This is a genomic window from Streptomyces hygroscopicus subsp. hygroscopicus (assembly GCF_030269125.1).
Taxonomy (GTDB): Bacteria; Actinomycetota; Actinomycetes; order Streptomycetales; family Streptomycetaceae; genus Streptomyces; species Streptomyces hygroscopicus_C.
This window is the reverse complement of sequence record NZ_BSSM01000001.1, coordinates 401,650-516,992: the sequence shown is the minus strand read 5'-3', so window position 1 is coordinate 516,992 and position 115,343 is coordinate 401,650. Positions and strand designations below refer to the sequence as shown.

The window sequence follows — 115,343 nt, the reverse complement described above, 5'->3', positions numbered from 1 at the left end:
CAGCACCCCCGGCTCCGTCGGGCTCTCCTTGTCGTAGAAGCCGCGGGAACCCTTGGGGTAGTCGGTGATGAAGAAGGGGTGGGCGGCGGCCCGGGAGATGATCTCCTCACCCTCCCAGTCGACCTCCGCGCCGGCCTCCTGTGCGTGCCCGCGCTCCCGCAGGTCCGCGACGACCTCCGCGTGGGCACGGCGGCCGTAGGGACCGGCGAGTATCTGCTTGAAGGCCTCCATGTCACGGCCGAGCACGGCCAGTTCCGGCTGCGCGTGCACCAGGACGTACTCCACCACGTACTTGGTCAGCCGCTCGGCGATGTCCAGGGCGTCCTCGCGGGAGCCGCCGCCGATCTCGACGTCGAGCTGGTGGAACTCCACCAGGTGACGGTGGGTGACCGCGGTCTCCAGCGGTTCGAGGCGCACGTTCGGGGCCACGTGGAAGATCTTGTCGAAGCTGAGCAACGACGCCTGCTTGTACAGGATCCCACTGGTCATCAGCTTGTAGCGGTGCCCGTAGTAGTCGATGTCGACCTGCTTGGCGCCGCGCGCGCCGGGGTCGGTCACCGGCCCGATGGTGGGTGGCAGCAGCTCCTGGAAACCCTCGCCGACCAGGAACTCCCGGGCTCCGGTGAGGAACTTGCTCTGCACGGCCAGCGTGGCGCGGGTCCTGTCCGACGTCAGGTGGGCGCGTGGGGTGGGCAGTTGGACCCGACCCGTCTCCTGGGACAACCTCGTAACCTTTCATGTCCGTCGGTCGTGTCGGCCGCACGATCCGGGGCGAATCATTCCGCTCATCTCAGGCTCGGCCGACGTTTGGAAATCATTTGCCTTTGCTCTGACCTATTTCGTAAGCGAACGCAAGCCAGCCGCAACCTTTGCGTGTGAGATGAAGCACAGTCCGACGCGTTGTCACCGTCTCCAGAGTGAAAGGCGGCGGTTTACTCTCGACGCAAGCATGCCGTGATCTTGACGTAACGTCAGGAGACGTGTCAAGGTCGGACACAAGTCTGAGGACACCGAGATGGTGTCCGTAATCTCCATCCATGTGGAGGTATGGCTGTGCGAGAAGTGTCTTCTTTGTAATCCTGCACCGTGTCTTGATCTGAGTTCCACAGTTCGTCATTTATCTCGTTGTTCGGCCGTCGACTGTCACGCTCGACCGAGTTTTTCCAGGTGGGTAGGTATGGACGATCTCAAGTTGCACTGGTGTTCACCTCTCGACAGTGGCCAGCAGAAGGCCACGGACAAGTATCAGGCGGGCGAGCTCGACTTTGCCGGGATAGTTGATTTCGCGCGTGAGGCAGATGAACTCGGGGTTGATTCCCTGCTCATGGGAATCAGTTACCACATGCCCGATCCCCTTCCGATGATCGGTGCTCTCGTCCGGGAAACCGAACGCGTCAAGTTCATCCTCGCCTACCGCCCCGGGCTGCTTTCGCCGACGCTGTTCACCCAGATCGTGAACACCGTCTCCTGGATGTCGGACGGGCGCATCGCGCTGAATCTGGTGGCCGGCATCTCACCCGCCGAGCAGGCGTTTTACGGGGACTTTCTCGCGCATGACCAGCGGTACGCCAGATCCGAGGAGTTCCTCGACGTCTGCCACCGCTTCTGGCGCGGCGAGACGCCCCTGACCTACAAGGGCGAGCACTACACGATCGAGGAGGCGCAGCTCGGCCTCGGGTACAAGGGCGGCGGCCGCCCGCACATCTACATCAGCGGTGCCTCCGCCGTGGCGCAGAAGACCGCGATCGAGTACGCCGACTGCTGGCTGCGCTACGGCGACACCCCCGAGGGCATCGCGGCCGTCACCGAACCGCTGCTGTCCCAGGGCTGCAAGGTGGGCATCCGCATGCACGTCCTCGCCCGCGAGACGCGTGCCGAGGCGCTCGCCGCCGTCGACGAGATGATGCGCGACCCCGACGAGCAACACCGCGCCTGGGTCAGCGACTTCGTCGGCAAGTCCGACTCGGAGGCCGTCAAGACCTCGTTCCGGCTCGCCGAGGCGGCCTCCGGCGACTGGCTGTCGCCGATGCTGTGGTCCGGCGCCGTCGCCTACCGGGGCGGACCCGCGCTGTGCGTGGTCGGCAGCTACGCGGAGGTCGCCGAGTACCTGTACGCCTACAAGGCCGCCGGCGTCAGCGAGTTCATCTTCTCGGGCTGGCCGACGCGCGACGAGATGCGGATCTTCTACACGCACGTCGCCCCGCTGATCCGCGAGCACGAGCGAAACGCGGCGGCGGGTTCGTGACCTCTCAACCCCGCTTCGGCCGCGGTCTGTTCGGCGCGGGCGTGCTGCTCGGCCTGATGGCCGAGCAGGTCGTGATGTTCGCGGTGCCGCTGCTCCTCTTCCAGGACACCAAGCAGGTCTCCACGCTCGGTTTCGCGTTCGCGCTGGAGTGGCTGCCGGGCCTGATCGCCTACCCCTTCGCCGGCCTCATCGCCGACCGGGACGGCGGCGCCCGGCTCTTCTCCCTCGTGACCGGCTCCCGCGCGGTCGTGCTCGCCCTGGTCGTGGCGGTCTGCCTGACCCGGCCGGGCTGGACCACCCCCGCCCTGATGACCAGCGGGGCGATCCTCTCGGTGCTGGTCGCGCCGACCCGCATGTCCGTCGAGAAGATGGTGCCCCAGCTGGCGGCGGGCGAGGCCCTGGCGCGCACCCAGGCGCTCGTGCAGAACATGGAACTGCTCGCGATGGCCCTCGGGCCCGCGCTCGCGACACTCGCCGCGGCGCTGATCGGCAAGGTGTGGCTGCTCGCCGTCGCCGCCTCCGTGTTCGCCCTCGCCGCCGCCTGCTGGCTGCCGCTGCCGCGCGGCGAGCGGCCGAGCGCACCGGTCACCGCGCGGGCCACGGTGCGGGAACTGGGCCTCGGCTGGAGGCTGATGGCCGGCAACCGCCCCGTGCTGCTGCTCGGCATCCTCAACTTCGGCATCAACCTCGTGGTCGCCTCGGTGCTCAGCGCCAACGCGGCCCTGGTGACCGGCGTCTTCGCGGCCCCCGACTGGTCGTTCGCGCTGCTCAACACGTGCGTGGGCGTCGTCGGACTGGTCAACCTGCTGGTGATACCGCTCCTCCTCAAGCGGTTCGAGGTCGGGCTGCTCGGCGCGCTCGGCTTCGCGGTGCTGTGCCTGGCGCTGCTGCTGATCGGCATCGCCGGCTCGTTCCCGGTCTACGCCGTGCTGTTCATCGCGGTGCTCACGGGAACGGCGTACTACAACGTCTTCAACCGCACCCAGCGGGTGAAGGTGATCCCCAGGGAGCACCTCGGGAAGGTGATGGGGCCCTTCTACCTGCTCAACCTGCTGTCGTATCCCATCGCGGGCCTGCTGGTGGGCAGCGTCGGCGCCGCGTACGGTCCGCAGCGGCTCGTGGGCGTGCTCGCCGTGGTGCTCAGCGCCTTCGGAGCCGTCCTGCTGCCCCTGACCATGCGCAGCTTCCGCCGGACGCTCACGGACCGCGAACGAGTTCCCGTAGGAGTGCAGTCTTGAGTACGCCCTTCCGGTGCATCGTGAGCACCGTCGAGTCGGATTCCCACATCTGGAACCTGGTCTATCTGCAGAAGCTCCTGGAGGAGCACGGCGGCCTGGTGCGCAACCTCGGCAGCTGCACCCCGGTGACCGAGGTGCTGCGCGGCATCGAGGAGTACCGGCCGGACCTGCTCGTGGTCTCCAGTGTCAACGGCCACGGCCACCACGGCGCCCGGGTCCTGCTCGGCGAGATCCAGCGCCGGGGCCTCGGCCTGCCCTGTGTCGTGGGCGGAAAGCTCACCACCTCGGAGTCGGACAACGACCGGGTGCGCCGCGACCTGATCGCCCAGGGCTGGACCGACGTGTTCACCGGCGAGGACGCCGTCCCCCGCTTCCGGGACTTCCTCCGCTACGGCGAGCGGGACGGCTTCGCCGCCTGGCAGCCCCGGTCCGCCCCCGTGACGCCGTGGGACCACCCGGAACTCTTGATCGCAGGAGCAGTCTGAATGCACATCGTCATCGTCAACCGCTGGCCTCGCTTCTCCGACGGAGTGCGCTGGGACAACGAGCTCACGCGCTACGAGGAGTTCATCGACCACGACGCCCACCAGGTCAGCTATGTGGTGGACCCGCTCGGCGCCGAGGGCGTGCTCGCCGATCCCGCGAAGATCGCCGCACAGGTCCAGGTGGACGACGTCAACGACTTCGAGGCGCTGCGTGACGCCGTCGCCGAGATCACCGAGCGGGTCGGTCCGGTGGACCAGCTCGTCGCGCTGTCCGAGTTCACCCTGGAGATCGCGGCCCGGGTCCGCCGGGACCTCGGTATCCCCGGTCCGACCCCGGACGAGGTCGCGGTCTACCGCGACAAGGTGCGGATGAAGGAGATCCTCGCCCTCAAGGGCGTCCGGGTGCCGCGCTTCGGCGGCTGCGAGACCCCCGAGGCGGCGGTGGAGTTCGCGCGGGCCACCGGCTACCCGGTGATCCTCAAACCGGTCGACGGCGCCGCCAGCATCGGGGTGCACCGCGTCGAGGACGAGCAGGCGCTCCGGGAACTGCTGCCCACCCTGGACCTGTCCCGGTACGAGATCGAGGAGTTCGTCACCGGGCGCATCTTCCACATCGACGGCTACGCGGACGACCACGCGGAGATCCCCTTCCAGGTCGTCTCCCGCTACGTGAACGACTGCCTGGCCTTCGGCCTCGGCGCGCCGCTCGGCTCGGTCGTGGTCCAGCACAGCGAACTGCGCGAGCGCATCGAGGCGTTCAGCCGGGAGTGCGTCGCGGCCCTCGGCATCCGCACCACCCCCTTCCACCTGGAGGTCTTCGTCACGCCGGCCGACGAGCTGGTGTTCCTGGAGATCGGCGGCCGGGTGGGCGGCAGCGAGGTACCGCACCTGCTGAACAAGCTGTTCGGGGTCAACCTCTTCGAGGTGTGGCTGCGCGCCGTGGGCGGCGAGCCCACCGGGATCACCGCCAAGTCCGGCGACCCGTCCGGCGGCTGGCTGTGCGTGCCGAAGCCGGCCGACCTGCCCGCGCGCGTGACCAAGGCCGTCTCCCAGCGCGCGAGCGTGCCCACGATCTGGCGGGAGCTGCTGCCCCCGGTCGGCGAGGTGCTCCAGCCGGGCGGCTCCTACGACGCCCTGCACAGCGGCCGCTTCATCCTCCTGGGCGACGACGAGTCCCGGGTGGAGGCCGACATCCACCGCATCATCGACACCTTCGAATTCGAGGCTACGAGGATATGAACCAGCACACGGGGGAGCCCGCGAACGAGCGGTACCCGACGCTGTACACCCGCCTGACCGGTTTCCTCAGCGATGGGGAGCTCGAAGGCGTCAAGGCGACCGGGGAACGGCTCGTGGAGGCCGCGGGCGGCATCGACGCGCTGCCCGACTACAAGGTGATGGTGGCCTACGGCGGCGGCAAGGACAGCACGTACGTCGTCGCCTTCGTGCGCGCCGTGCAGCTGCACCTCGCGCTGAACTTCGGCCGCACCTTCACCCTGCGCGTCGCCAACATGCGGCACGCGGGCGTGCCCCGGGCCGTCATGGAGAACATTGACCGCGTCTACCGGGCGCTCGGCCTCCTCGACGACGAGCGGGCGGAACTGCTGACCGTCGACCACACGCTGGTGCGGCCCTTCCGCGTCGACCTGCCGCTGCCCGAGCACCTGATCGCCATCAACCGCGTCGACGTCCTGATGAACGGCCACCGCGCCGCCGGCGACGGCCGGCCGACCTTCTGCAACAGCTGCAACCTGGCCGTCGCCGACTTCTACGGGCGCGCGGCCTGGTTCGACGGCGGCGTCGACGTGGTGATGACCGGCGACTCCCGGCGCGAGCAACTCCTCTACTCCGCCTGGATCATGCGGCTCGCCAAGGCGTCCGGCGTGGATGTCGAGGAGTGCCGCACGATGGGCTTCAGGGGAATCCTCCTGGCCCTGCGCGGCATCGGGGACACCTACTTCCGCGAGCTGTTCGGCGACGACAGCGAGAGCGAACTCGCCGAGCGCGAGGTGTCGACGGGTGATCGCTCGATGCAGCCGCAGTTCATCTCGGTCTACGACCTGGTGAGCTACCGGGTGCACGACCACTGGGACCTCATCGTCGACTTCCTCGGGTTCCAGTTCGACGAACTCGCCTTCAGCTTCAGCGAGTCCGACTGCGCCAACCCCGGCCTCATGGCCCATCTGCGGGCGCTGCGCAGCGAGTTCGTGCAGGGGCGGTCGTACGACGAGGGGCTGGCCGAGTACCTGGAACTCGCCGAGGAGCTGATGCACAAGAAGGAGATGCCGCAGAACCTCATCGAACTCGCCCTGAGCCGCTACGACTCGCCGGACAAGCGGCTCCACCGGCGCAAGCTCGCCGACGAGTTCGCGCGGGAGGCGTTCGGGCTGTCCGAGGAGGCGCTCGTGGCCATGGTGTTCTCCCCGTTCACCGACCGCGGCGAGCGGCTGGCCGCCTTCCTCGAACGCTGCCACCCCGCACGGGCCGGCCAGGCGGACCGCATCCACGCGGCGCTCGCCGCCGAGGGCGACACGGACGGCGAGATCACGGACTGGCTGGAGGACGTCTCCGGCCTCGGCCTCGCCCACCTGCGCACGCTCTACACGAGCAGCCTGGTCGACTTCACCACCCCGGGGACCATCATCTCCCGCGTCCGGGCCGGTGACCCGCACAAGTACCACGTGGCCACCATCGACCCGGCCAGCGGCGCCCCCGCCACCGAACTGATCTCAGGGCGGTGACCGGCTACCTCGACCGGTTCGTGGCCGGCCGCCGGGCCGAGCGCACCCTGGTCGTGCAGCCACGCATGGGTTTCGGCAGGATCGACGCGATGGCGGCCGGGCTGCGCGAGGTGGCCGCCCTCGACTTCCCCGTCGTCGGCACCCTCACCCTCGACAGCTACACCCGGGTCGGCGACCACACCACCCCGCTGGAACGGCTGGCCGCGGACGAGGAGCTGAACGGCTACCCGCTCGTCTCCCACCCCGCGGCCGCCACCCGGCGCATGCTGGAGGGCCTGTACGGACCGTCGTTCCCCGTGCAGGTCCGGCACGGTACGGCGCTGCCGCTGGCCGTCTTCCGAAGACTCGTCGAGGTCGGACTGGACGCGACGGAGGGCGGGCCGGTCTCCTACTGCCTGCCCTACAGCAGGCTCCCGCTCGCCGACGCGGTCCGCGCCTGGTCGGAGAGCTGCCTGCTGCTGGCGGGGGAGACCGAGCACGGCCACATCGAGAGCTTCGGCGGGTGCCTGCTCGGTCAGCTCTGCCCGCCGTCGCTCCTGGTGGCCGTCGCGGTGCTGGAGGGCTGCTTCTTCCACGCCCACGGGCTGCGCCACATGTCCTTCAGCTACGCCCAGGGCACGCACCCGGCGCAGGACCGCGGGGCGGTACGTGCCCTGCGCACCCTCGCCGCCGAACTGCTGGGGAACGTCTCCTGGCACGTGGTCCTGTACACGTACATGGGCCTGTTCCCCCGCACTCCGGCGGGCGCCGGCGCGCTCATCGAGGACAGCGCGCGGCTGGCCCGGGACGCGGGCTGCGAGCGGCTGATCGTCAAGACGGTCTCCGAGGCGTGGCAGATCCCGAGCGTGTCGGAGAACCTGTCCGCGCTGCGGCTCGCCGCGGCCGCCGCGCGCGGCCCGGTGAGCCCCGGGACGCCGGAGGAGGACGCGTACTTCGAGGAGACGCTCACCGAGGCGCGGGCCATCGTGGAGGCGGTGCTGAACCTGGACCCGGACATCGGCACCGCGCTGACCGAGGCGTTCCGGCGCGGCCTGCTCGACATCCCCTACTGCCTCCACCCGGACAACAGGTCGGCGGCGACCTGCGTCATCGACGGACGCGGCGCGCTGGCCTGGGGGTCCACCGGAAACCTGCCGTTGAGCACCCCCACACCCCGTGAGGCCGGCCGGCTCACCTCCGACGACCTCTACGGCATGCTCAACCACGTCGCGGAGCGCTACGACAGCGAATCGTCCGAGCCCAGATTGGTTCCCCACTCATGACTGTCCCGCAAGACCGCCCGGACCGGCCCGTCCTGGTCCTGGTGGACGCGTTCTCCACCGGGTCGATGCTGGCCCGGGAGGCGGCCGAGACCCACCACGTCCTGCACGTGCGCTCCCGTGCCCTGGCCTCCGGCACCTTCGGCGCGAGCCTGCCGAGCGCGCTCCTGGCCGAGGACCTCACCTATCCCGGTCACGAGGCCGAGGTGCTGGCGCACGTGGCGGCTCGGCGGCCCGTGGGGGTCGTCGCGGCGAGCGAGTTCGGCGTCGAGGTGGCGGACGAACTGGCCCACCGGCTCGGTCTGCGCGGCAACGACCCGGCGCTGTCCGCCGCCCGCCGTGACAAGGCCCTGATGGCGGAGGCGCTTTCCCGGGCGGGCGTGCCCACGGCACGGCAGTGCCGCTCCGGCGACGTCGGCGAACTGCTCGACTGGTGGCGCGGCTGCCCTGACATCGCGCGCGTCGTGGTCAAGCCGCTCGACAGCGCGGGCTCCGACGACGTCTACACCTGTGACACCGAGCAGGAGGTCGTGGACGCCTGCCGGGCCGTCCTCGGCAAGACCAACATCATGCTGCGGGTGAACGAGGAGGTGCTCGTCCAGGAGTACCTCGCCGGGGACGAGTACATCGTCAACACCGTGAGCCGGGACGGCGGTCACTGGTTCACCGACGCCTGGATCAGCCGCAAGCAGGTACGGGAGGGCGGCCGCAGGATCTACGAGGCGGAGGACTTGCTCACGCCCGACGACCCCGTGCTCGACATCATCCTCCCCTACATATCCAGGGCGCTCGACGCCCTCGGCATCACCGACGGCCCCGCGCACAGCGAGCTGATCCTCACCGCGCGCGGCCCGCTGCTCCTGGAGACGGGGGCACGCGTCTCCGGTCTGGCCAACCCCGCCGCGCTCGACCTGTGCACCGGCGCCAACCAGGTGAGTCTCACCCTCGACTGCCATGCGCGCGGCGGCGTGTCGCTCACCGCGCGTCCGGTCCGTTACCCGGTGTTCCAGCGGGCGCGCTGCGTCAATCTCATGGCCCGTCGTGCCGTACCGCTGCCGATGGCGGCCATCAAGGCCGCGCTGGAGCGGATCCCCGCCTTCGAGAGCGTCCGGTTCCGGATCGCCGACGGCGCGCCCACCCGGCCGACCGTGGACCTCAACTCCTCGCCCGGCGCCGTCTTCCTGGTGCATCCCGACCCCACCGAGATCGACAACGCACACAAGGTGATCCGCGAGCTCGAGCACGAACTGCTCTGAATCCGAAAGCATGGTGAGATCCACATGTCCCTAGACAGCGAGCGGTTCCGCAAGATCTTCGGTTCCTTCCCGACGGCCGTCGCCATCGTCACCGCGCTGGACGAGCAGGGCCGGCCGCGCGGCTTCACCTGCAACGCGGTCTGCTCGGTCTCCGCCGCCACGCCGAGGCTGCTCGTCGGGGTCGGCAAGAGTTCCCAGACGTTCCCGGCGCTGGCGTCCTCCGGCGCCTTCGTGGTCAACTTCCTCGCCGACTCGGGCGAACAGGCGTCCCGCACCTTCGCCGACAAGGGGCCGGACAAGTTCGCGGGCCTCGTGTGGGAACCGTCCGCGCACGCCGGGGGCGCCCCGATCCTCACCGACATCGCGCTCGCCTACGCCGAGTGCCGCACCGTGCAGACCGTGGACGCCGGGGACCACTGGCTGCTCATCGCCGATGTCCACGGGGGAGAGGCGTACGACCGGGAGCCGCTGCTGTACTGCCGGGGCGCGTACAGCACGTGGCCGGCCACGGCGGGCAGCCGCTGACCGGCGGCGTCGACTCGGAGGTGAGGGGGCCCGGCGATCCGCCGGGCCCCCTTCGGCGGGGGCGGGCACCCCGGTGCCCGGTTCGTGGTTTCCGCGCGGCCCGACCCCGTTGAGAGGGAAGTCGCCCTTTCTGTGCGGGATTCAGAAATGCCTGCAGATGGCATTTATCCGCAACTCCGGTCACGGACTGGAGGTTGGTGGAGTGTCAAATGGGCAATTGGCGCGCAAGTCAGGTCAAATACCAGATGCAATCGACAGCCGACAGTGTGTAGTTTGCCAACTGCTTCCACGGACGCCCCGTACGCAGACGCCCGGACGTCTCAGACGCCCAGACGTATCCGAGATCCCCGAGGTCCCCATCCATGATCGAGATACCGGAGCTGGCCTTCGGCGGCCTGGCTGCCGGGACGGTGTCGGCACTAGCTCTGGGCGGCGGCCTCTGGCGCTCCAGACGTGAACGCGCCCGGCTGCGGCAGGAGATGACCGGTCTGCGTCACCAGGCCGAGCGGTCCGCGCGCGCCGGCGCCGAGGAGGCCGATCGCGTCCGTCGGGCGTTCGTCGCCGAGCTGGAGCACCTCGTCACCCGGCGCATGCCGGCCGAGGCGTCCCGCATCGCGCACCCGCACGTACCGGTGCCCGGCCCCGCCGGTCCCGAGGGCGCGGCGACGGAGCCGGTGCTGGAGGCCCTGCGCACCGCGATCCTCCAGGAACGCAAGCGGGTCGACGCCGCCGCCCGCGCCGGCATGCGCGGCACCACCCGGGAGATCCAGGCGAGCCTCTACCGCCTCCAGGACATCCTGCACGGACTCCAGCAACGGTACGACGACCCGGAGTTGGCGCAGGACCTCTACACCCTGGACCACGAGAACGAGCAGTCACTGCGCCGCGCCCAGGTCGCCGCGGTGGTCTGCGGGGCGTGGGTCGGCCTGGCCCGCGAGGAGTCGCACCTCGTCGACGCCGTCACCGGCGGACAGGCCCGGCTGGCCGGCTACCGGCGGGTCAAGCTCCACAACCACCTCGAACCGGGCACCGCACTGGTCTCGCACGCCGTGGAGCCCGTCGCGATCATCGCCGCCGAACTCCTCGACAACGCGCTGCGGCACTCCTCCCCGGACACCTCGGTCGTGGTCAACCTCGAAGCCGTCCACAACGGTGTCGCCGTGACCGTCGACGACGCGGGTGTCGGCATGGCGCCCGACGAACGGGCCGCCGCGCAGCGGGTCGTCGCGGGCACCGACCCGATCATGTTCTCCGACCTCGGCGACCCGCCCCGGATGGGCCTCGCGGCGATCGGCCAGCTCACCCGGCAGTTCGACCTGTCGGTGGACCTGTCCACGCCGTCTCCGTACGGCGGCGTGCGGGCGGTCCTGCTGGTCCAGAAGCACCTGCTGAGCCACATCGACCCGGCCCTGCGCCCCGCCGCCGCGAGCACCTCTCCCTCCACCCGCACCGGGGAGGTGCCCAGGCCGGAACCGTGGGCCGAGCACGCCCACGCGCCGGCCCCGGGGGCTCTTCCGCCGGAGGCGGAGCCGGACCGCGCGTCCCGGTCCGGGGCCACCGCGGAAGGATCGGCGCACCCCGGCACCCGTCAGCCGGTGCCCGGCCCCGAACCGCTGGCGTCCGGCCCCGATCAGCCGGTGTCCGACGCCGATCGGCCGGCGGCCGCATCCGATCAGCCGGTGGAGACCGGCGTCGACGGCCTCCCTCGCCGCCGCCGCCGTCAGGTGTCGCCGGACCAGGCGGCGATGATCCGGCCGAGCGCGGCCAAGGCCGCCTCCCCCGCCCGCTCGCCCGAGGAGGCCGCCGCGGCCCTCGGCGCCCTGCAGTCGGCGACCGCCGCTGCCCGTGAAGCAGCTCGATCCGAAGGGACCGCTCCCTGATGACCAACCGCGAGACCGGTGACACAGCGTGGGTTCTCGACCCGATCCTCGACGTCCCGCATGTGAAGGCCGCCGTCCTGCTCACCAGGGACGGACTGGTATCCGGCTTCTCGGAGGCGCTCACCCAGGCCTCGGCCGAGCGGGTCGCCGCGATCACCTCCACCGTCCAGGGCGCCTGCCGAACCGCCGCCGCCGCGTTCGCCGACATGCCGGCCGCCCAGCTCCGGCAGGTCGTGATCGAGTCCGACCACGGCTACATCCTGGTCGCCCCGACCGACCACGGCACCTGCGTCGCCGCCTACGGCGACCCGGAGGTCCGGCTCGACCTGCTCGGCCACCGCGTGCACTCCCAGGTCGCGCGGCTCGGCGAGAAGGCGATGGCCGCCGCACCCCGCGCGGCCGAGGGCGGCGCTTTGCTGTGAGGGGCCACCGGTCCGGCCGTCCGCTGGTGCCCGCCTACCTCGCCACCTCGGGGGTCGCGCGGCCCAGCCGCAACAGCCTGGAGCGCCTGTCGGTGCTCACCTCTGCCGCCGGGCCGGTCCCCGGCGACCTGCCCGCGGCCCAGCAGGCGCTGCTCCAGTCGCTGGACGGCGGCTCCCTGACCGTCGTGGAGGCGGCGGCGCTGCTGCGGCTGCCGGTCTCCGCCGTCCGGGTCCTCGCCGCCGCCCTGATCGACCAGGGGCTGGTGACGGCACGCCCGCCCGTCCCGTCCGCCGCCCTGCCCGACCATGACCTGCTGAAGAGAGTCGCCGATGGCCTCCGCGCCCTCAAGCTCTGAACGTTCGCCGGCCGAAGCCCGGCCCGACGGATCCGGCGTCCGGGCCGGGGAGCTGCACCTTCCCGCCACCGCACGGGAGCTGGTGAAGATCGTCGTCGTCGGCCCGTTCGGCGTCGGAAAGACCACACTGATCGACTCGGTGTCCGAGATCCGCCCCCTGCACACCGAGGAACACCTCACCCAGGCCTCCACCGGCGTCGACGACCTCGACGGCGTGCGGGACAAGAAGACCACCACCGTCGCCATCGACTTCGGCCGGATCACCCTCGGTGAGGAGATCGTCCTCTACCTCTTCGGCACCCCCGGCCAGGAACGCTTCCGCGCGCTGTGGGCCGACATCGCCTACGGGGCGCTCGGCGCCCTCGTCCTCGTCGACAGCCGCCGCCTCGACGCCTCCTTCGACGTCCTCGGCCTGGTCGAGGAGTCGGGACTGACGTACGCGGTCGCCGTCAACACCTTCCCGGACTCGCGCCGTTATCCCGAGGAACAGCTGCGGGAGTCCCTCGACCTGGCTCCGGACACCCCGTTGGTGGAGTGCGACGCCCGGGACACCCACTCCTCCGTCGACGCGCTGCTCGCCCTCGTGGAGCACCTGATCGACCTCAACGCCCGCGCGGTGGCCGGGGAGGTGCGATCATGACGGCGTACCCCGCGCCCCCGGAGTCCTTCAACCGCTCCACCCCCGTGCGGCTGTGGGAGGACGGATTCGCCGTCGACCCGCGCCGCTACTACGACGCACTGCGCGCCCAGGGCCCGGTCGGCTGGGCCGAACTCGCCCCGGGCGTACCGGCGTACGTGGTGACCGACCGCAGGGCCGCGCTCGACATGCTCCACGACGACGCGACCTGGTCCCGTGATCCGCGCCCCTGGCAGGCGACCGTCCCCGAGGACCTGCCGATCCTCGGCATGATGCGCTGGCGGCCCAACACCCTCTTCTCCGACGGCGAGGAGCACATCCGCTACCGGACCGCCCTGCTGGAGGCCTTCGACCTGGTCGAGCCGCACGACCTGCGGGAGAGGGTGCTGCGGGCGGTGCACATCCTGGTCTCCCGGTTCGGCCCGCGCGGCGAGGCGGACCTCGTGCGCGACTTCGCCCGCCCGCTGATGACGCTGATCTTCAACAGCATCTTCGGCTTCCCCGACGGCGAGGCCGACCGCCTCAACGACGCGCTGGGCGCGCTGATGGAGGGCGGCGAGGCGTCCGTCCAGGGCGAGGCCGAGTACGGCAGGTACGTGATGGACCTGATCGGCGCCAAGACGGCGAAACGCGGCGACGACCTCACGAGCCGGCTGCTCGACCACCCGCTGGGCCTGACCACCGAGGAGGTCACCTGGCAGGTCTTCCTCACCCTGGGCGCGGGCCACGAGCCCTCCACCAACCTGGTCAGCAACGCGCTCTCCCGCATCCTCGGCAACCCGGCGTACTACTCCACCCTCACCAGCGGCTCGCGGACCGTGCGGGACGCGGTGCTGGAGGTGCTCCGCTACGAGACCCCGCTCACCAACTACGGAGTGCTCTACGCCCGGAAGTCGGTCAGCTTCCACGGCGTGTGGGTGCAGGCCGCGGTGCCGGTCGTCGTCTCGTACGGGGCGCTCGCACTGTTCGCGGACGAGGAGCACGGCGGTGCGCACCACCCGCGGGACGCCTCCCACCTGTCGTTCGGCGCGGGTCCGCACACCTGCCCGGTCAAGCACCAGGGGCTGCTGATCGCCACGGAGGCCATCGAGCGCCTCACCCAGTGGCTGCCCGACATGGAGCCCACGGTGCCCCGCGACCGGCTCACCTGGCGCCCCGGCCCGTTCCACCGCTCGCTCGTCGCCCTGCCGGTCCGGTTCACCCCCGTCACCCCCGACCGGCCCGCCGGGCTGTCCGCAGCTTCCGCGTCCTTCCAGACTGGAGTGTGAGCATGACCACCACGCCCACCCGCGTGCCCATCGATCCCTTCGGGTCCGACATCGTCGCGGAAAGCGCCCGGCTGCGCGCCCTGGGACCGGTCGTCCCCGTGGAACTGCCCGGCGGGATCCCGGCCTGGGCGCCCACCGGGTACGACGCCCTGCGGACCCTGATCCTCGACCCGCAGGTCAGCAAGGACCCGCGCAAGCACTGGCGGCTGTGGCCGGAGGTCGGAGAGCACCCCGAGTGGGGCTGGGTGCTGGGCTGGATCGGCGTGGTCAACATGCTCTCCACCTACGGTGCCGACCACACCCGGCTGCGCCGCCTGGTCGCCCCCAGCTTCACCGCCCGGCGCACCGAGGCACTGCGCGAGCGGGTCGAGGCCGTCGCGACGGAACTCCTCGACCGGATGGCCGAGGCGGGGGAGGCCGGTGCCGTCGTCGACCTCAAGCAGGCGTTCGCCCTCCCGCTGCCGATGCAGATCATCTGCGAGCTGTTCGGGGTCCCCGACCATCTGCGGCAGGACGTGGCCGAGCTGGTCGCGGCGATCATGGACACCACCGACCAGAGCGCCGAGCACGCGGCCTTCGTGCAGCAGCAGATCGTCACGGTGATCCCCGCGCAGATCGCCTACCGTGCCGAGAACCCGGGCGACGACCTCACCACCGAGCTGATCCGGGTCCGCGACGACGAGGGCGACCGGCTCAGCACCGAGGAGCTGATGTTCACCCTCCTCCTGGTCATCGGCGCGGGCTTCGAGACGACGGTGAACCTGATCGCCAACGCCGTGGTCGAACTCCTGGACCACCCCGAGCAGCTGGCCGCGGTCCGCTCCGGCCGGCTCGACTGGGACCAGGTCATCGACGAGGTCCTGCGCGCCCGGCCCTCCATCGCCTCCCTGCCGCTGCGGTTCGCCGTCTCGGACGTCACCGTGGACGGCGTCACCATCCCCGCCGGCGACGCGATCCTCACCACCTTCGGCGCGGCGGGCTCGGACCCGGCGCACTACGGGGAGACCGCCGAGGCGTTCGACGCCGCGCGCGCCGCCGACGACCACCTCTCCTTCGGCATCGGCGTCCACCGCTGCATCGGCGCCCCGCTGGCCCGCATGGAGGCCCGCACCGCCCTCGCCGCCCTCTTCGACCGCTTCCCCGCCCTGACCCCCGCCTACACGGCCGACTCCCTGGAGCAGGTCCCGTCCTTCATCGCCTACGGCTGGCAGACGGTCCCGGTACGACTGGCCGGCTGACGTTCGACAGGTGTCCGGCGGGGGAGACCGCCACCCCTTCCAGCGCGGGGGTGGCACTCCCGGCGGCCGGTGCCCCGGCACCGGGGGGAGCAGCCGACCCGCCGCACGAGGCCGTTTCCCGGTGCGGCATACTCGCCCGATGGGTTCACGCACCTCCCCGGTCAGCCGGCCGATCACGATACGGAGGACCGTCGCGCGGGATGCCAAACGGCTCACGCGGATCGTGCGCGGCTCAGGCGCCTACGCGGGCAAGTACGCGGCGGCGGTCGCGGGCTACCGGATCGGCCCCGACTACATCGAGGCCCACCGCGTCTTCGTGGCCGTCGGCGCGGAGGAGGACGGAGGCCGGGTCCTCGGGTTCTACTCCCTCGTCCTCGCTCCACCGGAGCTCGACCTGCTCTTCGTCGCCGACGAGGCGCAGGGACGGGGCATCGGACGACTGCTCGTCGCGCACATGCGGTCCGAGGCCCGTGCCGCCGGGCTCGACCGTGTCAGGGTCGTCTCGCACCTTCCCGCCGCGGAGTTCTACCACCGCGTCGGTGCGGTGCGGATCGGCACCGTGCTCGCCAACCCGCCCGCCGTGCCGTGGGACCGTCCCGAGTTCGAGTTCCGCATCCCTCCGGAATGACGGGTGTGCCGGACCCGGCGAGCTACCTCGTCCGGAAGCTTGATGTGTCCCTGCCCGCAGGGACCTCGTTCCCGTACAAGTACATCCGCAAGGACGCCTCGGGCAACGTCACCTGGGAGAGCGGGGCCAACCGTACGGCCACCGTTCCCTCCGGCGGCGAGGTCACGCTGAACGACACCTGGCGCGACTGACCTCCGTCCCCGACGAGCTGCGGTCGCCCGCCCCGGACGACGACCGCCGAAGAAGGACCGCCCGGCCCGCACCCGAGGTGCCCGGCGGTTCCGCGCCCCGCCGCACCGCGGTGCCCGTCCCCGGCCGCGACCGAGACCTCCAAGAGACGCGTCACGGGGTCGGCGGAATCCGGCACCACTCGACCGCCCTCGCGGTCGCGCCGTGCACCGGGGCCCTGCCACCGCCGGTACCCCGGGTGGCGGCCGATGGCCGGCCCCGGCCGCCCGGCTCGCGCGGGCACGATCCGTCCGGCTGCGAGCAGGGAGACCCGCGCGACCGCGACCGTGACGCCCTGGGCAGCGCACAGCTCATCGCGACGCAACGGGCGGACAGCCTGCGCTGCTCGCCGCCACGGCCGTACGCCCGCCTCTGACGGGCAGGGAGCGCTCGGCCCAGGGCCGCCCGAGGCCTCCGTTCCGGCCGTGCGGGATCCCCGGCTCACCTCTGCGGGCCGCTTCCACCTCCGTCCGGGCAAAGGCGCCGGCGGCGGACTTCCCCCGAACGACTGGGCGTCCATCCTCGGCGGCTCCGCCTGGACACGGGTGACCGAACCGGACGGCGCCCCCGGCGAGTGGTACCTGCACCTTTTCGCGCCGAACAGCCCGACTTCAACGGGGACATGGACGTCGCCCACGGCCTGGTCGCCCGGTGCCCGCGACGGGGCAGGCCGCGGTGCGTACGCTGCCGGACCACGTGACCTGAGGGCGTACCTCGGGGTGAGGCCGGCGGAGTCGGGCCGGCCGGCGTTCCGCTCGGCGCGCCCGGCGCCGAACGCGGCGGGTCCGGCCGTGCGCACCGGTGGACTCGTCGGGTCCGGGACCGCTCCGCCCGGTGCGGAACCGGTTCCCGCCCGTGCCGGGCACGAAGCCCTCGACGAGCGAACGCGGCTCCGCGATGGTGGTGCCTTCCCCGATGCCTCCTTCCGGTCCGCGTCCGGCGAGCGCGTCGATCCCCATGGTCGTTCCGGCATCTGGAGGCTCGTTGAGCCTGGCTCGGCCCTCAACGGCCGTCGGGCGCACGGAAACGGCGGCCTTCCCATCCCGGTGCGGGCCGGCCGCCGTCGGCGGTGCGGGCGGCGTTCAGCCGTCGAGGAGTTCGGCGAGCGCCAGGACGGGGTCGTGCGCGGGCGGACCGGCGGGCCACCAGGTGCCGGACCGCTCGTGGTACGGATACCAGTGGCCGTCGCGCCCGTACCGCAGTTGCAGGCTCCGGCCGGGCAGGGTCCAGCGGTTGCCACGCACGACGGGTTCGGGCAGTCCCTCGTCCTCCCAGCCCGTCGAGAGCGCCGTGCGCGCCCGGGTGAACTCGGGTCCCTCCGGCTGCCATGCCTCTTCCAGCACCGCCAGTCCGGCGGCCCCGCCCCACCGCCATGCCTCCACCGCCCGGTCCAGTTCCTCCGGCCGGTCGCAGGGGTCCCGCAGCCGCGCGGGTACCCGGGGGTCGGGGTGGGTGGCGGCGATCCGCACGGTGTCCTGCCACCGGCCGAGCGGCCGGGGCGGCTCGCCGCCCGCCCCCAGCAGGTACACGAGGAGGTCCCGGGCGCGTACGGCGGCGTCGGTGGCCAGCCGCTGCAACGGGTCCGCCTCGATGCCGGTGACCGGCACGGCGTCGTCATGAGGCGGTTCGGGCAGCGGCGGGAGCGCCGGAAGGGGGACGGCCGGGCGGGCGTACGCCTCGTCGGCCGGGGTTCCGGTGGCTGCCGGGCCGTCCGGCGGTTCGGCAGCCCGCCCGCAGGCGGGGTCCGCGCGCCCGCCGGTGTCCTCCGCAGACCCGGCGTCCGGGGCGTCGTCTTCGGACGCCTCGGCCAGGGCGCGCAGGAGGAGGACGGACTTCAGCTCCTCCAGGGCCGTCGGCCAGTCCCGGCCGCGGACCAGCAGCAGGAGCTGCGGTTGCGCGTCGAGCAGCCAGGAGAACTGGTAGCCGAGCGCGACCGCGTGGGCGCACGGATGGTCCGGCTCGTCACAGCCGCAGTCCGGTTCCAGCTCGCCGTAGCCCGGAAGCAGCCCCAGCCGGGCGTCCTCCGCCGCCTCCAGGAGGTCCGGCGGCAGCTCCCCGGCGAGCAGCGCGGCCGTCTCCGCCGGCCGGTCCGCGGTCCGTTCCCAGAGCGCGTCCCACTGCTCCTCCGCCAGTTCCGGAAGCCCGAGGACCACCGTGTACGGCTCGTCGGTGCCGTCGTGGACCTGGGCGCCGACGCGCCCCGGACCGACCGTGAGGGGGCCGAGGCGGCCGGAGCGGGCGACGGTCCGCCCCTTCCTCAGCGGCTCCTCCTCGGGCCAGCCGTCCTCCATCGACTCCACCCAGGCCCGGCTCCACCAGGACTGGCCGCGGACCCGTCCGCCCCTGCGGGACGGGAAGGCGGCGAACCCCCGCGTCCGGTCGTCGTGTCCGTCGCTCATCCCGCGCTCCTCAGTTCCACCAGGTTCGCCAACTCGTCGTCCCCCAGACGGCTCACCGCCTGCTCGCCGCTGCCGACGATCGCGTCGGCCAGTTCCCCCTTGGCCGTCATCAGCGCCGCGATACGGTCCTCGACCGTGCCCTCCGCGATCATCCGGTGCACCTGCACCGGCCGGGTCTGGCCGATCCGGTGGGCCCGGTCGGTCGCCTGGGCCTCGACGGCCGGGTTCCACCAGCGGTCGTAGTGCACGACGTGATCGGCCCGGGTCAGGTTGAGGCCGGTGCCGGCCGCCTTCAGCGACAGCAGGAAGACCGGCACCTCACCGTCCTGGAAGCGGCGGACCATCTCCTCCCGCTGGGCCACCGGCGTCCCCCCGTGCAGCAGTCGGGCCGGGACGCCCCGGTCCCGCAGATGCCGTTCCAGCAGCCGCGCCATCGCGACGTACTGGGTGAAGACCAGCATCGCGCCGTCCTCCGCCAGGACGGTGTCCAGCAGTTCGTCCAGCAGGGCCAGCTTCCCTGAGCGGCCGGCCAACTTCGGCGCCCGCTCCCTCAGGAACTGCGCGGGGTGGTTGCAGATCTGCTTCAGACCGGTGAGCAGCCTGAGCACCAGACCGCTGCGGGCGATCCCCTCGGTCGACCGGATCTCGGCCATCACGGCGCGCACCTGCTGCTCGTAGAGGGCGCTCTGCTCGGCGGTCAGCGGTACCGGGTGGTCCGTCTCGGTCTTGGGCGGCAGTTCGGGCGCCACGCCCGGGTCGGACTTGCGGCGGCGCAGCAGGAACGGCCGGACGAGACCGGCGAGCCGCCCGGCGGTGTCGCCGGAGCCCGCCCCGGCGCCCGCGGCGGACCGCTCGGCCTCGATCGGGGCGATCCAACGGCGCCGGAACCGGCCGTGGCCGCCGAGCAGACCGGGCGTGGTCCAGTCGAGCAGGGCCCACAGTTCGGAAAGGCTGTTCTCCACAGGGGTGCCGGTCAGCGCGACCCGCGCGCCGGTCGGGATCAGCCGCAGTGCCCTGGCTGTGGCCGACGACGCGTTCTTCACGTGCTGGGCCTCGTCGGCGACGACCATTCCCCAGCGGTGGCCGGTGAGCCGCCCGGTGTCCAGGCGCATCGTGCCGTAGGTGGTCAGCACGAAGCCGTCGTCGGCGCCCTCCACGCCGCGGGCGGCGCCGTGGAAGCGGCGGACCGCGGTGCCCGGGGCGAATCTGCGGATCTCCCGCTCCCAGTTGCCGAGCAGCGACGCCGGGCACACCACGAGAGTGGGGCCGCGGCTGACCTCGTGCTCCTGGCGGACGAGGTGGAGCGCGATGAGCTGGACCGTCTTGCCGAGGCCCATGTCGTCGGCGAGGCAGCCGCCGAGGCCGAGCGAGGTCATCCGCGTCAGCCAGGCCAGCCCGCGCACCTGGTAGTCGCGCAGGGTCGCGGCGAGCGCGGCAGGCTGCCCGACGGGCGCGTCACCGGCGGGGTCGCTCAGCAGCGCGCGCAGGGCGCGCAGCCAGGGGCCGTCGGCGACGGCCACCCGCTCGCCTCCGATCTCCGCGTACCCGGTGAGGGCGACCGCGAGGGTCTCCACGGCGGTGAGCGGAGGCAGGACGCGGTTGCGGGCCCTGCGGGCGAGTCCGGGGCCGACGAACGCCCAGTCGCCGCGCACCCGCACCACCGGCCGCCCCGCACCGGCGACGGCCGCCGCCTCCTCCTCGCTCAGCGGATCCCCGTCGAGGCACAACTGCCAGCGCAGGTCGACGGTGCCGTCCCCGCCGAGGAAGGAGCGCGGGTCGGCGGGCGGGACGCGGTCCCCACCCACCACGGCCCGCGCGGTCAGGCGCCGCCGCGCCTCATCCGGCCAGCGCACGTCGATGCCGTGCGCCCGCAGCCGGGCCGCCGCACCGCCCAGCAACTCGCCGAACTCCTCGTCCGCGAGGTCGAGCACGCGGGGCACCGGCAGCAGCCGGGCGAGCGGTTCCCACACGGTGGCCGCCCGGCGCACGGCGCGGACGGTGTCGGCCTGGGCGACGGGTCCCAGGGCGTGCGGGGCGCCGTCGAAGAGGTCCGAGGCGGTCAGTTCCACCGTCGGGTCGGCGAGATCGGACACCAGAGGGACGATCTGGCCGACCGGCGCGCCGTCCGTGCTGTCCGTGCCCTGGGCCAGCCGCACGGAGAGCGAGACCCGCACGCCCGAGTCGACACCGACCGCGATCTCCTCCGCCCAGGAGCGCAGTCGCGGGACGTGCTGGGGTGCCGCGGCGGCGAACGCCGCCCGGCCGGTGGCCGCCTCGGCCGCCGCGGTGCGCGGCAGCGTGTCGGCGACGGCGTCCAGGAAGGCGCGCAGCAGGCCGTCCGCGGGCGGCAGCAGCGCGGTCCCGGGCACCGGCACGGCGAGGGCCTCCGGCGGGGCGGCGGCCGCCAGCTCCCGCAGCCGCAGTACGTCCTCGGGGTCGAACGGGCCGACCCGCCAGGCGTCGTAGCCGCCGGCGGACACGCCGGGCAGAATCCGTTCCCGGGCGGCCAGGTGGAGCACCAGCGCGGTGGCGGCGCCCCAGAAGGCCGCCGCGGGGTGGACCGCGTCGCCGCCGTACTCGCGCCGGGCCAGGGCCAGGACCGGCAGCGCGTCACCGACGGACAGCCACAGGACGGGGACCTGGCGCGGCCCCTGAGCAGTGACGAGCCCGGCCTCCGCCGCGAGGGGACCGGGCAGCGCGGGCGGGTCCCCGCCCTCCGGGTCCCAGAAGGCCATCCGCCCCGTACGGGCCGGGTCACCCGGCTCGAAGGCGGCCGCGCACCGCGCCAGCCGTCCCGCGTGCTCACGCGCAATCCACACCATGGGTCCCGCTTCCCTGTTCCACTGTTCCACTGTTCCGCTGTTCAGTCGTTCAGCTGTTTCCGCGTCGCCGTGATCCCGGCTTCTCGTCTTCCGTTCGCGGTCGCGCGGCCCAGCCGCGGTCCACGGCCATTCGAGTGCCGTCCGTGACGGCGACCGTGCTTCCCGGTGTCTCCCGGAAGGAGAACTCCGTGATCACGCTGATCGACCGGTCCGACGACCGGGCTGGATCCGCGCAGCCGGGCCGAGGTCCGGGCCTCGGTGCGCTCGCTGGTCGGCGGCGGCACCACCCAGTACCTGGAGGAGGCCGACCAGCTTGCCGACCGGATCTCGGTGGTCGACCGGGGGCGGGTGATCGCCGACGGCACCGCCGACGAGCAGCAGCTCGTCGGCGCGGGCGCGGGCCCGCCGGGCGCCGAGGTGGTGGAGCCGGCCGAACATCTCCAGGTTCTGCCGGCCGCCGAGCCCCTCGTCGAGCGCGGCGTGCTGGCCGAGCAGCCCGATCCGGGCCCGTACCCGGTCGGCCCGCGTCACCGCGTCGTACCCGGCGACCGTCGCGCGGCCCGAGTCCGGCCGCGGCAGGGTGGTCAGTACGCGGACCGCCGTCGTCTTGCCCGCGCCGTTCGGGCCGAGGAGGGCGTGCACGGTGCCGCGTCCTACCCGCAGATCCGGTCCGGCCAGCGCGAGCCTGTCCCCGTAGGGCTTCCGTACGCCCTCGACGTCGATCGCGTCGGCCATGCGCATCCTGCACTAGTCAATCTTGACTATTGCTGCCAGAGTCAGTAAAAGCCCGTTCCCTCGATTAGTCAAACTTGACTACACGGAGGTGGGTGAGCCGCTCGGTCCGCGGTCAGGGTGCCTCAGCGTTCGTCCCCCGGATGCCGCTCCCCGGTCGCGTACGGGTTCCGCTCGCCCTCCGCGAGCACCGCGTGCACCCCCGAGAACGGCTCCCCCTCACCCGCGAAGGTGTACGCCCCGCCCTCCAGGCGCCGGATCAGCCCGTCGGTCCACTCGGCACCCGCGTCCGCCGAGTGGACCCAGAGGTTCATGATCTCGCCGATGTGCCCGAGCTGGCCCGGCCCCCCCTCCGGCGTGTAGTACTCGGTGACGGCCTTGCGCCAATCCTGGATGGCCCGCACACGGTCGCGCAGCAGCTCCAGCGCCTCCGCACGCTCCAGGTCGACGATGAAGCCGAGCGCCGCGGCGAGCACGTCCGGCTTCTGGTCGTACGCGGTCAACGACCCGCGCAGCAGCCGGAAGTACTCCTCGGTGCCCTTCGCCGTCATCTCGTACTCGGTCCGGGGCGGGCCGCCGGCCGTTGACGGGGCGATCTCGTGTGCGTGCAGCAGTCCTTGTTTCTCCATCTGCTTCAGGGCGTGGTAGATCGACCCCGGCTTGGCGTTGGACCACTCGTGGGCGCCCCAGTACTCCAGGTCGTTGCGCACCTGGTAGCCGTGGGCCCGCCCATGCCGGCGCACGGCGCCCAGCACGAGAAGACGGATGGCTGACATGAGCTCCAGATTACGGCCTCGCGTGGCGGCCGGAGCGGGGCGGCCGCGGGGGTCGGGCCGCCGGAGCGCGCGACGCCGGCTCGGTCGGCCCGGCCAAGCGGTATTCGCGGCCTTGGCACCGCCGCCCGGCGTTGGGCCCTCGACGCGACGGAGGGCGGCGCTCGGACGGTCCCGGTGGAGCAGCCGGGTGCACGCGGCCGTCCGACGTGTCTCGCCAAGTGCTTTGTTTCCGCAGACAGGGGAATCTCTTGGCTGGTCAGTCTGCCTGCGGAGCGGGGTAGCACGTCCCTGCCGCGGTCCCCGGGTGCGCTCAGTCGAGGACCGGGTGCGGTTCCGGTCGGGATTCCCGGTCGAGGACCGGGTGCGGTTCCGGTCGGGATTCGCACCAAGCGCGGTAGAAGGTGTCGTTGGGGATGCTGTCGAGGTACGCGCGTGCCGCCGCCCGGTACAGCAGCCCGGCACGCCGCTCGGAGACCGCGGCCCGGTTCCGGGCGAGCCGAATGCGGCCGGTGAGCGGGTCGCCGGCCAGCGGGTGCAGGACTGTGCCCTCGGCGGGGGCGAGGTGGGCTGGCACAGGGAGATGGCCCGTCCGGCGGCGATCAGTTCCCAACGCATCGTGCGGTCGGCGATCCGGTAGCGCGGCGTCGGTGTGAAGCCCGCCCGGCGGCAGGCGTCGGCCATGGCCTCCGGGCCGCCGTCGCCGTCGTCGGTGAGCGTCGTCCGGGTCTCGCCTGCCAGGTCGGCGAGTTCGGGATCTCCACGTTCGGCCGGGTACCCGGAGGGGGACCCGGCAGGGCACGGCAACCCGAGGAGACCGCAGATGAACGCCCTTCCGAATTCCGGCGTCGCCCAGCGCCGCCCCACCGGACGAAGCGCCGACACGAAGCTGCTCGGCATCTATCTGAACGACCACCTCGCCGGCGCCACCGCCGGCACCGGACGCGCCACCCGCCTGGCGCGCACCGCCCGCGGTTCCGCGCTCGGCCGTGCGATCGAGCCCGTAGCGGCCGAGATCGCCCAGGACCGGAGAGCGCTGCTGGACATCATGCGAGACCTCGGCATCCCCGTGCGCCGCTACAAGGTGTGCGCGGGCTGGGCGGGCGAGCGGCTGGGACGGTTGAAGCCCAACGGCCACCTGGTACGCCCCTCGCCGCTCGGCACCGTACTGGACCTCGAAGCCCTGCGGCTGGGGGTCGAGGGGAAGGCGGCCGGCTGGCAGACCCTGCGCCGGCTCAGCGCCGTCGACGAGCGCCTGGACCCGGCCCGGCTCGACACGTTGCTCGGACGAGCCCGTCAGCAGCAGGATCGGATCGAGGAGTGGCGCGTCCGCCAGGCCGGGGAGGCCCTGGCCACCTCACCGGGCTGAGGTTCTGCGTCGGGGACGTCCCAGCCCGCTCCGCGAGATCATTACGGACGCCGGGTACTGGGCCGCGCCCACAGGATCGCGGCGACGGCCGGCGCGGCCAACACCGCCCTGCACCGCATCCTGTTCACCCGGCTGCATCCTGTTCACCAGGCAGCCCTTCGCCCCCCGAACCAGGCGTACTCCGAACGCCGCACGCAGGAGGGCCGACCCGACGCGAGATCATCCGAGGCGTCCGACGCGAGACCATCCGATGCCCCGAACGATATGCGGCCCGAGAGGGTTTTCAACCTGGTCGGACCGGTGCCCGTCACCCCCTCGTTATAAGGGTGTCCGTGAGACGTGAGAGGGTCTGGGGCGTGAGCGAGACACCACCGAACACCCTGCAATACCGCTTTGACGGGCCAGAAGACGCTCCGGTCCTGATCCTGGCTCCCTCACTGGGCACGACCTGGCACATGTGGGACCGCCAGGTCCCGGAGCTGGCCAAGCAGTGGCGGGTCTTCCGGTTCGACCTGCCCGGCCACGGCGGGGCGCCCGCCCATCCGGCCGGTTCCGTGGCGGAGCTCGGCGCCCGCCTGCTGGCGACCCTGGACTCCCTGGGCGTGCAGCGCTTCGGCTACGCGGGCTGTGCGCTGGGCGGCGCGATCGGCATCGAGCTGGCGCTGCGGCACCCGGAGCGGGTGGCCTCGCTCGCGCTGGTGGCCGCCTCGCCCCGGTTCGGCACGGCGGACGAGTTCCGGCAGCGCGGAGTGATCGTACGCACCAACGGTCTCGACCCGATCGCCCGGACCTCCCCCGACCGCTGGTTCACCGGCGGGTTCGCGGCGGCGCAGCCCGCGATCACGGAGTGGGCTGTGCAGATGGTGCGCACCACGGACCCCGGCTGCTACATCGCGTCCTGCGAGGCCCTCGCCGCGTTCGACGTGCGGACCGAACTGGGGCGGGTGGGTGTGCCGACGCTGGTCCTGGTCGGCTCCGAGGACCAGGTCACCGGCCCGGCGGAGGCCCGCACGCTGGTCGCGGGCATCCCGGACGCGCGGCTCGCGGTCGTCCCGGGGGCCTCGCACCTGGTGCCGGTCGAGCAGCCGGCGGCCGTGACCGACCTCCTGGTCCACCACTTCTCCACCGCCTGGCAGCAGCCGTACGACACCGGGCAGATCGCGCTGCCGGGAGCCCCGGGCACGGCGCCGCTGCCGGTGGTGCCGCCGCAGGCGGTGGTCCCGGTAGCGGAGATCGCGCCCGCCGCGGTGGCGGAGCCGCCCGCGGACCGCGCGGACCGGTACGACACCGGGCTCAAGATCCGGCGGGAGGTGCTCGGCGACGCGCACGTGGACCAGGAGCTGGCCGGAGCGGACCGGTTCTCCGAGGACTTCCAGGAGTTCGTCACCCGCTACGCCTGGGGCGAGATCTGGGACCGTCCGGGCCTGGACCGCCGCACCCGCAGCTGCGTCACGCTCACCGCGCTGGTCGCCGGCGGTCACCTGGAGGAACTCGCCTCCCACACCCGCGCCGCCCTCCGCAGCGGCCTCACCCCCGACGAGATCCGCGAGATCCTCCTCCACACCTCCCTCTACTGCGGCCTCCCCGCGGCGGGCAGCGCCTTCCGGATCGCCCAGCAGGTCATCCAGGAGGAGACGACCCCGGCGGAGTGAGGCGGCGGCCCTGCCGGGGACCGAGGGCACGGCGGGGGCGGGAGCCCCGCCCCCGCGTCCCCACGCGTCCCGCCACCTCCTCCGGCAGGATGGTGAGGCATGAAGCTCACCAAGAAGTCCCACGCCTGCGTCCGGGTCGAGAAGGACGGGCAGGTGCTCGTCGTCGATCCCGGGGGGTTCAGCGAGGAGGACGCCGCGCTCGGGGCGGACGCGATCCTCGTGACGCACGAGCACCCGGACCACTTCGACGAGTCCCGGCTGCGGGCGGCGATGGAGGACAACCCGGCCGCACGGATCTGGACGCTGCGCTCCGTCGCGGAGCGGATCGCGGCGGCGTTCCCCGGGCGCGTGCACACCGTCGGGCACGGCGACACCTTCACCGCCGCCGGCTTCGACGTGCAGGTGCACGGTGAGCTGCACGCCGTGATCCACCCGGACATCCCGCGCATCACCAACGTCGGGTACCTGCTCGACGGCGGCAAGGTCTTCCACCCCGGCGACGCCCTCACGGTTCCGGACCAGCCCGTGGAGACGCTGATGCTCCCCGTCATGGCGCCCTGGAACAAGATCGCCGAGGTGATCGACTACGTCCGCGAGGTGCGCCCGCTGCGCGCCTACGACATCCACGACGCCCTGCTCACCGACCTGGCCCGGCCGATCTACGACCACCAGATCGGCGCCCTGGGCGGCACCGACCACCAGCGGCTCGCCCCCGGGACGTCCGCCCGGGTCTGAGGCGGGCGGGACCGGGTTGTCGTACCCGCCGGGTAGGTTGTGGGACATGCGCATCGCGACCTGGAACGTGAACTCGATCACCGCCCGCCTCCCACGCCTGCTGGCCTGGCTGGAGAGCAGCGGCACCGACGTGCTCTGCCTCCAGGAGGCCAAGGTCGCCGAGGAGCAGTTCCCCGCCGAGCCGCTGCGCGAGCTGGGCTACGAGGCCGCCGTGCACGCCACCGGCCGGTGGAACGGGGTGGCGGTGCTCTCCCGCGTCGGCCTGGAGGACGTGGTCAAGGGGCTGCCCGGCGACCCCGGGTACGAGGGCGCGACCGAGCCCCGCGCCATCTCCGCCACCTGCGGCCCCGTCCGCGTCTGGTCGGTGTACGTGCCCAACGGCCGTGAGGTGGGCCACCCTCACTACGCCTACAAGCTCCAGTGGTTCGAGGCCCTGCGCGCCGCCGTCCTCGGCGACGCGCAGGGCAGCCGCCCCTTCGCCGTCCTCGGCGACTACAACGTGGCGCCGACCGACGACGACGTCTACGACACGGCCGCCTTCGAGGGCGCCACCCACGTCACCCCCGCCGAGCGTGCCGCCCTCACCTCCCTGCGCGAGGCCGGCCTCAGCGACGTCGTCCCGCGCCCGCTCAAATACGAGCACCCCTTCACCTACTGGGACTACCGCCAGCTCTGCTTCCCCAAGAACCGCGGCATGCGCATCGACCTGGTGTACGGCAACGCGCCCTTCGCCAAGGCCGTCAAGGACGCGTACGTGGACCGCGAGGAGCGCAAGGGCAAGGGCGCCTCCGATCACGCGCCCGTGGTGGTCGACCTCGACGTGTGATGCCACGCTGGGTCCATGAACCTCCCGTTCCTGGGCCCACGGCACAAGAAGCACCCCGCGTTGCCCGCCGACCCCGAGTCGGTCGCCGCGCTGCTGTCCGAGTGCGAGCTGCTGCGCGCCCAGGCGGTCCGGGGCGGCGTCCGCCTGGACGACACCCCGGCCTCCCTGGAGGCCCTGGACCAGATGGTCCCGCGCTGGCGCGACGACGCCGAGACGCTGACCTCGCTGGGCCACGACGCCGGGCTGTACCTCGGCACCGTCGTGGTGCGCACCGTACCCGGTGCCGCCTGGCGGATCAGCGCCGGCGGCGAGCCCGTCCTGCGGCTCGCCTCCGGCCGCGAGGTGGAGGTCGTGGACGCCGGGCGCCAGTGGGCCGCGACCGGCGTGCCCGAGCTGTCCCAGCTGTACGCGGAGATCGCCGAGGTGTGAACCCCGGCACCACCTGCCCCGCCTCCCCAACACGGCCTTAAATACGGCTAATGCCGGAAAGGTGCGTGTCGCCCCTCGACCCCCCGGCCGGCTGGATAGTTTGCGGCAACCACCACCACCCGGCGGAGAGTGGAGTAGGGCTGCGTATGGCCGTCGATCCGTTGATCGAACCGAGGAACGGCGACTGGAAGAAGGCGTACCGGGCAACGCGCACCGGCCGGTTCACCCGGCGCCCCGTCGGACCCCGCCCGTCACACCCCCTCGCGGCCCGCCCGTTACCCGGGTTCGCGGGAACGTCCGGCACATGGCCCCGGCGGCAGCCCGAGGGCCCTACCATCATGCCGGGAACCGGGGCCCCCGACGTCTCGACTACGATGGTGCGTTCCGCCCCGTGGTGAGGTGATCAAGCCGAGCCGCACCGGGACGGAGGCACTGCCGCCGGACGGGTACCCCATGGTTCCCGCGCCGTGAGAGGGGCGGCAGTTCACACGGGCCAGGCTCGTCCGGCGGCAGCCGGAGATCACTGCTCGCACGGGCGAGGAGAAGGTCAGCTGCGCCGGACGAGTTGCGCTCGACGGCCCGTCAACGCCGCCCGGCGTCAAGCGGTCCCGGCGGCCTCCGGCTCCGGCAGCGGACTGCGCGCCGCCCGGGTCACGTCCGCCACCAGTTCCACCACGTCCGGTCCGTACGCGGCCGAGTTGAGGACCTTCAGCAGCAGCACGAAGGTGCCGTCGCGGTACTTGCGGGCCAACCGCTCGTGATGACGGGCCAGATACCGGGTCGCGGCCTGGTTGGTGATCGCGCTCTGGCCGCAGAACAGGAACACCGGGCGTGCCCGCCCCCCGGTGGTGACCCGCGCGAGCAGCACGTGCTCCGACAGGCCACGCTCCATCGCGTAGTGCTCCCCGCCGATCCGGAACGCGGACCGCTCGGCGACCGGTTCGGGCTCGGTGTTGATCCGCAGGCCCGGCAGCATCGCTGACAGGTGCGCGGCCATGCGGCGGTTGGACGCCGGCCCGCCCACACAGAACTCGGTGCGTTCGCCGAAGCCCTGACGGACCGCGTCCTGCGTGACCACCTCGGCGTGCGCCCCGCACTCCTTGATGAGCGCGGACAGCTCCAGCAGCGCGAACACGTCGAAGCGGTGCACGGCGGGTTCTGTCGCGGCCGGGTCGCGGTTGACGACGAGCAGCGACTCCGCGTGCTCCGGCAGACCGAAGAAGGCCTGCTTGCGCCGGAGTTCGCGGCGCCACAGATACGTACGGGCGAGCCAGCCGAGCGAGGCGGAGATGGCGGTGGCCACCAGACCCAGGACGATGTTGCGCACGTCGTCGTTCATGGCCGCGCATGCTAGCGGTCCGAGACGCCCCGGGCGTACCGGTGTTCGAACTGTGGCGGTCGTGTGGCGGGTGATCGAGGCGTACTGTCGTGAGTGTGACAATCTGGCTACGCTGCGCTGACTGTCCCGACGGGAGGTACGGATGGGTCGTCCAGGCACGCGGAGGCTGGCGGTTCTGACGGTGGTCTCGGCCGCCGTGGTGACGGTGGGGGCCGCGGCGCCACCCGCCCCGAAGAGCGAACCGGCCGGCAAGACACCGGTGGCCGTGGGCTACGGCGGTGCCGTCGCCAGCGTCGACAAGGACGCCACCGCCGCCGGCATCGAGGTACTCAAGCACGGCGGCAACGCGGTGGACGCCGCCGTCGCCACCGCCGCCGCGCTCGGCGTCACCGAGCCCTACTCGTCCGGCATCGGCGGGGGCGGCTACTTCGTCTACTACGACGCGAGGACGCGCACGGTCCACACCATCGACGGCCGAGAGACGGCACCGCAGTCCGCCGACTCCGGCCTGTTCATGGAGAACGGCAAGCCGCTCCCCTTCGACGACGCGGTCAGCAGCGGCCTCGGCGTCGGCACCCCGGGCACGCCCGCCACCTGGCAGACGGCCCTCGACCAGTGGGGCAGCCGGAAGCTCGGCAGTGTCCTGAAGCCCGCCGAGCGGCTCGCCCGCGACGGCTTCACCGTGGACGACACCTTCCGCTCGCAGACCGCCGCCAACGAGACCCGGTTCCGCTACTTCCCGGACACCGCCAAGCTGTTCCTGCCCGGTGGCAACCTGCCCGCCGTCGGCTCCACCTTCAAGAACCCCGAACTCGCCCGCACCTACGAGGAGCTGGCGAAGAAGGGCATCGGCGCGATCTACCGGGGCGACATCGGCGACGACATCATCGACACGGTCGAGCACCCCCGCGTGGACCCGGCGTCCGGCTGGAACGCCCGCCCCGGCAAGCTCGCCGAGAAGGACCTCGCCGTCTACCGCGCCAAGGCGCAGGCGCCCACCAGGACGTCGTACCGCGGGCTGAACGTGTACTCCATCGCCCCGTCCTCCTCGGGCGGCACCACGGTCGGCGAGGCGCTCAACATCCTGGAGAACTCCGACCTCTCGAAGATGAGCGAGGCGCAGTACCTGCACCACTTCATCGAGGCCAGCCGGATCGCGTTCGCCGACCGCGGCCGCTGGGTCGGCGACCCCGCCTTCGAGAACGTCCCCACCAGCCGGCTGCTGTCGCAGCGGTTCGCGGACTCGCGGGCCTGCCTGATCAAGGACGACGCGGTCCTCACCAGTCCGCTCGCCCCCGGCGACCCGTACCACCCGAAGGACTGCGACCAGGGCGGCGAGGCGGCCCCGACGACGTACGAGGGCCAGAACACCACCCATCTGACGGTGGCCGACAAGTGGGGCGACGTCGTCTCGTACACGCTCACCATCGAGCAGACCGGCGGCAGCGCGATGACCGTGCCCGGCCGGGGCTTCCTGCTCAACAACGAGCTGACGGACTTCTCCTTCGCCCCCGCGAGCCCGTCGGTGCCCGACCCGAACCTGCCGGGGCCGGGCAAGCGGCCGCGCTCCTCGATCTCGCCGACGATCGTCCTCGACGCCCACAACCGGCCCGTCGTGGCCCTGGGTTCGCCCGGCGGCGCGACCATCATCACCACCGTGCTGCAGACCCTCACCGAGTTCCTCGACCGGCGGCTGCCGCTGGTCGACGCCATCGCCGCGCCCCGCGCCAGCCAGCGCAACGCGGCCCGGACGGAACTCGAACCGGCCCTGTACGACAGCCCGCTGAGGTCCCAGCTGGAGGCCATCGGCCACCGCTTCACCCTCAACCCGGAGATCGGCGCCGCGACCGGCGTGCAGCGGCTGCCCGACGGCAGGTGGCTGGCCGCGGCGGAGAAGGTACGACGCGGCGGGGGTTCGGCGATGGTCGTGGACCAGGCCCCTTAGACCCCGCGGGCACGACGAAGGCGCCGGGGACGGCTCGTCCCCGGCGCCTTCGCACACGGTTCTCACGCCGTGGGGCCGGTGGGCGGGGCCTGGCGCCCCGCCGCGGCGCCCGTCGGCGGCTCGGGCGTCCGGAAGTCCAGCCGCCCGTCCTTGACGTCCACCGTGACCCGGTCGCCCTCGGAGATCGTGCCGTTCAGCAGCAGCCGCGACAGCCGGTTGTCCACCTCGCGCTGGATGGTGCGGCGCAGCGGCCGGGCACCGTACTCCGGTTGGTAGCCCCGCTCGGCGATCCAGTCGACCGCCGCGTCCGTGAACTCCACTCCGACGCCCTGGCCGTCCAGCAGCCGCCGGGTGCTCTCCAGCAACAGGTCGGTGATGCGCCGCAGTTGCTCGCCGGTGAGCTGGCGGAAGACCACGATCTCGTCGATGCGGTTGAGGAACTCGGGCCGGAAGTGCTCGCGCAGCGGCCGCAGGATCTGCTCGCGCCGGGCCTCCTCGTCGGCCTCCGCGCCGCCCGGCCCGAACCCGATCCCCGCACCGCGCCGGGTGATCGCCTCGGAGCCGAGGTTGCTGGTCATCACGATGACCGTGTTGGTGAAGTCGACGGTGCGGCCCTGGGCGTCGGTGAGCCGGCCGTCGTCCAGCACCTGGAGCAGGATGTTGAAGACGTCCGGGTGCGCCTTCTCCACCTCGTCGAGCAGGAGCAGCGAGTACGGGTGCCGGCGCACCACCTCGGTGAGCTGGCCGGCCTCCTCGTGGCCGACGTAGCCGGGCGGGGCGCCGACCAGCCGGGAGACGGTGTGCCGTTCCTGGTACTCGCTCATGTCCAGGCGGACCATGCGGTCCTCGCTGCCGAACAGCGCCTCGGCGAGCGCGCGGGCCAGCTCGGTCTTGCCGACACCGGTCGGGCCGAGGAAGAGGAAGCTGCCGATCGGGCGCCTGGGGCTGGCGAGCCCGGCGCGCGAGCGCAGCACCGCCTCGGCGACCACGGCGACGGCCTCCTCCTGGCCGACGACCCGCTGGTGGAGGTGTTCCTCCAGACCGAGCAACCGTTCCTTCTCCTCCTGGGTGAGCCGGCTGACCGGGATGCCGGTCTGCCGGGAGACCACCTCGGCGATGGACTCGGCCGTCACCTCCATCTGGCCCTCGTCCGCCTGTCCGCCGCCGGACGCCTCGCTGATGCGCCCCTTCAGCTCCGCGATCCGGTCGCGCAGCTGCTTGGCCTCTTCGTAGTCCTCGTCGGCGACCGCCTGGTCCTTGTCCCGGACCAGCTGGTCCAGCTCGCGCTCCATCGTGCGCACGTCGGTGCCCTTGGTGCGGGCGCCGAGCCGGACCCGGGCGCCCGCCTGGTCGATCAGGTCGATCGCCTTGTCCGGCAACCGCCGGTCGGTGAGGTACCGATCGGACAGCTCCACGGCGGCGACGAGCGCCTCGTCGGTGTACCGGACCTGGTGGTGGGCCTCGTACCGGTCGCGCAGCCCGCGCAGGATCTCGATGGTGTCCTGCACGGTCGGCTCGGGCACCAGGACCGGCTGGAAGCGGCGGGCCAGCGCCGCGTCCTTCTCGATGCGGCGGAACTCCTCCAGGGTGGTCGCGCCCACGATGTGCAGCTCGCCCCGGGAGAGCGCGGGCTTGAGGATGTTGCCCGCGTCCAGCGTGCCGCCCTCGCCGCCGGAGCCCGCGCCGACGACGGTGTGCAGCTCGTCGATGAACACGATCAACCGGTCGGAGTTGGCGCGGATCTCCTCCACGATGTTGTTGAGGCGCTCCTCGAAGTCGCCCCGGTAGCGGGTGCCGGCCACCACTCCGGTCAGGTCGAGGGCGACCACCCGCCGCCCGGCCAGCTGGTCCGGCACGTCGCCGTCGGCGATCCGCTGGGCGAGCCCCTCCACGATGGCCGTCTTGCCGACGCCCGCGTCGCCGATGAGCACGGGGTTGTTCTTGCCGCGTCGGGACAGCACCTCGATGGTCTGCTCGATCTCGGTGTCCCGCCCGATCACCGGGTCGATCCGGCCCTGCCCGGCCAGCTCGGTCAGGTCGCGGCCGTACTTGTCCAGCGTGGGCGTGGTGGAGGGCCGCTGCCGCTCCACGCGCACCGGGGTGCCCTCCGGCGCCTCCGGCGGCAGCGCGCCCGCCGCGAACCGGGCCGCGTGCAGGATGTGCCCCGCCGCCGAGTCCGGGTTCGCGGCCAGCGCGCTGAGCACGTGCTCCGGGCCGATGTACCCCGCGCCGCTGGAGCGCGCCATGTCGTGCGCGTCCAGCAGGGCCCGCTTCACGGCGGGTGTCAGGGACAGCGAGGTCGGCGCCGGGATGTCGCCCGGCGGGTGCTGCACCGGGCCCGCCCGGTCGTCGATCTCCGTCGCGAGCGAGTCCGGATCGGCCCCCGCCCGGGTCAGCAGGCTCCGGGTGGGCTCGGTGGCCGCCGCCGCGCGCAGCAGGTGCTGGGTGTCCAGGTCCCGGCTGCCGTGCTCGGCCGCGTACTGTGCCGCCCCTTTGACCAGCTCCCGGGCCGGCTGACTGAGCAGCCGGCCGATGTCGATGTGCCGTGGGCCGGGCGTGCCGCTGCCTCCGGCGGCACCGCTGAAGAAGCGGGCGAGGAATTCGCCGAAGGGGTCAGGAGGGTAGCCGTTGGTCATGGCGTTCCGTTCCTTCGCTGACGGTGGCTCCGCCGGGTAACCGGGGTGGGGCTGCTCATGCCCACGATGGCATGAAGTGTGGGGGTGGGCATGTTCGCCCAGGAGGGGGGCGGGCGTGCGGGGGCGGTGGCGTGCGGGTCCGCGCGGGCGGTCGCGCCGAGCGACGGAGCCGCACGCCGGTACGGTCCCGCGCCCTCAGGGCGTCTCCCTCGCCGTCAGGACCCGGGGGCCGCTCTCCGTGATCGCCACGGTGTGTTCCACGTGGGCGGCGCGGGAGCCGTCGTTCGTGCGCAGGGTCCAGCCGTCGGGGGCGGGGTGGTAGTCGTCGCGGCCGCCCGCGATCAGCATCGGCTCGATGGCGAGGACCAGGCCGGGGCGCAGCGGGAGACCGCGGCCGGGCCGCCCCTCGTTGGGGACGCCGGGGTCCTCGTGCATACGGCGGCCGATGCCGTGGCCGCCGAAGTCCTGCGGGACGCCGTAGCCCGCCGCACGGCACACCCGGCCGACGGCGTGCGCGATGTCGCCGATGCGGTTGCCCACCACGGCCGCCTCGATGCCGGCCGCCAGCGCCCGCTCCGCGGTGTCGATCAGCCGGACGTCGGCCGGGCGCGGACGGCCCACCGTGAAGCTGATCGCCGAGTCGCCGGCCCAGCCGTCCAGCAGCGCCCCGCAGTCGATGGAGACCAGGTCGCCGTCGCGCAGCCGGTACCCGGTGGGGACGCCGTGCACGATCGCGTCGTTGACCGAGGCGCAGATCACCGCGGGGAAGGGGGTCGGGGCGAAGGAGGGGCGGTACCCGAGGAACGGCGAGGAGGCCCCCGCCGTCCGCAGCACCTCCCGCGCCACCTCGTCGAGGTCCAGCAGGGAGACCCCGACCCCCGCGGCCTCCCGTACGGCACTCAGGGCCCGCCCGACGACCTGGCCCGCGGCGTGCATCGCGTCGATGGACGCGTCCGTCTTCAGTTCCACCATGCCAATTACTATACCGGTATTTGAATTGGACGCACGCGGAGGGCGGTATTCGAACGGGGGCCGGGCACAATGGACGCATGGTGCGCACCCCCCTCACCCCCGAAGAGCACGAGCGCGGCGAGCGGCTCGGGCGGCTGCTGCGCGAGGCGCGCGGCGACCGGAGCATGGTCGACGTCGCCGCCGCGGCGGGTGTCTCGGCCGAGACGCTGCGCAAGATCGAGACGGGCCGCGCGCCGACCCCGGCGTTCTTCACGGTGGCCGCGCTGGCCGGAGCGCTGGGCCTGTCGATGGACGAGCTGGCGGCGCACTGCACCCCGGCGGCCGTCTAGGAGACCCCGGGCCCCGGCTCACCCACCGGAGTGTGAATCGGCGGGTTGGCGGCGATGGTCTTGGCAAGGCGCCCCGGGAGGCTTACGTTCGTGCCTCTACGGTCTGCTCTACGGGTGTAGAGGCTCTGACGTCGTGTCGAAGGAGCACCTCATGGCCAACGTCGTCCGCGCCGCGCTGGTCCAGGCCACCTGGACCGGCGACACCGGGTCCATGGTGGCGAAACACGAGGAGCACGCCCGTGAGGCGGCCCGGCGGGGCGCGCGGATCATCGGGTTCCAGGAGGTGTTCAACGCCCCCTACTTCTGCCAGGTCCAGGACAAGGAACACTTCCGGTGGGCCGAACCCGTGCCCGACGGGCCGACGGTGCGGCGGATGAGGGACCTGGCGCGGGAGACCGGCATGGTGATCGTCGCGCCGGTGTCCGAGATCGAGCAGTCCGGGTTCTACTACAACACCGCCGCCGTGATCGACGCCGACGGCAGCTACCTCGGCAAGTACCGCAAGCACCACATCCCCCAGGTCGAGGGCTTCTGGGAGAAGTACTACTTCCGCCCCGGCAACCTCGGCTGGCCCGTCTTCGACACCGCCGTCGGCAAGGTCGGCGTCTACATCTGCTACGACCGCCACTTCCCGGAGGGCTGGCGGCAACTCGGGCTCAACGGAGCCAGGCTGGTCTACAACCCCTCCGCCACCCACCGGGGCCTGTCCGCCCACCTGTGGCAGCTGGAGCAGCCCGCCGCGGCCGTGGCCAACGAGTACTTCGTCGCCGCCATCAACCGGGTGGGACAGGAGGAGTACGGGGACGACGACTTCTACGGGACGTCGTACTTCGTGGACCCCACGGGCCGGTTCGTCGGCGACGTCGCGGGCGACGAGGCCGAGGAACTCCTCGTCCGCGACCTGGACCTCGCACTCATCGACGACGTGCGGCAGCAGTGGGCCTTCTACCGCGACCGCCGTCCCGACGCCTACGAAGGGCTGGTGCAGCCGTGAGCGACCTCTACTCCCGACACCGCAGGGTGATGCCGGACTGGCTCGCCCTCTACTACGACGACCCGATCGAGATCACCCACGGTGAGGGCCGCCACGTCTGGGACTCCGACGGCAACCGCTACCTGGACTTCTTCGGCGGCATCCTCACCACGATGACCGCGCACGCGCTGCCCGAGGTCACCAAGGCGGTCAGCGAGCAGGCCGGACGCATCCTGCACTCCTCGACCCTCTACCTCAACCGCCCGATGGTCGAACTCGCCGAGCGGGTGGCCCAGGTGAGCGGCATCCCCGACGCCCGCGTCTTCTTCACCACCTCCGGCACCGAGGCCAACGACACCGCGCTGCTGCTGGCCACCACGTACCGGCGCACCAACAGCATCCTGGCCATGCGCAACAGCTACCACGGCCGCTCCTTCTCCACCGTCGGCGTCACCGGCAACCGCGGCTGGTCCCCGACGTCCCTGTCCCCGCTGCAGACCCTGTACGTGCACGGCGGCGTCCGCACCCGGGGACCCTTCGCCCACCTCGACGACCGCGCCTTCATCGACGCCTGTGTCGCCGACCTGAAGGACGTCCTCGGCCACACCCGGCCCCCCGCCGCGCTGATCGCCGAACCCATCCAGGGCGTCGGCGGGTTCACCTCCCCGCCCGACGGCCTGTACGCCGCCTTCCGCGAGGTGCTGAACGCCCACGGCATCCTGTGGATCTCCGACGAGGTGCAGACCGGCTGGGGCCGCACCGGCGACCACTTCTGGGGCTGGCAGGCGCACGCCCGCAGCGGCCCCCCGGACATCGTCACCTTCGCCAAGGGCATCGGCAACGGCGCCTCCATCGGCGGGGTCATCGCCCGCGCCGAGATCATGAACTGCCTGGACGCCAACAGCATCTCCACCTTCGGCGGCACCCAGCTCACCATGGCGGCCGGCCTCGCCAACCTCGCCTATCTCCTCGAACACGACCTCCAGGGCAACGCCCGCCGGGTCGGCGGCCTGCTCATCGAGCGGCTGCGCGCCGTCACCGCCCAGCTGCCCGGGGTACGGGAGATCCGGGGGCGCGGCCTGATGATCGGCATCGAGCTGGCGAAGCCGGACACCGGCGAGGCCGACCCGCAGGCGGCCGCCGCCGTCCTGGAGGCGGCCCGCGCGGGCGGCCTGCTCATCGGCAAGGGCGGCGGCCACGACACCAGCGCCCTGCGTGTCGCCCCGCCGCTGTCGCTGACCGTGGCGGAGGCCGAGGAGGGCGCCGACATCCTGGAGGACGCGCTCCGGAGCGCCTACTCGTAACAAACACGTACTACACCAAGGGGACACCTGGCACTGCCGAGCACCAAGGGGATACGGCCATGACCACCACCTCCGAGTCCCGTCACGCCGCCCCGCCGGAGCCCGCCCTCTCCGTGCGCCAGGTGCTGACGCTGGAGCGGGTGCTCGCCGGGGAGCCGGAGGTGGTGGCCGGTGCCGGCGGTCTCGACCGGCCGGTGCGCTGGGTGCACGTCGCCGAGGCCGCCGACGTGGGCGTGATGCTCAGCGGCGGCGAGATGGTGCTCACCACCGGCGTGCTCCTCGCCGGCGACGAGGCCAAGCAGGCCGATTACATCCAGTCCCTGCACCGCGCCGAGGCCGCCGCCGTGGTCCTCGGCCTCGGGCGGGCCTTTCCCGCTCCGCCCGAGGTGATGCGCCGCGCCGCCGAGCGCTGCGGGCTGCCGCTGGTCGTGCTGCACCGCCCTTTCCCCTTCGCGGAGTTGACCGAGGAGGTGCAGTCACGGCTGGTACGGCGCAAGTTCGCGGCCGTCAGCCTGTCGGAGGCGGTACGCACCGATCTCACCGCGCTGATCACGGCCGGCGCCCCGCTCCAGCGGCTCCTCGACGAGGTCGCCCGGCACAGCGCCTGCCCGGTCGTCCTCACCAACCTCGCCCACCGCGTCCTCGCCACGGCGGGGGAGCGCTCCGCCGTGGACGACGTGCTGCGCGACTGGGAGCGCGTCGCCCGGCAGGCCGGCGGCGGTGCCCTCGACGCCTGGATCCGCGCCGAACTCGGCGGCCGCGGCGAACTCTGGGGCCGGCTGCTGCTGTGCGGCTACCGGGGCGAGGCGGCCACCGGACGGCTGCTCGCCGACCGGGCCGCCGAGGCGCTGGTCCTGCACCGCATGCTCGGCGGTTCCCCGCTGAGCTGGGAGGAGCAGTCCGCGCAGAGCCTGCTGACCGACCTCGTCTCCGGCGTCGTACCGGCCCGCCAACTGCTGCCCCGCGCCCGCGCCGCCGGGCTGCCGGTCAATCTGCGCACCTTCGTGCCGCTCGTCGTGCCCGACGCCGAACCGGCCGTCCTGGACCGGCTGTTGCGGGTCCTGGGCCTGTCCGGGCTCGCCGCCGAGCTGGCCGACGGGGTCACCGCGGTCCTGCTCAGCCTTCCGCGTGACCGGCCCGCCGACGCCCTCACCACGCTCTTCGCGGCCCGGCTGCGCGAGGGCACCGGACGGCCCGCCGCGGTGGTCGCCGCCGCCGACCCGCGCACCGTCTGGGACGAGGTGCCCGCGGGACTGCGCGAGGCCCGCCATGTCGCCGAAGCCGTCGCCGGCTCCTCCACCGCCCTCGGCCTGCCCGTCGTCGTACGCCTGAGGGACGTCCATCTGCGGGGCCTCGTGCGGCTGTTGCGCGACGACCCGCATGTGCAGGCGTTCGCGGAGCGGGAGCTGGACGGGCTGCTGCGGGCGCCCGAACCCGAGCTGCTCGGCGTGCTGCGCACCTACCTGGCCACCGGCCGCAACAAGTCCCGCACCGCCCGGCTGCACCACGTCTCCCGACCCGCGCTCTACCGCCGCCTGGAGGCCATACAGGGCCGCCTCGGCGTCGACCTGGACGACTTCGAACAGGCCGCCTCCGTGCACATCGCGCTGCTCGCGCATGACGCGCAACAACGCTGAAACCTGCGATCACCTGGGAAAACGGGGGTGAAACATGGGCCCGCGCAGACATGACACGGTGGCACGCGAAGCGCCCGGGGACGTGACACGCTGCCCGTCGAAGCCCGCCCGCCCGCTTCCTAGGCTCACCGCACACCCAGCTACCGGAGGTCCCGATGAGCCGAGTGATCCGTGCCGCCCTCTTCCAGACCGCCTGGACCGGCGACAAGGAATCCATGATCCAGGTCCACGAGCAGGCGGTCCGCGACGCGGCCGCGCAGGGCGCCCAGGTCCTGTGCTTCCAGGAGCTGTTCTACGGCCCCTACTTCTGCCAGGTCCAGGACAAGGCGTTCTACGACTACGCCGAGCGGATCCCCGAGGGCCCGACCGTCCAGCGCTTCCAGTCCCTCGCCCGTGCGCTGGGCATCGTCCTGATCCTGCCGATGTACGAGGAGGAACAGCCGGGCGTCCTCTACAACACCGCCGCCGTGATCGACGCCGACGGCACCTACCTGGGCAAGTACCGCAAGACCCACATCCCCCAGGTCCAGGGATTCTGGGAGAAGTTCTACTTCCGTCCCGGCAACAGCGGCTGGCCCGTCTTCGACACCGCCGTCGGCCGGATCGGCGTCTACATCTGCTACGACCGCCACTTCCCGGAGGGCTGGCGGGCTCTCGGCCTCGCGGGCGCGGAGATCGTCTTCAACCCCTCGGCGACCTCCCGCGGCCTGTCCAAGTACCTGTGGCAGCTGGAGCAGCCCGCGGCGGCCGTCGCCAACGAGTACTTCGTCGGCGCGATCAACCGGGTCGGCGTGGAGGACCTGGGCGAGAACGACTTCTACGGCACGACCTACTTCGTGGACCCCGAGGCCCAGTTCGTCGGCGAGGTCGCGAGCGACAAGGAGACCGAACTGGTCGTGCGCGACCTCGACCTCGCGAAACTCCGCGAGGTCCGCGACCGCTGGCAGTTCTACCGGGACCGGGCACCGGGCGCGTACGGCCCGCTGACGGCTCCGTGAAAAGCGCCCGAGGGGGCGCGCGGCCGTAGCCGATCCGCGGCTGCCGCCGCGCGGGCGCGACCCGCCACGAATCACCCGCAGCCGACCACGAGAGAGGACCAATGACCGGCCGAAAAATCATCCGCGGTGGTCTCGTCGTCACCGCGTCCGACGAGATCCACGCCGACGTCCTCATCGAGGACGGCCGCATCGCCGCCCTCGCGGCATCCGCCGGGCCCGCCGCCGCAGCGCTCACCGCCGACCACGTCATCGACGCCACGGGGAAGTACGTCATCCCCGGCGGCGTCGACGGCCACACCCACATGGAGATGCCCTTCGGCGGCACCTACGCCTCCGACACCTTCGAGACCGGCACCCGCGCCGCCGCCTGGGGCGGTACGACCACGATCGTGGACTTTGCCGTCCAGAGCGTCGGCCACACCCTGCGCGAGGGACTGGACGCCTGGCACCAGAAGGCGGAGGGCAACTGCGCGATCGACTACGCCTTCCACATGATCGTCTCCGATGTGAACGAGGAGACGCTGAAGGAGATGGATCTGCTCGTGGAGGAGGGCGTGACCTCCTTCAAGCAGTTCATGGCCTACCCCGGGGTGTTCTACTCCGACGACGGCCGGATCCTGCGCGCCATGCAGCGCGCCGCCGGGAACGGCGGGCTGATCATGATGCACGCCGAGAACGGCATCGCCATCGACGTCCTGGTCGAACAGGCCCTCGCCCGCGGTGAGCGGGACCCGCGCTACCACGGCGAGGTCCGCAAGGCGCTGCTGGAGGCCGAGGCCACCCACCGCGCCATCCGGCTCGCCCAGGTCGCCGGCGCGCCGCTGTACGTCGTGCACGTCTCGGCGGCGGAGGCGCTCGCCGAGCTGGCGCGGGCCCGCGACGACGGTCTGAACGTGTTCGGCGAGACCTGCCCGCAGTACCTCTTCCTGTCCACCGACAACCTCGCCGAGCCCGGCTTCGAGGGCGCCAAGTACGTGTGCTCGACGCCCCTGCGGCCCAAGGAGCACCAGGCGGCGCTCTGGCGGGGCCTGCGCACCAACGACCTCCAGGTGGTCTCCACCGACCACTGCCCCTTCTGCTTCAGCGGCCAGAAGGAGCTGGGCCGGGGCGACTTCTCCAAGATCCCCAACGGGATGCCGGGCGTGGAGAACCGGATGGACCTCCTGCACCAGGCGGTCGTCGACGGGCACATCTCCCGCCGCCGCTGGATCGAGATCGCGTGCGCCACCCCGGCGCGGATGTTCGGCCTGTACCCGAAGAAGGGCACCATCGCCCCGGGCGCCGACGCCGACGTGGTGATCTACGACCCGGGCGCCTCGCAGGTGATCTCCGCCGGGACGCACCACATGAACGTCGACTACTCGGCGTACGAGGGCCGGCGGATCACCGGCCGGGTGGAGACGGTCCTCTCGCGCGGCGAGACCGTCATCGACCGGCGGGAGTACACCGGGCACGCCGGGCACGGCGTCTACACCCCACGCTCCACCTGCCAGTACCTCGACTAGGAGCAGCGCCCATGGACTTCGGACTCGTCCTGCAGACCGACCCGCCGGCCTCCCGCGTCATCCAGCTCATGCAACGGGCCGAACGCAACGGCTTCCGCTACGGCTGGACCTTCGACTCCGCCGTGCTGTGGCAGGAACCGTTCGTGATCTACAGCCAGATCCTCGCGCGGACAGAGCGGTTGACGGTCGGGCCGATGGTCACCAACCCGTCCACCCGGACCCCGGAGGTCACCGCCTCCACCTTCGCCACCCTCAACGACATGTTCGGCAACCGCACCGTGTGCGGCATCGGCCGCGGCGACTCCGCGATGCGGGTCGCGGGCCGCAGGCCCAACACCCTCGCGCGCATCAGCGAGGCCATGAAGGTGATCCGCGCCCTCGGCCGGGGCGACCCCGCCGACCTCGGCGGCGGCACGGTCGTCGCGTTCCCGTGGGTGCGCCCCGGTGCCCGGCTCCCCGTCTGGATGGCCGCGTACGGCCCCAAGGCGCTGAAGATGACCGGCGAGGAGGCCGACGGCTTCATCCTCCAGCTGGCCGACCTCTACCTCACCGAGTACATGGTGAAGGCCGTCAAGGACGCGGCGCGGGCGGCCGGCCGCGACCCCGACGAGGTCACCGTCTGCGTGGCCGCCCCGGCGTACGTCACCGCGGACGACTCGCCCGAGGCACTCGCCCACGCCCGCGACCAGTGCCGCTGGTTCGGCGGCATGGTCGGCAACCACGTGGCCGACCTGGTCGCCAAGTACGGCGAGCACTCCGCGCAGGTCCCGGAGGAACTGACCGACTACATCAAGGCCCGCCAGGGCTACGACTACGCCCACCACGGGCGCAGCGGCAACCCCGACACCGAGTTCGTGCCCGACGAGATCGTGGACCGGTTCTGCCTCATCGGGCCGGCCGAACGGCACATCGAGAAACTGAACGCGCTCCGCGCCCTGGGCGTCGACCAGTTCGCGCTGTACGACATGCACGACGCGCAGGAGGCCACCATCGACGCCTACGGCACGCAGGTGATCCCGGCCGTCGGCTCCTGACCCCCAGGCCCGTTCCGTCCCCTCGTCCGGTCCCCCCGGGGGGCCACCCCAACCCCCCACCCCTGGTCACCCCTCCCCGTCTCCCCGCGGGGAGGGGCTGGTGCCCGCACGGCCTTCGCCGACCCACCTCGTCTCCCGATTGGGGCCCGCCCATGACCGACACCGCTCCCTCGCACATACCACCGCCGACCCAGGTCACCCTCGCCGACGGCCGGGTGGAGATCGCCCCCGGCGCGCCGCGGCCCAGCGGCCGCTACGCCAACGAGGACCTGCTGCCGGTCCCGGCCGCCCGGCGCACGTGGACGACGTACAACTTCTCCGCGCTGTGGGTCGGCATGGCCCACAACACCGCCTCCTGGACGCTGGCCTCCGGTCTGATCGCCGTCGGCATGGACTGGAAACAGGCGGTGTTCACCATCGCCGTCGCCAACCTGGTCGTCCTGGTGCCGATGCTGCTGACCGGGCACGCCGGACCGAAGTACGGCATCCCCTTCCCGGTCTTCGCCCGCGCCTCCTTCGGCGTGCGCGGCGCCAACCTCCCCGCCGTCGTACGGGCGTTGGTGGCCTGCGGCTGGTTCGGCATCCAGACCTGGATCGGCGGCGAGGCCATCTACTTCCTCGCCGGGAAACTGATCGGCGACGGCTGGTCGAACGCGGCCCGCGTCGGCGGCTACGCCTGGACCATGTGGCTGTCGTTCGCCCTCTTCTGGGTGCTCCAAGTGGCCATCATCCACCGGGGTATGGAGACCATCCGCCGTTTCGAGAACTGGGCCGCGCCGTTCGTACTGGTCGGCGCGTTCGTGATGCTGTGGTGGATGGCGTCCAGGGCAGGCGGTGTCGGGCCGCTGTTCGACCAGCCGTCCCGGCTCGGCTGGGGCGGGGAGTTCTGGAAGCTGTTCTGGCCGTCCCTGATGGGCATGATCGGTTTCTGGTCCACGCTGTCCCTGAACATCCCGGACTTCACCCGCTACGGCCGCAGCCAGAAGGCCCAGACCTGGGGCCAGGCGCTCGGCCTGCCCACCACGATGACGCTCTTCGCCTTCCTGTCCGTCCTGGTCACCTCCGGTTCGCAGGCGGTCTACGGCGAGCCCGTCTGGGACCCGGTGCAGCTGGCCGCGAAGACCGACAACGTGGTCGGCCTGCTCTACGCCCTGGTCACGGTCCTGGTGGCGACCCTCTCGGTCAACATCGCCGCCAACCTGGTCTCCCCGGCCTTCGACTTCTCCAACGTGGCGCCCAGCAAGGTGAGTTTCCGCTCCGGCGCGCTCATCACCGCGGTGCTCGCGGTGCTGATCTTCCCGTGGAAGCTGTACTCCGACCCGCAGGGCTACATCTTCACCTGGCTCGGCCTGGTCGGCGGGCTGCTGGGCACCGTCGCGGGCATCCTCGTCGCCGACTACTGGATCGTGCGCCGCACCCGGCTGAACCTCGCCGACCTGTACCGCACCGGCGGCCGGTACTGGTACACGAGCGGCTGGAACTGGCGGGCGGTGCTCGCCTTCCTCGTCGGCGGTGTCCTCGCGGTCGGCGGTGCCAGCCTCAAGCCGCTCTACGACGGCCGCCCGATCCCGGCCCTCGCGCCGCTCGCCGACTACGGCTGGGCGGTGGGCCTGGGCACCTCGCTGGTGCTCTACCTGGTGCTGACCCTGCCGGCGGGCGGCCGGGAGCGGGCCACGGCCTGAGCCGCGCTCGGGGGCGGGCGCGGCGATCAGCCGGAACCGGACCCGGACCGCCCGCCCCCGAGCCCCCCGACCGCTGCCCGCGCCACCCGGATGGCCCCGGTGTTGATCTCGTCCGTCCCCGGCGCCTTCTTGGTCTCGAAGTCGCTGCCGCTGTACGTCACCACCACGACGGCGTTGGAGACGCGCGCCATCACCACGCCCTCGCGGGTCTGCTGCTTGTCCTCGGTGGAGAGACCGACGACGGAGTACGCGCCGTCCCCGAGACCCGGTACCGTGCCGCCGCCGCTCTTCCTGCTCACCTGCTGCTGGAACTCCTGCTTCGCCTCCTGCTCGGAGCCGCTGATCTCGTAGGAGACGTCGAGCCAGTGGTACGCGTAGCCGTGCAGGGCGTTCCAGGAGCAGGTGCGGCGCAGCTTCGGGTCGGTCGAGGGGATCTCCTTGCCGGCCGGCTTCGCGCCGGGCACCAGGTCCTTGACGGTCGAGGCGGGCACGGCGGAGCAGGGGGAGGGCGCGGTGGAGTACTGCTTCGGGGCCGCCGGGGTCGAGGGCGCGGCGGACGACGTGTCGGGCGTGCTCGCCTCGGCCCGGTGCCCGGAGGCCGACGTCTGTGGCGCGGCGGGGCCGGCGGACAGCACCCACCCGGCGCAGGCGAGGGCGGCGACCGGGGTCAGCCGGGCGGTGAGGGCGAGCGGCAGGGGCAGAGAACGCACGGCGCACATCTCGTGGGAGGGGGGACGGGGACGACAGTGTCACACGGCTGTCCGTACGGCGGAAGCACGAACTCGCAGGGTGCTCGCGCGATCACGGGCACGCGCTCACGACGTACCGCTCCGCCCGGTTTGCGCCTCCAGCCAGCGGCGGGCGCCGACCTCGGTGGGGTATTCGCGGACGGTGAGGAGGGCCAGGAACCACCCGACGCACCAGGCCGCCAGCATGGGCATGAGGGGCGCGGCGAGGAGGAGGAGCCCGCGGCCGAGGGCGACCAGGCCGGGGACCCGCCTCTTGCCGTCGCGTCTGGCCCCCGCGACCCGACCGGGGGAGGGAGGGGCGAGGAGCGCCTCGCGGTGGCTCCGGCGCTGCTTCGTCCAGCCCCACACCAGGGCCACGCAGGATGCCACCGCCTGCGTCACGTCCCATCCCGTGCGCATGCCCCGCGGCAGATAGGTGCGCGGGGCACCCGAATACAGGACGAGCGCGATGTAGCAGAAGAACGCCAGGACGGTGAGCAGGAACAGGGCGTTGACCGTGCGGCGCAGCCAGTAGCGCGGGCCGCGCCGGTACCAGGTGGTGCCGAGCCCCGGCAGCTCGGGGATCCGCGCGGGCGCCGGGGAGGCCGCGGCCTCAGAAGATGCTCTTGATGCCATGCCACACATCGTCTTTCAGTCGTACGAAGTCGTCGCCGGTCTTGGACAGCACGTGCCCGGAACCGGTCAGGATGCCGCCCACCACGCCGTGGTCGTGGATGTCCTCGCTCCAGTGCTCGTGGAAGGAGTGGTCGATGATGCCGGTCGCGCCGATCACCACGGCCCCGCCGACCCCGGCCACCACCGCGACGGGCACATCGACGGGCGCGGCGGCCACCAGGCCCGCGGTGATGGCCGTACCGGCCGCGAGCCCCGCGATGTTGGCGCCGCCGTCGACCGCGATCGACTTCTGCCACGACCAGCCCTTGTCGTGGTCGTCGGACGCCTCCAGCAGACCGCACGCACCGGCCGCGGCGACGTCCAGCACCGGGATCTCCTTCAGGAAGTCCGGCACCGTTTCCAGGCTCTTGCCGGCGCGCAGCAGATCCGCCGCGTCGGCCAGCTTCACATTGAGCGCACGGTCGTACGGCAGCTTGGTGCTGCCGTTCTCCGCGCGCGCGATGGCGTCCTCCAGGTCGTCGACCTTGGTGAGCGCGTCCTTGTACGCGCCCTTGGCGGGCAGGTCCTTGGGCAGCGCCTTGCCCGCCTTCTGGTACGCCTTGCGCTCGGCGCGCAGTTCCTTCTTGGCGTCCTGCGCCGCCTGCTTGGCGTCGTCCAGCTGGGCGCGCGCCTTCTCGCCGCCGGCGCGGGCGTCCTCGGCGTCGTACGCGTACAGGCCGCGCAGATAGTCCGCGATGGTGACCTTGTCGCCGGTGGACACCGAGCTGTCCTTCGACGTCACCTGGTCGTACAGGTCCGACAGCTGCTGGGCCGCCTCGATGCGCGCGTGCTGCGCGGTGTGCAGGATCCGGTCGCGCACCTTCGCGTACTCGTTCATCGCGGAGATGGTCTTCCGGTCGTCCGCGCTCGGCGGGTTCGCCGTCATGATCGGCTGCGGGGCGCCCTTGGCGTCGCAGACCACGCCCTGGCGGGACGCCGTGTGCTCCGCGTTCTGCAGGGACGTCTCACAGGTGGTCAGCGCGTCGGCGAGGGTGCCCAGGATGGTGCCCGCCTGGTGCACCAGCTCGGCGAAGCCGCCGGCCGTGATCTCGTCCTCGCTCCACTTGCCGCGGAACGTCTCGGCCGCCTCGCCCTTCCAGCTCGCGTCGCTCGCCAGCTTCTCGACCGCCGTGCTCAGCGGCTTCACCACGTCGTCGAGCTTGTCCTTGGCGTTCTTGTACGTGGTGGCCATGGTGTGCAGCCCCCCGATGTCGCCGCCGACCCAGCTGTCGCCCATCAGTCCAGACCCTCCGTCAGGTCCTCGAAGACGCCGTGGACGTCCACGTCGTGCCGGTGGAAGGAGTCGCGCGCGTACCCGGCCTTGTCGCCGTGGTCGTCCATGCGGTCGGCGAGCCCGGTGTGCAGCGCGATGATGAGGTCGGCGACCTCCTTGATCGCCGAGTCCAGCGCCGGGTCGCCGCCGCTGACGACGGCCGGGGACACGTCAGGGGCGAGCTTGCGGTAGTCGCCCGCCTGGTCGTGGAAGGCCTTGGCGAGCCCCGTGAGGTCCTCGTAGATGACCTTGAAGTCGGCCGTCACCGGCGCACCTCCTGTGCGAGGGCGGCCAGGTCCTCGGGCCGCCAGTTGGACTCCCCGGGCGCGACGCGCGGATCGAGCAGGACGGTGACGCCCCGTCCGCCCATCTCCTCGGCCAGCGGCCCGAGCGACCCGGCCACCCACGGCTGCGCGTCGCCGAGCGCCGCCGCCAGCTTCGCCGGGGAGGTGAAGGCGAAGGCGACCGTGCCCCGCGCGGGGTGTGCGAAGAGTTCCACGACGATGAACGGCACGCGGGCGGGGCGGCCGTCGGTGCCGGTCCCGGCGACGGAGCGCGGATGCGCCGGCACGCACACCGGCGTGTGGTACGGCGGCACGCCCGGCCGGGGGCCCGGCCGGCCGTCGGCGGCCGGGGGCGGGGGAGGGGCGGACTCGGCGAGGTCCAGCAGGGCCGAACGTCGCGGGCGGGGACCGTCTTCCGGGCAGGCTCCCCCCGGAGGTCCCGGCTCCGGCTCCAGGAAATCGAGCAGGCGTGAACGTATCGGCGCCGCCACCGCCGTCACCTCTTCCCCGTGGTCGTGCGTGGCCGATTCAGGCCCGACCACGGTAGCCAGCGGGCGGCGGGGCAAATCCGGCTTTGTCGGGGCCGGTGACCTGGACGTGCACGGAACTCATACACGGGTTTGGCCGGGGCATGGGCATGCCTTGACCCGGTCCTGAAGCGTGCCGTCCGTCAGGGAACGGTCAGGGCACCCGGGCGGTCCACTCCTCGGCCGTGAACTTCGTCCGCGCCAGTTCCCGCGCCCGCGCGAGTTCCTCGTCCGTCACCTTGCCCGGCGCGAGTCCGTAGCGGCCGCGGAAGGAGTCGATCATGCGGTCGATGACGGTCTCGCGGTCCAGCCCGGTCTGCCGGCGCAGCGGATCCACCCGCTTCTTCGCGCTCCTCGTCCCCTTGTCGGACAGCTTCTCCCGGCCGATGCGCAGCACTTCGGTCATCTTGTCGGCGTCGATGTCGTACGACATGGTCACGTGGTGCAGCACCGCGCCCGGACCGCCGCCGGGGCCGACGACCCGCTTCTGCGCCGCGCCGGCGATCTTGCCCTGGTCGGTCGCGATGTCGTTCAGCGGCTGGTACCAGGCGCGGATGCCCATGTCGCCGAGCGCGGCCAGCACCCAGTCGTCCAGGTAGGCGTAGCTGTCCTGGAAGGACAGGCCGTGCACCAGGGCCTCGGGCACCGAGAGGGAGTACGTGATGGTGTTGCCGGGCTCCACGAACATCGCGCCGCCGCCGGAGATCCGGCGCACCACCTCGATGCCGTGGCGGGCGGCGCCGTGCGGGTCCACCTCGTTGCGCAGCGACTGGAAGCTGCCGATGATCACCGCGGGGGCGCCCCACTCCCACACGCGCAGCGTCGGCGGGCGCCGGCCCGCGGCCACCTCGGCGGTCAGCACCTCGTCGAGCGCCATGTGCAGGGCCGGGGACTGGGGGCCCTCGTGGATCAACTGCCAGTCGTAGTCGGTCCAGTCGGTGGCGTGCGCCAGCGCCCGGCGCACCGCGATGGCGATGCCCTCCGCCGTCAGCCCGTACATCACCGTGCCCGCGGGCAGCGCCGCCTCGATCCGCGCGGCGAGCCCGGCCGCGTCGGTGCCCGCCGGGGCGCCCTCCAGCGCGCCGTTCACCGCGTCCAGCGCCTCGTCCGGCTCCAGGAAGAAGTCGCCCGCCACCCGGACGTCGCGCAGCACGCCGCCGTCCGTCTCCACGTCCACGACGACGAGCTTGCCGCCGGGCACCTTGTACTCTCCGTGCACCGCCTGGACCCTCCGTTTCCCTCGCCGTGATCAACGCACGGCCTCCCCGCGGTGTTCCCCGCCCCCGGCCGGCCGGCGAACGACCCCTCCCGCCCGCGCCGTACGGTCGCCGCGCCTCCGATCACCGGGCCGGGGCCGGGCCACCGCTTCGGACGGGGCGGGCGCGGGGGTCCGCCGTGCGCCTCGTGCGGCGGCGCGGTCCCGCGTCGCCGCTCCGCACCGCACCGCCCCTGGCCAGGCGCCCGGCCGCAGGGTGTCGCGCCGGCCGGCGCGGTGTGCGGTGGGGAGCGCGGGGGACGGAGGGCGTGGGCGAGGCAGGGGCGGCCGGGCGCGGCGCGGCCGGCCGAGGCCGCCGGCCCGAGCACGAGGGGGCCGCGTCCCGGGTCGGCCCGGTGCGGCGGCGGGCAGGGGGGGCGCCGGGGGTGACGAGCGCCTGCCGGGCAGCCGGGGACGCGGTGCCTGCGGGAGCCGCTCCCGCTCGGGGACGGACCGGGGCGGCCGCGGCCGGGGAGCGGCGTGCGGTGGGATTCCCGTCGGCGCGCTGCCGACGGCCTGTTCACGGCCCTCTCGACGGGGGCGTCAGCAACCCGTCAAATCCGTGCGGATCCCCGTCAGCGTCACGTCAGGAAGGGGCGGGGAGCAGGTGGCGCGGGCATACCGTCGAAGCGAACCCCGGGCCGCCTCCCCGCGTCCGGGGTCTCCCGGACTCCACGCTCCCCGCCGCACGGGAGCACCCCGTCGCAGAACCCCGCCACGGCGGCGATCCCGAGCCCCGGCCCCTCCCCGGCCGGACCCCCTGTACGTCCCCGGTCCGGCCTGGACCCTCCGGCTGCGCGGTACGGCACCTCCGCGGCCGCGACGCCGGCCCGTGACCCGCGACGGCCCCGCCGTGACCCTCCCGCGGGGCGTCCCGGTGGGACCACCGGGCCGGGCGTCCCGTGAGCCGGAACCCGCCGCCCGTCGGCGCCGGACCCCACGGACGCCTCCGGGAGGGCCCGACGCCCACGCGCCGGGACGAGAACGCGGCCTTCGCCACCTCACGGCGCGGTCCGGCCGGCTCCGCCTACGGATCGGCGCCCAGCGCCGCGTCCCCCAGCCAGTGCACGGCGAGCAGCGCGGCGCGCACGTTGAAGTCGTCGGCCAGGCTGTCGTCGCCACGGGGGAGCAGGTACGTGGCCCGGTGGACCCGGTACTGGATGGAGTTGCGGTGCAGGCTCATGGCCTGGGCGGTGGCGGCGTGGCTGCGGTGGTGGGTGAGGAAGGTGCGCAGGGTGTCGCGCAGCACGGCCGTGCGGGGGCCGGCCGCCGCCAGGGCGCCCAGGGAGGCCGCCACGAAGTCGCGGACGGCCGGCAGGTCCCCGGCCATGAGGGCGACGGGCGCGGCCTCGTCGTAGTGCACCCACAGCGGTGCGGCGCCGGCCCCGGAGCCGAGCCGGGTGCCGAGGATCTCCCTGACCTGGGCGGCCTGGCGCGCCGAGGTGCGGAAGCCCGTCAGGCCGGGCGCCGGGCGGCCGATGGCGGCGTGCAGGGGGCTGCCCTCCGGCGCGGTGAAGTGCGCGGGCCCCGCGGCGGGCAACGCGAGCCACAGCCGTGCCTCGTGCTCGTCGGTCGGCACCAGCAGCGCGGCACGGGCCCGCAGCACCGACACGGCATGGGCGCGCACGTCGTCCACCGCGGCGACGAGGTCGAACGAGGTCATACGCCCGGCCGGCCACAGCGTGCACGCGATGTGCACCGCGTCCAGCGGGTACCGCAGCGCCCGCTCGGCGGCGGCGTGGTCCACCGGGCGCCCGCCGAGCAGGTCGGTCACCCACTGCTGGCGCACCCCGCTGCGACTGGCCACCCACCGGTCGCGCTCCCGCTCGTACGTGCGGCCGATCTGTTCGCAGATCAGGTCGATGAACCGGGCCGAACGGCGGACCAGTTCGACGCAGACCGGCACCCGCTCGGCGGCCGGCAGATCGTCGAGCAGGGCGAAGGCGTGGTCGAGGAAGCGCTGGTGCCCGATGCGGTAGGCGCGGATGAGCGCCGACTGGGGCACGTCCCGCTGCGCGAGGAAACGGGCGTAGGCCAGCGCGGCCGTCGGCGCCTCCAGCAGGTCCGGGTCGATCCCCTGCCGCAGGTAGTTGATGGCGGCCACGATGTTCTCCGTGATGCTCGCCTCCAGCAGGGAGCGCGCCGCGGCATCGTGGTCGAGGGCGCCGATCTGCGCCCGGGTGTCCCGGACCAGCTCCTCGATGAGCGCCTCCCGGGACTCCCGCACACGGTCGCCGACCCGGCGCACCGACGCTTCCTGTGACTGCATGGGACGCACCCTACGGCGTGGCCGGAACCAGGCGTTCGTGCCCGGAGCACGAAAACCGCCGCCGACCTTGTGCCCCGCGGCCGTGGCCGCGCGGGGCACGCGGGACCTACGGTCGCGTCCATTCGCCTGCCACCCCAGCCCAGAGGTCCGATCCCCGTATGAACCTGAGCCGTCTGCCCGCTGTGCGCCGCGAACAAGCCCCGAACGCGCCGGCCCTCACCGACGACACCCACGGCACCCTGTCGAACGCCGCCCTCGCCGACCTGGTCGACCGCTACGCCCGCCACCTCGCCCACCGCGGCGTGCGCCCCGGCGACATCGTGGCGGTCAAGCTCAGCAACCGCGTCGAACTGGTCGTGACCCTCTTCGCCGCCTGGCGGCTGGGCGCCGCCCTCGCCCCGGTCAACCCCGCCCTGACCGCGACCGAGACCGCGTACCAGCTCACCGACTGCCGCGCCCGGGTCGTCGTGGCCGAGGAGCCGCCGGACGGCCTGCCCGCCTCCACCACCCCCGTCACCCTCGCCGAACTGGCCGCCCCGGCACCGGGCCCCGGCCCCCTGCCCGAACCGGCGGCCGACGACGACGCGCTCGCGCTGGTCATCTACACCAGCGGAACCACCGGCCGGCCCAAGGGCGTCGAACTCCTGCACCGCAACATCGACGCCATGACCGGGACGATGACCGACGCGATGAAGCTGACCGCGGCCGATCACAGCCTCCTCGTCCTGCCGCTGTTCCACGTCAACGGCATCGTCGTCGGCGTCCTGTCCCCGCTGCGCGCCGGCGGACGGGCCACCCTCGTCGGACGCTTCAGCGCCAAGGGCTTCTTCGACGCCCTGGAGCGGGCCCGCCCGACCTTCTTCTCCGGGGTCCCGGCGATCTACGCCATGCTGGCCGACCTGCCGCCCGAGGTACGGCCGGACACCTCCTCGCTCCGCTTCGCCGTGTGCGGCGCCGCCCCCATGCCGCCGCGGCTCATCGCCGCCGTGGAGGAGCGCTTCGGGTTCCCGCTCGTCGAGGGCTACGGCCTGTCCGAGGCGACCTGCGCCTCCACCTCCAACCCGCTCGACGGCCTCCGCAAGCCCGGCACGGTCGGCCCGCCGCTGCCCGGACAGACCGTCACCATCGTGGACCGCCAGGGCCGGGTCGTCGCCGACGGCGGCATCGGCGAGGTCGTCATCAGCGGCCCCACCGTCATGCACGGCTACCTCGGCCGGCCGGAGGAGACCGCAAGGGCCCTGCGCGACGGCCGGCTGCACACCGGCGACCTTGGGCGTCTGGACGAGGACGGCTACCTCGTCCTGGTGGACCGCGTCAAGGACATGATCATCCGGGGTGGGGAGAACGTCTACCCCAAGGAGATCGAGACCGTGCTGCACGACCACCCCGCCGTCCGCGAGGCCGCCGTCGTGGGGCGCCCCGACCCCGTCCTGGGTGAAGTCCCCGTCGCCTACGTCGCGTTGCGCGACGGCACCGGCGCACCGCGCGCCGCGCTGGCCGACTTCGCCGCCGAGCGCCTCGCGCCGTACAAGTGCCCCGTCGAGATCCTCGTCCTGCCCGGCCTCCCCAAGAACGCCGTCGGCAAGACCGACAAGCCCGCCCTGCGCCGCCGCGCGCTCACCCCCTCCCGCTGAGCCGCCGACCCCCGAGACACAAGGGTGTGATCCCCATGGGCTTCGTGAACCCCCAACTCCCGCCCGTCGACGCCGAGTCGTTCCGCGCGCTGCCGCGTCCCGAGCGCCTGAAGGTCCTCACCCGGCACTGGGTCGAGTACGGCTTCGGCACGCCGTACGCCGTGTACCTCTTCTACCTCGTCAAGTGCCTGCTGTACGTGGCCTGTTCGGCGTACGTCATCTCCCTGACGCCCGGCCTCGGCGGTGTCACCGGCATCGCGTCCTGGTGGTCGGAGCCGATCGTCTACCAGAAGCTGATCGTCTTCACCCTGCTGTGGGAGGTGGTCGGCCTCGGCTGCGGCTCCGGGCCCCTGACCTCCCGCTTCAACCCGCCCATCGGGTCGGTGCTGTACTGGCTGCGGCCGGGCACCATCCGGCTGCCCCCCTGGCCCGAGCGGGTGCCGCTGACCCGCGGCAGCCGTCGTACCGTCATCGACGTCGTCCTGTACGCCGTCGTCCTCGTCTCGGCCGGATGGCTGCTCACCCGCCCCATGACCGGCCCCGCCGGGCTGCTCGACGCCCGCGCCGCGCTCCCGCTCCTCGCCGCCCTCGTCCTGCTGGGGCTGCGCGACAAGACGGTCTTCCTGGCCGCGCGGGGCGAGCAGTACGGGCTGTCCCTGCTGCTGTTCTTCTTCCCCTACAGCGACCAGTTCATCGGCTTCCAGCTGGTCATGCTGGCCCTGTGGTGGGGCGCGGCGACGTCGAAGCTCAACCACCACTTCCCGTTCGTGGTGGCGACGATGCTGAGCAACGCCCCGCTGGTCCCGGGCCGCCGCCTCAAGCGGCTGCTCTTCCGCGACCACCCGCACGACCTGCGCCCCTCACGGCTGCCGTTCTGCCTCGCCCACATCGGCACCGTGACCGAGTACGGCGTCCCCCTGTACCTGGTCTTCCTCGGCGACGGCGGCTTCTGGACCTGGGCGGCGATCGTCTACATGGCCGTGTTCCACCTGCACATCCTGTCGACCGTGCCGATGGGCGTGCCGCTGGAATGGAACATCTTCTTCGTCTTCTCGCTCTTCTACCTCTTCGGCGCCCACACCGACATCAGCGTCTGGCACCTGCACTCGCCCTGGCTGCTCGTCGTGATCCTGCCGAGCCTCCTGCTGCTGCCCGCGCTCGGCAACGCCCGGCCCGACCTGGTGTCGTTCCTGCCCGCCATGCGCTACTACGCGGGAAACTGGGCCACCAGCGCCTGGCTGTTCACCGGCGACGCCCTCGCCCGCCTGGAGGCCGGACTGACCACCTCGTGCCGGCTGCCCACCCGGCAGCTGGAGACCCTGTACGACAAGGAGACGGCCCTGCTGATGTCCCAGAAGGTGCAGAGCTGGCGCTCGATGCACTCCCACGGCCGCGCGCACAACGGCCTGATCGACCGCGTCACCTGGGGCGAGGACGACACGGTCGTGGTGGACGGCGAGCTGATCGCCGGCTTCGCCCTCGGCTGGAACTTCGGCGAGGGCCACCTGCACGACGACCAGCTGCTGCGCGCCGTCCAGGACCGCTGCGGCTTCGCGCCCGGGGAGGTGCGCGTGATCTGCCTGGAGGGCCAGCCCATCCACCGCCGGACCCAGGCGTACGAGGTCCACGACGCGGCGCTCGGCCTCCTCGAAAGCGGCCAGGTCGCGGTGCGGGACATGCTGACCCGCCAGCCCTGGCCCACCGACGGCCCCGACTACCCCGTGTACGACGTGCGGCGGTGCCACCCGCTGCGTCCGACCCCTGAGGAGACCACCGCATGAGCACCGCCCTCGTCGTCGGCGGCGGGCCCAATGGGCTCACCGCCGCCGCCCTCCTCGCCAAGGCCGGACTCGACGTCACGCTCCTGGAGGCCGCCGACGAGGTCGGCGGCGGCACCCGCAGCCAGGAGGCGATCCTGCCGGGCCTGCTGCACGACCACTGCTCGGCCATCCACCCCATGGCCGTCACCTCGCCCGCCCACAGAGCCCTCGACCTGGCACGGTACGGACTGCGCTGGCGGCTGCCGGACATCGACTGCGCGCACCCCCTGGACGACGGCACGGCCGGCGTCCTGCTGCGCTCCGTCGAGGACACCGCCCGTCTGCTCGGGCCCGACGGCCCCCGCTACCGCCGCCTGCTGGAGCCCTCGGTACGCCACTGGGACGCCCTCGGCGACGACGTGCTGCGTCCCCTGCTGCGCGTCCCCGCCCACCCCCTGCTCCTCGCCCGCTTCGGCCTGCCCACCACCCTCCCGGCCGCCCTCCTCGCCCGCCTCTTCACCACCCCCCGGGCGCGGGCCCTGTGGGCGGGCGTGGCGGCGCACTCCTTCCGGCCGCTGGACCATCCGCTCGGCTCGGCGATCGGCCTCGGCATCCTCGCGGCCGGGCACGCCGCCGGATGGGCCGTGGCGGAGGGCGGCTCGGGCGCCATCGCCCGGAGCCTGTCCGACGCGCTCCGCGCCCACGGCGGCCGCGTCCACACCGGCGTCCGCGTCACCCACCACAGCCAGCTGCCGCCCGCCGACGTCACCCTCCTCGCCCTCGACCCCGCCCAGATCGCCCGCATCTACGCCGACCGCCTGCCCACCCGCGTCCGCGACGCCTACCTGCGCTTCCGGCGAGGCCCCGCCGCCTTCAAGGTCGACCTGGCGGTGGAGGGGGGCGTGCCGTGGACGAACGAGGACGCCCGGCGGGCCGGCACCGTCCACCTCGGCGGCACCCTCGCCGAGATCGCCCGGGGGGAGAAGGACGTGAACGCCGGCCGCATGCCGGAGCGCCCCTTCGTCCTCGTCGGCCAGCAGTACCTCGCCGACCCCGCCCGCTCCGTCGGCGACGTCCACCCCGTCTGGACCTACGCGCACGTCCCGTACGGCTACGACGGCGACGCCACCGAAGCCGTACTCGCCCAGCTCGAACGCTTCGCCCCCGGCACCCGGGACCGCGTCGTCGGCCTGCGCACCACCTCACCGGCCGAGTTCGCCGCGCGGAACCCCAACTTCGCGGGCGGCGACATCCTCACCGGCGCCAAGACCGTCCCCCAGCTGGTCCTCGGCCCCCGCCTCGCGCTCGACCCCTACGCCACCGGTCTGCCCGGCGTCTTCTGCTGCTCGGCCGCCACCCCGCCGGGACCCGGCGCCCACGGCATGTGCGGGGCCGGAGCGGCGGCGTCGGCCCTGCGCCATCTGGGCGTCGCGCGGGGTGGAGACGGGCAACGGGACCGCCGGTAGCCTGGCGGCCGACCGCACGACCGGTAACGGCCCCGACTCCCGCGAGGTGAGACGTGCAGTTCACCACCCGGCCCACCCTGCACGGCACGTTCGGCATGGTCTCCTCCACCCACTGGCTGGCCTCCCAGTCGGCGATGGCGGTGCTGGAGGACGGCGGCAACGCGTTCGACGCCGCCGTGGCGGGCGCGTTCGTGCTGCACGTCGTGGAACCGCACCTGAACGGTCCGGCGGGGGAGGTGCCGATCCTGCTCGCGCCGGCCGGCGGCACGGTGCGCGTGCTGTGCGGGCAGGGCGTGGCCCCGGCCGGCGCCACCGCCGCGCACTACCGGGACCTCGGCCTGGACCTCGTCCCCGGCACCGGCCCGCTCGCCGCCGCCGTGCCCGGCGCCTTCGACGCCTGGCTGCTGCTCCTGCGCGACCACGGCACCAAGTCCCTTGAGGACGTGCTGAAACACGCCATCGGCTATGCCGAGCACGGGCACCCGCCGGTGGAGAACGTCGGTGCGACCGTGGAGAGCGTACGGGTGCTGTTCGAGACCGAGTGGACGTCCTCGGCGGAGCTGTACCTGCCGGGCGGCCGCGCGCCCCGCCCCGGCGCGCTGCTGCGCAATCCCGCCCTCGCCGCCACCTGGCGCCGGCTGCTCGCCGAGACCGCGCGGGCCGGGAGCCGCGAGGCCCGCATCGACGCCGCCCGTGAGGTGTGGCGCTCCGGCTTCATCGCCGAGGCCCTGGTACGGCAGTCCCGGCGGCCCACCCTGGACACCAGCGGCGAGCGGCACACCGGGACGCTCGACGCGGAGGACCTCGCCACCTGGTCGGCGACGTACGAGGACGCGGTGTCGTACGACTGGAACGGCTGGACCGTGTGCAAGGCCGGCCCCTGGAGCCAGGGCCCCGCCTTCCTCCAGCAACTCGCCCTGCTCCCGCCGGAACTCCCCGCGTACGGCAGCGAGGACTACGTCCATCTCCTGGTCGAGGGCTGCAAGTTGGCCATGGCCGACCGGGAGGCCTGGTACGGCGACGCCGCCGACGTGCCGCTCACGGAGCTGCTGTCCGAGGAGTACAACGCCGGGCGACGGGCGCTGATCGGGGCCGAGGCGTCGTACGAGCTGCGGCCCGGCGCCCCCGGCGGGCGCACCCCGCGGCTGCCCGAGCGGGCCCGTGAGCCCGTGCCGCTCGCGGACGAGGGCTTCGACCCGATGGGCGTGGGGGAGCCGACGGTCGCGCGGCTGTCCGGCGACCCCCGGGTGGCCGCCGACGGCGGCACCCGGGGCGACACCTGCCACCTCGACGTGGTCGACCGCTGGGGGAACATGATCGCGGCCACGCCCAGCGGCGGCTGGTTGCAGTCCAACCCCGTCGTGCCCGAGCTGGGCTTCCCGCTCGGCACCCGGCTCCAGATGGCCTGGCTGGAGGAGGACCTGCCGAACACCCTCACGCCCGGCCGCCGCCCCCGTACCACCCTCACCCCGTCCCTCGCGCTGCGCGACGGGGTGCCGGTCATGGCGTTCGGCACGCCCGGCGGCGACCAGCAGGACCAGTGGCAGCCGCACTTCTTCCTCGCCGTCGCCCTGCGGGCCCCGGTCCGCGGCGGGCTCGACCTCCAGGGCGCCGTCGACGCCCCGAACTGGCACAACGACGCCTTCCCCAGCTCCTTCTACCCGCGCGGCCACCACCCCGGCGCGCTGACCGTCGAGTCGCGGATGCCGCCCGGGGTCGTGGCCGGACTCCGCCGCCGCGGCCACGACCTCACCCTCGGCCCCGCCTGGTCCGAGGGCCGGCTCTGCGTGGTCGCCCGCGACCCGGAGACCGGCCTGCTGTCGGCGGCGGCGAACCCGCGCGGGATGCAGGGGTACGCCGTGGGGCGCTGACCTCAGGCCCCTGGCTCCAGCAGCGACTCGCGCGCGAAGCGCCGCAGTTCGTCCGCCGGCGCGGTTGCCCGCAGGGTGCTGTGCCGCCCGAGGCCGCAGGGCCCCAGCGCCCGCTCCCGCGCCCCGGGCACCCGGTCCACCAGGGCGAGGGTCACCGCCGCCGTGCCCTCCAGGAGGCTGGTGCAGTGGAAGGTCCCCACGTCCAGGCCGTAGAGCCCTCCGGCACGCACGGTGGACGTCGCCCGGGACGACACCGCGACCGTCTCCTCGGAGGGGACCAGCAGATCGCGCTCCCCCTCACCGTCGATGTCGAAGACCCGGTACTCGGCGTCCCCGTCGGCCGCCGCCCGCACCTCGACGGTCGTGTTCCGCACGGCACCGCGGTGCACGTAGCTGACCAGCCGCCAGGCGTGCATGTGGTACGGGGAGGTCGTCAGGGTCGACCACCACGGCCGCCGCGGCCACAGGTGCAGCCGCAGCACCGAGTCGGGGCGCCGGTCGAGCGGGACGTAGAGGAACCCGAGGGGGTGGCGCAGGCCCCGCGGGGTGAGCCTGCCGCGCGCGATGTCCCGGAGGATCTCGGCGCAGCCGCGCCCCAGCCGCTCGTCCGCCGTGCCGGACGCCAGCAGCGCGCGCAGCTCCGCCGCGGCCCCGCTCACGCCGCCCGCTCGTCGGTCAGCCGGCGCAGCCGGGAGAGACTGTCGTAGATGGTGCTCATGTACGACGTGAAGTCCGCCGTCCTGCGGTCGTATTCGGCGCGCCAGTGCGCGAGGTCCTGCTCGGTCACCGGCCCTCCGGTGAGGTCCGCGAGATGCCGCATCAGGAAGTCGTCGTCCTGCTCCGCGGTGAACGTGACCTTGTGGCGGGAGATGTCGAACCTGCGGGTCAGATCCAGCCGCAGCGTCTTGTACAGGAACGACTCCGAGCCGAAACGGTAGGAGGGAGGCATCTCCAGGGCCTCGGCGCCGTGGGCGTGGTACCAGGAGACGAAGACCGAGTCGTCGAACATCTCGTAGCGGTAGACGGCGGTGTCCTCGGTGTAGAGGAGCTTGACCGGGCAGTAGCGCCGGTAGTCGAAGAGCGAGACGACGCACATGACCAGCTCGTCGCGCAGGCCGTCCTCCAGCTCACGCGCCGACTGCCCGGCGAAGCGCCTCCAGTTGCGGCGGTCCGCGGCCCGCCGGGCGATCATCTGGGTGTCTCCCGGGCTCAGCATGGCCACGGTGACCTGCTGCGGGAAGTGGCTGGAGCAGCGCAGCCGGGCGGCCACATAGCGGGCGCTCGGCCCGCGGAAGGCGTAGTACCCGGTCCGTTCGAGGCTCTCGGTCATGTCGACGTTGAAGGGGTCGCCGTAGCCGCCGTCCGCGGGTTCGACGGGCTCGTACCGCGCGGTCGGCAGGAACTCCCTCCGGCCCCTGGACAGTTCCGCGGCCAGACGTGCCGAGAACTGGTCCAGGCCCTCCTTGAGCGTGCCCTCCAGGTTCTGCTCCTGCGCCCGGTTGCTCAACAGGGTGAAGATCACCGCGAAGATGACACCGGCCACCAGGTTGAGCCCGATGGACGAGAGCACTTCGCGCGACGTCAGCTTCTCGTCGAGCGGTACCAGCAGGATCCCCACGACCAGCGTCGCGAGGCAGGCGACCCAGAACGCGTACACCACCAACGAGCGCCTCATCCGCTGTCGGCCACCGGCCATGCCGTCCCCCTCCTCGGCGGTGTCTCGGCTGACGTCACCTACTTTCCCGGGCCGAGCGGGAGCGAACCGGCGCCTGCCGCCCCGCGGAGCCGTCGGGGCCCCGCGCGGGAGCCGCTCTGTCGGTGGCCCGGCATATCCTGAAGCCGAGTGGCCATCGGCTGACGAAGGGGTCCGAAGGTGCCGTCGATGCTCGATGCGGTCGTGGTGGGTGCGGGGCCCAACGGACTGACCGCCGCCGTGGAACTGGCCCGCAGGGACTTCTCCGTGGCCCTGTTCGAGGCGCGCTCCACCGTGGGCGGCGGCGCCCGCACCGAGGAGCTGACCCTGCCCGGCTTCCGGCACGACCCGTGCTCGGCCGCCCACCCCCTGGGGATCAACTCGCCCGCCTTCCGCGCCCTGCCCCTGGAGCGGTACGGCCTTCAGTGGCTGCACGCCGAGCTGCCCATGGCGCACCCCTTCCCCGACGGCACCGCCGCCGTGCTCTCCCGCTCGGTCGCGGAGACCGCCGCCTCCTTCGGGCCGCGCGACGCCGGGTCGTACCGCAGACTCGTCGAGCCGCTGCTCGCCCACTGGGACACGCTGGTACGGGACTTCATGTCCCTGCCGCTTTCCGCGCTGCCCCGCGATCCGGTGACGCTGGCCCGCTTCGGCCTCGCGGGGCTGCCGCCGTCCACCTGGCTGATGCGCCGCTTCAAGGACGAGCGGATCAAGACGCTGTTCGCCGGCCTGGTCGCCCATGTGATGGCCCCGCTGGACGGCTTCGCCACCAGCGCCATCGGCCTGGTCTTCGCGCTGGCCGCGCACGCCCGCGGCTGGCCGGTGGCCCGCGGCGGCTCCCAGGCCGTCTCGGACGCCCTCGCCGCCTACCTGGCGGATCTCGGCGGCGAGGTGCACACCGACTACGAGGTCAAACGCCTGGACGACCTGCCGCCCGCCCGCGCCTACGTCTTCGACACCTCGCCCGCCGCCCTCGCCCGCATCGCCGGCTTCGGCGCCTACTACGACCGCTACCGGTACGGCCCCGGCGTCTTCAAGATCGACTACGCGCTGGACGGCCCGGTGCCGTGGACCGCCCCCGAGGCCCGCGTCGCCGGCACCGTCCAGATCGGCGCGAGCCAGGCGGAGATCGGCACCGCCCTGCGCGCCGCCTCCCGCGAGGGCCGGGCCCCCGGCAAGCCGTTCATGATCACCGTGCAGCCGAGTGTGGCCGACCCCGGCCGCGCCCCGGCGGGCAAGCACGTCTTCTGGGCGTACGGGCATGTACCGAGCGGCTGGTCCGGCGACCTCACCGATGCCATGGAGCGCCAGCTGGAGCGCTTCGCGCCCGGCTTCCGCGACCGCGTCCTCGCCCGCGTCACCACGGGCCCGGCCGAGATGGCCGCCCGCAACGCCAACTACGTGGGCGGCGACATCGCCTGCGGCGCCGCCTGCGGACTCCAGCTGCTGCTGCGGCCCCGGCCGACCCTGTTCCCGTACCACACCCCCCACCCGGCCGTCTTCCTGTGCTCCTCGGCCACCCCGCCCGGACCCGGGGTGCACGGCATGTCGGGGCACAACGCGGCCAAGGCCGTCTGGCGGAGGCTGCGACAGGCATGACCGGCATCCTCCTCGTCCAGGGCGACATCACCCGGCAGCGCGCCGACGCGATCGTCAACGCGGCCAATTCCTCACTGCTCGGCGGCGGAGGCGTCGACGGCGCCATCCACCGCGGCGGCGGGCCCGCGATCCTCGCCGAGTGCCGCGCCCTGCGCGCCTCGCGCTACGGCCGGGGCCTGCCCACCGGACAGGCCGTCGCCACCACCGCGGGGCGGCTCGACGCCCGGTGGGTGATCCATACCGTCGGACCGGTCTTCAGCGCCGAAGAGGACCGCTCGCCCCTGCTCGCCTCCTGCTACCGCGCGTCCCTGCGCGTCGCCGACGCGCTCGGCGCCCGCACGGTGGCGTTTCCGGCCATCTCCACCGGTGTCTACCGCTGGCCGATGGCGGACGCCGCCCGGATCGCCCTGGCGGCCGCCCGCTCCACGGACACGGCCGTCGAGGAGGTCCGCTTCGTGCTCCTCGATGCCCTGGCCTACGAGGTGTTCGCCCGTCAGATCGGCTGATCCGGCGGCGCCTTTACGCCCCTTTGTCGCCGCTTCCGGGCAACTCCCGGACACCGATCCGGAATTGTCCGAGCAGCAGCGCGTAATCGCCGCAACCCATGCCGTGAGCAGGGTCGTTGGCGTGACTCGGCGTGGCAAAGGTTCCCCTAAGCGGGTGATAGCATCCCCGCGTCTGTGACCTTGGTCCCCTCGGCTCAGGCGCCGCAGAAAACGGTTTCGGTCCGGTCCTCCGCGTGACCTGCCCGACCCGTTCGCGACCGGTCGTCCCACCGGCGGTGCGGTGCACTTCCGCCAACGGCCGCAGGCTAAACGCCAGGAAAGGTTTCCATGATTCGAGACGCACTTGTCTGGTGCCTGGTTGTCGTGGCGGCGCTCGGCGTCGCCGCGGCCGTGGTCCTCAGTCGTCGCGCCAAGGCCATAGCGGTGAACAAGGACAGGTCCGAAGCCGCACTGACCCAGCGGCTCAGCGAGGCCGACGGCCGACTGGCCACTTTACGAGCAGAGCTCCACCAGCACCGGACCGACCACGCCAAGACCATCCAGGAAGCCGAGGAGGCGGCGGAGGACAGCACCAAGGCCGTACTCAAGGGCTCGGCGCGCTTCCTGCAGAGCCTCGCCGCCGAACAGCTGGCGCTGCTGGAGGAGATCCAGCGCAAGTACGGCGGCCACTCCGTCCTCGGCGACCTGCTGGAGGTCGGCCACGCCAACGCGCAGATGGCGCGCAAGGCACAGGGCATCGCGGTCATGTGCGGCGCCCCGCTGGGCCGCCGCAGCCGCGCCGCGAGCGTCTACGACGTGGTGCGCAGCGCCCAGGGGCAGATCCGCAACTTCCGGCGCGTGGAGATCATGCAGCAGACCGGCTTCGCGCTGAAGGCGTCGGCGGTCTCGCCCGTCGCCCTCGCGGTCGCCGAGCTGCTCGACAACGCTGCCAGCTTCTCCCAGCAGGGCTCGCCCATCGAGGTGACGTTCCAGCGGGTGCAGAAGAACCTCTGCATCGTCATCGACGACGCGGGCGTCGGCATGAACGACGAGGAGCGCCAGAAGGCCAGCGCCCTGCTCTCCGGCCAGTACCGGCCCCGGCTGTCCCAGCTGGGCAACCAGCCCAAGTTCGGTTTTCCCGTGATCGGCCTGCTGTCCCAGCAGTACGGCTTCCGGGTGGACGTGACCGGTGTCTCCCGCTACGGCGGCGTGCGCGCGGTCGTGCTGCTGCCCGAGGAGCTGTGGACGGAGGAGGAGACGGCACCGGTGGAAGAGGTCCAGCCCGTTATCGAGCAGCCCGGCATACCCACCCGGCCCGAGTCCGTGGCGCGCACCGCCAACGGCCTGCCCCGGCGCGGCGCCCGCCAGGTGCCCATCGCCAGTGTTCCCGACCAGGACACCGTCGGCCTGCCGCACGTCACGGCGACGGAGGACGCCGGCCGGGCCGCGGGCCGCAGCCTGGGCGCCTTCCAGCGCGGCACGCTCTCGGGCCGCAATCTCTCCGCGGCACCGTCCGAAGGGTCCGATGACACATGATCACCGACCTCTCGTGGATGCTCGAGGACATCGTGGCCAACGTGCCCAAGGCACGCCACGCCGTCCTGCTGTCCGCGGACGGCCTGCCCCGCGGGGCGACCGACGGCATGGCCCAGAAGGACGTGCGGACCATCTCCGCCGCCATGGCGGGCATGCAGTCGCTGAGCCGGGCCACGTCCCACTTCGCCGGGGACGCCCCGGACCGGCAGTGGAACCAGACCATCATCGAGTTCTCGCACGGCTGGATCTTCCTGATCGGGGCCGGGCAGGGCGCGTACCTGGCGGCGGCCGCGGCACCCGATGTCGACATGCAGCAGATCTCCTTCCGCATGCACCGGCTCGTGGCCCGGCTCGGGAACAACCTCACCTCGCCGCCCCGGGTGCACGCCGACGAGGCCGGGGCGCGCGCCCAGCGCGCCCGCGACGGTCAGGAGATCGGCACCGGGATCCGGATCGCCGACCTGGACGAGGTGATCAGCGAGGTGCGCGGCGCCCGGCACGCCGTGCTGCTGGGCGGCGACGGACTGCCCCGCGGGGCCACCACGGGCATGAGCCAGGACCTCGCGGACACCATCTCCGCCGCGATGACCGGTATCCACGCCTACAGCCGGGCCACCGCGCAGTTCGCCGGCGTCCAGCAGGACGCGCTCTGGCGGCAGACGGTCATCGAGTTCCAGCACGGCTGGATCTTCCTGATCTCGGCCGGACGGGGCGCCTTCCTCGCGGCCGCGGCCCAGCACGACGCGGACATCGAGGACTTCACCACCCGGCTGCACCAGGTCGTGCCACGCCTCGGCGCGTATCTGGCCCCCCACGGGGAGGCGAGCCGCGCGTGAGTGACGAGCCCGACGAGGATCTGGAACTCACCTCCGCATTAGTCCCGTTCTTCGTGATCACGAACGGGCGGTCCCTGCCCCCGGAACACGCCTACGGGCACACGACGCTGGTGTCCGCGAGCGAGCACGCCGCCACCACGGTGCGCACGCTCACCCCGGAGGCCCGTCAGGTTCTGGACCTGGTCATGGACGGATTCCTGTCCGTGGCCGAGGTCGCCGCACACACCCGTCTGCCGCTGGGGGTCGTCCGGATCCTCCTGGCCGAGATGGAGGAGAGCGGCCTGATCATCGCGCGGAAGCCGGTGCCCCGCGCGGAACGTGTCGACCGAGAAGTACTGAACGCCGTGCTCGACGGCCTCAGAGCCCGATTCGGAGCGTGATTCGTGTACCTGGACTCAGGTGTCCGTACGGCGGTGAAGGTGCTCGTGGTGGGGCACTTCGGGGTCGGCAAGACCACGTGTATCGCCAGCATCTCCGAGATCGAGCCGCTGCGGACCGAAGAAGAGATCACCGAGGCCAGTGAGGGCTTCGACGATCTGTCGGGTACTCCCGACAAGACCACCACGACGGTCGCCATGGACTTCGGCCGTCTGACCATCAACGACGAGGTGGTGCTGTACCTCTTCGGCACCCCCGGCCAGGAACGCTTCAAGGAGATGTGGGAGGAGCTGTCCCGGGGTGCCCTGGGCGCGCTCGTCCTCGTCGACCCCGAGCGGCTGTCCGAGTCGTTCCCCATCCTCGACCTGGTCGAGCGGTTCGGTCTGACGTACGCCATCGGGGTCAACCACTTCGACGGCACGCCCGGCTACCCGCTCTCTGAGGTGCGCGAGGCGCTCAACCTGTCCGCGGACACCCCCGTCGTCCCCTGCGACGTCCGCAACGAGCAGTCGTCGGCGCACGCGCTGATCACCCTCGTGCACCATCTTCTCTCCCTCATCGACTAGGAGCCCCCCGCTCATGCAGCAGCGACCCGGCACAGAGCCGCCCCCCGGCTGCCCCGCACACGGAAACACCCAGCTCTACGGCCCCCGGTTCGGCTCCGACCCGGACGGTCACTACGCCCATCTGCGCAGCCTCGGCCCGAGCGCCCCGGTGGACATCGCGCCCGGCGTCGAGGTCGAGCTGGTCACCAGCTACGACGCCGCGCTCTACATCCTCCAGAACCCCGCCTCCTTCGTCCGCGACTCGCGGCGCTGGAACGCGCTGCACGAGGGCCGGGTCCCCGAGGACAGCCCCGCGCTGCCGATGCTGGCCTACCGGCCCAACGCGCTGTTCAGCGACGGCGCTGCGCACGCCCGGCTGCGCCAGGCCGTTACCGACAGTCTGGCCAGCGTCAACGAGCTCCAGCTGGTACGTCAGACCCAGGCTTCGGCCGACTACCTGATCAGCCGCTTCAGCTCCGAACGCATGGGCCAGGCCGAGCTGATGGCGGAGTACGCCCAGCCGCTGCCGCTGCTGGTGTTCAGCGATCTGTTCGGCTGCCCGCCGGAGATCGGCGACCGTGTCATCGCCGGCATCACCGGCATCTTCTCCGGCAGCGCCGGCGCCGACCAGCTGCTCGCCGAGGCGCTGAACGAGCTGATCACCCTCAAGCGGCGCAACCCCGGCGAGGACCTGACGACGCGTCTGATGCAGCACTCGGCGCAGCTCACCGACGAGGAGGTGCTGCACCAGCTCGTCACCCTGCTGTCCGGTGGCACCACGCCGCTGTCCGCCGTGATAGGCACCGCCAGCGCGCTGATACTCGGCGAGGAGTGGCAGACCGGTCTGCCGGTCGAGGACGCCGTCACCCAGGTCCTGTGGAACTACGCGCCCATCGCCAACTACGCGGCCCATTACCCGACGCACGACGTGGAGTTGGGCGGCCGTGTGGTCCGGGCGAACGATCCGGTGATGATCTCCTTCGCGGCGGCCAACACCGACCCACGCCTCGCCGAGCACCGCGAGCAGCTCAGCGCGAAGGCCCACCTGGCCTTCGGCGCGGGCCCGCACGCCTGTCCCGCCAAGGACCCGGCGTTCGTGATCGCGGTGACCGCCGTGGAGTCCCTGCTCAACCGGCTCCCGGACGTCGAAGTTCGGATGCCCTTCAAGGACTTGAGCTGGGTCCCGGCGCCGTGGAGCCGCTCCCTGGTGGCGCTGCCGGTGCGCTTCACCCCGCGCATCGTGGTGCCGACCTCGGCCCAGAAGGCGGAATCCCCGGTGGCGGCTTCCGCGTCCCCCCTCGCGGCCACGCCCCGGCCGGCGATGGCCGGGGCGCAGAAGCCCAAGGCGGGCCTGTTCAGCCGCTTCCTGGCGTGGACCCGAGGGGAGTGACGAAGGCAACTCGCTCGTTGCATAGTCATCTTGTATATGCGTCAGAAGCGGAGGGTATGCATGCGGGCTGATGTCTAGATCAGAAAGGGTCATTGTGGAAACCGTCACCACTCCGCCCGCCGACAGACGCTTCGCCGTATCGCTCTTCTCCCGCCTGCGCACCGCCAAGGGGCAGGCCAACCCCTTTCCGATCTACGCGGAACTCCGCTCCCGGGGTGCGGTGGCCGCCGCACCCTGGGGCGGCCACCTCGTGACCGGATTCGACGTCTGCGACCAGGTCGTCCGCAGTAGAGACTGGCTGGAGCCGGACGCCCGCTGGCGAGAACAGCAGGGCGACGGCACCCGCTGGACGGCGCCGTCCTCCCGCGAGATGAGCCGCACGCTGCCCGCCCTCAACCCCCCGGAGCACACCTGGGTGCGCCGCTCGGCGGGCCTGTTCGACCGCGGCTCCCTGGACGAGATACGCGGGATGACAGAACGTTTCACCACCAAGCTGCTCGACAACCTCGCCGAGCGGCTGCACGACGGCGAGGCCGACCTCAACGACCTGGTCGCCGAGGAACTGCCGGTCGCCGTCATCGGGCACTGGCTGGGCCTGCCCCCCGCCGACTACCCCCGGCTGCGCGAGCTGACCCACGACCAGGTGTTCACCCAGGAACTGCTGCCCTCCGCCAGTCAGCTGGCGCTGTCGGACGCGGCCACCGCCGAACTGCGCCGCTACTTCACCGACCTGGTGCGCCTGCGGCGCGCCCGCCCCGGCGACGACCCCGTCTCGCGCTGGATCAAGGTGTGGGACGGCATGGAGAGCGACCAGGACAAGGCCGACGAGGCCGTCTACTTCCTCGCGCTGTTCGTGCTCCTGGCCGCCCTGGAGACGACGACCACCCTGCTGTCCACCACCGTCCTGCTGCTCCTCGACCACCCCCGCCAGTGGGACCGGCTCACGGTCCAGCCCGACCTGGTGCCGGCCGCCGTCGAGGAGTCGCTGCGCTACGACCCGCCCACCCACGTCATCAGCCGCGTCTCCTCGCGCGACTGCGAACTGGGCGGCGTGGAGATCCGCAAGGACGAGATGGTCCACCTGCTGGTCGGCGCGGCCCACCGCGACCCGGCCAAGCACGAGGACCCCGAACTGTTCAACATGCACCGCAAGCCGGCCCACCTGGCCTTCAGCGGTGGCATCCACTACTGCCTCGGCGCGCCCCTGGCCCGCCTGGAGGCCCAGACCCTCCTCCACCAGATGGTCACGCGCTTCCCCCAGCTCACCCTGGTCCGCCGCCCGGACTGGGCGCCGCGCGTGGCCTTCAGACGACTGCTGAACCTGGACGTCACCCTCGCATGACCGACATGACCGACATAACCGTTACGGCCCAACAGGCCGGCCCCCACCGCCCGTTCGCCACCACGGCGATCCAGGCGGACCTCGACGGACCCGTGCTGTGGATCCGGCTCGGTGCCACGCCGAAGGACAACACCCTCACCGTCGCCGCCCTCGACGACCTCCTCGCCGTCCTCACCGCCCTCCACGACCGGCCGGACGTCCGCGTCCTGGTGCTGACCGGAGCGGGCGACGACTTCAACCTGGGCGCCGAGCGCACCGAGTTCCAGGCCGCGCTCACCCACGACCCCACCGGCACCGCACTGCGTCGCATGAACGACAAGGCGCTGCGCGTGTGCGAGGCCCTGGAGAACACCCACGCGATCACCGTCGCGCGGCTGCACGGCCGGATCATCGGCGCGGGACTCGCCCTCGCCTCCTACTGCGACCTGCGCGCGGGCGCCGACGACTGCCGGTTCCGCATGCCCGAGGTCGCCCTCGGCCTGCCCCCCGCGTGGGGCGGCGCCATGGGCCGGCTGATCTCCGAGGCCGGCGTCTCCCACATCCGCGAACTCATGCTCACCTGTGAGAACTTCGACGCGGCCACCGCCCACCGGCTCGGTCTCCTGCACAAGGTGGCGCCCCGGGAGGCCCTGGACGAGGTGGTCGGCTCCTGGATCAGGCCGCTGCTGCGGCGCGCGCCCGAGTCGCTCGTCCTCACCAAGCGCATGCTGAACGGCTACGCTCGGGCCGCCCGCACCGCCGAGGTGGGGATGCTCGACGCCCATCTGCTCAGTGCGCAACTGGGCCTCGCCCAGGCCGGCCAGCCGGCTGCGCCCCCCGCGCCGGTCCCCTCCTGAACCGGCCAGGCCCCGTCCCGCGCGTGACGGGGCCGTTATTTTTGGTGGTGGTGGGACACCGCCAGGGCCGCCCTGGGCGCACAGGCGCCGCGCGGCACCGGCGGGCGGCCAGGCGCCGGAACCCGGCCCGCTCGTGACGCCGATGATCCGTTCGCAAGACGAGTTCGCCATGCGTGCTGTCAGGACTTATCCGGGGGAGGGCACCGCGTCGGCGGACCGGGGCCGGGCGAGGTCGGCCGGGCCGGGACGGGCCGGCGCATCGGCTTGGGTAGCATCGCACCCGGTGCCCGGCCGACGTGGTCGGTCACACGAGCGGGACGTCCCGCGAAACCGCAGGTCGAAGCCGAACAGGCGCGCCGCAGCGCCGAGCCGCGAGGAGCCCGATGAACCCCGCCGTCACCGCCCCGGCCACGGTGGGCACCACCCTGCTGGACGACTTCTCGCTGGAGATGACCGGCAAGGACGTGCCCGCCCTGGAGGAGGCGCGGGACGGCATCCCGCGGGGCACCCGGATCAACGTCACCTTCCTCGCCGGCGAGGACCACGCCACCCGGCTCGCCGCGGCCCGCGCGGTCCGTCGGCTCGGCTTCGTCCCCGTGCCGCACATCTCCGCCCGCCGGCTGCCCTCGCCCGCCGCGCTGGAGGAGTTCCTCGCGGGCCTCGCCGAGGACGGCACCGCGGACAACGTCTTCGTCGTCGGCGGCGACCCTGCCCGCCCCGAGGGCCCGTACGAGGACGCCCTCGCCGTCATCCGCACCGGACTGCTCCAGCGCTACGGCGTCCGCCACATCGGCATCAGCGGCTACCCCGAGGGCCACCCCGCCATAACCGGCCCCGCCCTGTGGTCGGCGCTCACCGACAAGGCCGCGGCCATCGGCGCGGGTCCCTTCACCGGCGACGTGATCACCCAGTTCGGCTTCGACGCCGACCCGGTCCTCGACTGGCTGGCGGCCGTCCGCGCCCGGGGCGTCGACCTGCCCGTGCGCGTCGGTGTCCCGGGACCCGCGGGCATCCGCCGCCTCGTCGGCTACGCCACCCGCTTCGGCGTCACCACCAGCGCCTCCGTCGCCCGCAAGTACGGCTTCTCGCTGACCAACCTGCTGGGCACGGCGGGCCCCGACCGCTTCCTGCGCACGCTGACCGACCGGTACGATCCCGCGCGCCACGGCGAGGTCAAGGTGCACTTCTACACCTTCGGCGGGCTGCGCACCACGGCGGAGTGGATCAGCGGCTTCCGGCAGCGGACCCCTTAGGGCGTCACCGCAGGCCGCTCGGCGTACGTGTCGGAATTCCGCCAGCGCCGGGCTCCCGCGCCGGTCATCCTTGAGTCATGCAGACAGCGACGCACCTCGACCGGGAGCACTGCGTGCGCGCCGTGCAGTCCAAGGACGCGCGGTTCGACGGATGGTTCTACACGGCCGTGCTGACCACCCGCATCTACTGCCGGCCCAGCTGCCCCGTCGTCCCGCCCAAGCCCGGGAACATGACGTTCTACCCGAGCGCCGCCGCCTGCCAGCAGGCCGGGTTCCGGGCCTGCAAGCGCTGCCGCCCCGACACCAGTCCCGGCTCCCCGCAGTGGAACCAGCGCGCCGATCTGGTGGCCCGTGCCATGCGCCTGATCGGCGACGGCGTCGTGGACCGCGAGGGCGTGCCCGGCCTCGCCGCCCGGCTCGGCTACAGCACCCGCCAGGTGGAGCGGCAACTGCTGGCCGAGCTGGGCGCGGGGCCCCTCGCGCTCGCCCGCGCCCAGCGCGCCCAGACCGCGCGGCTGCTCATCGAGACCACCGCGCTGCCCATGGCGGAGATCGCCTTCGCGGCCGGCTTCTCCTCCGTCCGCGCCTTCAACGACACCGTCCGCGAGGTCTACGCCCTCTCCCCGAGCGAGCTGCGCCACCGGGTACCGGCCGGCCGCGCGAGCGGCGGCGGCACCCCCGGTACCCTCTGCCTGCGCCTGCCGTTCCGCGCCCCGCTCAATCCGAGCAACCTCTTCGGCCACCTCGCCGCCACGGCCGTACCCGGCGTCGAGGAATGGCTCCCGCGGAGCCCGGACGACGCGGGCGGTGCCCTCACCGGCGCCTACCGCCGGACCCTGCGACTGCCGTACGGCCACGGGATCGTCGCCCTCGCGCCCCGCCCCGACCACATCGCCTGCCGCCTCACCCTCAGCGACCTGCGCGACCTGGCCGTGGCGATCAGCCGCTGCCGCCGGCTGCTCGACCTGGACGCCGACCCCGTGGCCGTGGACGACCGGCTGCGCACCGACCCGCTGCTCGCCCCGCTGGTCGACAGGGCGCCGGGCCGCCGGGTGCCGCGCACGGTGGACGAGGCCGAGTTCGCCGTACGGGCCGTCCTCGGACAGCAGGTCTCCACGGCCGCCGCCCGCACCCACGCGGCCCGCCTCGTCACCGCCCACGGCAAGCCCCTGGACGACCCCGAGGGCGGCCTCACCCACCTCTTCCCCTCGCCCGAGGAGCTGGCCGCGGTCGACCCCGAGACCCTGGCGATGCCCCGCACCCGGCGCACCACCTTCACCACCCTGGTGGGTCGACTCGCCGACGGCTCACTCCACTTGGGGGTGGAATCCGACTGGGCCGAGGCCCGCACCCGGCTGCTCGCGCTGCCCGGCTTCGGCCCCTGGACGGTCGACGTCATCGCCATGCGCGCCCTCGGCGACCCGGACGCCTTCCTGCCCACCGACCTCGGCATCCGGCGCGCGGCCGGCGAACTCGGGCTGCCGTCCACCCCCGCCGCGCTCACCGCCCGCGCCGAGGCATGGCGCCCGTGGCGGGCGTACGCGGTGCAGTATCTATGGGCGACCGACAGCCACCCGATCAACTTCCTTCCCGTGTAAGAAGGTTCTTCCCGTGATGTGCCACACCGTGACCGACAGCCCGTACGGTCCCCTCACCCTGGTCGCCGAGGACGGCGCCCTGTGCGGCCTGTACATGACCGACCAGCGGCACCGCCCGCCCCAGGAGAACTTCGGCGGCCGGGACGACTCCCTGCCCTGCTTCGCCGCGGCAGGGGAACAGCTGGACGCCTACTTCGCGGGCGAGTTGCGCGAGTTCACCCTCGAACTCGGCCTGCGCGGAACGCCTTTCCAGCGCAGCGTCTGGGACCAGCTCACCCGCATCCCCTACGGCGAGACCCGCACCTACGGCCAACTCGCCGACACCCTCGGCAATCCCGGCGCCTCTCGCGCGGTCGGCCTCGCGAACGGCCGCAACCCCGTCGGCATCATCGTGCCCTGCCACCGCGTCGTCGGCAGCGACGGCAGCCTCACCGGCTACGGCGGCGGCCTGGAGCGCAAGCGCCGCCTGCTGGACTTCGAACGCGGCACGGCCCTGTTCTGAGTCAGCCGGCCGCCGCGTCCTCGGCCAGGCCGGCCAGCAGCCGGGGCAGCGCGGTCCCGATGGGCTCGCGGATCACCTCGTCCGCCTGGTCGTCGTACGGCGTCGGTTCCGCGTTGACGACGATCAGGCGGGCGCCGTGGTCGGCGGCGACTCCCGCGAGGCCGGCGGCGGGCTGCACCTGGAGGCTGGTGCCGACGGCGATGAACACCTGGCAGGCCTTGGTGACGGCCACGGCCTCGCCGAGCACCATCGGGTCGAGGCGCTCGCCGAACATCACCGTGGCGGACTTCAGGATGCCGCCGCACTCCCGGCACGGGGGATCGTCCTCACCGGCGTCGAGACGTGCCAGGGCGTCCTCCATCGGGCCGCGCGCATGACACCGCGTGCAGAGGAACTCCCGTGCGGTGCCGTGCAGTTCGAGCACCTTGCGGGCGGGCATCCCGGCGAGCTGGTGCAGCCCGTCCACGTTCTGCGTGATCACCCGGACCGGGACCCCGGACCGCTCCAGCTCGGCGACGGCCCGGTGGGCGGCGTTCGGCTCGGCCCCCAGCGCCCCGTTGCCGCGGCGCATCCGCCACGACCGGCGCCGGATCTCCGGATCGCCCATGTAGTACTCGTACGTGACGAGCTTCTCCGCCTCGGGATCGCGCCGCCACAGGCCGTTCGGCCCCCGGTAGTCGGGGATTCCGGAGTCGGTGGAGATACCTGCGCCACTGAGAATGGCCACGAGAGGCTTGCCCATGGGGCGAGGGTAGGGCCCGGGGCCGGGCGGTGCGAGTGGATATCGGCGGTGGACCGGGAGCCCGGTCGGGACCGGCCGTCCGCGGGTCAGTCCGCCCGGTGGCCGTTCTCCAGCTCGGCCGGGCCGGAGCCGTCGGCGAGGACGTCGAGGGCGGCGAGGACACGGCGGCCGAGGGCGCCGGGGAGATGAGCGGCGAGTTCCTCGCGCGGCACCAGCCGCCAGGACAGCAGTTCCTCCTCCTGGAGCCGGATCGCGCCCAGCTCGTCGTCGGCGAGCACTCCGCCGTCGTACACGTACGCCACCAACGGCGGCCGCGCCGTGCCCGGAACCCAGTCCACGGCGAGCAGCCGGCCGAGCGTCCGGTCGAGCCCGATCTCCTCCCGCGTCTCCCTGCGCGCCCCCTGCCGGGGCGTCTCCCCGCTGTCCGACTCCACCGTCCCGCCCGGAAGACCCCATCCCTCACGGTAGTTGGGTTCGACCAGCAGCACCCGCCCCTCCACGTCCCGGAAGAGCGCGGCGGCCCCGGCGAGGACCCGGGGCAGACCGGCGATGTAGGCGGCGTAGTCAGTGGTGGAGGTCATGGTCGCAGGGTATCCAGCCGGAGCCGGGCCGTTAACCGGCCCCCGCCAGGCGCACGGTGCGTTCGGCCAGCGCACTGATCCGCACCCCGTCGAAGCCGAAGACCGCGCTGCGGACCGTGTCCTCCAGGGGGTCCTTCCAGTGGGCCGGCAGGGCGGCGGCGCCGGTGCGGACACCGGCCACCGAGCCCGCGGTCGCCCCGTTGGAGTCGGTGTCCAGACCGCCGCGCACGGTGAGCGCGAGGGTGCGGGTGAAGTCGTCGTCGCCGTAGAGCAGCCCCGCGGTGAGGACGGCCGCGTTCGGGACGGTGTGGATCCAGCCCCCGGCACTCTCGCCGGTCGCGGTGGCCAGGGTGTCCGCCCAGGGCAGCCCGGCCTCGTGCAGCGACATGACGCGGCGCACGGTGCGGGCGAGGCGGCAGCTCGCCGGGATCACGCCGAGCGCGCGGTCCAGCGCGGTCCGTACGGTCGGGGCGGTGAAGGCGGCGGCGATCAGCGCGGCCGCGAACAGGGCGCCGTAGACGCCGTTGCCGGTGTGGGACAGCACGGCGTCGCGGCGGGCCAGGGCGGCCGCGCGGGCGGGGTCCCCGGGGCGGGTCCAGCCGAAGACGTCCGCGCGGATGAGGGCGCCGATCCACTCCTGGTACGGGTTCTCGTACGTCGCCGTCAGCGGCGGCCGCAGCCCGTTCGCGAGGTTGCGGTAGGCCGCCCGTTCCGCCGTGAAGGTCTGCAGGTAGGGCAGCCGGGTCAGCCACAGCTCGCCGACGTCCTCGGTGCTGAAGGCGAAGCCGCGACTCTCCAGCAGGTGCAGCCCGAGGATCGTGTAGTCCACGTCGTCGTCGCGGCAGCTGCCGTGGATCCGGCCGCGGACGCAGGAGCGCCACTCCGGGCGCAGTACGGCGGTGTCGGCCGGGTCGGCGGGCTCGGGCAGGTAGTCGGTGAGCGGCAGCGCGCCGGAGCGGCCGAGGTAGCGGTCGATGCGCGCGGGGGTCCACACCTCGCCCTGCTCGACCGGCTTGCCGAGCATGTTGCCGGCGATCCGGCCGAGCCAGCCGCCGTGGATCCGGTCGGCGAGATCGACGGGTGCCGGGTGCTCGCTGCTCATGGCCCTGGGTGTACCCGTTTTCGCCGGGCCGCCTCAGCCCGTGGTCGGAGGCATGACGGTGGGGGTCCGGCGAGGTTAGGGTCGCAGTGGCGCGACCGGCCCCGGTATGCCCGGGGCCCGGAGAGCGAGGGGATCGCACGTGGCGAACGGCGCAGTGGACGGGACCCGCCGGGTACTCGTCGCCGCGGACAAGTTCAAGGGCTCGCTGACGGCCGTGCAGGTCGCCGAGCGGGTCACCGCCGGGCTGCGGCGGGTGGTGCCCGACCTGGTGGTCGAGGCGCTGCCGGTGGCGGACGGCGGCGACGGGACCGTGGCCGCGGCGGTCGCGGCCGGGTTCGAACGGCGCACGGTGCGGGTGGCCGGGCCGCTGGGGGAAGAGGCGGTGGCGGCGTTCGCGCTGCGCGACGGCACCGCGGTGGTGGAGATGGCCGAGGCGAGCGGGCTGCACCGGCTGCCGGCGGGCGTCTTCGCGCCGCTGACCGCGTCGACGTACGGCTCCGGCGAACTGCTGCGGGCCGCGCTGGACGCCGGGGCGCACACGATCGTGTTCGGCGTGGGCGGCAGCGCCACGACGGACGGCGGCGCCGGGATGCTGGCGGCGCTCGGGGCCCGGTTCTCGGCGGAGGACGGCGAGCCGGTGCCGCCGGGCGGCGGCGGTCTGGCCGGTCTGGCCCGCGCCGACCTCTCCGGTCTGGACCCCCGGCTGTCCTCCGTCTCGCTCGTACTGGCCGGCGACGTCGACAATCCGCTGACCGGGCCGACGGGCGCTGCGGCGGTGTACGGCCCGCAGAAGGGGGCCTCGCCGGACGACGTACGCGCCCTGGACGCGGCGCTGGGACACTACGCGAAGGTGCTGGAGGCGGAGATCGGGTCCCGGGCGGCGCAGGCCGCGGCGGCGCCGGGCGCGGGCGCGGCGGGCGGCGCCGGGTACGGCGCGCTGCTCCTCGGCGCGCGGTTCCGGCCCGGGATCGACCTCATGCTCGACGTTCTCGGGTTCGCCCCCGCCCTGGCCCGCGCGTCGCTGGTGATCACCGGCGAGGGGTCCCTGGACGTGCAGACCCTGCACGGCAAGGCACCGGCGGGCGTGGCGGCGGCCTCGCGTGCAGCGGGCAAGGAGGTGGTGGCGGTGTGCGGCCGCCTCGCCCTGACGGAGCCGGCCCTGCGCGCGGCCGGCATCACCCGCGCCTATCCCCTGACGTCCCTCGAACCCGACGTCTCCCGCTGCGTCGCGCACGCCGGCCCCCTCCTGGAACGCGTCGCCTCCCGCATCGCCGAGGACTTCCTGGTCTGACCGCCCCCAGCCGTCCCCCGCACGAACGAAAGGGCCCCGAACCCAGCCAACCCTGGATTCGGGGCCCTCGGTCAGGAGGCCGTCACGGCAACTGCGCCGCCCGCGCCTCGCGGCGGTTGTCGCGGAAGTTGTTCACCCGGCGGGCCGTGGCGAACAGCGGGATCACCGCGCCCATGACCAGCTGGAGCGCGCAGCCCGTCTGGAGGAGCAGCTGACCGCTGGGGGCGTCGAAGGCCCAGGCGGCCAGGAGCCCCATGGACAGGACGATCCAGCAGAGCATCGCCCCGGCGAGCCGCCCACGCGGCTTCGGGTACTCCACCCGGCTCACCATCAGCCAGGCCGTGCCCACGATCGCGAGCAGGGTCGCCACGAACGGAAGCTCCAGGAGCACGATCGAGACGACGGTGAGCGCGCCGAACGGCGACGGCATGCCCTGGAACATCCCGTCCTTCATCGTCACGCACGAGAAGCGGGCGAGCCGCAGCACGACCGCCAGCAGCACCACGATGGCCCCGAGCGCCGCGACTCTCTGGTGCGCGTCGTCCGCGACCATGCCGTAGACGAGGACGAAGTACGCCGGCGCCAGCCCGAAGCTGATCAGGTCGGAGAGGTTGTCCAGCTCCGCACCCATCGGCGAGGAGCGGAGCTTGCGCGCCACCAGGCCGTCGAAGAGGTCGAACACCGCCGCGCAGAGCATCAGGATGACCGCCGTGGCCGCGCTGTGGCGGGCCATGCCGGACTCCTGGCTGCCGGTGAGGTGCGGGATCAGGATGCCCGTGGTGGTGAAGTACACCGCCATGAAGCCGCACGTGGCGTTGCCGAGCGTGAGGGTGTCCGCTATCGACAGGCGGAGCGAGAGCGGCATCTCCTCCTCTTCGTCCACCTCGTCTGCCTCGGGCACCCAGTTCGCCTGGGTCTCCGGATCAATCACGGTCAATGCGAGTCACCCCAGCCACGGTCTTCTGTCCGACCTCGACCGCCACCTCCACGCCCTCGGGCAGGTAGAGGTCGACACGCGAGCCGAAGCGGATCAGACCGATACGGTCGCCCTGCTCGACCTTCGTGCCCTCGGGGATGTAGGGCACGATGCGGCGGGCCACCGCGCCGGCGATCTGGATCATCTCGATGTCGCCGAGTTCGGTGTCGAAATGCCAGACTACGCGCTCGTTGTTCTCGCTCTCCTTGTTGAAAGCCGGAACAAAGCCGCCGGGGATGTGCTCGACCGACGTCACCGTGCCCGCGAGCGGCGCGCGGTTGACGTGGACATTGAGCGGACTCATGAAGATGGCGACGCGGGTGCGGCCGTCCTTCCAGGGCATGATGCTCTGCACCACACCGTCGGCCGGGGAGATGACCCGGCCCTGGGCGATCTCGCGCTCGGGGTCGCGGAAGAACCACAGCATGCCCGCCGCGAGAGCGGTGGCGGGCACGGCGACGGCCTTGGCGGCACCCGAGCGGCGGGCGCGGGCCAGGCTGAGGGCTGCGGTGGCGACGGTCGGGAGAAGCCACGGCGATGCTCCGCGCGCGAGGCGTACGCCGGCTCGGCTGTCGCGAGGTGCAGAGGTTTGGCTGTGGGGCATGGATGACCTTCGTAGCGGATGATGCCGCGCAAGACGGGGGACGGCGGCTTTCCGGGGATCGTACCGGTCGCGGGCCGCAACTGGGCAAGCCAGGAAGCCGAGTCGGCGGCCGAAGACCGGCTGAACCACGTCTACGGGGTGTGATCTTCCCCTCGAAGAAAACACCCCGTATACGGACGATCAGCCCTGGAATCGATACTCTTCGAGCAAGCGGCGGCCGATGATCATTTTCTGGATCTCGGCGGTACCTTCACCGATGAGCAGCATCGGCGCCTCACGGTACAGGCGCTCGATCTCGTACTCCTTGGAGAAGCCGTAGCCACCGTGGATGCGGAAGGCGTCCTCCACGACCTCCTTGCAGTACTCGGAGGCGAGGTACTTCGCCATCCCGGCCTCCAGGTCGTTTCGCTGCCCGGAGTCCTTTTTGCGCGCCGCGTTCACCATCATCGCATGGGCGGCCTCGACCTTGGTCGCCATCTCGGCCAGCTTGAACTGGATGGCCTGGTGCTGGGCGATCGGCTTGCCGAAGGTGTGCCGCTGCTGGGCGTACTGCACCCCCAGCTCGAAGGCGCGCTGGGCGACACCGCAGCCACGGGCCGCGACATTGACCCGGCCGACCTCCACGCCGTCCATCATTTGGTAAAAACCTCGGCCGGTGACGCCGCCGAGCACCCGATCGGCCGGGATGCGCAGCCCGTCCATGATCAGCTCGGTGGTGTCGACGCCCTTGTAGCCCATCTTCTCGATCTTGCCGGGGATGGTGAGGCCAGGGCGGACCTCGCCGAAGCCCGGCTCCTTCTCGACCAGGAAGGTGGTCATGGACTTGTGCGGGGCCGTGCCCTCCGGGTGGCCCTCGTCGCTGCGCACCAGGACGGCCACGAGGGAGGACGTGCCGCCGTTCGTCAGCCACATCTTCTGGCCGGTCAGGACGTACTCGTCGCCGTCCTTGACCGCCTTGGAGGAGATGGCCGACACGTCGGAGCCGAGCGCCGGCTCCGACATCGAGAAGGCGCCCCGGATGTCACCGGCCGCCATCCGCGGCAGGAAGTGGTCCTTCTGCTCCTGCGTGCCGTGCTGCTTGAGCATGTACGCGACGATGAAGTGGGTGTTGATGATGCCGGACACCGACATCCAGCCGCGGGCGATCTCCTCCACGCACAGCGCGTAGGTGAGCAGCGACTCGCCCAGGCCCCCGTACTCCTCGGGGATCATCAGACCGAACAGGCCCAGCTCCTTGAGGCCGTCCACGATCTGCTGCGGGTACTCGTCGCGGTGCTCCAGCTCGGTCGCGACCGGGATGATCTCCTTGTCGACGAAGTCCCGGACGGTGGAGACGATCTCCTGCTGGACGTCGGTCAGACCGGCGGTCTGGGCGAGGCGCGCCATCACTTCTCCTGCTGCTTCAGCTCGGAACGGGAGGTGTCGTCCCGCAGGGGCGTCGTTTGAGGGTGGTGGTGGGAGACGGGCGGGCGGCCCGGCTGCTCGCCGCCGCGTTCCTTGATGTACGTCTCGGTCGGCACCATCACCTTGCGGCGGAAGACGCACACGAGGGTGCCGTCCTGCTTGTAGCCCTTGGTCTCGACGTAGACGATGCCGCGGTCGTCCTTCGACTTCGACGGCCACTTGTCCAGCACGGTCGTCTGGCCGTAGATGGTGTCGCCGTGGAAGGTCGGCGCCACGTGCTTGAGCGACTCGATCTCCAGGTTGGCGATCGCCTTGCCGGAGATGTCCGGCACGGACATGCCGAGCAGCAGCGAGTAGATGTAGTTCCCGACGACGACGTTCCTGCCGAAGTCCGTCGTCTTCTCCGCATAGTTGGTGTCCATGTGGAGCGGGTGGTGGTTCATGGTGAGGAGACAGAACAGGTGGTCGTCGTACTCGGTGACCGTCTTTCCCGGCCAGTGCTTGTACGTCGCCCCGACCTCGAACTCCTCGTAGGTGCGTCCGAACTGCATCGCTCAGGCCTCCGGGATCTCGAACTTGGTGGTGCGGCGCATGCCGGCGGCGCGGCCCTTGCCGGAGATGACCAGGGCCATCTTGCGGCTGGCCTCGTCGATCATCTCGTCGCCGAGCATCGCGGAGCCCTTCTTGCCGCCGGCCTCGGACGTGTAGTACTCGTACGCGTCCAGGATCAGCTCGGCGTGGTCGTAGTCCTCCTGGGACGGCGAGAAGATCTCGTTGGAGGCCTCGACCTGGCCCGGGTGCAGCACCCACTTGCCGTCGAAACCGAGCGCGGCGGCGCGCTGGGCGACCTCGCGGTAGCCGTCGACGTTGCGGATCTGCAGGTAGGGGCCGTCGATCGCCTGGAGGTCGTTGGCGCGGGCGGCCATCAGGATCTTCATGAGGATGTAGTGGTAGGCGTCCGCCGGGTAGCCGGGCGGCTGCTCGCCCACGACGAGGGACTTCATGTTGATGGAGGCCATGAAGTCGGCCGGGCCGAAGATGATGGTCTCGATGCGCGGGGAGGCCTGGGCGATCGCGTTGACGTTGTTCAGGCCCTGCGCGTTCTCGATCTGCGCCTCGATGCCGATCCGGCCGACCTCGAAGCCCATCGTCTTCTCGATCTGCGTGAGCAGCAGGTCGAGCGCCACGACCTGCTCGGCCGTCTGCACCTTGGGCAGCATGATGCAGTCGAGGTTCTGCCCGGCGCCCTCGACGACCGTCACGACGTCGCGGTACGTCCACTCGGTCGTCCAGTCGTTGACGCGGACCACCCGCGTCTTGCCCGTCCAGTCGCCCTCGTTGAGGAACTTGACGATGGTGTGCCGCGCCTCGGGCTTGGCGAGCGGCGCGCAGGCGTCCTCGAGGTCGAGGAAGACCTGGTCCGCCGGGAGGCCCTGCGCCTTCTCCAGGAAGCGCGGGTTCGAGCCCGGTACGGCCAGGCAGGAACGTCGCGGGCGAAGGCGGTTGACGGTCGTCATGCGGGGACCTCCAGAGGGTCGAGCTTGTTCGCTTTCCGGATCTCGTCGACGATGCGGCCGATGATCCCGGTGATGTCGAAGTCCTTCGGGGTGAAGACGGCGGCCACTCCGGCGGCCATGAGCTGCTCGGCGTCACCGTTCGGGATGATGCCACCTGCGATCACCGGTATATCTGTGGCACCCGCCACACGCAGCCGCTGGAGCACGTCCGGGACCAGCTGGGCGTGCGAGCCGGAGAGGATCGACAGGCCGACCGCGTGCACGTCCTCGGCGAGGGCCGCGTCCACGATCTGCTCCGGGGTGAGCCGGATGCCCTGGTAGACCACCTCGAAGCCGGCGTCGCGGGCGCGCACGGCGATCTGCTCGGCGCCGTTGGAGTGCCCGTCCAGGCCCGGCTTGCCGACCAGGAAGCGCAGCTTGCCGACGCCCAGGTCGCGGGCGGTGGCATCCACCTTGGCGCGGACCTCGGCGAGCGCGGAGCCGGCCTCGACGGGGACGGCCACCGGCGCGGAGGAGACCCCGGTGGGCGCCCGGTACTCGCCGAACACCTCGCGCAGCGCTCCCGCCCACTCGCCGGTGGTCGCCCCGGCGCGGGCGCACTCCAGCGTTGCCTCCATCAGGTTGCCGGTGCCCCGGGCGGCCTCCTTCAGCCGCTCCAGCGCCTTGCAGGGGCGCGGGTGGTTGAACGGCGGCTGGTAGCGGGTGTCACGCCACTGCTGGAGCGCGGCGATCACGCGGGCCTCGACCGCCGGGTCCACCGTCTGGATCGCGGTGTCCAGGTCGGCGGTGAGCGGGTTCGGCTCGGTGCCCTCGAAGGCGTTGACGCCGATGATCTTCTCTTCGCCGGACTCGATCCGGGCCCGGCGCTCGGCGTGCGAGGCGACCAGCTGCGACTTCAGGTAGCCGGACTCGACGGCGGCCATCGCGCCGCCCATCTCCTGGATCCGCTCGATCTCCGCGAAGGAGTCGGCGACCAGCTGCTCCACCTTGGCCTCGATCACCTTCGAGCCCTCGAAGATGTCCTCGTACTCCAGCAGGTCGCTCTCGTAGGCGAGCACCTGCTGGATGCGCAGGCTCCACTGCTGGTCCCAGGGCCGGGGCAGGCCCAGCGCCTCGTTCCAGGCCGGGAGCTGGACGGCACGCGCGCGGGCGTCCTTGGACAGCGTCACCGCCAGCATCTCCAGCACGATCCGCTGGACGTTGTTCTCCGGCTGCGCCTCGGTCAGGCCGAGGGAGTTGACCTGGACGCCGTAGCGGAAGCGGCGCTGCTTGGGGTTCTCGATGCCGTACCGCTCGCGCGTGATCGTGTCCCAGATGCGGCCGAACGCGCGCATCTTGCACATCTCCTCGACGAAGCGGACGCCCGCGTTCACGAAGAAGGAGATCCGCGCGACCACGTCCCCCATGCGCTCCTGCGGCACCTGGCCGCTGTCGCGCACGGCGTCCAGGACGGCGATCGCGGTGGACATCGCGTACGCGATCTCCTGCACCGGCGTGGCCCCGGCCTCCTGCAGGTGGTAGCTGCAGATGTTGATCGGGTTCCACTTCGGGATGTGGGAGACCGTGTACGCGATCATGTCCGTCGTCAGGCGGAGCGAGGGTCCCGGCGGGAAGACGTGCGTGCCGCGGGACAGGTACTCCTTGACGATGTCGTTCTGGGTCGTGCCCTGGAGCTTGGTGATGTCCGCGCCCTGCTCCTCGGCGACGACCTGGTAGAGCGCCAGCAGCCACATGGCGGTGGCGTTGATCGTCATCGAGGTGTTCATCTGCTCCAGGGGGATGTCCTGGAACAGCCGGCGCATGTCACCGAGGTGCGAGACCGGCACGCCGACCCGGCCGACCTCGCCGCGGGCGAGGATGTGGTCGGGGTCGTATCCGGTCTGCGTCGGCAGGTCGAACGCCACCGACAGGCCCGTCTGGCCCTTGGCGAGGTTGCGCCGGTACAGCTCGTTGGATGCCTCGGCCGTGGAATGGCCGGCATACGTCCGCATGAGCCACGGACGATCTTTCTGACGCTCTGTCATCGAGGGCTCTCAGATGTTCCGGAAACGGTTGATGGCGTCGATGTGCTCGGCCCGCATCTCCTCGTCGCGCACGCCGAGGCCTTCCTCGGGCGCGAGGCACAGCACGCCGACCTTGCCCTGGTGCAGGTTGCGGTGGACGTCGTAGGCGGCCTGGCCGGTGTCCTCCAGGGAGTACACCTTCGACAGGGTGGGGTGGATCTTGCCCTTGGCGACCAGGCGGTTGGCCTCCCACGCCTCGCGGTAGTTCGCGAAGTGCGAGCCGACGATCCGCTTCAACGACATCCACAGGTAGCGGTTGTCGTACTCGTGCTGGTAGCCCGAGGTGGAGGCGCAGGTGACGATGGTGCCGCCCTTGCGGGTGACGTACACCGAGGCGCCGAAGGTCTCGCGGCCGGGGTGCTCGAAGACGATGTCCACGTCCTCGCCGCCGGTGAGTTCGCGGATGCGCTTGCCGAAGCGCTTCCACTCCTTCGGGTCCTGGGTGTGCTCGTCCTTCCAGAACTTGTAGCCCTCGGCGCTGCGGTCGATGATCAGCTCGGCGCCCATCTTCCGGCAGATCTCGGCCTTCTGCTCGCTGGAGACCACACAGATCGGGGTGGCGCCGCCGGCCAGCGCGAACTGCGTGGCGTACGAGCCGAGCCCGCCGCTCGCGCCCCAGATGAGGACGTTGTCGCCCTGCTTCATCTGGGCGCCGTTGCGGGAGACCAGCTGCCGGTAGGCGGTGGAGTTCACCAGGCCCGGGGCGGCCGCCTCCTCCCAGCTGAGGTGGTTCGGCTTCGGCATCAGCTGGTTGGACTTGACGAGGGCTATCTCGGCGAGGCCGCCGAAGTTGGTCTCGAAGCCCCAGATGCGCTGCTCGGGGTCGAGCATCGTGTCGTTGTGCCCGTCGGAGGACTCCAGCTCCACGCTGAGGCAGTGGGCGACGACCTCGTCACCGGGCTTCCAGGCGTTGACGCCGGGGCCGGTGCGCAGGACGACGCCCGCGAGGTCGGAGCCGATGATGTGGTAGGGCAGGTCGTGCCGCTTGGTCAGCTCGCTGAGCTTGCCGTAGCGCTCCAGGAAGCCGAAGGTCGGCAGCGGCTCGAAGATCGAGGTCCACACCGAGTTGTAGTTGACGGAGGAGGCCATGACGGCCACCAGGGCCTCACCCGGCCCGAGCTCGGGCACGGGGACGTCGTCCAGGTGGATCGACTTGCGGGGGTCCTTGTCGCGGGTCGCGAGGCCCGCGAACATCTCCGTCTCGTCCTTGTGCACGGTGATCGCCCGGTACGACTCGGGGAGCTGAAGTGCGGCGAAGTCGGCGGACGTGGCGTCCTTCGACTGGATCGCGTCCAGGATGTCCTTCACGGTCACGGTGTTGCCTCCGGCGGTGAGCGCCCTGAGGGAGGGGCGCTTGGGGGTTCGTCGGTGCTGGGATGCGTGCTGCTGAGGGTTTTGGTGAAAGTGCCGTAGGTTCGGCTCGGTGGTGCTTCGGCAGCGCTTTGTGGCGCGGGAGGTTGCCTGTGACGCAGGCGTCCGGGCGCGCAGGCCGTGGGCTTGCGGGGACAGCCGGCGAACGAATGGTCGCTGCTCGCCGGCCGCCCGGACTTCCTTCAACGTATGACACCGCGTGTCAGGTGACAAGGCACTGAGTGCCAGAACTTCCTCTCAGATGAAATCTTTACGTAACAAATGAGCGATGATCGATCGAACGGTTCGCGAAATCCCTTCGAAAAGGGCCCCTGACATGGCAAAACGGCCACCCCGAAGGGTGGCCGTCGTCACAGCGGGAGAACGGACTCAGCGCTCCTTGAGCGCCTCCTCGATGGTGCGCATGACCTCTTCGAGGGGGGCGTCGGTGCGGGCGACGGTGACGAGCACCTCGCCGTGCGGGGAGGCCGTCGCCGGGGCGGTGGCGGCCGGGCGGGCGGTCGTGTTCCGGCCGGCGCCGATGCCGGTGCCGAAGGTCCTGCGGACGATCGAGAAGGCGTGGTCGAGCTGCGTCTCCACATCGCCCTGGCCGTCCGCGCGCAGCCAGCGCCGCAGCACGTGGTTGTGGGCGGTGACCACCGCGGAGGCGGCGACCTCGGCCAGCAGCGGATCGTCGTTGGCGTCGTCGGCGTGCGCCCGCTCGTCGAAGTGGCCGAGCAGATAGCGGGTGAACAGGCGTTCGTAGCGGGCGACGGAGGCGATCTCGGCCTCGCGCAGGGTGGGCACCTCGCGCGTGAGCCGGTAGCGGGCCACGGAGATGTCCGGCTGGGCCGCGTACATCCGCATGACCTCCTTGATGCCCCGGCACACCGTGTCGAGCGGGTGCTCGTGCGCCGGGGCGGCGTTCAGGACCGCCTCGGCGCGGACCAGGGTGTCGTCGTGGTCCGGGAAGATCGCCTCCTCCTTGGAGCGGAAGTGGCGGAAGAAGGTGCGGCGGGCGACGCCGGCCGCGGCCGCGATCTCGTCGACGGTGGTGGCCTCGTACCCCTTGGTCGCGAACAGCTCCATGGCTGCGGCCGCCAGTTCTCGGCGCATCTTGAGCCGCTGGGCGGCGGCGCGGCTGCCTGCGGCACTTTCCGGCGCGTCGGGCGTAGCTGGTGTACGTGAGGACTTGGCGGGCTGGGACATGACCCGAACGTACTGCATGGACGCGGCGCCATGTGCGGGAGCCCGGTTTGCCCCGCCCGGCCCCGAAGGGCCGGGCGGGGGCGCCAGGGCGGGGTCGAGCAGCCCGCCCCAGTCCGTCTCCGCGGGGGACCAGTCGCCGACGCCGTCAGCGGCGGGCATACTCGCGGAAGCCGCGGCCGGTCTTGCGGCCGAGGCAGCCCGCGGCCACCAGGTGCTCCAGGAGCGGGGCGGGGGCGAGGCCGGGGTCGCGGAACTCCCGGTGCAGCACCTTCTCGATGGCCAGCGAGACGTCCAGACCGACCACGTCCAGCAGCTCGAACGGGCCCATCGGGTACCCGCCGCCGAGCCGCATCGCCGCGTCGATGTCGTCCAGCGTCGCGTAGTGCTCCTCGACCATCTTGACCGCGTTGTTCAGGTACGGGAACAGCAGCGCGTTGACGATGAACCCGGCCCGGTCGCCGCAGTCCACGGCGTGCTTGCGGATCTTGCGGCACACCTCGCGGACCGTCGCGTGCACGTCGTCGGCGGTCAGCACGGTGCGCACGACCTCGACCAGCTTCATGGCCGGGGCCGGGTTGAAGAAGTGCATGCCGATCACGTCCTGCGGGCGCGAGGTGGCGCGGGCGCAGGCGACGACGGGCAGCGAGGAGGTGGTGGTGGCGAGCACCGCGCCGGGCTTGCAGACCTTGTCCAGCGCCTGGAACAGCTGCTGCTTGATCTCCAGGTCCTCGGCTATCGCCTCGACGGCCAGGTCGACGTCCGCGAACGCCTCGTAGGAGCCGGCCGGGGTGATCCGGTCCAGGGTCTGGGCGGCCGCCTCGGCGGTCAGCCGGCCCTTGTCCACGGAACGGGCCAGGGACTTGCCGATCCGGGCCTTCGCCGCCTCGGCCTTCTCCTCGCTGCGCGCGGCCAGGACGACGTCGTAGCCCGCCTTGGCGAACACCTCGGCGATGCCGGAGGCCATGGTGCCGGAGCCGGCGACGCCCACCGAGCGCACCTCGCGGCCCGGGGTGGCCGCACCGTCCGCCGCCGGGGTCAGCGCGTCCGGCACCACGGTGGCGCTGCCCGGCGCCTCGTAGGTGTAGAAGCCGCGCCCGGCCTTGCGGCCGGTCAGACCGGCCTCGCTGAGCTGCTTGAGGATCGGGGCCGGGGCGTGCAGCCGGTCGTGGGACTCGGCGTACATGGCGTCCAGGACGGTGCGCGCGGTGTCGATGCCGATCAGGTCGAGCAGCGCGAGCGGGCCCATCGGCAGGCCGCAGCCCAGCCGCATCGCCGCGTCGATGTCCTCGCGGGAGGCGTAGCGGGCCTCGTACATCGCGGCCGCCTGGTTGAGGTAGCCGAACAGCAGGCCGTCGGCGACGAAGCCGGGGCGGTCGCCGACCGCGACGGGCTCCTTGCCCAGCTCGATCGCGAGGTCCGTGACGGCGGCGACGACCTGCGGCGCGGTCAGCACCGAGGAGACGACCTCCACCAGCTTCATCGCCGGGGCCGGGTTGAAGAAGTGCAGTCCGAGCACCCGCTCGGGACGCGCCGAGTCGGCGGCGAGCCGGGTCACGGACAGCGCGTTGGTGCCGGTGGCGAGGATGGTCTCCGGGCGGACGACACCGTCCAGCTCGCGGATGATCTGGTGCTTGATCTCGTACGACTCCGGGACCACCTCGATCACGAGGTCGGCGTCGGCCGCCGCGGCCAGGTCCGTGGAGGTGCGCAGCCGGGCGAGGGCGTCGGCGCGCTCGGCCTCGGTGAGCCGGCCGCGCTCCACCGAGCGGGCGGTGGAGGCCTCCAGGGCGGCCCGCGCCCGAGCGGCCTGGGCCTCGCTGACGTCGATGCCGACGACCTCGCGGCCGGCCTGCACGAGGACCTCGGTGATGCCGGTGCCCATGGTGCCGAGGCCGACGACGGCGATCTTCTTGAGGGACAGAGGGGTGTCGGACAGGGGAGTGGCCATCGCGGGACTCCAGAGATGAGGGTGACGACGAGGAACGCGTCCGGGTGCGCCGGGAGGGCGCACCACGGAGCGGAAAGGAGTGCGGGTGTTGCCGGGCTGACGAGCGCACACGCCCGGTGCCGGTGCCGACGGGCGTGCACACGCCCGGCAGCGGCGATGTTCCGACCGGCCCTGTCCCGAAGCCGGGTCGTACCTGCGGTACTCGGCGCACGAGGCGCACGGGGGTACCGCGGCTTCCTTGCCCACGACGGCCGCGTCACCAGACCGTCGTCAGCGGATGCGAGAAGGTTGCTCGCTCGTATGAGCTTAACCGGTGGGTAACGAGCGCGCTAGCCCCCATCGGGTTCTTTGTGCGCCGGGTCCCTCCCGTTGCCCCCGTAACCCGCCTAACCTGAAGCCGTGGACGAAGAGTTGCGATCGCTCACGGAGCGCTTACGACAGGAGTCGGGGGGCTCGGCGGCCTTCGAGGCCCTGCTGGCGACCGAGGACCCGGACGAGCTGGCCGAGGTCCTCACCGCGCCCGGACAGCCGCTCTGGGCAAGGGAGTTGGCCGCCTTCCGGCTCGGCCTCGCGGGCGACCGGCGCGCCTTCGAGTCCCTGGTGCTCCTCCTCAACCACCGCGACCCGCCGCGCTGTGCCGGCGCCGCGCACGCGCTGGCCCGGCTCGGCGACCCCCGCACGGCGCGCGCGGCCGCCGCCCTCGCCACCAACGAACTCCGCGTCGCCTACGCCCTGCATCCGGTGCGGCTCCTGGTCGCCCTGCGCGCCCCCGAGTCCGTGCCCGCGCTGATCACCACCCTGGAACGCCGGCTGCGCCCCCACGATCCCTACCGACGGGTCGCACTCGCCTGCGTGGAGGGTCTCGGCACCCTCGGCGACGCCCGTGCCCGGCGCGTCCTCTCGGAGGCCCTGGCCCATCCGGCGCTCGCGGAGGCGGCGGTGCACGCGCTGGCGCGGCTTCCGAAGGAGAAACGGACCGGGTGACGACGGGCAGGGCGGGCCGGACGATCCGGTGCCGGGCCCGCGGCTCGTGAGATCACGGACCCGTACGCCCTGCCGCTTCCGGGGACCGTGCGCCCTGCGGTCCGCCCGTGTCCGTCCGGCTCGTCGCCCGCCGTGGTCAGGGCCAGTACGCGGTGCACACCCGGTGTCCGGCGTGCCGCCCGCACGCCTGCGCCTCCAGGTGCCAGCCCTTGCCGTGCACGTACTTGACCGCGCGGGTGTTCTGGCTGCCCCCCGAGTGCACGGTCGCCGAGCAGACCCCGAAATCCGCCCACGACCCGTAGTCGACGTCCCACTCCAGTGCGACCGTGTCACCCCTGGCCGCGCCGGAGATCGCCGCCCACACGTAGTACGGCGCGCCCTGCCTCGCGTTGCCGTACCGCACCCTGACCGTGGCCCCGCCGATCCGCAGGGTGGGGCCGTTGTGCCGACGCCCGCTCGGGATCCGCGTGTTGGGGTCGATGCTCGTACCGCACGAGGCCGCGGCCCCGGACGGCCGCGAGGTCTGCGCCGCCGTCGCGGTGGCGGCCGACGCGGCGGCCAGCACCGCCACACCGGCCATCGCGGCCACCACGCCCCTGGACTTGATCGCCATGCCCTGCCCCTCTTGCCGACCGCGTGGTGTCACCGGCTGTTGACACATCGTGCTCGCAGTGGCCCGAGGCCGAGGTTGGCAGCGGGCCGGGGGAGTGGACAAGGAGCAGTGGAGGCACGTCCCGCGCACCGCTCCCGCGCATCCGGCGCGCGGGTGCCGATCAGCTGTCTGTCATACGGCGGACGTCGTCCTCGTCCCACTTGGCCGTGTCCCGGGGCTCCGCGTACGGGCCGGCGGACTCGGGGGGATGACCACCGGCGATGGCCCGCTGCCGCGCGGTCTCGGCGTCGAACTCCAGGCCCAGCAGGATCGCCAGGTTGGTGATCCACAGCCAGATCAGGAAGATGATGACGCCCGCCATGGTGCCGTAGGTCTTGTTGTACGACGAGAAGTTCGCCACGTAGATCGCGAAGCCCGCGGAGGCGGCCATCCAGATGACCAGGGCGAGGAAGCTGCCCGGGGTGATCCACCGGAAGCCCCTGACCTTCGCGTTCGGGCACGCCCAGTAGAGGATCGCGATCATCAGGACGACGAGGACGACGAGCACCGGCCATTTGGCGATCGACCACGCGGTCAGCGCCGCGTCCCCCATGCCGAGCGCCTGGCCGGCGCGCCGGGCCAGGCCGCCGCTGAAGACCACGATCACCGAGCAGACCAGGGCGATCAGCATCAGCGCCACGGTGACCCCGAGGCGCACCGGCAGCAGCTTCCACACCGAGCGCCCCTCCGGTACGTCGTAGACGGCGTTCGCGGTGCGGATGAAGGCGGCGACGTACCCGGACGCCGACCACAGGGCCAGGACGATGCCCACGACCGCCAGGACCGAGCCGGTACCGGCGGTGTTCTGCAACTGCCCGACGGCCCGGGTGAGGATGTCCCGGGCCGAGCCGGGGGCGAGCTTCCCGATGTCGGCCATCAGCCGGTCGGTGGTCGAGCGGCCGGTGATGCCGAGCAGGGCGACCAGCACCAGCAGCGCGGGGAACAGGGCCAGCACCGAGTAGTAGGTCAGCGCCGCGGCCCGATCGGTCAGCTCGTCCTTCCTGAACTCCTTCAGGCTCCCCTTGAACACCGCCCTCCACGCGGTCCTCGGCAGCTGCGCCGGCGACTGCGGCGCCCTCTCGTCCACCTCCCGCCCCGGTCCGGCCTCCTCGGGCGACGGCACCCGGGGCCCCGGCTCGTCGTCGCGGTCCCTGCGTCCTGGAAGATGCGGTTTCACCATGGGAGCCGAGTACCCCGAAGTTCCGGGAACCCGTGGGGGCCGGAGGCGGGCGGCGCCCGGCGGCGGGGCGTGTCAGGCCGTGGCGGAGGCGGGGTCGGTGGCCGGGACCACCGCCAGGGCCTCGATCTCCATCAGGAAGTCCGGGCTCACCAGACCGGCCACCCGGACCGCCGAGCACGCCGGAAGGCGGTCGTCGGGTATGTGGGCCGCACGGGCCGCGCGGATCGCCGGCATGTGGGCCATGTCCGTGACGAAGAAGGTCAGCTTCACCACGTGCTCGAAGCCCGCGCCCGCCGCGGCCAGGCAGCGGCGCAGGTTCTCGAAGACCTGGCGGGCCTGGGCCACGGGGTCGCCGGGGCCGACCGGCTCGCCGTCCTCGTCCAGGGCCAACTGGCCGGAGACGGCGACGAGCCGGCCCGTCGCCGTGACCACGTGGCTGTACTGGGCCGCGGGCGCGACACCGGCGGGGGCGCTGATCCTGATCGGTTCGCTCATGGAGCCCATCCCATCACGGACCGCTCCGCCCGTCGGCGACTCCGCTCGCCGGAGCGCCGGTCGACCGCCGTGAGCCGGCGGGGGCGGCGGCTCGCCTCCTCGGCGCCCCCCGCCGCCGGCCCCCGGCGGCCGGTCCTCAGCCCCGGAAGCCCAGCAGAGCGTGCAGGACCGAGCCCCGGGCGGACGGCGACGCCGCCTTCGACGACGGCGGTGTCGGGTCCGGGGACTTGGCGCACACCGCGTCGGCCGGGCCGGAGCCGCGGGGAAGCGTGCCGTCCGCCAGGTACGCGGACAGGTACCTGTCCAGGCAGGCGTTGCCGCTGAGGGTGATGCCGTGGTTGCCGCCGCCCTCTTCGACCACCAGGCGGGAACCGGCCAGCAGCCGGTGGGCCGCGACGCCACCGGCGTACGGCGTCGCCGCGTCGTCCGTCGCCTGGAAGAGCAGCGCCGGCGGCAGCTTGTCGTTGGCCACGTCCGGCCGCTGCGTCCGGCCGGTCGGCCAGAACACGCACGGCGCGTTGTACCAGGCGTTGTTCCAGGCCATGAAGGGCGACTTCGCGTACACCGCCCACGCGTCCTGCCGCCACCGCGCCCAGTCGCGCGGCCAGGCGGTGTCCCCGCACTGCACGGCCGTGTAGACGCTGTACCCGTTGTCGCCGGACGTGTCCGCACCGGCGAGGTCGTCGTACGCCTCCACCAGCGGCTCGGTGTCCTTGTCGTGCGCGTACGCCGCGAACGCCTCCGCGAGAGCGGGCCAGTAGCCGTCGTAGTAGCCGCCCGGGATGAAGGTGTCCTCCAGTTCGGCGGCGCCCACCCTCCCCCCGGCCGGCTTCCTCGCCAGGGCCGTCCGCATCGCGTACCACTCGGCCTCGACCTTCGCCGGGTCCTTGCCGAGCCGGTACGTCGCGTCGTACTTGGCGATCCAGGCCATCAGCGCGCGGTGGCGGTCGTCGAAGGCCCGCTCCTGGCCGAGGTTGTCCGCGTACCAGACGCCGGTCGGGTCGACGACCGAGTCCAGCACCAGCCTGCGGACCCGGTCGGGGTGCAGCTTGGCGTACACCGCGCCGAGGTAGGTGCCGTACGAGTAGCCGAAGTAGCTGATCCGCGGCGCGCCGAGGGCCGCGCGGATGGCGTCCACGTCCTGTGCGGCGCTGACGGTGTCCATGTACGGCAGCACGTCGCCGTACCGCTTGCCGCAGTCGGCGGCGAAGCTCCGGGCGCGCTCCAGGTTCGCCTGTTCGAGGGCGGGCGTGTCCGGCACGGTGTCCGGGCGCACCGGCTTGAAATGGCCGGGCGCGCAGTCGAGGGCCGGGCTGCTGCGGCCGACCCCGCGCGGGTCGAAGCCGACGACGTCGTACCGCGCCGCCACGTCCTTCGGCAGCGCCGAGGCGACGAACCCCGCGAGGGTGAGCCCGCTGCCGCCGGGGCCGCCGGGGTTGACGAGCAGCGGGCCCTCGGAGGTCCGCGCGGTGTGCGGGACGCGGGACAGGGCGAGCGTGATCCGCCGGCCGGAGGGGTTCGTGTGGTCCAGCGGCACCTCCAGCGAGGCGCACTGAAGCGTCGGGTAGTCGGCGGTCGCGCACTTCTTCCAGGTGAGCGGCGCGGGCGCGGCGGCCTGCGCGGGGACACCGGTGACCGAGCCGGCCAGGACGGCGGCGGCCGCGCACAGCACGGCTGCGCGTCTTGTCATGGGTCCTCCCGGGACGGAGAGGTCGAGCGAACCGCGAGATCACGGTCCTCGCCGCATCGTCCCGATGCGGGCCCTTCGCGGAACGCGTTCCGCCGATAGTTGACCCAATTGCCCGCGCGAAGCCCTCGAACGCTCCCCGAGGGGCCCCGCGGCGCCTCACATCAGCGTGAGCTGGGTCGGCTCGGGCACCGCGGCGGGCTTGGCCGGGCGGATCCGGCGCGCCGCGCCCGCACGCGTGGGCCCGGCCGTACTCCCGTGCCGACGCGTGCACCTGACGGGTGATCCGGCACTGACAGCCGGCCATGGCCCAGCACGAGATCCCCGGTGATCCCTCCCCCGCGCAACCACGCGCGGAGGCGTTCGAGGCCGTCTGGTCGCGGGGCACCTCCACGCTCAGCACGAGAAGGGACAGCGGCTCACTGGTGACGCGGCCGCCGGCACATGGGCCCGGCACGGGCTCGCGGCCGCTGTTCCTCTCGTCCGGACGGTTCGTCGACGCTCACGAGAGGGAGCGGGCCGCCGCGGCTCCGTCGGCGCGCCAGACGGGGGCGGAGGACCCTCGGGGTACGAGGACGGGCCCGTGGCGCCAGTCAGCGGGGGTCTCGCTCAGCCGGACCGGAGGAGCGACGTGCTGGAACTCGCCCAGCGGGGTCTGATGGACCAACCACTCGGGCTCGGGTGGAGCGGCCGCCGTACCGATCCGCGCGGCGACTTCCGACTTGTCCAGTGTGCCGAGCTCCCACGCCCAGTTGGCGCAGCCGGCGAGGGAGACACGGACGAGGTAACTGCCCCCCTCCCTCGCCTGTTTCAGGGTCGCGGCCATCACACCGGCCGCTGCGAAATAGGCCGCGAGGTAGTCATTGAGCATTCGGCCCGGGGGCATTTGCGGCCTCCCGTCCTCCCCCTCGTTCCAGTTGATGCCGACCAACGCCTGCGCCTGGTGGTCGAAGCCGCCTCGTTCACTCCATGGGCCCGAATGGCCGTAGCAGCGGATGGAGCAGTAGATCAGCCCTTCGGAGATCTCCGCGCACTCCTCTGGGGTCAGCCCTAGCCGGGCCAGCTTCGAGGCCCGGTGATTGTGCACGAAGACATCGGTCTCGCGGAGCAGCTGGTCGAACATGCGGCGGCCGCCGCTGTCCTCGCGCAGTTCCAACCGGGTGGAGCGGATGCCCACAGCTGTTTCATTCCAGCACAGATCGTGTTCGAAGGCGTGCGGCTCGCACACGTGGAGCACATCAGCGCCATGTTCGGCCAGCGTACGCCCCATCGCGGTACCGGCGAAGATGTGGGTGAACTGCAGACAACGCAGCGCCGACAGTGGCTGATCGCCGGCGGGCAGCGGTTTTACGGGCGCGTCGCCGATCTTCTCGATCGACACCAGCGGTTCTGCCTGGATCGCCTGGCCCTGCGGATGGGCCAGGAACTCCTCGCGGCTGCGCACCACCGCGAGCGGAATTCCTCGCTCAGCGGCGGCCTCTTCGAGGTCCCAGGATTTCCAGGAGGCGATGGCGCTCCGGATGTGCTCCTGCGTATGCGCGGTGCCGAGGAGCGACAGTAACTCATCACTCGGCCGCGGGTAGCAGGCGATGGGGATGACCCAGCGATCGTCGGCCGTCTGGTAGAAGTCGAAGACCGCGGGCGCGAGACCGCCATCGAGGCCCTGCAGCGAACCCATGTTGGAACCGTAGCCGTTGAGGCGGTTCCCCGCGCCCAGATAGGGCGTGAGAGAGTGGAGCGCCTGCGGTAGGTCAAGGCTGAGCCGCTGGCTGCGGCCGGTCGCCTCGTGCCAGATCTGCGCCGCTCCGGCGGCCGCCGACAGGAGAGGAACGCCTATGGCGGTCCCGAGTTTGAGGGTGGAGTTGAGCAACGGATCGGCGCCGGTCACCGAAAGCTCACTGACCGCGTTCTCGAGCGACAGGCCGATCATGTCGAGAGAGGCATTCAGCTGACTCGTGAAATCAGGTTTGTTTTCCCTCATGGATACACACTTCCAATAACTCGGCAAAACCCTAAACGCTTCTACCTTTTGTGGACACCGAAATGCGCCGGTCACGCGCCGTGGAGGGCGCCGACGTGGATATACCGGCCGTACTCAGCGGCCGACCCGCGGCGTCTTCTCCGCGAGTTCGCCGCGCACCATCCTGCGCAGGACCTTGCCGCTCGGATTCCTCGGCAGGGCCGCGGCGAAGTCGTAACTGGTGGGCACCTTGAAGTCGGCGATGCGGCCGCGCAGGGACAGCATCAGCTCCCGGGGGGTGACGCGCCGGCCCGGCTCAAGGACCACTCGGGCGTGCACCGATTCACCCCACCTGGGGTGCGGAATACCCACGACCGCGACTTCGAGGACCGCTGGGTGGGCGCACAGCGCGGCCTCGATCTCGGCGGGATATACGTTCTCTCCCGCCACGATGATCATGTCGTTGACGCGGTCGCTGACGAACAGGTAGCCGTCCTCGTCGAGGTAGCCCGCGTCGCCCATGCGGATCCATCCGTCGACCAGGGTCTCGGCCGTGGCGTCGGGGCGACGCCAGTACTCCAGCATCCGGGCGGGCGAGCGCACGCAGACCTCGCCGACCGTGCCGGGTGGCAACGGTTTGCCGTCCCGGTCGATGATCCGCAGCGTGATGCCCGGGTACGCCCGGCCGGCGGCCAGCAGCCGGGGGTTGCCCTGCCGGTGGTCCTCGGGTGGCAGACAGGCCGCGAAGTTACCTGTCTCGCTGCTCCCGTAGATCTGCAGGAAGTCGCAGTCGATCATCTTCATGCACTGCTCAAGCAGTGGCGCCGAGATGGGGGAGCCACCGTAGACGACTTTGCGCAACGACTGGAAGCACGCGGGGTTGGCATCCGGCTCGTTGAAGAGCAGTTGCAGCATGGCGGGCGCCACGATCGCCGTGGTGATCCGCAGTTCTCTGATGAGTCTGAGAGCTGACGAGCTGACGAACATGGGCATGGAGACGATCGTCGCCCCGGCGTTGAAGCCCTGCATCGCGTAGGAGAAGCCGCCTATGTGGAAGCCCGGCAGCCCGATCAGGCTGCGGTCGCCCGGCAGCCAGTCGAACCAGTCGAGACTGTGCTGCTCCATGGCCTCGGCCACGTTGAAGAAGCTGCGGTGCGGCAGCACGACACCCTTGGGCCGCCCGCTGGTGCCGCTCGTGTAGATCTGCACCACCGCGCTTTCCCGGTCGCCGCCCGATCGCGGGTCGGTGTCCGGGTGCGGTGCGGTCCAGCCCACCCAGCCCGCGCCCCCGCCTTCGGAGTCGTCGGCGAGAACAACGGTCCGCAGGCGGTCGAGCCGGTCGCGCACACCTTCCGCGACGGCTCGACAGCCTTCGTCGACCACCAGCAGCTCCGTGCCCGAGTCCGCCAGGATGTGGTGGACCTCGTCCGGAGTCAGCCGCCAGTTGACGGGCACCAGCACCGCGCCGGTCTTCGCGCAGGCGAAGGCGAGCTCCCAGTAGCGTTCCGACTCCTTGCCCAGGTACGCCACCCGGGAGTCGCGGCCGACCTGTGAGGCGAGCAACGCCTGTGCCACCCGGTTGCTCTCCTGGTGGAGCGCCTGGTAGGTGAGACTGCGGCCTTCGCACAGGATGGCCGGGTGATCCGGCTGACGGGCCGCCTGGTATGCCAGAGCCGCGTGGAGCGTGTCGGTCTTCTTCGCGTCCATCATGGCGCCCTTCATCGCGACGACGGGATCAGCAGACTGCGGATGGAGTCGGCCAGGAGATCGATACGTGATTGCTCGAACGCCACGGCCGTCGGAAGCGAAACGGCGAACACCTGCTCAAGCCGATTCTTCAGACTGACGGCCGTGAGCGAATCAAGGCCCAAGGAGGCGAAATCCGCATCAGGTTCGATGTCCTCGACGTCCTGGTAGCGGAGAATCGCCACCAGCTCGCGGCGTATCGCTTCGTTGATCGCCCCGTTGTTCGCGTCCGCCGGCCACCCGGCCGACTCGGGCGCCACAGCCTTGCTCTCCTCTTCGAGGGCTGCGGCGGGCGGCGCCTCGGGCAGCGGACCGGGAGAGGCACTCGGTGCCCGACCGGTGCCGGACGGCAGCCAGTACCGCTTTCGATCGAACGTGTACGTCGGCAGGTCCACGCGCCGGTGGGCAGTGCCCCGGTGGTACGCGGCCCAGTCGACGGACAGCCCGGCCATGTACAGGCTGGCGACAGCCTGGTCGACGGTCGCACCGTACTCGTCGCCCGCACGGCTGCTGGCGGCCCACAAATGGTCGTTCCTGGTGACGCACCGGCGCGCGAGCGAGATCAGGGAGGCCGAGGGGCCGATCTCCACGAACGCGTGCGTACCGCGGCGCTCGACCGCTTGTACCGCGCCCAGGAAATCGACGGGTTCGAGCAGATGGCGCACCCAGAAGGCCGGATCGGCGAATTCCGAGGCCCGGACCACCTTTCCGGTCAGCGCCGATACCACGGGCAAGCGCGGGGCACGGCAGTGGATGCCTTCGAACAGGGCGCGGAACTCGTCGGCCACCTCCGCCATCAGCGGTGAGTGGAAGGCGTGCGAGACGGGGAGCCGCTTGACGCGCATGTCCCGTCGGCGCGCATCCTCCAGCAGGGCTTCCAGCGAACGCGAACCGCCCGAGACGACGCACTGGTCGGGAGCGTTGATCGCCGCCAGCGCGAGATCGTCGTACGGGCCGAGCAGCGGGCCGATCTCCTCCGCCGCCACCGCCACGGCCGCCATGGCGCCCGGGGTGCTGACCGACTGCATGAGCCGGCCGCGTTCCGCGGCGATCCGGGCACCGTCCTCCAGGGAGAAGACGCCGGCCACCGTCGCCGCGACAAGCTCACCGATGCTGTGCCCGACCAGCACGCTGGGCCGCACTCCCCAGTCCGTCCACAGCTCCGCCAGCGCGTACTCCAGGCAGAGCAGGGCCGGTTGGCTGTACCGGGTCTGATGGATGTCGTCGCCGTGGTCGTCGGCGCCGACCAGCATGTCCCGCATCGAACGCCCTGTCAGGGGGCGGAGTACCCGGTCGCATTCGTCGACGCGCTCCCTGAAGACAGGAAAGCGCCGGTAGAGCGCCGCCGCCATTCCCGAGAACTGCGACCCCTGCCCCGAGAAGAGGAAGGCCGCTTTGCGCGCGCCGCCGACGGGCAACGCTCCGGCGGAGTGCAGGCGCCGATCCAGCAGCTGCGCCAGCTCTTCCCGGCTGGTGACCGCTCCTGCCAGACGCACCTTGTGGTGAGCCCGCCCGGTGTTGGAAGTGAAGCAGATGTCGGCCAGGGACGGTGGTGCGTCGGCGGTGAGGAACTGCTGGTACCGCCGGATCTGCGAGCGCAAGGAGCGGTCGTTCTTCGCCGACAAGGTGAAGACATGGCCCCGCTCCCCGTCGGCCCCCGGATGACGGTCGGACGACTCGGCGTGCCCCTCCAGGGCGGGTCCGGCACAGTGAGCCGGAGCTTGTTCGAGCACGGCCGTGGCAATCGTCCCGGCGAAGCCGAAACCGTTCACCAGCGCTCGGCGGGGGGTGCCCTCCCAGGTGAGCTCGCCCGTGGGCACCGTGACCGGGTACCTTTCCCAGGGTATGCGCCCCGAGGGGCGCTCGAAATTGAGGTGCGGGTAGAACTTGCCGGCCTGCAACTGCAGAACGGTCTTGACCAGACCGGCCATTCCCGCGGCACCCTCCAGGTGCCCGATGTTGGTCTTCACAGAACCGACCGTCACCGGTGCGGCTTTGTCGTGCGATGCCGCGAAGAGTGCGGCGATCGAGCCCATCTCGATCGGGTCGCCCAATGGTGTGCCGGTGCCGTGCGCCTCCACGTACTGGATGTGCCCCGGTTCGAGACCGGCCGCGGCCAGCGCGGCCCCCATCACCTGCTCCTGCGCCTGTCCGTTGGGCACGGTCAGGCCCGCGCTCTCACCGTCCTGGCGCACCGCGGTGCCACGCACGAGCGCGAGAACGGCGTCCCCGTCGCGTTCGGCGTCCGACAGACGCTTCAGGACGAGCACGCCGCATCCCTCGCCGCGGGCGTACCCGTCAGCCGAGTCGTCGAAGGTTTTGCACCGGCCGTCGGGGGACAACATGTTGGCCGCCCGTAACGCACCGTTGCTCACCGCGTTGTGTATCAGGTTCACGCCGCCGCACAGGGCGATGCCGCACTCCTTGTTGCGCAGTCCCTGCACGGCCAGGTGCAGCGCGACCAGTGAGGAGGAGCACGCGGTGTCGACACTGATGCTCGGCCCCCGCCAGCCCAGTAGGTAACTGAGCCGGCCCGGCACGCTGCTGTGCGACAAACCGGTGCCTATGTAGCTGTCCACCTCATCTGCGCGCACGCCCGCGGTGTCCAGTGCGTAGTCGAAGGAGCTGACGCCCATATAGACACCGCCTTCACGGTGCCGCCATGCCCCCGGAGGTATGGAGGCGTTCTCCAGCGCCTGCCACGTGGTCTCCAGGACCATCCGCTGCTGCGGGTCGAGGTAGGCCGCCTCACGAGGAGAGATGTTGAAGAAGGCGGCGTCGAAACGGTCGATCTCGTCCAGGAAGCCGCCGATGACCGGCTGTGCGTCCTCGGGATCCGAGCCGGTGAGCATGTGCCGTCGGCTCTCGGGCAGGGGACGGATGCCTGACCGGCCCTTGGCGAGGAACTCGTCGAAATCCCGCAGGCTTTCGTTACCACCGGGAAACCTGAGTCCGGCTCCCACGATGGCGATCGGTTCGTGCTTCTCCAGCAACAGCTCACGGATCACGGCGTCCTGCTCGTCGATCTTCCGCAGCAGGTCGCTCGGGGTCGCTTCGGAAAGCTCAGAGTTTTTTGACAACGTCCCGTCTCCGTGTCGGGTTGGGCCACGCCCCGTGGGGCTCTTCGGTCAGGGCGCCCAGAGATCGCGTGTGGGCTGACGGCGACGCTTCAACGGTGGAGGTCCTCATCGGGATCGGCGAAAGCGTCGGCGATGACATGCTCGGACAGATAAGAGACGAGCTGCTCGACCGTCGGCCTGTTGAAGAGCTGTGCGACCTCGAGTTCGCATCCGAGCACCTTGTCCAGGGTGTATTTGATCTCGGACAACTGCAGGGACGTCAGACCCAGTTCGAAAAAAACGGAGTCGGGCGCAAGGTATTCGTCGTCTTCCATCAGCAGGGCTGACTTCAGTTCGTGTGTCACCAGCTCTTCCAGAGCTTCGCGCCGGTCGTAGAGCGGAATCTCCAGGAGATCACTTATTTCCGTGATGCGTTGATCTGCCATCACGAGATGGGACCACACCGAACTGACCTGCCGCTGACACACGCCTGACACCTCCAGCCGGAGTCCGCCGGGCGTGAAGGGCGGGGGATGCCACGTGGGGCGGGACCGGAGCCAGGCCCCGTGCCCGCGACACAGGTGGCCACCCTGTGCGCCACTCTCCTGGCCTGCTCGCCAGAGCGGCGGGGTACTGGTCGGGGATCGCGGACGGACGAGTGGACACCCTGAACCTCCAGTCGGGGGTGAACGACGCCCGGTCGGTCATGGCCAGAAGCACGTGCCGGGCTCCCGATCGGGGCTTCGTCGTGAGCGCTGCCCCCTCTCCCGCGGTGTGGAGCGCGCTGCCCTCATCGGCGTCAGTGCCGTGTCAGTGCCGTGTCAGTCGCGTGTCAGTGCCGTCTCAGGGCTGCCTGGCAGGGTTGGGCGCGAACCGCCCGGGACGGTCGTCACGCCGCATTTCGCGCCACACACGAGCAAGTGCCATGTCACGGTGACCCGGGTCCTCCTTCCGGGGCCCTCGCGGAGACGGGGTTCCGCGGGTCCGGGCAACAGGGCGCGTTCCGTTCCCTCCGTCGTCCCGATATGGAGCTCGCTTTCATGGCAGCACAGGCAACCTCCACTTCCAGGCGCGCCCTGGGGGTCACCATTCGATGGCGGGCACCAGGCGACGCCGAGAAGGCGGTCAAGCATGCCTCGGCCGGCCGTCTCGGTCCGCCGCCTCGACCTCGTCGTGGTGGTGGGCGGTGACGGTGCGGTGCGAGAAGTCACGGCGGGATTGATCGGCCACGACGGTCCCGCGGCCGCCGACATGGCGATCGTCCCAGCCGGTACGGGGGACCTTGCCTGCGGGATGCCGCGGGGCGAGCGTCCGTGGGCGGCGTCCTCGGCGGAAGTCGTCCGTACCGGTGGCGACGCGGCACCTCTTTCACGGCTCGGCCTCGTCTGCGTACGCGGGACGGGCGCCCACGTCCTTCTGGGCTGCTGCTCCGGTGTGACCGCCGAGACACTGGTCAAGGTCCGCTCACTACCAGTGACCGGCACGGCTCGCTGTGCGCCGGCCCGTGCTGAGACCGCCGCCTCGTTCACCCCCTGCTCGGGCCGGGTGACCGTCGACGGCGTCGTGCTCCGTGAGGGACCGGCCGTGCCGACGGACTCGGGGTGCGGGCAGTACCGGGTGCCGCCGTACTCACGACTGGACGACGGGCTGCCCGACATCCGCGTGATCGAGGGGGAAGTGCCGCCCAGCGGCGTCCCCGCACTCGCGGCTGACGCGGGCCGCACGGGTGCTCCCGCACAGCACGGGCGCTGCGAGAGCGGCGCAGCGGAGCGGCGGGACGGTGAGGCTTCCTGCTTCGAGCGCGACGGCGAGCTGCGGCGGCCGGGCCCGGGGAGGATCTCTTCGACGCGTGTCCCCACGCCCTGCCCGTCTGGGCACGCCCACCGAGGTTCTGTTCGCCCGTGCCGCGCACGAACCGCGGGGCGCGCCTGTCCCAGCGTTTCACCAGCCGCTCCGCCGGCCTGCGGTCCGGCTGTGCACCAGGGGCCCTCGTCCGGTCCCGCGATTCCGGGAGTCTCGCCCTCAAGTCGGTATCCGCACCGGTGGTGCGGGAGCGACATGACGTCATCACGATCAAAAGCCAGCGTCGCGACTCGGCGGTGCGTAAGTGGGGAGGCATTCAGTGTCCTCGATCGACTTCAAACGCCTGTGTGAGGGCGTGTTCTCGGAGACCGAAAGCTTCGTGGCCGCCCTGGACGGTGTGCCCCTGGAGCAATCGGTGCCGACCTGCCCCGGATGGACCGCCGGTCAGCTCATGGTGCACGTGCACCAGGCCCAGGAGTGGGCGGCGGTCATTGTCGAGACCCGGGCCACCCAGAGGGTGTCGCTGCTGGAGATCGGTGGCGGTGACGGCGACCTCTCCGGCGACTGGAGCGAGCAGATCCACCAGCTGACGCTCCGCGCGCTCGACAGCTTCGGCGATCCGGTGGATCGAAGGCGTCTGTCGCAGTGGATCACCGACGGGGCCCGGAGGCTGACCTCCGCGCTCCTTGAGGCCGGACCGGACACGGCCGTCTGGCGGGAGTTCTGCCCTCCGCGCGCGAGGACCTGGGCCCGCTGGGCGTTGCTCGAGACATCGCTGCATCGGGCGGACGCGGAAGTGCTCGCCGCCCGGGAGTTCCGCATCGACACCGATCTCGCGGTCGACAGCATCGACCAGTGGCTCGCTTATGTCCGTGAACCTGCCGCGGCGCCGTTCCTCGACCCCCGGTTGGCGAACATGAAGGGCAACGGCGAGCGACTGCGCTTCCAGCCCACGGACGTGGACGGTCACGAAGGGTGGCTGGCGGTGTGCACTCCCCAAGGACCGGCCACCTCCGCCTGGCGACCGGGTGACGGCGATGACGTGGTTGTCCGCGGAACGGCTTCGGATCTCCTTCTGCTGCTCAAGCGCCGGATTCCCGAGGCGGGGTCCTCCGTGACGGTGACCGGTGAGAGGGCCCTGCTCGAACGATGGCTGGACAACGTTCTGTGCTGAGGCCCGCTGATGCCTCGTAGGCCGACCCGCAATCCGGCAGTTTCGAGGCGGACGAGACCTCGGCCCTTCGGCGGCAGGCGTGGCGCGGCACCGCATCGGACGCCGCGTTCGCCGGGAAGCACGTGAGCGCCCGGATGCCGGGCCGGTTGCCCAAGCCGCGGCGAACCGACGGACCTCCGCTTCGGCTCGGTGACAGCGGCACCCACGCAGTGCTGCGCCGCGTCGCCGGGCTACGACGACCGGCTGCCGTTCCCGCCCACTGCCGTGTCCGCTGCCTACGGGAAGGCGTGACGGCGCATCGAGGAACCGCACGCCGCAGACAAACGCCCCCTCACGACGACGCAGACCGAGGCCACATGTCACACGCACCCTCGCAACCCGGTGAATGGTTTCCGCCCTCAGGCCGCGCCCCTGACGACGACGCGGACGTCCAGTTGTTCCTCTTCCCGCACGCCGGCGGAACTGGCGCGATGTACCGGGAGTGGGCGGCGACGGTGCCTGCCACCGTCGAGCCGCGCGTGCTCCATCTGCCGGGCCGGTGGGGACGTGGGGACGAGGCGCCCCTCACCCGGCTCCCGCTGCTGCTGGCGCGCATAGGCGAGGCGCTGGAAGCCGAACTGGACGGCCGTCCCTACGCGTTGTTCGGACACAGCTTCGGCGCGCTTCTGGCGTATCGGCTTGCCGTTCAGTTCGAGAAGGAGGGCATGACGGCGCCCTCCGTGCTGGCCGTCTCCGGCTGGGTGCCCGGCGAGGACATACTGGCGAAGCAGCGGGCGGTACCGGAGATGTCCGATGACGAACTCATCGTGGCGGTCAAGGAGTTGGGGCTGTTGCCTACGGGGTCCGTACTGGCTGAAGAGCTCCTGAGAACGGCGCTGCCGGCGCTGCGCGCTGATTTCGGGGCGGCGGCCGACTACTTGGACGACGGTGCGCAGGTCTCCTGTCCGGTGGTCGCGTTCGCCGGCCGGTCGGACCCGCTCGTCGCCGCGAGCGCGATGGGGGTGTGGGCCGATCGCACCTCGAACTTCGTCGGCGTCACGGAGTACCCAGGAGACCACTTCTACCTCTTCGACCACGCCATTTCCATGCAGCTGAGCCTTCGGCAACTTCTGCAGCTCCCGACGTAGCCGATGTGGCCCGTGCAGGGACCCGCGCGCATGGGCGGCTTCAGGACGGACCGACCTTCGGACAGCCTGAGTACCGTCCACGGATTCTCCACCCTTCTTCCAAGGCGCGCAGCGTCCCCGACATCGCTTGCGTCGAATACCGCACAGAGAGGACGAAATTGTGTCCGACATCAAACCGCCCAGTGGAATCGGATGGACCGCACTGCTCACCGCGTATTGCCGGTCGGTCGAATCCGAACGGCCGGACCGCCTCTTCAACGATCCGCTGGGGGCCGTGTTCGCTTCCGGAGCGGCTGAGACGAGCACGCCCGACGCTGAAAGGCCCCGCCTCGGGCCGGCGAACGGCGACCACGCAACCGGGATGTGGCACTTCTACTGCACCTACATCGCGATGCGGACACCGTTCTACGACCAGCGCCTCACGCATGCTGTCGCGTCCGGCTGCCGGCAGGTCGTTCTTCTCGCGGCGGGACTGGACAGCCGCGCGTACAGGCTTGATCTGCCCGACGACACCACGGTTTTCGAACTGGACCAGGACGCCGTTCTGGACTACAAGCAACGCGTGCTCGACCGGGAGCAGGCGCAGGCGTCCTGCCGCCGCGTCCCGATCGCGGTCGACCTGCGCGAGGAGTGGACCGGGCCGCTGCTCGCTGCGGGCTTCGACCCGGAAAAAGCGACCGTGTGGATAGTGGAGGGCTTGTTGATGTACCTCTCTGACAGCGACTGCTCCCAGCTGTTGAAAACGGTGGGCTCGCTGTCGGCACCGGGCAGTCGACTGGTCACGGAGTACTACAGTCGGCAACCGCGGGTCGAGGACATGCGAAGTGGTTCGAAGGACGAACAGGAACAGGCCTCCTGGGCGCTTGCCATGGAACAGTTCGACACCGGTCCCACGTCTTCTCCCGCCACTTGGCTGGCGGATCAGCGATGGGAGCTCACGGGTCTCACGCACGTGGCCGCGGAGACCCATCGATGGAATCGTCCACTGCCGACCGAACTCGACCAGAACGACATCATTCTCTGGCTCCTCGAAGGAGAGTTCAAGGCGACCTGAGAGCGACCCCGGCCGGGGCCCGTCTCACAGCGGAGACGGCCCGGCTCGCGGCATCCACCGGCGTCGTGCGCGCGGAGTGCGCGATGTCCGCCGGGGAGGCGCGGCCGGTCCGGGTGTGGTTCGGCGTGCCCCTCGCGACGCGCCGGGCGAGCGTCCCAGGGCTCGCGTACGACGTGGTCACGGTGGCCGGCTGTGGGGCGGCGTCGTCGGTCCTGGCCCACTGCGGCGGCATCTCGTGGTCGCAGGAGGCACCGGCCGTCTGCAGGCATGCTGACGCGAGGAGTCTTACGGCCGTTGTCCAGAGCGGGGTGCCGTGGTTCTCCACCTGCGGCAGGCGACGCGAGGGGAACTCCAGACCACCGCCGAAGCCGAGCGGCCCCACACGCCCGGCCGGGAACGCATGACGCGATTCCGCGAGGATCGCGCGTACGGGTGGTCACGGCGTCCGCCCCGAACAGGGCGCGGCGTCGGGGGCCCGGCCGTGTTCGACGGGCCCGTCGGTGAGGTTGTCCCAGCGCATGACCCCTCCTCGATGGCGCTCGCCCGACATAATCGAACAACTGTTCCCGTAATCGCGCGCGTCCCGGAACGCGCGCCGACGCGCCCCCCGATTTGGGCGGCCGGGACCCGGGGTGGTTGGCTTTTCCCAACCCCGAGCAATCAGGTCCTGGAGGAACGCAATGGCGCAGGTCGAGGCCACTACGGAGCGGGTCGTCGCGGCGGACGCGGAGAAGGTGCTCGACGCCCTCGCCGACTACCGTGGCACCCGGCAGAAGCTGCTGCCCGAGCAGTTCAGCGAGTACGAGGTGCGCGAGGGCGGCGACGGCGAGGGCACCCTCGTCCACTGGAAGCTCCAGGCCACCAGCAAGCGGGTGCGCGACTGCCTGCTGGAGGTCAGCGAGCCCACCGACGGCGAACTGGTCGAGAAGGACCGCAACTCCTCCATGGTCACCACCTGGCGGGTCACCCCCGCCGGTGAGGGCAGGGCGCGGGTCGTCGTCACGACCACCTGGAAGGGGGCCGGCGGCATCGGCGGCTTCTTCGAGCGGACCTTCGCCCCCAAGGGCCTCGGCCGCATCTACGACGCCGTACTCGCCCGCCTCGCCACCGAGGTCGAGAAGTAGTCCCAACCACCGGACGGCGAAGGGACGTTGCCTCCCTTCACCGGTTCGAGTGGAAGTCCCGCCCACCGGGAACCGCCCCGTAACTCACCGCAGTTGTTCGTAGTTGTCGCCTCGCGCGAGGAATTGCACGGGTACGGCAGCCGCGAAGACGGCGACGAGGGGAGCGGCACGTGGGCGGGACGACTCCGGTGGATCACGACACTCTCGTGCTCCCGACTGCCCGGAAAGCGCCCGACGCGGCCGCCGGTGAGGAAACCGCGGCGGAGCGCGCGGCGGCCGCCCCCGCGGCCGCGCGGCCCGCCCCCTCCCTGAGCCCTCGCCGGGTGCGGCTGGTCTTCCTCGGGCTGATGCTGGCCATGCTGCTGGCCGCCCTCGACCAGATGATCGTCGCCACCGCCCTGCCCAAGGTGGTCGGCGAACTCCACGGCCTGGACCGGATGTCCTGGGCGATCACCGCCTATCTGCTGACCTCCACCATCGGCCTGCCGTTGTACGGCAAGCTCGGCGACCTCGTCGGCCGCAAGGGCGTCTTCCTCTTCGCCATCGCGGTCTTCGTCCTCGGCTCCGCGCTCGCCGGACGCGCGGGCGACATGGACCAGTTGATCGCCTTCCGCGCCCTCCAGGGCGTCGGCGCGGGCGGACTCATGATCGGTGTGCAGGCGATCATCGCGGACATCGTGCCGCCCCGGCAGCGCGGCCGCTACATGGGCCTGATCGGCGCCGCCTTCGGAGTCGCCTCCGTCGCGGGTCCCCTGCTCGGCGGCTACTTCACCGACCACCTCTCCTGGCGCTGGTGCTTCTACGTCAACGTCCCCTTCGGACTGGTGACGTTCGCCGTCGTCGCCACCGTGCTCAAGCTGCCGAAGCCGGAGGTGCGCGGCCGCCTCGACGTGTCGGGCGCCCTGCTGCTCGCCGCGGCCTCGACCTGTCTGGTGCTGCTGACCAGTTGGGGCGGCACCGAGTACGCGTGGGACTCTCCGCAGATCCTCGGCCTCGGCGCGGGCGCGCTCCTCGCCACCGCGCTCTTCCTCGTCGCCGAGCGATTCGCCGCCGAGCCCGTCATCCCGCTGCGGCTGTTCCGCGACTCCGTCTTCAACGTCACCGGTCTGGTCGGCCTCGTCGTCGGTGTCGCCCTGTTCGGCGCCGCCAGCTATCTGCCCACCTTCCTGCAGATGGTCGACGGGGCCAGCGCCACCGGCTCCGGGCTGCTGATGCTGCCCATGACGGCGGGCATCGTCGTGGCCTCCCTGCTGTCCGGCCAGCTCATCACCCACACCGGCCGCTACAAGCTCTACCCCGTGCTCGGCAGCGCCGTCTCCGTCGCCGGCATGTGGCTGCTGTCCCGCCTCGACGCCGGCACCTCGCGGCTGGAGTACAGCATCTGGATGGCGGTGCTCGGCGCGGGCATCGGCATGGTGATGCCCGTGCTCGTCCTCGCCGTGCAGAACTCGGCGCGCCCCGCCGACCTCGGCACCGCCACCAGTGCCACCAACTACTTCCGGCAGATCGGCGGCAGCGTGGGCGCCGCCGTCTTCGGCACCCTCTTCGCCAACCGGCTCGCCCACGCCCTGCGCCGGGAAGTGCCCCCGGGCGCCGGTGCCCGGCTGCCCGACCCCGAGTCCCTCACCCCGCAGCTCGTCCACGCCCTGCCCCCGGCCCTGCGCGACGCCTACGTCCGCGCGTACGCCGACGCCATGCCCCGGGTCTTCCTGTACCTCGTCCCGGTGCTCGTCCTCGGCCTCCTCGTCGCCTTCTTCCTCAAGGAGAAACCACTGGTGTCCCACCACACCACCGAATCCGACCCCGACAGCCTCAACGTCTCCGTCCCGCAAGCCCGCCCCCGGCCCTCGGCCGGGGCGACCCCGACCTCGCCCCGCGCGCCGTACGCCGCCGGAATCCCGGTGTGCGGCACGGTGCAGCACACCGACGGCTCCGTGGTGCCCCGCGCCGCGCTCACCCTCATCGACGTCACCGGCCGGCAGATCGGCCGGGGCGCGAGCGGCGACGACGGGCGGTACGCGCTGAGCACGCCCGGCTCCGGGTCGTACGTCCTGATCGCCGCCGCCGGCGGCCATCAGCCGCAGGCCGTCTCCGTCACCGTCGGGGAGCGGCCCGTCGAACTCGACGTCGTCCTCGGCGGCGCCGGACGCCTCGCGGGCAGCGTGCTCACCGCCGACGGCAGCCCGGTGCGGGACGCGACCGTCACACTCACCAACGTGCACGGCGAGGTCGTCGCCACCACCCGCAGCGGCCGCGAGGGCGGCTACGTCATCACCGAGCTGGTCGCGGGCGAGTACACCCTCGCCGCCAGCGCCCCCGCCTTCCGCCCGGCCGCCCTTCCGGTCAGCGTGCAGGCGTCCCGGGAGACCCGGCAGGACGTCGAACTCGCGGGCGGGGCCGTGCTGCGGGGCGTCGTGCGGGCGAGCGGGGGGCGGCCCGTGGAGGACGCCCGTGTCACGCTTCTGGATGCCGCGGGCAACGTCGTGGACACCCTCACCACGGGGGCGGACGGCGCCTTCCGGTTCGTGGATCTGTCCTCCGGCGAGTACACGGTCATCGCCGCGGGTTACCCGCCGGTCGCCACGGTCCTGCAGGTCGCGGGGGGTGGCCGCACGGAAAGGGATCTCCAGCTGGGGCACGAGGACTGAGGCGGCGCAGGCCGGGGTGCCGGTCCACCGGCCGGTGCGATCATGTGAAACCAATTCCCGTATTGCCACACATCGCGACCGGCCGCCGCCGTACGGTAGTGGCGGGCGGCACAGATCGTTTGCGAACAGCCGTGGGGAGAAGGGGCCTGGGTCATGGACCGTGGCAGCGAGCGGGACACGGCTCCCGGGCGCGGCGTCGGCGACACCGAGGCGGGCCGTATTCCGCTTGCCGTGATCGTCGTGGGCCGCGACGGCATGGTGTCCCACTGGAGCAGCGGTGCACGGCGTCTGTTCGGCGTGGCCCGCGAGGACGCCGTCGGACGCCCGGCGGGCGATCTGCTGCCGGTCTCCGGCGCGCTCCCGGACCAGCTCCGGGGCGGTCCGGCACCGGACGCGCACGCGGCGTACGAGTCCTACGACGGGCGCCCGGACGGCGAGGCGGAGTACGGGGGTTCGGCCGCCGACGACCTGGGCCCCGCCCTGGAGGCGTCCCTCGGCGGGCAGACCTCCTTCGCCACGGCCGGCCGCGCCCGCCTCTTCACGCCCCGGCACCGGGAGACCGACGGCGAGCCGCACGCGGCCGACCGCGCGCCGGACCCCGACCGCGAGCGGCTCGACGTGCTCTGGTGGGCCTACCCGTTGGTCGGCCCCGGCCCCGCCCGGCTGCTGGTGCTCGCCGCCGACGCCACCCGGCTGCGCGAGGAACGCGGTGACGACGACGAGACCGCCGAACGCATCGCGCCCGGCTTCGCCCGCCACACCGAACTGCCCGCCTTCGACGAACTCGAACGGCGGCTGCCGGAGATCCTGCCCAGCATGGGTCCGGGCCTCAGCGGCCGCATCGTCTCCCAGGTCCTCGACCTCGGCTACCCCGTCCTGGAGTTCAGCCGGTTCGAACGGGTCCCGGTGACCCCGTACTGGGGCGTGCCCCGCCGACCCGGCCGCGTCCCCGTCGAGGCCGTTCGCGTACCGCGACAGCGCACGCCCCTCGTGACGGGCGCCCCGGCCGGCGCCGAACAGGACCTCGAGTACGCCGCCGTCCGCGAGCGCCTGGAATTCCTCAACGAGGTCAGCTCCCGCATCGGCTCCTCCCTCGACCTCGGTGAGACCATCCGCGAGGTCACCAGCGCCGCCGTGCCCCGCTTCGCCGACTTCGCCGGCACCCATCTGCGCGCGGCCGTCCTCGCGGGCGAGGGTTTCCCGGACGGCCCGCCCGACGCCAGCACCGTCATGTTCCGCGTCTGGGTGGAACACAACGACGAACCGGGTCGCTGGGACGACACCGTGCCGGCCGGCGAGGCCTTCGCCTTCCCCGAACACACCCCGTTCTACCAGTGCATGGTCACCGGCGAGCCGGTGCTCATCCCGAAGGTCACCGAGGACCTGTCCGAGCGCATCTCCGGCGAGTTCGAGAAGCGCGACCTCAGACCGCTGATCGGCGGTCGCTCCCTGCTGATCGTGCCGCTCAAGGCGCGCAACGTCGTCCTCGGTTTCATGGTGCTGATGCGCCGCCCCGACCGGCCCGAGTTCGACGACATGGACCGCACCACCGGCGCCGAACTCGCCGCCCGCGCGGGCCTCGTGCTCGACAACGCGCGCATGTACACGTACCAGGAGAACGTCGCCGACACCCTCCAGGACAGCATGCTCCCGCAGGTCACCCCGCGGATGGCGGGCTGCGACGTCGCCACCCGCTATCTGCCCGGCACCCGGCTCGGACGGATCGGCGGCGACTGGTTCGACACCATCAAGCTGCCCGGCTCCCGCACCGCCCTCGTCGTCGGTGACGTCATGGGCCACGGCCTCAACTCGGCCGCGATGATGGGCCAGTTGCGCACCGCCGTGCAGACCATGGCCGCGATGGAGACCCCGCCGGTGCAGCTGCTGCGCAATCTGGACGACCTGGCCCGCCGGCTCGGCGACAACTACCTCGCCACGTGTCTCTACGCGGTCTACGACCCGATCCGCGGCGAGGTCACCCTGGCCAACGCCGGACACATCCCGCCGGTGGTGGTGCGCGCCGAGGACGGCAGCAGCGAACTCCTCGACCTGCCCACCGGCGCGCCCATCGGTGTCGGCGGCGTCCCCTTCGAGGCCGCCCGGATCCGGGTCGCGCCCGGGGACCGGCTGGTGCTGTGCACCGACGGCCTGGTCGAGGTGCGCGGCTCGGACATCGGCGAGGGGCTCGCCGCGCTCTGCGAGTCCGCCGCGCACCCCGCCGCCTCCATGGACGCCGCCTGCGACACCATCATCCGCGCCCTCAACACCCGCGGCGGCCGCAAGGACGACGTCGCCCTGCTCATGGCCCGCCTCAACGGCATACCCGCCGAACACGTCGCCGAATGGTGGCTCCGCAACGAGCCCCGCGAGGTGGGCAGGGCCCGCCGCCTGGTCCGCGAGCAACTCCTCGCCTGGGGCCTGCCGCAGACGGTGGAGACCGCGGAACTGCTGGTGAGCGAGGTCGTCTCCAACGCCGTGCAGCACGCCGAGGGCGACCGGGTCGGGCTGCGGGTGGTGCGCACCGACGCGCTGCTGTTCGAGGTCACCGACGACGAACCCGCCCTGCCCGCGATGATCGCCGCCGGTCCCCGGGACGAGTACGGCCGCGGGCTGCGCGTGGTCAGCAGGCTCGCCCGGGAATGGGGCGCGAGCGCCACCGGGCACCGTAAGACGGTCTGGTTCGAACAGCCGGTCACGGGGAGCCGCTGAACCGGGGGTGACGCCGACACCCGGCGAAGACGGCCGCCCGGCCCTTGCCCGCACCCGGGCCCGCACGATATCCCGATCACGGCAACCGATCGTGGGAGAGTGCATGAACGTTTCCGACAACTACCGTGGCAACTGGGAGAGTTACTGGAGCCAGACCTCCGACGCTCCCGGCGAGGCGATCTGGGACTCGGACCCCTCGCTGGCCGCCGAGCCGCACTCCGCGCTGCTCCTGCCGCACGCCGACCCGGCCCGCACCATAGTCGACCTGGGCTGCGGCAACGGGACCCAGACCCGCTACCTGGCCACCCGGTTCGCCCGCGCCGTCGGCGTCGACCTCTCGCACGCGGCCGTCGAGCACGCCCGCCGTGCCGCGGGCGACGCGCCCGTGGAGTTCGAGCAACTGGACCTGACCGACGGCGACGCGGTGAAGGCCCTGCACGAACGGCTCGGCGACTGCAACGTCTACATGCGGGCGGTCATCCACCAGAGCGAGCCCGCCGCGCGCTCCGCGGTCGCCGCCGCCGTCGCCACGCTCCTCGGCAGCGCGGGCCGCGCCTTCGTCGTGGAACTCACCCCCGCCTCCCGGGACGTCCTCAAGCGCGCCGCGGCCGAGCCGTCCGGGCCGCCGCCCAAGCTCCAGCGGGTCTTCCACCACCACCTCAAGCCCGCCGACGCCGACGAGGGCGAGATCCCGCGCCTGCTCGGCGAGGCCGGTCTGGCCGTCCTCGCCGAGGGCGACACCGTCCTGCCGCAGACCGAACACCTCACCGACGGCACCCGGATCGACCTGCCCGCGCGCTGGTTCGTACTCGCGGGGAGGTAGCGGCACGGGGGTGCGCGGGGCGGCCGACGGCGCCGTCCCGCGCACCGGTGGGCGGGGGGCGGGCGCGGGCGGCCTCGTCCGGCCCCCGGCCGCTGGGGCCGTGGAGCAGTCCGCCGACGGCTGGGGGAGACGCGCACGGAGAACGGGCCGAGCCGCGCTACGCGCGGGTCGCCCGCGCCGGCGGAGGCGGCGTGGTCGCCGTGCCCGGCAGCAGCCGGGTGAACGTCTGGGTTCACCAGGGGGAGTGGTCGAGCCCGCGCTCCCTCGGTCACGACTTGTGCGGAATCGGGGATGTCACCACGGCGCCGAGTGACTTCTGGTGGTCCGGCGACCCCGCAGCGCGTAACGTGACGCCCCATGAAGATCCTCATCAGTGCCGACATGGAGGGGGCCACGGGCGTCACCTGGCCGGCGGACGTGTTGCCGGGGACGCCGCAGTGGGAGCGGTGCCGAGGGATGTTCACCTCGGACGTGAACGCCGCCGTACAGGGCTTCTTCGACGGCGGCGCCGACGAGGTGCTCGTCAACGAGGCCCACTGGACCATGCGCAACCTGCTGCTCGAACAGCTGGACGAGCGGGTGGAGATGCTCACCGGGCGGCACAAGGCGCTGTCCATGGTGGAGGGCGTCCAGCACGGGGACGTCGACGGGATCGCCTTCATCGGCTACCACGCCGGCGCGGGCATGGAGGGCGTACTGGCCCACACCTACCTCGCCAACCAGATCACCGGCGTCTGGATCGACGACGTCCGCGCCAGCGAGGGTCTGCTCAACGCGCACGTCGTCGCCGAGTACGGCGTCCCCGTCGTCCTCGTCACGGGCGACGACGTGGCCTGCGAGGACGCGCTCGGCTACGCGCCCGAGGCGCTGAAGGTCGCGGTCAAGGACCACGTGTCACGGTACGCGGCCGTGTGCCGCACCCCGGCCCGCACCGCGGCCGCCATCCGCGCCGCCGCCAAGGAGGCCGCGCGACTCGCCGTGCGCCACGAGCCCGTCGAGGCCGGGCCGTTCACCGTGGCCGTGGAGTTCGACGCCGAGCACCTGGCGATGGCCGCGACCGTGGTCCCGGGCGTCGCGCGCGTCGGCGAACGCAAGGTGGCGTACACCAGCGCCACCATGTACGAGGGCATCCGGACGTTCAAGGCGGTCACCACGATCGCCTCCGCCGCCGTGGAGGAGCAGTATGGCTGACGTGCAAGCCCTCGACGAGGTCGTGGAGTTCACCTCGGGGCTGATCCGGCTCGACACCACCAACCGGGGCGGCGGCGACTGCCGGGAGCGGCCCGCCGCCGAGTACGCGGCCGAGCGGCTGGCCGGCGCGGGGCTCGAACCGCTGATGCTGGAGCGCACCGGGGGCCGCACCAACGTGGTCGCCCGGATCGAGGGCACCGACCCGGGCGCCGACGCCCTGCTCGTCCACGGTCACCTCGACGTGGTGCCGGCGGAGGCGGCCGAGTGGAGCGTGCACCCCTTCTCCGGGGAGATCCGGGACGGGGTGGTCTGGGGGCGCGGCGCCGTCGACATGAAGAACATGGACGCGATGATCCTCGCGGTCGTCCGCTCCTGGGCCCGCGAGGGCGTGCGGCCCCGCCGCGATCTGGTCATCGCGTTCACCGCCGACGAGGAGGCCAGCGCCGAGGACGGCTCCGGGTTCCTCGCCGACGAACACGCCGAGCTGTTCGAGGGCTGCACCGAGGGCATCAGCGAGTCCGGCGCCTTCACCTTCCACGACGGGGCCGGGCGGCAGATCTACCCGATCGCGGCAGGGGAGCGCGGCACCGGCTGGCTCAGGCTCACCGCGCGCGGCCGCGCCGGGCACGGCTCCAAGGTGAACAACGAGAACGCGGTCACCCGGCTCGCCGCCGCCGTGACCCGCATCGGCGAGCACGAGTGGCCGCTGCGGCTCACCCCGACCGTGCACGCCGCGCTCACCGAACTGGCCGCGCTGTACGGCATCGACCCCGACTTCCGCGACGTGGACCGGCTGCTGGAGAAGCTGGGCCCCGCGGCCGAGCTGGTCGAGGCCACGGTCCGCAACAGCGCCAACCCGACCATGCTGGACGCCGGTTACAAGGTGAACGTCGTCCCGGGCGAGGCCGTCGCCCATGTGGACGGACGCTATCTGCCGGGCGGCGAGGAGGAGTTCGCCGCGACCCTCGACCGGCTCACCGGCCCGGACGTCGACTGGGAGTTCGCCCACCGCGAGGTCGCCCTCCAAGCTCCGGTGGACGCGCCGCTGTTCGGGCGGATGCGGGACGCCGTGAAGGAGTTCGCGCCCGAAGGGCACGTCGTGCCGTACTGCATGTCCGGCGGCACCGACGCCAAGCAGTTCTCCCGGCTGGGCATCACCGGTTACGGATTCGCCCCGCTGAGACTGCCCGAGGGCTTCGACTACCAGGCGTTGTTCCACGGCGTGGACGAACGGGTGCCCGTCGAGGCGCTGCACTTCGGCGTCCGCGTCCTCGACCGCTTCCTGCGCACGGCCTAGACGACACCGGGGGAGGACCACACCATGCTCAAGACGCCGTACGGCACCTGGCCGTCACCCATCGACGCGGAACTCGCCGCCGCCCACGACGGCCGGCCCGACTGGGTGGGCTTCGTCGGGGACGAGACCTGGTGGACGGAACCCCGCCCCGGCGAGGGCGGCCGCCGCGCGCTGATACGGCGCCGCGCCGACGGCACCGAGGAGTCACTGCTGCCCGCGCCGTGGAACGTGCGCACCCGCGTCATCGAGTACGGCGGCCGGCCCTGGACCGCCGTCGCCGAGGGCGCCGCTCCTCTCGTGGTGTTCGCACACTTCGCCGACCAGCGCCTCTACCGGTACGAGCCCGGCGGCGAACCCCGCCCGCTCACCCCCCTCTCCCCGGTCGGCGGCGGACTGCGCTGGGCGGAACCGCACATCGACCTCGCACGGGGCGAAGTGTGGTGCGTCCTGGAGGAGTTCACCGGCGACGAGCCCGGCGACGTGCGGCGCGTCCTCGCCGCCGTGCCGTTGGACGGCTCGGCCGCCGAGGCCCGGAGCGCGGTGCGCGAACTCACCGAGGAGCGGCACCGGTTCGTCACCGGGCCCCGGCTCTCCCCGGACGGCCGACGCGCCGCCTGGCTCGCCTGGGACCACCCGCGGATGCCCTGGGAGGGCACCGAACTGCGGGTCGCGGAGGTCGGCGAGGACGGCCTCCTGCACGACGCGCACACCGTCGCCGGCGGAGTGGACGAGGCCGTCGCGCAGGTGGAGTGGACGGCGGACGGCAGGCTCCTGTACTCCAGCGACCGCGGCGGCTGGTGGAACCTCCACCGCGACGGCGTCCCGCTGTGCCCCCGCGAGGAGGAGTTCGGCGGCCCCCTGTGGCAGCTGGGCCTGCGCTGGTTCGCGCCGCTCGACAGCGGGCTGATCGCGGTCGTGCACGGCAAGGGCTCGACCCTGCTCGGCATCCTGGACCCGGAGTCCGGGGAGATCGTGGACGCGGCCGGGCCGTGGACCGAGTTCGCCCCGAGCCTCGCCGTGCACGGCGGCCGGGTCGCCGCCGTCGGCGCCAGCCCGCGCACCGCCTACGAGGTGGTCGAGCTGGACACCACCACGGGCCGTGCCCGCGCCGTCGGCGCCCGCCACCGGGACCCGGTGGACCCCGCCTACTACCCCGAGCCGCAGATCCGCGTCTTCACCGGGCCCGACGGCCGCGAGGTGCACGCACAGGTCTTCCCGCCGCACCACCCCGGGCACGCCGCGCCCGACGGCGAGCTGCCGCCCTACGTCATCTGGGCGCACGGCGGCCCCACCAGCAGGGTGCCGCTCGTCCTCGACCTGGAGATCGCCTACTTCACCTCCCGGGGCATCGGCGTCGCCGAGGTCAACTACGGCGGCTCGACCGGGTACGGCCGCGCCTACCGTGAGCGGCTGCGCGAGCAGTGGGGCGTGGTCGACGTGGAGGACTGCGCGGCCGTCGCCCGCGCGCTCGCCGAGGAGGGCACCGCGGACCCCGGGCGGCTCGCGATCCGGGGCGGCAGCGCGGGCGGCTGGACCACCGCGGCCTCCCTCACCGGCACGAACGTCTACGCCTGCGGCACCATCCTCTACCCGGTCCTGGACCTGACCAGC

The 115,343-nt window shown here is 72.2% G+C and carries 96 protein-coding genes and 3 pseudogenes (2 of these 99 only partly in view); 61 read left to right on the top strand and 38 right to left on the bottom strand.

All coding sequences use genetic code 11. From position 1 onward, the window contains the following. Positions 1-723, bottom strand: the 5' portion of a protein-coding gene (locus QSK45_RS02170; protein ID WP_285552618.1) for an asparagine synthetase A. The gene continues 273 nt to the left of window position 1, outside the view; the window shows 723 of its 996 coding nt (coding positions 1-723); the start codon lies at positions 721-723; its stop codon lies off the left edge, out of view. Between the two features lie 292 nt (positions 724-1,015). On the opposite strand from QSK45_RS02170, the gene QSK45_RS02165 reads away from it, so the two are divergent. The 17 genes and pseudogenes from QSK45_RS02165 to QSK45_RS38290 form a co-directional block, all read left to right on the top strand. Next, the gene (locus QSK45_RS02165; protein WP_490993492.1) at positions 1,016-2,245 is read left to right on the top strand and encodes an LLM class flavin-dependent oxidoreductase; all 1,230 of its coding nucleotides are present in this window, start codon (positions 1,016-1,018) and stop codon (positions 2,243-2,245) included. Then, positions 2,242-3,483, top strand: a complete 1,242-nt coding sequence (locus tag QSK45_RS02160) for an MFS transporter (RefSeq protein WP_285552615.1) — start codon at positions 2,242-2,244, stop codon at positions 3,481-3,483. The genes QSK45_RS02165 and QSK45_RS02160 overlap by 4 nt, the downstream gene beginning before the upstream one ends. Further along, positions 3,480-3,968: a cobalamin B12-binding domain-containing protein gene (locus QSK45_RS02155; protein ID WP_285552614.1), complete on the top strand. Its 489-nt coding sequence runs from the start codon at positions 3,480-3,482 to the stop codon at positions 3,966-3,968. Before QSK45_RS02160 ends, QSK45_RS02155 begins: the two co-directional genes overlap by 4 nt. Beyond that, positions 3,969-5,207 carry an ATP-grasp domain-containing protein gene (locus tag QSK45_RS02150; RefSeq protein WP_285552613.1) on the top strand — a complete coding sequence of 413 codons (1,239 nt, stop codon included), beginning with the start codon at positions 3,969-3,971 and terminating at the stop codon, positions 5,205-5,207. Beyond that, the gene (locus QSK45_RS02145) at positions 5,204-6,709 is read left to right on the top strand and encodes a PqqD family protein (RefSeq protein ID WP_285552610.1); all 1,506 of its coding nucleotides are present in this window, start codon (positions 5,204-5,206) and stop codon (positions 6,707-6,709) included. The genes QSK45_RS02150 and QSK45_RS02145 overlap by 4 nt, the downstream gene beginning before the upstream one ends. Beyond that, positions 6,706-7,971 carry a methylaspartate mutase gene (locus QSK45_RS02140; RefSeq protein ID WP_285552608.1) on the top strand — a complete coding sequence of 422 codons (1,266 nt, stop codon included), beginning with the start codon at positions 6,706-6,708 and terminating at the stop codon, positions 7,969-7,971. The genes QSK45_RS02145 and QSK45_RS02140 overlap by 4 nt, the downstream gene beginning before the upstream one ends. Further along, positions 7,968-9,224 carry an ATP-grasp domain-containing protein gene (locus QSK45_RS02135; protein ID WP_285552606.1) on the top strand — a complete coding sequence of 419 codons (1,257 nt, stop codon included), beginning with the start codon at positions 7,968-7,970 and terminating at the stop codon, positions 9,222-9,224. Before QSK45_RS02140 ends, QSK45_RS02135 begins: the two co-directional genes overlap by 4 nt. 24 nt (positions 9,225-9,248) lie before the next feature. Then, a complete protein-coding gene (locus tag QSK45_RS02130) occupies positions 9,249-9,749 on the top strand; it encodes a flavin reductase family protein (RefSeq protein ID WP_285552604.1) in 501 nt (166 codons plus the stop codon). A 362-nt stretch (positions 9,750-10,111) separates the two neighbouring features. Further along, positions 10,112-11,629, top strand: a complete 1,518-nt coding sequence (locus tag QSK45_RS02125) for an ATP-binding protein (protein WP_285552602.1) — start codon at positions 10,112-10,114, stop codon at positions 11,627-11,629. Continuing rightward, positions 11,629-12,051 (top strand): roadblock/LC7 domain-containing protein, encoded by a 423-nt coding sequence (locus QSK45_RS02120; protein ID WP_285552599.1) that lies wholly within the window; start codon positions 11,629-11,631, stop codon positions 12,049-12,051. The genes QSK45_RS02125 and QSK45_RS02120 overlap by 1 nt, the downstream gene beginning before the upstream one ends. Beyond that, positions 12,048-12,407 carry a DUF742 domain-containing protein gene (locus QSK45_RS02115; RefSeq protein ID WP_285552597.1) on the top strand — a complete coding sequence of 120 codons (360 nt, stop codon included), beginning with the start codon at positions 12,048-12,050 and terminating at the stop codon, positions 12,405-12,407. Before QSK45_RS02120 ends, QSK45_RS02115 begins: the two co-directional genes overlap by 4 nt. Further along, the gene (locus QSK45_RS02110; protein WP_285552595.1) at positions 12,382-13,047 is read left to right on the top strand and encodes a GTP-binding protein; all 666 of its coding nucleotides are present in this window, start codon (positions 12,382-12,384) and stop codon (positions 13,045-13,047) included. The genes QSK45_RS02115 and QSK45_RS02110 overlap by 26 nt, the downstream gene beginning before the upstream one ends. Continuing rightward, entirely contained in the window at positions 13,044-14,312 is a 1,269-nt protein-coding gene (locus QSK45_RS02105) for a cytochrome P450 family protein (protein ID WP_285552593.1), read from the top strand. The genes QSK45_RS02110 and QSK45_RS02105 overlap by 4 nt, the downstream gene beginning before the upstream one ends. 2 nt (positions 14,313-14,314) lie before the next feature. Next, entirely contained in the window at positions 14,315-15,550 is a 1,236-nt protein-coding gene (locus QSK45_RS02100) for a cytochrome P450 family protein (RefSeq protein ID WP_285552591.1), read from the top strand. 139 nt (positions 15,551-15,689) lie between these two features. Further along, positions 15,690-16,178 carry a GNAT family N-acetyltransferase gene (locus tag QSK45_RS02095; protein ID WP_285552589.1) on the top strand — a complete coding sequence of 163 codons (489 nt, stop codon included), beginning with the start codon at positions 15,690-15,692 and terminating at the stop codon, positions 16,176-16,178. A gap of 11 nt (positions 16,179-16,189) precedes the next feature. Then, positions 16,190-16,369 (top strand): annotated as a pseudogene (locus QSK45_RS02090) (carbohydrate-binding module family 20 domain-containing protein); the annotation flags it as partial. Between the two features lie 472 nt (positions 16,370-16,841). Then, positions 16,842-17,052, top strand: a pseudogene (locus tag QSK45_RS38290) (alpha-amylase family glycosyl hydrolase); the annotation flags it as partial. Positions 17,053-17,488: 436 nt separating this feature from the next. Here the strand turns inward: QSK45_RS38290 and QSK45_RS02085 are convergent. From QSK45_RS02085 to QSK45_RS02060, 5 genes and pseudogenes are all read right to left on the bottom strand, one after another. Further along, entirely contained in the window at positions 17,489-18,805 is a 1,317-nt protein-coding gene (locus QSK45_RS02085) for an SWIM zinc finger family protein (protein WP_285552587.1), read from the bottom strand. Then, positions 18,802-21,627: an SCO1167/SCO6262 family helicase gene (locus QSK45_RS02080; RefSeq protein WP_285552585.1), complete on the bottom strand. Its 2,826-nt coding sequence runs from the start codon at positions 21,625-21,627 to the stop codon at positions 18,802-18,804. The genes QSK45_RS02085 and QSK45_RS02080 overlap by 4 nt, the downstream gene beginning before the upstream one ends. Positions 21,628-22,002: 375 nt before the next feature. Next, a pseudogene (locus QSK45_RS02070) lies at positions 22,003-22,362 on the bottom strand (ATP-binding cassette domain-containing protein); the annotation flags it as partial. Between the two features lie 122 nt (positions 22,363-22,484). Then, a complete protein-coding gene (locus QSK45_RS02065) occupies positions 22,485-23,135 on the bottom strand; it encodes a PadR family transcriptional regulator (RefSeq protein ID WP_285552583.1) in 651 nt (216 codons plus the stop codon). 310 nt (positions 23,136-23,445) lie between these two features. Further along, complete coding sequence (locus tag QSK45_RS02060; protein WP_285552581.1) at positions 23,446-23,709, bottom strand: hypothetical protein; 264 nt, start codon at positions 23,707-23,709, stop codon at positions 23,446-23,448. Positions 23,710-23,955: 246 nt separating this feature from the next. On the opposite strand from QSK45_RS02060, the gene QSK45_RS02055 reads away from it, so the two are divergent. From QSK45_RS02055 to QSK45_RS02035, 5 genes are all read left to right on the top strand, one after another. Next, complete coding sequence (locus tag QSK45_RS02055) at positions 23,956-24,501, top strand: hypothetical protein (protein WP_285552579.1); 546 nt, start codon at positions 23,956-23,958, stop codon at positions 24,499-24,501. A gap of 356 nt (positions 24,502-24,857) precedes the next feature. Next, positions 24,858-26,153: a bifunctional 3-oxoadipate enol-lactonase/4-carboxymuconolactone decarboxylase PcaDC gene (gene pcaDC / locus QSK45_RS02050; RefSeq protein ID WP_285552577.1), complete on the top strand. Its 1,296-nt coding sequence runs from the start codon at positions 24,858-24,860 to the stop codon at positions 26,151-26,153. 99 nt (positions 26,154-26,252) lie between these two features. Further along, on the top strand, positions 26,253-26,888 hold the full coding sequence (locus QSK45_RS02045; RefSeq protein ID WP_285552575.1) for an MBL fold metallo-hydrolase: 636 nt from the start codon (positions 26,253-26,255) through the stop codon (positions 26,886-26,888). Positions 26,889-26,934: 46 nt separating this feature from the next. After that, entirely contained in the window at positions 26,935-27,714 is a 780-nt protein-coding gene (locus QSK45_RS02040) for an exodeoxyribonuclease III (protein WP_285552573.1), read from the top strand. 15 nt (positions 27,715-27,729) lie between these two features. Further along, positions 27,730-28,143 (top strand): DUF6278 family protein, encoded by a 414-nt coding sequence (locus QSK45_RS02035; RefSeq protein ID WP_285552571.1) that lies wholly within the window; start codon positions 27,730-27,732, stop codon positions 28,141-28,143. Between the two features lie 598 nt (positions 28,144-28,741). On the opposite strand, the gene QSK45_RS02030 is transcribed toward QSK45_RS02035, so the two are convergent. Continuing rightward, positions 28,742-29,482 (bottom strand): hypothetical protein, encoded by a 741-nt coding sequence (locus QSK45_RS02030; protein WP_285552569.1) that lies wholly within the window; start codon positions 29,480-29,482, stop codon positions 28,742-28,744. A 142-nt stretch (positions 29,483-29,624) separates the two neighbouring features. Here QSK45_RS02030 and ggt point away from each other — a divergent pair, with 142 nt between their 5' ends. Next, positions 29,625-31,427 carry a gamma-glutamyltransferase gene (ggt, locus tag QSK45_RS02025; protein ID WP_285552566.1) on the top strand — a complete coding sequence of 601 codons (1,803 nt, stop codon included), beginning with the start codon at positions 29,625-29,627 and terminating at the stop codon, positions 31,425-31,427. 62 nt (positions 31,428-31,489) lie between these two features. Here the strand turns inward: ggt and QSK45_RS02020 are convergent, their stop codons facing one another. After that, a complete protein-coding gene (locus QSK45_RS02020) occupies positions 31,490-34,063 on the bottom strand; it encodes an ATP-dependent Clp protease ATP-binding subunit (RefSeq protein ID WP_285552565.1) in 2,574 nt (857 codons plus the stop codon). A 195-nt stretch (positions 34,064-34,258) separates the two neighbouring features. Continuing rightward, positions 34,259-35,035: a type I methionyl aminopeptidase gene (map, locus tag QSK45_RS02015; protein ID WP_285552563.1), complete on the bottom strand. Its 777-nt coding sequence runs from the start codon at positions 35,033-35,035 to the stop codon at positions 34,259-34,261. Positions 35,036-35,112: 77 nt separating this feature from the next. Here map and QSK45_RS02010 point away from each other — a divergent pair, with 77 nt between their 5' ends. The 8 genes from QSK45_RS02010 (at position 35,113) to QSK45_RS01975 (ending at position 44,497) form a co-directional block, all read left to right on the top strand. Beyond that, positions 35,113-35,364 carry a helix-turn-helix domain-containing protein gene (locus tag QSK45_RS02010; protein WP_285552561.1) on the top strand — a complete coding sequence of 84 codons (252 nt, stop codon included), beginning with the start codon at positions 35,113-35,115 and terminating at the stop codon, positions 35,362-35,364. A gap of 151 nt (positions 35,365-35,515) precedes the next feature. Continuing rightward, positions 35,516-36,358, top strand: a complete 843-nt coding sequence (locus tag QSK45_RS02005) for a nitrilase-related carbon-nitrogen hydrolase (protein ID WP_285552559.1) — start codon at positions 35,516-35,518, stop codon at positions 36,356-36,358. Continuing rightward, positions 36,355-37,641 (top strand): aspartate aminotransferase family protein, encoded by a 1,287-nt coding sequence (locus QSK45_RS02000; RefSeq protein ID WP_285552557.1) that lies wholly within the window; start codon positions 36,355-36,357, stop codon positions 37,639-37,641. The genes QSK45_RS02005 and QSK45_RS02000 overlap by 4 nt, the downstream gene beginning before the upstream one ends. A gap of 59 nt (positions 37,642-37,700) precedes the next feature. After that, the gene (locus QSK45_RS01995) at positions 37,701-39,278 is read left to right on the top strand and encodes a PucR family transcriptional regulator (RefSeq protein ID WP_285552555.1); all 1,578 of its coding nucleotides are present in this window, start codon (positions 37,701-37,703) and stop codon (positions 39,276-39,278) included. Between the two features lie 155 nt (positions 39,279-39,433). Next, the gene (locus QSK45_RS01990; protein ID WP_285552554.1) at positions 39,434-40,276 is read left to right on the top strand and encodes a nitrilase-related carbon-nitrogen hydrolase; all 843 of its coding nucleotides are present in this window, start codon (positions 39,434-39,436) and stop codon (positions 40,274-40,276) included. 101 nt (positions 40,277-40,377) lie between these two features. Further along, the gene (hydA, locus tag QSK45_RS01985) at positions 40,378-41,781 is read left to right on the top strand and encodes a dihydropyrimidinase (protein WP_285552552.1); all 1,404 of its coding nucleotides are present in this window, start codon (positions 40,378-40,380) and stop codon (positions 41,779-41,781) included. 11 nt (positions 41,782-41,792) lie between these two features. Then, positions 41,793-42,815: a TIGR03842 family LLM class F420-dependent oxidoreductase gene (locus QSK45_RS01980; RefSeq protein ID WP_285552551.1), complete on the top strand. Its 1,023-nt coding sequence runs from the start codon at positions 41,793-41,795 to the stop codon at positions 42,813-42,815. Positions 42,816-42,967: 152 nt separating this feature from the next. Beyond that, positions 42,968-44,497 (top strand): NCS1 family nucleobase:cation symporter-1, encoded by a 1,530-nt coding sequence (locus QSK45_RS01975; RefSeq protein WP_285552549.1) that lies wholly within the window; start codon positions 42,968-42,970, stop codon positions 44,495-44,497. A 26-nt stretch (positions 44,498-44,523) separates the two neighbouring features. Here the strand turns inward: QSK45_RS01975 and QSK45_RS01970 are convergent, their stop codons facing one another. From QSK45_RS01970 to QSK45_RS01940, 7 genes are all read right to left on the bottom strand, one after another. After that, entirely contained in the window at positions 44,524-45,207 is a 684-nt protein-coding gene (locus QSK45_RS01970) for a hypothetical protein (RefSeq protein WP_285552548.1), read from the bottom strand. A 105-nt stretch (positions 45,208-45,312) separates the two neighbouring features. Then, positions 45,313-45,861: a hypothetical protein gene (locus QSK45_RS01965; RefSeq protein ID WP_285552546.1), complete on the bottom strand. Its 549-nt coding sequence runs from the start codon at positions 45,859-45,861 to the stop codon at positions 45,313-45,315. Continuing rightward, positions 45,839-47,137 (bottom strand): hypothetical protein, encoded by a 1,299-nt coding sequence (locus QSK45_RS01960; RefSeq protein ID WP_285552543.1) that lies wholly within the window; start codon positions 47,135-47,137, stop codon positions 45,839-45,841. The genes QSK45_RS01965 and QSK45_RS01960 overlap by 23 nt, the downstream gene beginning before the upstream one ends. Next, positions 47,137-47,439, bottom strand: a complete 303-nt coding sequence (locus QSK45_RS01955) for a DUF6317 family protein (protein WP_285552541.1) — start codon at positions 47,437-47,439, stop codon at positions 47,137-47,139. The genes QSK45_RS01960 and QSK45_RS01955 overlap by 1 nt, the downstream gene beginning before the upstream one ends. Then, positions 47,436-47,948, bottom strand: coding sequence for a hypothetical protein (locus QSK45_RS01950; RefSeq protein WP_285552539.1), 513 nt, complete (start codon positions 47,946-47,948; stop codon positions 47,436-47,438). The genes QSK45_RS01955 and QSK45_RS01950 overlap by 4 nt, the downstream gene beginning before the upstream one ends. Before the next feature lie 190 nt (positions 47,949-48,138). Further along, the gene (gene lplAB, locus QSK45_RS01945) at positions 48,139-49,203 is read right to left on the bottom strand and encodes a lipoate-protein ligase LplAB (protein WP_285552537.1); all 1,065 of its coding nucleotides are present in this window, start codon (positions 49,201-49,203) and stop codon (positions 48,139-48,141) included. 1,063 nt (positions 49,204-50,266) lie between these two features. After that, positions 50,267-51,508: a PucR family transcriptional regulator gene (locus QSK45_RS01940; RefSeq protein WP_285552536.1), complete on the bottom strand. Its 1,242-nt coding sequence runs from the start codon at positions 51,506-51,508 to the stop codon at positions 50,267-50,269. Between the two features lie 158 nt (positions 51,509-51,666). Here QSK45_RS01940 and QSK45_RS01935 point away from each other — a divergent pair, with 158 nt between their 5' ends. The 4 genes from QSK45_RS01935 (at position 51,667) to QSK45_RS01920 (ending at position 58,239) form a co-directional block, all read left to right on the top strand. Continuing rightward, positions 51,667-53,142, top strand: a complete 1,476-nt coding sequence (locus QSK45_RS01935) for a class I adenylate-forming enzyme family protein (protein ID WP_285552533.1) — start codon at positions 51,667-51,669, stop codon at positions 53,140-53,142. Positions 53,143-53,177: 35 nt separating this feature from the next. Beyond that, complete coding sequence (locus QSK45_RS01930; RefSeq protein ID WP_285552531.1) at positions 53,178-54,923, top strand: DUF3556 domain-containing protein; 1,746 nt, start codon at positions 53,178-53,180, stop codon at positions 54,921-54,923. Next, positions 54,920-56,368 carry a phytoene desaturase family protein gene (locus tag QSK45_RS01925; protein WP_285552529.1) on the top strand — a complete coding sequence of 483 codons (1,449 nt, stop codon included), beginning with the start codon at positions 54,920-54,922 and terminating at the stop codon, positions 56,366-56,368. Before QSK45_RS01930 ends, QSK45_RS01925 begins: the two co-directional genes overlap by 4 nt. Positions 56,369-56,463: 95 nt before the next feature. Then, entirely contained in the window at positions 56,464-58,239 is a 1,776-nt protein-coding gene (locus tag QSK45_RS01920) for a gamma-glutamyltransferase family protein (RefSeq protein ID WP_285553372.1), read from the top strand. A 2-nt stretch (positions 58,240-58,241) separates the two neighbouring features. Here QSK45_RS01920 and QSK45_RS01915 read toward each other — a convergent pair whose 3' ends face one another. Beyond that, complete coding sequence (locus QSK45_RS01915; protein WP_285552527.1) at positions 58,242-58,898, bottom strand: hypothetical protein; 657 nt, start codon at positions 58,896-58,898, stop codon at positions 58,242-58,244. After that, positions 58,895-59,935: a hypothetical protein gene (locus tag QSK45_RS01910; protein ID WP_285552525.1), complete on the bottom strand. Its 1,041-nt coding sequence runs from the start codon at positions 59,933-59,935 to the stop codon at positions 58,895-58,897. Before QSK45_RS01910 ends, QSK45_RS01915 begins: the two co-directional genes overlap by 4 nt. A gap of 186 nt (positions 59,936-60,121) precedes the next feature. Between QSK45_RS01910 and QSK45_RS01905 the strand changes: the two genes are divergently transcribed. From QSK45_RS01905 to QSK45_RS01850, 12 genes are all read left to right on the top strand, one after another. Further along, positions 60,122-61,531: a phytoene desaturase family protein gene (locus QSK45_RS01905; RefSeq protein ID WP_285552523.1), complete on the top strand. Its 1,410-nt coding sequence runs from the start codon at positions 60,122-60,124 to the stop codon at positions 61,529-61,531. Further along, positions 61,528-62,037: an O-acetyl-ADP-ribose deacetylase gene (locus tag QSK45_RS01900; protein WP_285552521.1), complete on the top strand. Its 510-nt coding sequence runs from the start codon at positions 61,528-61,530 to the stop codon at positions 62,035-62,037. The genes QSK45_RS01905 and QSK45_RS01900 overlap by 4 nt, the downstream gene beginning before the upstream one ends. 327 nt (positions 62,038-62,364) lie before the next feature. Beyond that, on the top strand, positions 62,365-63,552 hold the full coding sequence (locus QSK45_RS01895; protein WP_285552519.1) for an ATP-binding protein: 1,188 nt from the start codon (positions 62,365-62,367) through the stop codon (positions 63,550-63,552). Then, positions 63,549-64,388: a roadblock/LC7 domain-containing protein gene (locus QSK45_RS01890; protein WP_285552518.1), complete on the top strand. Its 840-nt coding sequence runs from the start codon at positions 63,549-63,551 to the stop codon at positions 64,386-64,388. Before QSK45_RS01895 ends, QSK45_RS01890 begins: the two co-directional genes overlap by 4 nt. Next, the gene (locus QSK45_RS01885; protein ID WP_285552516.1) at positions 64,385-64,768 is read left to right on the top strand and encodes a DUF742 domain-containing protein; all 384 of its coding nucleotides are present in this window, start codon (positions 64,385-64,387) and stop codon (positions 64,766-64,768) included. The genes QSK45_RS01890 and QSK45_RS01885 overlap by 4 nt, the downstream gene beginning before the upstream one ends. Positions 64,769-64,771: 3 nt before the next feature. Continuing rightward, positions 64,772-65,332: a GTP-binding protein gene (locus QSK45_RS01880; RefSeq protein ID WP_285552514.1), complete on the top strand. Its 561-nt coding sequence runs from the start codon at positions 64,772-64,774 to the stop codon at positions 65,330-65,332. A 13-nt stretch (positions 65,333-65,345) separates the two neighbouring features. Continuing rightward, entirely contained in the window at positions 65,346-66,701 is a 1,356-nt protein-coding gene (locus QSK45_RS01875; RefSeq protein ID WP_285552512.1) for a cytochrome P450 family protein, read from the top strand. A 70-nt stretch (positions 66,702-66,771) separates the two neighbouring features. After that, entirely contained in the window at positions 66,772-68,043 is a 1,272-nt protein-coding gene (locus tag QSK45_RS01870; protein WP_285552510.1) for a cytochrome P450, read from the top strand. 5 nt (positions 68,044-68,048) lie between these two features. Beyond that, positions 68,049-68,879: an enoyl-CoA hydratase/isomerase family protein gene (locus tag QSK45_RS01865; RefSeq protein WP_285552507.1), complete on the top strand. Its 831-nt coding sequence runs from the start codon at positions 68,049-68,051 to the stop codon at positions 68,877-68,879. 383 nt (positions 68,880-69,262) lie between these two features. After that, positions 69,263-70,132 (top strand): methylenetetrahydrofolate reductase, encoded by an 870-nt coding sequence (locus QSK45_RS01860; RefSeq protein WP_285552505.1) that lies wholly within the window; start codon positions 69,263-69,265, stop codon positions 70,130-70,132. Positions 70,133-70,209: 77 nt separating this feature from the next. Beyond that, the gene (locus QSK45_RS01855; protein WP_285552503.1) at positions 70,210-71,730 is read left to right on the top strand and encodes a DNA-3-methyladenine glycosylase 2 family protein; all 1,521 of its coding nucleotides are present in this window, start codon (positions 70,210-70,212) and stop codon (positions 71,728-71,730) included. A 13-nt stretch (positions 71,731-71,743) separates the two neighbouring features. Continuing rightward, a complete protein-coding gene (locus tag QSK45_RS01850; RefSeq protein WP_285552502.1) occupies positions 71,744-72,232 on the top strand; it encodes a methylated-DNA--[protein]-cysteine S-methyltransferase in 489 nt (162 codons plus the stop codon). Between the two features lies 1 nt (position 72,233). Here QSK45_RS01850 and QSK45_RS01845 read toward each other — a convergent pair whose 3' ends face one another. The 3 genes from QSK45_RS01845 to QSK45_RS01835 form a co-directional block, all read right to left on the bottom strand. Continuing rightward, on the bottom strand, positions 72,234-72,974 hold the full coding sequence (locus tag QSK45_RS01845) for an SIR2 family NAD-dependent protein deacylase (RefSeq protein ID WP_285552501.1): 741 nt from the start codon (positions 72,972-72,974) through the stop codon (positions 72,234-72,236). Positions 72,975-73,060: 86 nt separating this feature from the next. Next, complete coding sequence (locus QSK45_RS01840; protein WP_285552500.1) at positions 73,061-73,555, bottom strand: NUDIX domain-containing protein; 495 nt, start codon at positions 73,553-73,555, stop codon at positions 73,061-73,063. Between the two features lie 31 nt (positions 73,556-73,586). Beyond that, positions 73,587-74,657 carry an ADP-ribosylglycohydrolase family protein gene (locus tag QSK45_RS01835; RefSeq protein WP_285552499.1) on the bottom strand — a complete coding sequence of 357 codons (1,071 nt, stop codon included), beginning with the start codon at positions 74,655-74,657 and terminating at the stop codon, positions 73,587-73,589. 154 nt (positions 74,658-74,811) lie between these two features. On the opposite strand from QSK45_RS01835, the gene QSK45_RS01830 reads away from it, so the two are divergent. Beyond that, positions 74,812-75,948, top strand: a complete 1,137-nt coding sequence (locus QSK45_RS01830; protein ID WP_285553370.1) for a glycerate kinase family protein — start codon at positions 74,812-74,814, stop codon at positions 75,946-75,948. Between the two features lie 82 nt (positions 75,949-76,030). Here the strand turns inward: QSK45_RS01830 and pssA are convergent, their stop codons facing one another. Together pssA and QSK45_RS01820 are read right to left on the bottom strand one after the other, a co-directional pair. Continuing rightward, entirely contained in the window at positions 76,031-76,849 is an 819-nt protein-coding gene (gene pssA, locus QSK45_RS01825) for a CDP-diacylglycerol--serine O-phosphatidyltransferase (RefSeq protein WP_285553368.1), read from the bottom strand. A gap of 22 nt (positions 76,850-76,871) precedes the next feature. Further along, on the bottom strand, positions 76,872-77,528 hold the full coding sequence (locus QSK45_RS01820) for a phosphatidylserine decarboxylase (protein ID WP_285552498.1): 657 nt from the start codon (positions 77,526-77,528) through the stop codon (positions 76,872-76,874). 18 nt (positions 77,529-77,546) lie between these two features. On the opposite strand from QSK45_RS01820, the gene QSK45_RS01815 reads away from it, so the two are divergent. Further along, complete coding sequence (locus tag QSK45_RS01815; protein WP_285552497.1) at positions 77,547-77,672, top strand: hypothetical protein; 126 nt, start codon at positions 77,547-77,549, stop codon at positions 77,670-77,672. A 36-nt stretch (positions 77,673-77,708) separates the two neighbouring features. On the opposite strand, the gene QSK45_RS01810 is transcribed toward QSK45_RS01815, so the two are convergent. From QSK45_RS01810 to QSK45_RS01780, 7 genes are all read right to left on the bottom strand, one after another. Further along, complete coding sequence (locus tag QSK45_RS01810; RefSeq protein ID WP_285552496.1) at positions 77,709-78,914, bottom strand: acyl-CoA dehydrogenase family protein; 1,206 nt, start codon at positions 78,912-78,914, stop codon at positions 77,709-77,711. Further along, positions 78,914-79,483 (bottom strand): MaoC family dehydratase, encoded by a 570-nt coding sequence (locus QSK45_RS01805; RefSeq protein ID WP_285552495.1) that lies wholly within the window; start codon positions 79,481-79,483, stop codon positions 78,914-78,916. Before QSK45_RS01805 ends, QSK45_RS01810 begins: the two co-directional genes overlap by 1 nt. A 3-nt stretch (positions 79,484-79,486) precedes the next feature. Then, on the bottom strand, positions 79,487-80,449 hold the full coding sequence (locus QSK45_RS01800) for an HpcH/HpaI aldolase/citrate lyase family protein (protein ID WP_285552494.1): 963 nt from the start codon (positions 80,447-80,449) through the stop codon (positions 79,487-79,489). Further along, positions 80,446-82,473 (bottom strand): protein meaA, encoded by a 2,028-nt coding sequence (locus QSK45_RS01795; RefSeq protein WP_285552492.1) that lies wholly within the window; start codon positions 82,471-82,473, stop codon positions 80,446-80,448. Before QSK45_RS01795 ends, QSK45_RS01800 begins: the two co-directional genes overlap by 4 nt. A 9-nt stretch (positions 82,474-82,482) precedes the next feature. After that, complete coding sequence (gene ccrA / locus QSK45_RS01790) at positions 82,483-83,820, bottom strand: crotonyl-CoA carboxylase/reductase (RefSeq protein ID WP_285553366.1); 1,338 nt, start codon at positions 83,818-83,820, stop codon at positions 82,483-82,485. A 432-nt stretch (positions 83,821-84,252) separates the two neighbouring features. Then, the gene (locus QSK45_RS01785; protein ID WP_285552490.1) at positions 84,253-85,071 is read right to left on the bottom strand and encodes a TetR family transcriptional regulator; all 819 of its coding nucleotides are present in this window, start codon (positions 85,069-85,071) and stop codon (positions 84,253-84,255) included. 145 nt (positions 85,072-85,216) lie between these two features. Then, on the bottom strand, positions 85,217-87,019 hold the full coding sequence (locus QSK45_RS01780; RefSeq protein ID WP_285552488.1) for a 3-hydroxyacyl-CoA dehydrogenase family protein: 1,803 nt from the start codon (positions 87,017-87,019) through the stop codon (positions 85,217-85,219). Positions 87,020-87,418: 399 nt separating this feature from the next. On the opposite strand from QSK45_RS01780, the gene QSK45_RS01775 reads away from it, so the two are divergent. Further along, entirely contained in the window at positions 87,419-88,003 is a 585-nt protein-coding gene (locus tag QSK45_RS01775) for an adenylosuccinate lyase (protein WP_285552486.1), read from the top strand. A gap of 136 nt (positions 88,004-88,139) precedes the next feature. Here the strand turns inward: QSK45_RS01775 and QSK45_RS01770 are convergent, their stop codons facing one another. From QSK45_RS01770 to QSK45_RS01735, 8 genes are all read right to left on the bottom strand, one after another. After that, positions 88,140-88,616, bottom strand: a complete 477-nt coding sequence (locus tag QSK45_RS01770; protein ID WP_285552484.1) for a hypothetical protein — start codon at positions 88,614-88,616, stop codon at positions 88,140-88,142. A 160-nt stretch (positions 88,617-88,776) separates the two neighbouring features. Then, positions 88,777-89,835 carry a YihY/virulence factor BrkB family protein gene (locus QSK45_RS01765; RefSeq protein WP_285552482.1) on the bottom strand — a complete coding sequence of 353 codons (1,059 nt, stop codon included), beginning with the start codon at positions 89,833-89,835 and terminating at the stop codon, positions 88,777-88,779. A gap of 72 nt (positions 89,836-89,907) precedes the next feature. Continuing rightward, a complete protein-coding gene (locus QSK45_RS01760; protein WP_285552480.1) occupies positions 89,908-90,330 on the bottom strand; it encodes a RidA family protein in 423 nt (140 codons plus the stop codon). Positions 90,331-90,466: 136 nt separating this feature from the next. Next, positions 90,467-92,020: an alpha/beta hydrolase gene (locus tag QSK45_RS01755; protein ID WP_285552478.1), complete on the bottom strand. Its 1,554-nt coding sequence runs from the start codon at positions 92,018-92,020 to the stop codon at positions 90,467-90,469. A gap of 499 nt (positions 92,021-92,519) precedes the next feature. Further along, positions 92,520-93,998 carry a CoA transferase gene (locus tag QSK45_RS01750; protein ID WP_285552476.1) on the bottom strand — a complete coding sequence of 493 codons (1,479 nt, stop codon included), beginning with the start codon at positions 93,996-93,998 and terminating at the stop codon, positions 92,520-92,522. Between the two features lie 114 nt (positions 93,999-94,112). Next, entirely contained in the window at positions 94,113-95,699 is a 1,587-nt protein-coding gene (locus tag QSK45_RS01745; RefSeq protein ID WP_285552473.1) for a long-chain-fatty-acid--CoA ligase, read from the bottom strand. Next, positions 95,696-98,803 carry a type I polyketide synthase gene (locus QSK45_RS01740; protein WP_285552471.1) on the bottom strand — a complete coding sequence of 1,036 codons (3,108 nt, stop codon included), beginning with the start codon at positions 98,801-98,803 and terminating at the stop codon, positions 95,696-95,698. Before QSK45_RS01740 ends, QSK45_RS01745 begins: the two co-directional genes overlap by 4 nt. Before the next feature lie 89 nt (positions 98,804-98,892). After that, positions 98,893-99,228, bottom strand: a complete 336-nt coding sequence (locus tag QSK45_RS01735; protein ID WP_285552470.1) for an acyl carrier protein — start codon at positions 99,226-99,228, stop codon at positions 98,893-98,895. A gap of 685 nt (positions 99,229-99,913) precedes the next feature. On the opposite strand from QSK45_RS01735, the gene QSK45_RS38285 reads away from it, so the two are divergent. From QSK45_RS38285 to QSK45_RS01685, 11 genes are all read left to right on the top strand, one after another. Beyond that, positions 99,914-100,936 (top strand): diacylglycerol kinase family protein, encoded by a 1,023-nt coding sequence (locus QSK45_RS38285; protein ID WP_490993491.1) that lies wholly within the window; start codon positions 99,914-99,916, stop codon positions 100,934-100,936. Further along, the gene (locus QSK45_RS01730) at positions 100,905-101,759 is read left to right on the top strand and encodes a maleylpyruvate isomerase family mycothiol-dependent enzyme (RefSeq protein ID WP_285552468.1); all 855 of its coding nucleotides are present in this window, start codon (positions 100,905-100,907) and stop codon (positions 101,757-101,759) included. The genes QSK45_RS38285 and QSK45_RS01730 overlap by 32 nt, the downstream gene beginning before the upstream one ends. 356 nt (positions 101,760-102,115) lie before the next feature. Further along, positions 102,116-102,886, top strand: a complete 771-nt coding sequence (locus tag QSK45_RS01725) for a thioesterase II family protein (RefSeq protein ID WP_285552466.1) — start codon at positions 102,116-102,118, stop codon at positions 102,884-102,886. Positions 102,887-103,046: 160 nt separating this feature from the next. Further along, positions 103,047-103,940: an SAM-dependent methyltransferase gene (locus QSK45_RS01720; protein WP_285552464.1), complete on the top strand. Its 894-nt coding sequence runs from the start codon at positions 103,047-103,049 to the stop codon at positions 103,938-103,940. 680 nt (positions 103,941-104,620) lie between these two features. After that, entirely contained in the window at positions 104,621-105,064 is a 444-nt protein-coding gene (locus QSK45_RS01715) for an SRPBCC family protein (RefSeq protein ID WP_285552462.1), read from the top strand. A 170-nt stretch (positions 105,065-105,234) separates the two neighbouring features. After that, entirely contained in the window at positions 105,235-107,712 is a 2,478-nt protein-coding gene (locus tag QSK45_RS01710; RefSeq protein ID WP_285552460.1) for an MFS transporter, read from the top strand. A gap of 153 nt (positions 107,713-107,865) precedes the next feature. Then, positions 107,866-110,421 (top strand): ATP-binding SpoIIE family protein phosphatase, encoded by a 2,556-nt coding sequence (locus QSK45_RS01705; RefSeq protein WP_285552458.1) that lies wholly within the window; start codon positions 107,866-107,868, stop codon positions 110,419-110,421. 103 nt (positions 110,422-110,524) lie between these two features. Then, positions 110,525-111,244 (top strand): class I SAM-dependent methyltransferase, encoded by a 720-nt coding sequence (locus QSK45_RS01700; protein ID WP_285552456.1) that lies wholly within the window; start codon positions 110,525-110,527, stop codon positions 111,242-111,244. Between the two features lie 357 nt (positions 111,245-111,601). After that, complete coding sequence (locus tag QSK45_RS01695) at positions 111,602-112,435, top strand: M55 family metallopeptidase (RefSeq protein WP_285552455.1); 834 nt, start codon at positions 111,602-111,604, stop codon at positions 112,433-112,435. Then, positions 112,428-113,732 carry a M20/M25/M40 family metallo-hydrolase gene (locus QSK45_RS01690; protein WP_285552453.1) on the top strand — a complete coding sequence of 435 codons (1,305 nt, stop codon included), beginning with the start codon at positions 112,428-112,430 and terminating at the stop codon, positions 113,730-113,732. Before QSK45_RS01695 ends, QSK45_RS01690 begins: the two co-directional genes overlap by 8 nt. Positions 113,733-113,756: 24 nt before the next feature. Continuing rightward, positions 113,757-115,343 carry the 5' portion of an LpqB family beta-propeller domain-containing protein gene (locus QSK45_RS01685; RefSeq protein WP_285552451.1) on the top strand. The gene runs 366 nt beyond the window's last position, so only the first 1,587 of its 1,953 coding nucleotides appear in the window; it begins with the start codon at positions 113,757-113,759; the stop codon falls past the right edge of the window.

Coding starts and splice junctions, on each gene's coding strand:
- QSK45_RS01855 (WP_285552503.1), top strand. CDS start 70,210: ATGCAGACAGCGACGCACCTCGACCGGGAGCACTGCGTGCGCGCCGTG.
- QSK45_RS02135 (WP_285552606.1), top strand. CDS start 7,968: ATGACTGTCCCGCAAGACCGCCCGGACCGGCCCGTCCTGGTCCTGGTG.
- QSK45_RS02030 (WP_285552569.1), bottom strand. CDS start 29,482: ATGAACGACGACGTGCGCAACATCGTCCTGGGTCTGGTGGCCACCGCC.
- QSK45_RS01810 (WP_285552496.1), bottom strand. CDS start 78,914: ATGGCGCGCCTCGCCCAGACCGCCGGTCTGACCGACGTCCAGCAGGAG.
- QSK45_RS02110 (WP_285552595.1), top strand. CDS start 12,382: ATGGCCTCCGCGCCCTCAAGCTCTGAACGTTCGCCGGCCGAAGCCCGG.
- QSK45_RS01875 (WP_285552512.1), top strand. CDS start 65,346: ATGCAGCAGCGACCCGGCACAGAGCCGCCCCCCGGCTGCCCCGCACAC.
- QSK45_RS01715 (WP_285552462.1), top strand. CDS start 104,621: ATGGCGCAGGTCGAGGCCACTACGGAGCGGGTCGTCGCGGCGGACGCG.
- QSK45_RS02165 (WP_490993492.1), top strand. CDS start 1,016: ATGGTGTCCGTAATCTCCATCCATGTGGAGGTATGGCTGTGCGAGAAG.
- QSK45_RS01925 (WP_285552529.1), top strand. CDS start 54,920: ATGAGCACCGCCCTCGTCGTCGGCGGCGGGCCCAATGGGCTCACCGCC.
- QSK45_RS01870 (WP_285552510.1), top strand. CDS start 66,772: ATGTCTAGATCAGAAAGGGTCATTGTGGAAACCGTCACCACTCCGCCC.
- QSK45_RS01695 (WP_285552455.1), top strand. CDS start 111,602: ATGAAGATCCTCATCAGTGCCGACATGGAGGGGGCCACGGGCGTCACC.
- QSK45_RS01930 (WP_285552531.1), top strand. CDS start 53,178: ATGGGCTTCGTGAACCCCCAACTCCCGCCCGTCGACGCCGAGTCGTTC.
- QSK45_RS01895 (WP_285552519.1), top strand. CDS start 62,365: ATGATTCGAGACGCACTTGTCTGGTGCCTGGTTGTCGTGGCGGCGCTC.
- QSK45_RS01960 (WP_285552543.1), bottom strand. CDS start 47,137: ATGGGCGACAGCTGGGTCGGCGGCGACATCGGGGGGCTGCACACCATG.
- QSK45_RS02005 (WP_285552559.1), top strand. CDS start 35,516: ATGGCCAACGTCGTCCGCGCCGCGCTGGTCCAGGCCACCTGGACCGGC.
- QSK45_RS01800 (WP_285552494.1), bottom strand. CDS start 80,449: ATGACGACCGTCAACCGCCTTCGCCCGCGACGTTCCTGCCTGGCCGTA.
- QSK45_RS02020 (WP_285552565.1), bottom strand. CDS start 34,063: ATGACCAACGGCTACCCTCCTGACCCCTTCGGCGAATTCCTCGCCCGC.
- QSK45_RS01860 (WP_285552505.1), top strand. CDS start 69,263: ATGAACCCCGCCGTCACCGCCCCGGCCACGGTGGGCACCACCCTGCTG.
- QSK45_RS02040 (WP_285552573.1), top strand. CDS start 26,935: ATGCGCATCGCGACCTGGAACGTGAACTCGATCACCGCCCGCCTCCCA.
- QSK45_RS01920 (WP_285553372.1), top strand. CDS start 56,464: ATGGTCTCCTCCACCCACTGGCTGGCCTCCCAGTCGGCGATGGCGGTG.
- hydA (WP_285552552.1), top strand. CDS start 40,378: ATGACCGGCCGAAAAATCATCCGCGGTGGTCTCGTCGTCACCGCGTCC.
- QSK45_RS02100 (WP_285552591.1), top strand. CDS start 14,315: ATGACCACCACGCCCACCCGCGTGCCCATCGATCCCTTCGGGTCCGAC.
- QSK45_RS01795 (WP_285552492.1), bottom strand. CDS start 82,473: ATGACAGAGCGTCAGAAAGATCGTCCGTGGCTCATGCGGACGTATGCC.
- QSK45_RS01905 (WP_285552523.1), top strand. CDS start 60,122: ATGCTCGATGCGGTCGTGGTGGGTGCGGGGCCCAACGGACTGACCGCC.
- QSK45_RS01735 (WP_285552470.1), bottom strand. CDS start 99,228: ATGGCAGATCAACGCATCACGGAAATAAGTGATCTCCTGGAGATTCCG.
- QSK45_RS01910 (WP_285552525.1), bottom strand. CDS start 59,935: ATGGCCGGTGGCCGACAGCGGATGAGGCGCTCGTTGGTGGTGTACGCG.
- QSK45_RS01690 (WP_285552453.1), top strand. CDS start 112,428: ATGGCTGACGTGCAAGCCCTCGACGAGGTCGTGGAGTTCACCTCGGGG.
- QSK45_RS02065 (WP_285552583.1), bottom strand. CDS start 23,135: ATGTCAGCCATCCGTCTTCTCGTGCTGGGCGCCGTGCGCCGGCATGGG.
- QSK45_RS01940 (WP_285552536.1), bottom strand. CDS start 51,508: ATGCAGTCACAGGAAGCGTCGGTGCGCCGGGTCGGCGACCGTGTGCGG.
- QSK45_RS02150 (WP_285552613.1), top strand. CDS start 3,969: ATGCACATCGTCATCGTCAACCGCTGGCCTCGCTTCTCCGACGGAGTG.
- QSK45_RS02010 (WP_285552561.1), top strand. CDS start 35,113: ATGGTGCGCACCCCCCTCACCCCCGAAGAGCACGAGCGCGGCGAGCGG.
- QSK45_RS01840 (WP_285552500.1), bottom strand. CDS start 73,555: ATGACCTCCACCACTGACTACGCCGCCTACATCGCCGGTCTGCCCCGG.
- QSK45_RS01865 (WP_285552507.1), top strand. CDS start 68,049: ATGACCGACATAACCGTTACGGCCCAACAGGCCGGCCCCCACCGCCCG.
- QSK45_RS01785 (WP_285552490.1), bottom strand. CDS start 85,071: ATGTCCCAGCCCGCCAAGTCCTCACGTACACCAGCTACGCCCGACGCG.
- QSK45_RS01845 (WP_285552501.1), bottom strand. CDS start 72,974: ATGGGCAAGCCTCTCGTGGCCATTCTCAGTGGCGCAGGTATCTCCACC.
- QSK45_RS01750 (WP_285552476.1), bottom strand. CDS start 93,998: ATGAGGGAAAACAAACCTGATTTCACGAGTCAGCTGAATGCCTCTCTC.
- QSK45_RS02095 (WP_285552589.1), top strand. CDS start 15,690: ATGGGTTCACGCACCTCCCCGGTCAGCCGGCCGATCACGATACGGAGG.
- QSK45_RS01935 (WP_285552533.1), top strand. CDS start 51,667: ATGAACCTGAGCCGTCTGCCCGCTGTGCGCCGCGAACAAGCCCCGAAC.
- QSK45_RS01755 (WP_285552478.1), bottom strand. CDS start 92,020: ATGACAAGACGCGCAGCCGTGCTGTGCGCGGCCGCCGCCGTCCTGGCC.
- QSK45_RS01805 (WP_285552495.1), bottom strand. CDS start 79,483: ATGCAGTTCGGACGCACCTACGAGGAGTTCGAGGTCGGGGCGACGTAC.
- QSK45_RS01980 (WP_285552551.1), top strand. CDS start 41,793: ATGGACTTCGGACTCGTCCTGCAGACCGACCCGCCGGCCTCCCGCGTC.
- QSK45_RS01760 (WP_285552480.1), bottom strand. CDS start 90,330: ATGAGCGAACCGATCAGGATCAGCGCCCCCGCCGGTGTCGCGCCCGCG.
- QSK45_RS02045 (WP_285552575.1), top strand. CDS start 26,253: ATGAAGCTCACCAAGAAGTCCCACGCCTGCGTCCGGGTCGAGAAGGAC.
- QSK45_RS01725 (WP_285552466.1), top strand. CDS start 102,116: ATGTCACACGCACCCTCGCAACCCGGTGAATGGTTTCCGCCCTCAGGC.
- QSK45_RS01820 (WP_285552498.1), bottom strand. CDS start 77,528: ATGCCCCACAGCCAAACCTCTGCACCTCGCGACAGCCGAGCCGGCGTA.
- QSK45_RS02120 (WP_285552599.1), top strand. CDS start 11,629: ATGACCAACCGCGAGACCGGTGACACAGCGTGGGTTCTCGACCCGATC.
- QSK45_RS01835 (WP_285552499.1), bottom strand. CDS start 74,657: ATGAGCAGCGAGCACCCGGCACCCGTCGATCTCGCCGACCGGATCCAC.
- QSK45_RS01890 (WP_285552518.1), top strand. CDS start 63,549: ATGATCACCGACCTCTCGTGGATGCTCGAGGACATCGTGGCCAACGTG.
- QSK45_RS02055 (WP_285552579.1), top strand. CDS start 23,956: ATGAACGCCCTTCCGAATTCCGGCGTCGCCCAGCGCCGCCCCACCGGA.
- QSK45_RS02105 (WP_285552593.1), top strand. CDS start 13,044: ATGACGGCGTACCCCGCGCCCCCGGAGTCCTTCAACCGCTCCACCCCC.
- QSK45_RS01965 (WP_285552546.1), bottom strand. CDS start 45,861: ATGGCATCAAGAGCATCTTCTGAGGCCGCGGCCTCCCCGGCGCCCGCG.
- QSK45_RS01770 (WP_285552484.1), bottom strand. CDS start 88,616: ATGGCGATCAAGTCCAGGGGCGTGGTGGCCGCGATGGCCGGTGTGGCG.
- QSK45_RS02130 (WP_285552604.1), top strand. CDS start 9,249: ATGTCCCTAGACAGCGAGCGGTTCCGCAAGATCTTCGGTTCCTTCCCG.
- QSK45_RS01745 (WP_285552473.1), bottom strand. CDS start 95,699: ATGAAGGGCGCCATGATGGACGCGAAGAAGACCGACACGCTCCACGCG.
- map (WP_285552563.1), bottom strand. CDS start 35,035: ATGGTGGAACTGAAGACGGACGCGTCCATCGACGCGATGCACGCCGCG.
- QSK45_RS01990 (WP_285552554.1), top strand. CDS start 39,434: ATGAGCCGAGTGATCCGTGCCGCCCTCTTCCAGACCGCCTGGACCGGC.
- ggt (WP_285552566.1), top strand. CDS start 29,625: ATGGGTCGTCCAGGCACGCGGAGGCTGGCGGTTCTGACGGTGGTCTCG.
- QSK45_RS02125 (WP_285552602.1), top strand. CDS start 10,112: ATGATCGAGATACCGGAGCTGGCCTTCGGCGGCCTGGCTGCCGGGACG.
- QSK45_RS01700 (WP_285552456.1), top strand. CDS start 110,525: ATGAACGTTTCCGACAACTACCGTGGCAACTGGGAGAGTTACTGGAGC.
- QSK45_RS02080 (WP_285552585.1), bottom strand. CDS start 21,627: ATGGTGTGGATTGCGCGTGAGCACGCGGGACGGCTGGCGCGGTGCGCG.
- QSK45_RS01780 (WP_285552488.1), bottom strand. CDS start 87,019: ATGGCCACTCCCCTGTCCGACACCCCTCTGTCCCTCAAGAAGATCGCC.
- QSK45_RS01705 (WP_285552458.1), top strand. CDS start 107,866: ATGGACCGTGGCAGCGAGCGGGACACGGCTCCCGGGCGCGGCGTCGGC.
- QSK45_RS01815 (WP_285552497.1), top strand. CDS start 77,547: ATGATGCCGCGCAAGACGGGGGACGGCGGCTTTCCGGGGATCGTACCG.
- QSK45_RS01995 (WP_285552555.1), top strand. CDS start 37,701: ATGACCACCACCTCCGAGTCCCGTCACGCCGCCCCGCCGGAGCCCGCC.
- QSK45_RS01900 (WP_285552521.1), top strand. CDS start 61,528: ATGACCGGCATCCTCCTCGTCCAGGGCGACATCACCCGGCAGCGCGCC.
- QSK45_RS01765 (WP_285552482.1), bottom strand. CDS start 89,835: ATGGTGAAACCGCATCTTCCAGGACGCAGGGACCGCGACGACGAGCCG.
- QSK45_RS01975 (WP_285552549.1), top strand. CDS start 42,968: ATGACCGACACCGCTCCCTCGCACATACCACCGCCGACCCAGGTCACC.
- QSK45_RS38285 (WP_490993491.1), top strand. CDS start 99,914: ATGCCTCGGCCGGCCGTCTCGGTCCGCCGCCTCGACCTCGTCGTGGTG.
- QSK45_RS02085 (WP_285552587.1), bottom strand. CDS start 18,805: ATGAGCGACGGACACGACGACCGGACGCGGGGGTTCGCCGCCTTCCCG.
- QSK45_RS02035 (WP_285552571.1), top strand. CDS start 27,730: ATGAACCTCCCGTTCCTGGGCCCACGGCACAAGAAGCACCCCGCGTTG.
- QSK45_RS02145 (WP_285552610.1), top strand. CDS start 5,204: ATGAACCAGCACACGGGGGAGCCCGCGAACGAGCGGTACCCGACGCTG.